Origin of the sequence: Parachlamydia sp. AcF125, assembly GCF_018342475.1 — a bacterium.
In the GTDB taxonomy this organism is placed as follows: domain Bacteria; phylum Chlamydiota; class Chlamydiia; order Chlamydiales; family Parachlamydiaceae; genus Parachlamydia.
In genome coordinates, this window is record NZ_JAEMUD010000001.1 from 230,687 (window position 1) to 346,029 (window position 115,343).

The following is a 115,343-nucleotide window of genomic DNA, read 5'->3' on the forward strand; positions in this document are numbered from 1 at the left end:
TACCGTGTTTTATGTGATTTCGGAAATGTGGAGCAATATTGTAATGACAGTTCTCTTTTGGGGATTTGTCAATGAAATTACTAAAATCAATGAAGCAAGCCGCTTTTATGGGGTATTAAGTGCAGGTGCTAACATCTCCGCCATCATAGCAGGACAAGCAGCTATCTATATTTCAAAAGCAGACGGATTAAGCCTACCCTTTGGAAACGATCCGTGGGAACAAAGCGTGATGACCCTCGTTTTAGCCGTGATTATCTCAGGAATAGGGGCAATGACCATCTTTAAATGGATGAATCAGAATGTCTTAAATGATGCCGATTACAAGGCGTTGCACTCCGCTTCTAAGCCCCTTAAAAAGAAAAAAAAGCTCTCTTTGCGAGAAAGCTTTGGTTATTTATCTAAATCCCAATATCTCCTTTACATCGCGATCATTGTAGTTGCTTACAATCTGGTCATTAATTTAATTGAAGTTGTCTGGAAAGATCAAGTCAAGCAACTGTATCCCTCGCCGACTGATTTTAATGTGTACATGAATAATCTAGCTTCGGTGACTGGAATTGTGTCCACATTCATGTCATTCTTCATGGCTCGCATTATCAATCGCCTGGGATGGACCAAAACAGCCTTGATCACTCCCATTGTGATGGGGGTAACTTGCGGGGGATTCTTCACCTTCCTCTTCTTCCAAGATCACTTGGGAGGCATGGTGTACGCCCTCACTGGATTTGCTCCCTTGACAATTTTAGTCTTCTTCGGATTCGCTCAGAATTGCTTAAGCAAGGCAGCAAAATATTCAGTGTTTGATGCGACTAAAGAGATGGCCTTCATCCCACTAGAGCATGATCTCAAACTCAAAGGCAAGGCAGCTATTGACGGTGTGGGATCCCGCCTAGGAAAATCTGGAGGATCGCTTATTCACCAAGGACTCCTCATGCTCTTCGGAACATTTAGCAGCAGCGCCCCTTTTGTAGCCGGTATTTTAATGGGGATGATTGTTCTCTGGATTACAGCCTCACGAGCCTTAGGCAAACAATTTGTGGCTCTCACCCATCTTGAAGAAGAGGGGAAGCCTCAACCCACTCTTAAAGCTAAAGATCAGCCAGCAATTGCCTAAAATCGAGCTAATCAAAGGAAGTGAGATCAGGCAATTCCACTTCCTTTTAACTTGGATTTAAGAGAAAAATTTGGAATGAAATCGAGAAACAAAGTGGCGTTTTCTACAGCTAGCCTATTCCTTGGTAAATCGACCCATTTTGGGTTGGACTAAAGAGAGCAAATCTTTCCCTCGCATCACGATAGATTCCGTACTCAATCCGCAATTAAACGCCACTTGCTCAACCTCTGTTAATTTTTCGTCGTAGAATGTATCCACATTTAACAAATTGCCAAAAGGAGGCACTCCGCCGATGATAAGGCCAAATCGTTCTTGAATAACCCCAGGATCTTCAAATTCACATTTTTCGCCCACCAACTCCGCAACCGCTTTCATATCGAGCTTTAAATGAGAAGGAATATTGAGCTGGTAGTTCTTTTTAGAGCTTTTACCTTTCACAATAATAGATTTTACCCCTTCTTCTAGCCGTGTGCCTCGCACGCGGGCGGAATCTTCAGAAGTGGGGGTAGCTTCATGTTGAATATGTTGAAAGGAGATATCCGCCTGCTTAATGAGGCGTATAATTTCATTGCGAATGCTCTCTTCCCCAAAAAAGATCTTAGCTTTCAGGCGATTGCCGGCAATCCGTTTAGGATCAGAAGGGAAAAGCGAGCATTCCCGGATATTTTTAAGACGTAAAATTGTCATGGTAATCCGTTCTAGCCCCATTCCAAACCCACCATGCGGAGGCATTCCAAATTTAAAAATGCTTAAATAGTCGGTGAAGTTTGCAGGATCCATTCCCTTTTCCAAAATTCCTTCCACCATAGCTTCATAGGTGTGTCGGCGTTGTCCGCCTGAAGTAATTTCTGTCCCAGCACACAACAAGTCGAACGTATTGGTTAACTCTGGCTGATTTTCTTTTGGATAGGAATAAAAAGGACGCTTGCTTCTTTTCCAGTCGATCACGAAAATTAAATCAGTGCCATATTTTTCTTGTGCATATAAGCAAAGCTCTCGTTCCGCAGCTGGGCTTAAATCGGGCTCTTGCCGCTCATCTATGCCAGTGCGTTGAAAAAAAATTTCCTGCGCTTCAGCAAACGTCACGCGAGGAAAAGAAACATCCGCTGGGGCTTTGATCAGCTCTTTGCCCAAAACTTCGATCTCTTTTGCGCAGTGTTTTTTTAGATGTGCGATAATGGCTTTTATACATCCTTCTTGCACATCCATCACCTCATGCCAATTTTCGAAGAATCCCATCTCGAATTCAAACTGCTTGCCCTCCGCTAAGTGACGAGTGGTTTGGGAGTTTTCTGCGCGAAAAAATGGCATTAAGGCAAACACGCGCTCATTAACTCCCACCATAATTTGTTTATAAAGCTGGCTACTTTGCGCCAAAGTAGCGGTATGCCCAAAATAATCGACATTGAAATATTCCGCTCCCCCTTCAGATGAAGCGCCAATGATATTAGGAGCAAAATACTCTACAGCCCCTATCCTATCATGCATAAAAAGGCGAAAAGCATGGGTAATTTCAGCCTGAATTTTAAAAACAGCTTGAATTTGACGGTTGCGCAAGGCAATAGGGCGGTGATCCAAAACATAATCTAAGTCTGATTGAATGGTCGGCTTGTAGTAATCAACAGGGGGAACTTCTGTAACGGGAACTTCAATATCGATTTGAGGATCTACAATTTCGACTCCTAAATCAGCTTGAGGCGCTTCTGCTACCCTTCCTCGAATTTTCAAAATAGAACCAGGTTGCAGCGCATTCACTTTTTTCCAGGCTTCTTTATCTTGGATCACAATTTGCGCAAAGCCTGTGTAGTCACGTAAAATCAAAAAGTTTAACTTCCCAAATGGTCGTGTGTTATTTAACCATCCTCTTACCATGACTTCTTGGTTCAAATACTGAGACAATTCAGCCGCCAAAATTCTTTTCATAACATCCCCTTGATTGATGACATTGGAAGAAAAGTATAAGAAAGAAAAAGATATTTAGCTAGAGCTCCTGTTTTGATTCTTCATTGAAAAAGGAGGGTTTGGGCTCCAATTTTTTAGAAAATTTCGACGTTCCTTTGTATGAATCGGACACAGCATCGTTCAAGCCGGTCAGCTTACTTATCTAGGTCGAGAAAAAAATCTGCAATTTCACCTCTCCCCTTTTGACCATTTCCAATAAATAAGATTGAAGTAAAATATTCTTTGGTATATCTTACCCTACTTTGCAATCGTTTGAAAAGGCGGGAGTTCCTATGAAGTTCTCTAATTATCTCTGGCAACAAATTTTACCTATTTATCAGGAAATTTTAGACAGCCCTTTTTGTACTGAGCTTGCGGCAGGAAAATTAAGTCAAGAACGATTCAGTTTCTACATGCAGCAAGATGCCTACTACCTAATTCATTATTCTCGTACCCTAGCCTTAATTGCAGGCCGTGCAAATACGCCCCGGATGATCGATATTTTTCTAAATTTTGCTTCGAGCGCTCTTGCTGCTAAACATCATTTACACACAAATTTTTTATCTGCAGATTATTCGATTGATAACCTTCCTCTTTCACCAACTTGTATTGCTTATCCCAGATATTTAATTGCGACTGCCACCACAGCTTCTTTGGAAGAAGCCATTGCCTCGATTGTCCCCTGTTTCTGGCTATACAGAGAAGTCGGTCACCATGTGGGAAATCAAATGGGAGATAATAATCCTTATTTACTTTGGAAAAGTACTTATTCGAGCCAAAAATTTTCCGATGATACTGACACCGCGATTGCCATGCTGGATGAAATGGCCGATAGATGCAGCGACTTTATGCTAGCTCGCATAGAAGACACTTTTAAAACCTGTTCCCAATTTGAATGGCAGTTCTGGAACGACGCTTATTCTATGAATTGTTTCCCAAAAGCTAACAATGAAAATAGAATGTTTGTCGCTTAAATTCTTTACCTTATCTTCTCTTTTACCTAGAAACTAAAGGATTTAAGCTTGTATATCGGGCTACTAGTTGGCGCTCTTAACAAAAAGCTTTTATCCCATCCCTAGGGGGAAGAGTCCGCTTTTTTTACTAACTCTTGAAAAAGGGTATCATCGCGCAAAATATCAAATTCTTTTTTCTTCAAGATTTGCTTAGCTGAGGGGAGGCCATCTTGAATGGCACAATTTAGCCATCCAATGGCGGGTCGCACCTCTCCAAGAAGCGAATGGCATAAGGCATTGATCAAGGCACTTTCAAATCCTGGTTCATCCTGATAAAGCTGGTTGCCGAGGTTTATGGCATGCCTCAATTCTCCCACCCGATAAGCCAGCTGTTGTAAAAGGAAGGAACCATCTTGGCTTAGCCCCCCTTTGAGTTCGTTTAGAGCTTCATAAGCCTCTTTGAATTTACCTTGTTGACTCCAAATTGCTGCAAGGTGTTCCGTGGCAGTGGTATATAAAATCCCCTTTTGAGAAAGCTCCCTAATTTTTTTAAATTCCCTCACGGCTTCCTCAAATTTGCTTAGAGCCGCCTCTTGCTTTGCTTTTTTAAGTAACGTTTGTAACTCTTCATCTTGATCTTGTGCCGTAAGGGATAAACTATTTTTCCAACTACGATAATTTTCAAAGGTTATCATTAAAAATAAAGCCGCGGCAAAAACTTGCCTCACCATAAAAAAACCCACGCTACAAATTGCTGAGAAAAGCATACTGACAAATAAGGCAATTTTGATTCCCCGCACACCAAATATCCCTTCCATCACAATAGAGAGCAAACGCCCGCCGTCTAAAGGATAAACAGGTAGTAAATTTACCATGGTCCAAAAAAAGTTTGCCATCGCAGTAATTTTCAAAGCGTAAATCCCTAAGTGATTAGGGGGACCTTTAAATAGGCTTAACAGAAAACTGGCCGTTATAAAGAGTAAGAAGCCAGCCACAGGACCATTTAAAACAATGATAAATTCTTTCCATAAACTTAGTTTCACCCCTGATCTTTGGGTAACGCCTCCTAGAGCCACTAATTCGATGCGAGCTGTTTGCCCAAAAGCGACGGCTGTCAAAGCATGCCCATACTCGTGAATGAGCACGGATAAAAATACAACCCCGCTCCAAATTAAAGTTCCCCCCACTGTGCCGCTATTTAGCCATCCAATCAATGCTGCAAGCAACCAGAAGATGGGTTGGATATGTACAGGTATGCACAGAAAACGAGAAAAAAGATTCATGATAACCTTAAAGCTTTTTGGATTGTAATACCCATCTCGGCTGGAGATGCTGCTACATGCACACCAGCTTTTTTGAGCGCCTCTATTTTACCTTGTGCAGTCCCTTTTCCACCAGAAACAATTGCTCCGGCATGTCCCATGCGTCTTCCCGCAGGGGCCATCGCGCCCGCAATAAAAGCAGCCACAGGCTTAGTACAATACGTTCTGATCCATTCAGCAGCTTCCTCTTCTGCTTCTCCCCCAATCTCACCGATCAATAAAATAGCATGGGTTTCAGGATCTTTTTCGAATAGCTCTAATACATCGATAAAGTTGGTCCCATTTAAAGGATCGCCCCCGATTCCTACGCAGGTAGATTGGCCAAGTCCAAGTTGAGAGGTTTGCCAGACAGCTTCATACGTTAACGTTCCTGACCGCGAAACCACCCCCACATGACCTTTTTTATGAATATAACCGGGCATAATTCCAATTTTACATTCATTCGGCGTAATAATTCCCGGACAGTTAGGGCCAATTAAACGGCTTGTCTTGCTTGCACGCATCACGGAACTAACCTCCAGCATATCCCGGATGGGAATTCCTTCTGTAATACAAATAATGAGCGGAATGCCAGCATCTTCTGCTTCTAGAATCGCATCTGCCGCAAAAGGGGGGGGAACAAAAATCATGGAAGCATCGCAGTGCGTGGCTTTTTTAGCCGCATAGACCGTATCAAACACAGGAAGGCCTAAGGTTTCTTGTCCCCCTTTCCCCGGGGTTACGCCTCCAACAAATTGGCTTCCATATTGCAAACACTGCTCTGTATGAAAGTGACCTGCCTTGCCAGTCATTCCTTGAGTAATAACCTTTGTATTTCGATTCACTAAAATGGACATGAGGAAAGCCTCCCTTACTTTTTTACCACTGAAACAGCTTTTTCAGCAGCTTCCGCTAAGCTGTCTGCAATCACAAAGTTTATCTTGGAGTCTTGGAGCATTTTTTTCCCTTTTTCCACATTCGTCCCTTCCATGCGAATGATGAAAGGAACACTCACTTTCAATTCATTAGCAGCCGAAATCATTCCCCCTGCTAAGGTAGCGCAATTCATAATGCCTCCAAAAATGTTTACCAAAATGACTTTAACCTTAGGGTCTGCTAAAATAATTTTAAATCCTTTTGCTACTTTTTCTTGGGTAGCTCCTCCCCCTACATCGAGAAAATTGGCAGGAGTTCCCCCGTAGTGATGAATAAGATCCATCGTGGCCATGGCTAAGCCAGCTCCATTGACCATACACCCAATTTCTCCCTCTAAAGCTACATAAGCAAGGTCATATTCTTTTGCCGCAGCTTCATTGGCCGGAATTTGGGTTGAATCATAATAAGAAGCGATTTCAGGTTGACGATAGAGGGCATTTTCATCAATGCTAAGCTTTGCATCTAAGGCAAGCAGCTCATCTGTGGTAGTCAAAGCAAGAGGATTGATTTCTAACAAGGAAGCATCCATTTCCATAAAGGCTTTGGCCATGTTTTTTGCCAATTGCATGCCCTGCTTGGCGACATCGCCTTTCCAACCCATAAATTCTGCGATCTTTAATTGTTGAAAAGGCTTTAAATCTCCACCCAATCCTATCGGCACACGCATGATTCTCTCGGGAAATTTTTCAGCAACTTCTTCAATATCCATCCCTCCTTCCGGAGAGGCAATTAAAATGGCTTGAGCTTTTTTTCGATCAATAATAGCGCCGAGATAATACTCTTTTTTTATCTCCACTATCGGCGAAATTAAAACTTGATGGGCAACCACCCCCTCAGGCCCTGTCTGATGATTGACTAGTTTCATTCCGAGCAAAGTATTAGCAGCCTTTTCAATTTCTTTTCGATTTTTACCGATTTTTACCCCACCAGCTTTCCCTCTGCCACCGGCATGTACCTGTATTTTTAATACGGCTTCGTTCAACTTTAGCTTATCTAAAGCCTCCGAAAGTTCCTCTATGTTGGAAATGACCGCATACTCTGTGAGGGGTATTCCATATTTTTTTAAAATATATTTAGCTTGAAATTCATGAATATTCATCTTTTCTTACCCTTTCCGTTTTTTTCGTTATGTGCTAGATTCTCATTTCTTAGCAACAGATAACCACACTTGAAACCAGTAGGGAAAGATGGCCTTTAATTTCTTAAAAAATTCATTTGAAAAAGTAAAAAATGCCCTCACGCACACCGGCTCTCTATTAGGTAATAAGATTCGCACTCTTTTTCAAGGCCCTCTCGATGAAGAAACGTGGGAAAAATTAGAGCAGCTTTTCTATGAGGCAGATTTAGGCGTCCAAACTTCCATCGACTTAACAGAGCAGATTAAAAAACAATCGCAGCAAAATCTTTCATTAAAAGCAGATGAATTATTAAGAATAGTGCGCACTGAAATTGTGCAAGCCTTAACCCAACATGCTTCTCCTTTAATGACCGCCTCTTCTTACCAAGATCCCCTCGTGATTTTAATCGTAGGGGTCAATGGAAATGGAAAAACTACTTCTACAGCTAAACTTGCTAAATTTTTTCAAAGCCAAGGGAAAAAAGTGCTGGTGGCGGCTGCTGATACTTTTCGGGCAGCAGCGGTCGAGCAGCTGGATGTCTGGGCTCAACAACTCAAGATCGATATTGTAAAAGGAGCACCCAAAAGTGATCCCGCCGCTGTTGTCTTTGACGCGCTTAGCGCAGCAAAAGCTCGTCAAGCTGAAGTTGTGATTGTGGATACAGCAGGTCGTTTGCAAACAAAAACGGATTTAATGCAAGAGTTAGAAAAAATTAAACGTTCTTGCAAGAAATTCAACCCTCATAGCCCACAAGAAACCCTTCTTGTACTCGACGCCACTACCGGGCAAAATGGGATTGACCAGGCCAAAGTTTTTAATCGCTATACCCCCATCACAGGTCTTATTCTCACTAAGCTGGATGGCACTTCCAAAGGGGGAATTGTGGTAAATATCCATAAACAGCTGGGAATTCCAGTTAAATTAATCGGTGTGGGAGAAGGCGTTGATGATTTAGAATTATTTGACCCTGAAAAATTCACCGATGCACTTTTTTCTTAACAACTTGTTAACTAATCTTTCAATTATTTGACACTTTATTCATCATAAAATAAAATTATGTTTATAAAGTTACCTAATTAAGTAAGTCTAGGGGATGAAAAAAGGGTGCCCTGTTTACTTGGCTCGTAACCGTTATATTTCTCAGTTTAATTGTTTGAAAATCGCTTGTTTCTCAATGATTCTTTTCATTTAAAAAAAGGATCCTATTATGAAAACAATAAAATTTTTATTACTGTCTACTTTACTAGTAATCTCTTTAGGCTTGAGTCAGCTACAAGCCCACGATGGTCATGGAGGTGGCGGTAGCCACGGAAGAGGAGGTCATCATGGAGAGGGGCATACCCGAGGATGGAAGGGAAACCATGGCCCTCATCGTGGGGATGGGGGCCATGGCTGGGGCAAGCACCACTCCCACTGGTGGGGAGGGGAGTATGAGGGATATCCTTACTACTATTACCCTTATGATCCTTATTATTATCCCTACTTTTACGATGCTAGCACCGGCTTATATATTTACACTTATTAAGCTTTATAACAGAGGGATATCCATTCCCTCTTTAAAAAATTAGGGAAAACCGTTTTGACAATTTAGTGGAGTCATCTTATAACCAGAATAAAGAGAGATAAGAAGATTAGCGAGAAGTTGAGCTGAGAAAAGTTAAACTGCAAGCGCAGCGTTGGTTTAATCCCAACCCGTCACCCTTAGAGGGTCTTGAGCCTTTTTGGATTAACCAAAAGGGAGGAAATTTCCTCAAGAAGCCTAATTAAGGCTTTTACTCAACCTTAAGTGACAGTTTACCAAAAACTGATGACGGAGCGCTTGCAGTTTTTTTTTGATCCGGTTCTCCTTAGCCACTCCTTGAATGGCAAAATCAAAAACTGAAAAAGGTTTATTTCTTCCCCTCTTTTCCTTACTTTTGCAACAGATAGCGCATTTTCCTTCGGACGATTAAAAAGAGAAAGGGGCGGTACATGAAAGAAATTTGTTTTTGGTCCGTAGGAGATGGAGATTATGCATGCATGCTTCAAAACTTAGTGCGCTCTTTTAGAGAAGTGGGGATGCAAGAGGATTTTGTTGCTTTTAGCGACCGGCCTATTCAAGGGGCTACCCAAACGATTATTGTACCTAATTTTGATAAAAATTTTTACTTATTCAAATTTTCTTTCCTTCAGTGGTTTATTAAACAACCTTACACTTACGCGATCTTTCTCGATGCCGATAATTTTTTTGTGCGCCGCCCTCCTGATCTGCTCGATCTCATGAGCGATACCCCTATTCATACCTTTTTTGAAAGCGATTGTTCTTATCCAGCCGAAAGAAAGACATGGTGGGAATGCCCTTTAGAAAAATATGTTAGCATGATGCGCGCATGTGGCGTCACCCATGAAAAAATATACAATATCAATGGGGGATTTTTTATCGTCAAAAGGGAAGCTATTCAATTAGTTTGCGAGCTTGCACACGATTTTTGGACCTATGCGGCCGAACAAGGTTTTCTATTCACCGATGAGCCTCCCTTGGCCTATGCCGCCCAAATGCTTTGCGGAGATATGGAAAAGCATTTACTAAAAAATCACTTCGATATGTGGGCCACCGATTGGACAGCCCACTACAAAGATAGGCTTCCAGATGGGCATAAATGGATTTTTAAAGATTACATGCGCTATCACGCCTTTGAAGTTAACCCTGCTATTGTCCATGCGCTAAAAAGCAAAAAAGCCCTGATTGCTGAAGGCTCCAAATACCTCCTGCAACCTATTTAATTCAAGCCCATTCTAAGTACTTATAGAATGAATACACCCTCGTTTTTCAGAGGAAAAAGGCTTATCTAGCTGAAGCCTTGTCTTGGGAGAATTGATTGCGAATAAAGGAGATCACTTGTTCATGTCTTTGAGCAAAATGGGCCTCCAGCAGGAAACCAAGCGTTTTTTTCGCTTCTGCTTTATCAGGGAGGTTTTGAATTTTTTGTAAGTCAATCCCCATTTTTTCCGTTAAAATTTGCACGGTTTCAAAATCAAGCTCAGGCGATCCTTCCAAGATTCCCTCTACCAGAAGTTGAGATAAGTGAATAGGATTCCCTTCGAGGTCTTTGTCAAGATGGGAAGCTTTTAAGAAATCCCTTAGACCTGCCTGTACTAACCTCTTTTCAAGAGGTTCTTTCTTTTTTCTCCAGTATTCTAATTTTTTCTCCGCTGCTGCTATCCGTTGATCGATTTTTAGCTTGGCTTTGTTATGCTCTTCCAATTTTTTTTGCAACTTCTCACTTTCGATTTTTAATTTTTTATGGAGACTTTCAATTTCATCGGGGGATAGTTTCTCTTTTTTATGTTTTTTCACTAAAAGCTGCAAAGCTTTTGGCAAACGGCTGAATTCCACCTCTTGCGTTAGTTTTAAAGCTTCCTTTATTTCGTACATTTTAGCGTTTATCTCATGAGCCGCATAACCGTTTCTCACTTTCTTAATTTTTTGTATTTGCAATTTAAAAGCTCGATAGGAAGCAGGGATCCCATATAGCGCGAGACGTTGATTCACTCCCTTTAACCACTCTCTTGTCAAGGTCGGTTTTTGGGAGTAAAAATAAAGTCCTCCTGCCAAGATTGTAGCCATTGAGGCCAAAGCAAAACCGAGTCCAATTAAGGCTAAACCTAGAGGGGGAACTGAAAAAGCCCCGGCAAGAATGCAAACTGTTAAGGTAGTGACAACAGCTGTAGAGATAATTGCTAGAAACAAAGAAACCGTGGATGCCCTCAACTTAAACTTCGAAAAGCGATACTCCAATCTTTGTTTTTTCAAGCCTTGAGATTTGAGTCCATTGCGGGCCAATTGAGAGAGCGTGTTTTGATGTTGAATCGTCTCCTCTATTAAACCCTCAACCGCTTCAAGCAGCTGCTTTTGGGTAGTAATGGTGGATTTTGCAGAAATACTTATTCCCGCTTTTTTTAAAGCTTCTATTCCTTCTTCAAAAGACTTAGACTCTAGCTCCAACTCATCTATAATCTTTTTTAAAGCTTCACGACGCTTCTCGTGGGCTTTCTTGCGCTTTTCTAATAGAGTTGAAACAAGCGCTTCCGATTTTTTCACTTCCTCTTCCCCTATTCGATTGATAGAAAGTTCAGCTTTTTGAAAAGTTTTCATCCACTTAAGCTGCATTTTTTTATCGTCGGCAGCTTTGGAGAGCTGCATCCCCTGGGAAAGAATCGCTAATATTCCTGAAACGCTTCCAATGCCAAATCCAACCCACCCTGCAACAGCCCCGAGCCCATGCCCTACTTCTGTAGCAATCCGAATTCCTTGCTTTGCAAATTGAGGCGCAAACATCGCAAATTTTAAGCCGATACCAATCGACTGTTCTTTTAGTACAGGCTTACGCAACCTTAACCACTTTTGCACCTCTTGAATCTTTGCTTTTAAGAGAGGATCTGGGCGCTCTTTATATTGAGCTTTTAGTTTCGTTAATTGCTTGGCAATTTGCTTATAAATGACAATCCGGTAAATCAATATCCCCGCATTTCCTAAAGTAGCGGGAAAAGAATAGGCCATGCGCAAATCACCGACGTGAGTTGAGATGGCTTTTCCTATCTCCTGATAATCATAAATTTTTGCCACGTTCCCTAAAGGGCTTACGACAAAGTTATTTAAATAGCTAATAGGGGTATCTAAAGTGGATAAAGCATTCGAAAAAAACTGATTAAATTTTCCTGCAGCTTCATCTTTAGCTAAAATGAGATCAACCCAATGAGAGGCATTTGTTTCGGCCCATTCTGAAAGAGGTAAGAGGTCTGCTTCTGCCGCGCCCTCTGCAAAGCTAAGGATTCCCTGAGCCCTCTCTTCTAGGAAATCGAGCATCTTTAAGCTCACTTCAGGGGCCTCATCCGAAATCTCTTTCTTCAGTTCTTCTGGAAGTTTTTTAAAGGGGACAGGGCTCCTTATACCCCTCGCGCTGATAGAAAATTCCTCTAGATGACTTTGCTCAACGTCAATTCCTCTGCTCTCCACAGAACTGATTGGAGATTTAGGCGAGATGTCCTCAGGATTAACCGGATTCATAAAACCTCACACATAGATGGATGTAGTTTGTTCTTCAGCTTGAATTTCTTCCATTTTTTTCCAAATAAAATGAATAAATTTTTTTTCGGTGAGCGCAAAATAGTCATCCAAATGTTTTTGCACCGTATGCTTAATAGCGAAATCACCCTCTGCTTGTCGTTTTCTCACGTCTATCCCGAAACGGCGATCTAAAATATGCAAGGTTTCTTGATCCAACAAGTGGGGGTGAGTGAAAATTCCATCCACAATAATTTTTGAAAGGGGGGCGGGCTTGGCAGGGGTAGAGCTGAAAAGTTTCATTTCGTGCAAATAATCTGCGACTCCCGCCTGCTTCAATCGATCTAGGAAAGGCTTTTTTTTCGCATTCCAATATTTTACTTTCTTCTCTAAACGCTGAATTTTTTTTGCCCGGTTTGCTCTTTTATACTCGTATGATTTAATTTTTTTCTTATATAAGCTTTCTAGCTTTTCTAATTGTTTTTTATAGAGTGCAACCTCTTCTGCAGATAGCCCAGATGGCATAAATTCTATTGTGGAGCGCTCCCTTCCCTTGGAAAGCTTTTGAGAATGAAGGGAGAACTGCCCCAGGATACCCTCAATCTGTTGAATTTGAACGCGCAGCTTGTAGGTAGCGGCTAGCTCATCTATCTGCTTTTGCTGTTTTCTTTTTAAAAAGTAGCGCCTAAACGCAGCAGGAATTTCGTACATTCTTAAACGGAGATCAACCCCTTTTATTATTTCCTTAAAGCGGTGGGGATTTTTCCGGTAGAAATACAAAAGTCCTACTCCTCCTAAAATAAGGACTGCCGCAAAAAAAAGCGCGGCCAAAAGGATCAAAGCAAATGGGGGAACTGTAAGGATTGCCGTCATGACTAACACATTTAAAACAACAACCGTTGCCACGGCTAAGGTAGTTAAAAATAAATTTGCGAGGCTAAGTTTGATGCTAAAGCCGAGTTTTTTTTGCACGCTAAGCACCTTCATCGCTTCAGAAGTTAAGAGGGCCTGTCTTGAACTGATTTGTATAGTGTCTTGATGCCTTGCATAGATGCATAAAAGTCGCTCTTTTACTTCAGACTTGTGCAATTCTTCTTTAAGGCTGTCTAAGGAAAGGGTTTCTTTTATATCCTCTAGTCGAATTCCCTTTTCCCTTAATAACGCTTGAACTTCGTCTAAAGTAATGGCAACCTTTATTTTTTCTAAAAGTTCTTCAATTTCGCAGCGCCCCCTTTCCATTTTTCTCTTTTCTTCCAAATGGCGCTGTTTCAATAAAGCCTCTATCTCTTCTGAAGCCTTTGCTTTAAATGGCTCCCTTGTTTTATCGATAACTCGCGGTTGAGAGAGGTACCGCTCAGCCCATTTTTTATGAATTTTCTGATGGCGAATAGACCGAGCAAAATCAAAAATTGAAAATCCTAAATTAAGAACGTTGTTGATCCCCAAAGTGGCAAACCCGGCCGCTGCATCGATATAGCGCAGCAGGTCTAATGCTTTAGCAGCCATTAATAAAGGGATTTTAAGGGCAGCTCCTGCAGCTTCTATCCCTTTTTCTACCCTTGCTAAAGGGGAGGAATTTCGATTAAGGTGTTGCTTTTTTAACCAATAGGTAAGAGTCCCTATTTGATCTTTGAGATGGGGATCACCTGTTTTTTTGTAGGTAGCTTGTAAATCTTTCAGATAGGCTGAAACTTCCGCATTCAAAATAGATTTATAAAAAAAGAAATCTTTTTTAGAAGTTTCAGGAAGGATAAAAATCAATCGGGAAAAAATTTCTTCCGCCTTTAATTCTTCCTCTTTCGAACCCCCTAATCCCGCTAAGGATAATTCTTTTTTTCCCTTATAATGGTCTGCCGTCACCCCTCCCCCTCCTGTGTTGCCAGAGTTAGCGAGAATATTTTGGATGATTGTATCCCGGTTAACCTTAATCCATTCGTAAAAAGTGGGGGGAGGCTCATGATTTAAAATAGAGCTGATCTGATGCAATAATTCAATTTTATCAACGCTCTCGGCCAATTCCTGCACGCCATCTTTTTCATCAGATTGACGCTCTACCCCAAACTGGATAGGCCCCAGAATCATCCTCCCACACATGTGGACAGAAGCTTCGGAATGGGAGAGAGGCAGGGCTCTCTCCACCATCAAGCCATCTGAATTAACTCCTCCTTGCGTGGGATCAGCTGGATAAGGCTGAGGAGAAGCGCTTGTAAAAGTAGAGCGTTTTACCATCGTTTATCACTTTGTTAGCGCTAACATTTCTTCCAGCAGCTGATTAAATGTTTTTTCTCCAGTCGCGACGCTCTCGATCACCATGCTAAAAAGATCTATAATCATCATGATATTTCCTATGAGGCTAAACAGAAGCAAAGGATCAACTTTATTTCCCTTTGTAAATAAAACATACCGATAATAAACCTTATCTTCTAATTCCCCCAATTCAAAGCCCGGTAGCTCTAAAAAACGATTAATAAAGAGGAGTGTACTGGCTGTTTGAGAAGCAGCGGAGGATTCAACCGAAAAAGGCAAATTTACCATAAATTTTACCAAATAGTATTGTTTCTCTTTTTCTTGTGCCATCGCTTGCTTAAAAGCCGTGATTTGCAAGATTTTTTCCCTTTCTTGGGCATCATTTCCTAGAAATACTAAAAGTTGGTCATAAGAAACCGCGTCACTTGCTGGTTCTAAAGTGCAATCATATCTTTCCGCCGTTAAGTCACGCTGAATTTGCTTTAAAATGTTTACTTCTTTCATGCCGCTCCTAATCGATTAAGCGTAAAAAATATTTTTGTTTATTTCATTTATAGGATGGGGAAGTTTCTTAGTCTCATTTTGTAATTCTTCAAACTTACTTACCCAGTATAACATATAGTAAATAAATTCTTCAAAATAAGAATTAAATTTTGAATAATTTAGTCCATCTTGTGAAATAAAAGTAAAAAGAACTAAAGCTCGGTTATTCGGTTCATATCCTAACTGAGCTTTACCAGTTTCCTTGCCAAATAAATTCCCTGTTAAAGCTGCGATCGACAATTCTTTTTCTTTGTCGATAGGCAAAATCCCTACGGATGAATAAATAAAAAAACCGTTCTCAAAAACCGATTTTTCAAAACTAACCGTATAGGTTTTATTAATGATTAGACGGCAAATTCCTTCCCCATTGAGCTCTAATTTTCCGATTCCTTTTCTTCTGCCGTACTCTAGCAATATCTCTTCCAATTGCATGAGTGTCACCTTAAGGCGCTAGCTTGGGCGAGGAGGATACGGATAAAACCCTGCCTGTTGTAAAAAAACCGGTATACGCAACGTCTAGGGCCCACTTTGCGAGATCTGCCTCATACCAAACCGCACGAGCGGCAAGATGGTGTCCTTTATCAGCTATAAACATACAAATCACCCTATCTGGTTTTCAGGTTCTAGGATAAAAATTTGGCCGCGTGGAACCGCTTCTTTTGTATTGCATAAATCGTGCCCATTTTAAATCTCTCACAAGGCCTTTACCGCTCTCTTGAGGAGAGGTAAGACATTTTATGACCAGGCGTAAGAGAGGAAAAATTGTTGATCAGATTTTCTTTAGAAAGAGGTTTTTCATAAAAAATATCGACCTGAAAAAACTTAGACGCTTCGAGGAAAAAGGGAAATTTAGGTGACAAATGAATCTCCACATCCTCTTTTTTTGCAGCCTTGATCACATAAGGACCGCCTGGTGGAACTTTCAAACGATTTACCGAGCCTGTTCCTGTGTAAACCAGGATAGAACGACGATAAAGCGCCCAAGAAGCATCGGGCCCGTGACATTTTATCGTTAAAAATGCAGGCTGCATGGCTTTAGGATTGTGAGCAAAAGCCAGCTCTTTTTCTCTTCTCTCCATTTCTCTGTGTAAAGAAAGAGCTTCTTTAAAAGCCGCCACTTCTTCAGAAGAGAAAGCCATCTCAAGCGAATGGATTTCCCCCCTTTTAACTTCAAAATTTTTTCTAGACAGAATTTTAGGGGGAAGCGCACTTTCATCCACATAAAATTCCACTTCGTATAGCCCAATAGGTAAGGCCCTTAAAACCGTTAGAGATCCTGACTTTAAGCGGTAATGGGCAACCTCGGTCAAGCTTTCCTGTAGTAAAAAATTTCCCCCGCTATCTTTTAATCGATACTTTAATTGCTCCTCATTTTCCCCGAGAACAAGGAGAGGGTAGAAAAGAAGCAAAGTACCGACCTCTTTGCTTGGGAGAGCAGTTGTTTGTAAACCCATGCGCTGATTGGGAACATATGTACCGAGCATATTTTCTGCCTTTTCTCCTGGCTGCAAAACAATTTCCAGAGGTTGTGGGCATATATACCCGCTTAATTCTTCAAATAAGACGGTGTAGTCCCCAGGTTCTAACGCATCTGCCTTTAAAGAACCATCGGAGGAGCAATGGACTGTTTTTCCGGAGGAAGTATGTAAACTAATGATCGGTAATTTGTCAAATAGCGTGTGATTTTCAGTGACCGCGCTCACCGCAATGGAAACATAACGAGGCTGTAAGGTTTGATTAACTTTAGTAATTTGCCCAGCCAAAATTTTAACTTGCTTAATCTCCGGTTGGTAAAAGAAAGAATCCCGATTGGGAATCACAAATTCAAGCGTGTAATCTCCAGGAATTAAATTCTCCACTACCACTGTGCGGGAAAGCTTGCCCAAATCTTCTACACTCGCGTGGCTGGCAGGATAAAGCTGCTTATCCTTATCATTTTTTCGCAGCCAAAAACGCACACGCTCTAAGCGCTCCCCTTTCACACCTGTTTGATAGGTTACCACTAAGGTTCCGGTTGTGTCGTCTGCCCATCCGGAATAAGTAAATCCACACATCATGATCGCCCAGAAAAAACAGAAGCAGATTGTTTTCACTGATCCCCCAATCGTTTGATCGCTTTTATTTTATATTTTTAATAGACATTGACTTAAGAAGTTGAATATCCATAAGATACCCTCAAAAAACCCTTTGAAGAGGTGAGCCTCACCTTATCAAAAAGTAAAATAATTTTTTGCATGTTTTAGAAAAAATATATTTCTCGCTGCGTAGAGTCCTTATCCTTAAGCGATAAAGAAGCAAAAAAATTCCCTAAAAAGATAAGCACTGCAACTAAATAAAGAATAAAATTAACAAATTAAAGCGATGGAAGTTTTTATCTCTTATGAAAGCAAATGGCTAAGTTTAAAAAACTTAAGATCTACACGCTCTAAATAGAGAGCTGTTGGCAAACTAGTTAAGCATCAAATAGGCGTTAATTACTCCTATTTGATTCTCATTCTTGAGCAAATCGAGGAAGCTTCACACGCAGATAACAAGGGACTAAAAGTATATTATTTTTCAATGTCAACAGAGTAATAGAAATGCGCCCTCCAACCCTAAAGCTTTTTTCTTTTAAGAAAATTTTCAACGCTTTTAATCTGCCTGCAGCCTAAGCTCTGACTTCTCCAGATTGATTGCCTATAGTAATAATAATAAAGCTGACTTCTGCATGGCTCAGCAAGCAAGATTGGAGAGGAGGTTTTTAAATTTTTTTTGTCTTTTTACCTTTCGCTTTTTGTGTAGTTTTTTTAGGTCCTTTAAAATAGTGAAAGAGATCAATACCCGTAAGCTCTTTTAATAATAACGCCATCCCTTTTCCGAAGGGATCGAGATACTTTTCCCATGCCTCTTTATTTGATTTAAATAGCTGGGAAATTTTATTTTTCACCTCGGCAAGGGATAGAGTGTCGTCCTGGATTAATTCTAAAGGATGGTGAAATTTTAATGCCCATGCAGCGATACTTTTATTTTCTACTCTTTGCCCTAAATGTCCCAAAAAAACGAACCAAGGCGCTAAATTGACCTTTTTCCGTACCCTGTAGATTTTTTTAATATTCTTTTTAGATGTTGGCTACTGGTTCGCCTAGATAAGTTATCGAGGGGAATTCGGGCTGCTTTACACTGATGATAAGGAATAGGGCAACAAAAGGAACATTTGATCAATGCTGCCAACTTGATTTGTTGCTGCTTTACTTACATAAATGCAGGATTGTCAAAAACTAGCTCAAAATTTTTTCAACAGGCAAGGGAAACAAAAAAGAGAGCAAATCAAACAGGGATATAAAAAATAGGAAAAAAACAATTATCGCATTGGCTAGAAAAGGGACTACTACCGCTCCCCGAGGATCACTGGCAGCAAATCCCTTTGAGAAATTATTCAAAAAAAGCTCAACAAGCAGCTCAAAAAGAGTTAATAAGTGCTTGTGAGATTAAACCTTTAGCAAAATTAACAGCCAAAGTTTACCCCTTAGAGGCCATATCAGCCTTTTGTGCTTGCATAACAGGCTGCGCAATCGAATCAAAAACAACCCCTCTATGATCTACTGCTCTATATTCCCTTTTGGCTTTAGATAAAGTCACATAAATGAAATGTCTCTTTTGCGCTGTAAAGGCTAAATACCAGGCTCTTTTCGGTTTTTTGGGAGCTCTCGCTTTTTTTACTCCCCACGCGCCATCTCCTATATATAAAACGCCAGAGGGCACCACTTGTCGATTTTTCAAAGGATGTGAGCGTTTATAAGCATGATCATGATTTTCAAAGGCTGCGTGTAGGCCAAACTGTTCAAATACCGTCCCCCAATTCGAACGCACCTGCACACTATACGGATATTGGTACTGACGTACGCATGGATAAGCAGGAATATGGTAAAGGGCAAATTTGTGCCATATTGCCTCTCTCTCATGTAGAGTTTTAGCTAGCCACTGTGTTTGCTCGCCTTCAATAGGATGAGTGTGCCCTGAATCCAAGATGATAAGGCTTAAATACTTTCCAAAGTCAAGCGCGCGATAACCAGGCACCCCAAATAAGGCGTAAAAAAAAGGAGCTTTCTCGGGGTTTTGATTGAATCCCCCTTCCACATCGTGATTTCCAAGGCTCGGAACAAGAGGAATCAACCTCCCCTCTGAAGTAACCATGGTCTTCTCCCACGCAGATAGCCATTCAATCCAGCGTTTATTGTGAAGGGCTTCTGAATAAGCGATATCACCGCCAATCAAAGCAAACTGAGGATTTAGAGAAGCGGCTTGCCGATTCATCTGGATCACATATTCCATTCGATCGTGATAAACATCTCCTCCCACGACAAAATTAAGAGGCTCTTCCAAGCTCGCAGGCATGGTTCTAAATTGATAAATTTTTTCCTCGGCCCCTAACTTAAAACAATAAGCAGTGCCAGGATCTAAGTGAGTCAGCTCGGCCCTGTGAAGCAGATAAGGAAAATCCAAGGGCATTTGGGTGTGAGAGCCTGTAACAGATTGCCACTCGGCTTGTTTATCAAAGCGACAAAATTGAAGTAAATCGTCTGTTTGTTCTAAGGCTGTAATCCATTGAACAGTCATAGTTGTCAGAGGATCATCTCTCCAAGTTAAGTAAACGCAGATAGGGGTTGCACCTTCCAAATGGATAAAAGGGGCAAGAAAAAAGAAAAGAGAAGCAATGAGATAAAGGTGAGCTTGCATAAAATGGGGGGAAGGCCTCCAAAAATGAAGGCCCTTCTTTAGTTACGGTTGTTTGGTATTAATTAATTTTTCTGCCAATTTTTCAAGGAGCCGAGTATTTCTTCCCAAGAATTCTTTTAATTCAGCAGGATCCATTTCTTTTTGCGATAATAAAGCCATTTCATAGATCTGTTTAACCAAATCACCTGTCAATTCAGGTTGAATTTGATCCAGCTTTTGCACCAATGATACAAAGGGACTGTTTGTGTTAACGACAAGTTTGCGTTTATCCATGAAACCTTTAACTCTTGAAGCATCTTTTGGATCTAAGTTGCGCATATAATCGCGTATACGCCGTTGCTGTTCATCGATGACAACAACCCCTGGAACAGACTCTGCCGCTAAACTTTTCGCTTCAACTTCTACCTGTTCATTATCAAGTTTGGAGCGTATGAAATCCGCTAATTTTCCAGCTTCTGTTCTGCCATCTGCATCTAAAAGCGTTTTTTCTTTTTCTTTATCGAGAATACTTTCATCGATGTCAGAATCTATCCGCTTGAAAATAACCGGACTAAGCTTTCCTTCCAAAAATTGGATGAGGTAAGGATCAAAAGGGCTACTAGCAGCTAAAATTTCGATTCCTTGCTTGTGATAGACCTCCGCAAACGGGGAAAGATGGTCATCCTCTTTGGTATAGAAGACCTTATCTTTAATTTTGGCTTGATTGCGCTCAAGGTACTCTTCTACTGTTGTCCATTCTCCACTTACATTCTTCCATACTAAGAAACTTTTAGCTTTTTCGTAAAACTTTTCATCCTCTAGTATTCCAAGCTTTACAACTTGCCCCACATCTGCCCAACATTCTAAAAAGCGCTCTCTTTCATTACGGTACAGGGCTGCCAAACTATCCGCCACCTTTTTGGAGATGTGGTTGGCTAGCTGCCTAACTGTACGGTCCATTTGCAAATAGCTGCGTGATACGTTTAAAGGAATATCGGGGCTATCAATCACGCCTCTTAGGGCCATCAGGTAATTCGGGATCACATCTTTGCAGTTATCCGATACAAAAACCCGATTGCAGAAGAGTTTAACCGTATTTTTGCTAATGTCAAAATCTCGATTGAGTTTTGGAAAATAAAGAATCCCTTTTAGGTGGAAAGGATAATCGACATTTAAATGTACCCAAAACAACGGATCAGGATCCATAGGATAAAGATGTCGATAAAATTTTAGGTAATCTTCCGCAGTACATTCTGAGGGAGATTTAATCCACAGAGGCTCCTCGTGGTTAATATGGGAATCTTCCAAATAAACAGGATAAGGCAAAAAGGAGCAGTAATGATTTAAGATTTGGCGAATCCGCGCAGGCTCCAAAAACTCTTCGCTATCTTTGTCCACGTGTAAAATGATTTCTGTTCCCCGTTTGGTACGCGTGCCTACTTCCAATTCATATTGGGCAGAGCCGTCGCAAATCCAACGTACCGCTTCAGCTCCTTCTTTATAAGAAAGGGTATTGATTTCTACTTTACTTGCTACCATGTAGGCAGAGTAAAAACCTAAACCGAAGTGCCCTATGAATTGATCAGTTTCATTATGAGACTTATATTTCTCCATAAATTCTTCTGCGCTAGAAAAAGCAATCTGGGCAATATACTTTTGCACTTCTTCCGCGTCCATCCCGATTCCATTATCCACGAAAGAAAGCGTTCTTTTTTCTTTGTCAATGTGAAGGCTAATGCGGAAAGGCTCGTCCGAGCTTGCTGTCAACTCCCCTTTATCTTGCAAAATTTTGACTTTATGGATCGCATCGCAGGCATTCGAAACAAGTTCGCGAATGAAGATATCTTTATCCGAATAAAGCCACCTTTTGATAATAGGAAGAATATTTTCACTGTGAATTTCTAAAGTTTTAGTGACCATAATATCGACCTTAGTTTTAATAATTTTGTTACAAAATTGGTTTTCAACTTCCATAAGCAAAACTGCGGGAAAAGGTTATCTTAAACCATTGCCGACTTTAAATAAAGCTTATGATCTATCTCAACCAGGTTAAAAAATGTGTGTATACAAGAATGGCCTTGTCAAAAAATAGAATTAATCTTAACATTTTTGTGTTCAAAGAATCTTAGATAAAAAATTAAAAATGAGCTGCTCATGCGCATGGCTTTTATTTCAGTTCTTGCCTTTTTCTCTTTCATATTTTCCCACTCCACAGCACAGGCTAAGCCCACTGTTTTGGTTACAATTGCTCCGCATAAATTTTTTGTAGAAAAAATTGGAGGAAGCACAGTAGAGGTACAATTGATGATCCCAGCGGGAGCCGATGCCCATACATACGAACCCACTCCGAGACAAGTGATGTCAGCCAATTCAGCAGATATTTGGTTTTTTATTGGGGAAGCTTTTGAAGCGCGTGCCAAAAATGCTCTTTTAGCGCATAAGCCTTCTCTTTTACTAGTCGACATGCGACAAGGCTTGGAAATGATCTCCGCAACCTCCTGTTGCCAACACCATCAGGGTTGCTGCCATGCATCGGGAGAAGATCTACACTTCTGGCTCAGTCCAAAAGAAGCTCAGCAGCAAGCCAAAACAATTGCAAGTGCTTTAATTGAAAAATATCCTGCCAATACAGAAGTATATAAGCAAAACCTTTTACATTTTTTAGAAGAATTAGAGGCCCTTGATGCTAGGATTCGCCTAATTTTGAAAGAGGCGAAAAATCGGGTAGTCATGGTGGCACACCCCGCGTATGCTTATTTTGCACGCGATTATCAGCTTACTCAGCTCCCTATCGAGCATGAAGGAAAAGACCCAAGCCCTCAACAGTTAACTAAAGTGATTAAACATGCCCGCAAGGAAAAAATCAAAACAGTTTTTTCCCAAGCGCAATACTCGCATAAAGTCGCTCAATTGATAGCTAATGAAATAAATGCTCAGGTTGTCATTTTGGATCCTTATGCCGAAAATTATCTCTGCAATTTAGAACGCATTGCGCATTCCTTTGCTGAAAATTAAGTTGAATGTAATAAAATAGAATAGATTTGTTGAAGGATTTCAAATTTTATGCCCTCTGCCATTCAAGTGAAGAACCTTTCCTTTTATTACCAGAGTGCTGGCATCCTCAACAATTGTACTTTTGAGATCCAAGCGAATGAATTTATAGGCATTATTGGCCCCAATGGAGGGGGAAAAACCACTCTTTTAAAACTTCTCTTAGGCTTTTTAAAACCCTCTTCAGGAAATATTGAGATCTTTGGTCATAGCCCGGGAATCAATTCCCATCGGAAGGCCTATGTTCCTCAAGCTGTACGCTTTGATCCTCAGTTTCCCATATCGGTTTTTGAAGTTGTCTTATCCGGAAGACTAGCTTCCCTCCCCTGGTACGGACGATATTCCCAAAAGGACAAAAAATTAGCTGCCGAAGCCCTTGAGCGGGTGGGAATAGCTAAAATGCTGTATAACCAAGCATACGGAAAATTATCGGGTGGGCAAGCGCAAAGGGTTTTAATTGCACGCGCACTGGTTGCGGAACCTGAAATTTTATTCCTGGATGAGCCGACTGCCAGCGTGGATGCGCAGGCAGAATCGGATATTTTTAATTTATTGAGCGAGCTTAAAGGCTCGATGGTCATTTTAATGGTCACTCACAATCTTAAGGCAGCTATCAGCCAAGTGCAGCGCGTCCTATGTGTACAAGGGACTGTACTTTCTCTTAAACCGGAGGAAGTTTGCGAACATTTTGGAATCGGCCTTTATCATACACCTTTGATTAAGTTGAAGTAAGCTATGTCTTTTTTTGATGCCCTCATGGCTAATTCTCTGCTCCTGTCCGCTTTACTCGCGGGTTTAGCTGCCTCGATTGTAAGCGGCATCATTGGCTCTTATGTGGTCGTTAAACGCATCGTTTTTATTAGCGGCAGCATTTCCCATTCGGTTTTAAGTGGAATTGGCTTTTGTCTTTGGCTACAACGTTCCCAGGGGATCACTTGGGCCTCTCCGCTAATGGGGGCATTGATTTCAGCTATTTTAGCAGCTCTTGTGATAGGCTGGATCCATCTTCATTATCGACAAAGAGAAGATTCTGTAATAGCTGCTATTTGGGCGATCGGAATGGCGGTGGGGATTCTGTTTATCTCCCAAACCCCCGGCTTTAATGTGGAATTAACCAATTTTTTAATTGGCAATATCCTCTGGGTTTCCCCCACAGATCTCTATATCTTATTTGGGTTGGATATTTTTGTCTTACTCCTTGTGCTTTTATTCCATACCCGTTTTCTCGTCATTTGCTTTGATGAAGAGCAAGCTCATTTACAAGGGGTCCCTGTTAATTTTCTTTATATCCTGCTTTTGATTTTAACTGCGATTTCGATTGTTTTACTGATCGAAGTGGTGGGGGTCATTTTAGTTTTAACCATGTTAACTGTCCCTGCTGCCATTGCGAATCTCTTGACTTCACGCCTCTCCTCCATGATGTGTATTGCAGTCATCTTGAGTATGATGTTTTGCCTGATTGGAACAGGCACAGCGTTTCATTTGGATTGGCCTGCAGGAGCTTCCATCGCCTTGGTCGCCGGGATCACTTACCTGGTGGCTTTGCTCCTTTTTCCCTTGTCCTCTCGTTCTTTAATTTATAAAGTTAAAAACAGAGCGTGAGTAGGAAAGGTCTCTTTTGTGAGTTATTTTCGAAATTAAATGAATCACAATAGATCTTTTGCTTTCTAGGGGAACGCAACACCACCAAGCGCAATTGTCCAAGGAGAACAAGCCATGCAATTATCATCAGATTTGCCACACCTTTACTTTGCCTATGGTTCTAACTTAAGTTACGAGTTTCTTAAAGAGAGACTAAAAAATGGAGAATGGCTCGACGAATGGCATAGAGAGGGGGTATTAGAGGGACAGCCGCCCCTTGATCTCGGCACCTATATCCTTGATGATTACGAATTTAGCTACTCGCTAAATGTCACCCCTTTTGGCGAGGAAGGGACTTCAGGAAATATCATCCCTAAAAAAGGATCTCAGGTGTATGGAGTGGTGTATCAACTTTCCGACGCGCATCTTGCGGAATTAGATAGAACAGAAGATATTCCCGAAGCCTACAAGAGAGTGGCAGTACAAGTACATAAATGCGCCACCAAGGTTTTAGGCAATTTTCCCTTGGGGGAATCTTTAACTGCATGGGTATATGTCGGAAATTCCAAATATATTCAGATAGAAGAAAATCCAAACCGTGAATATGTCAATCTTCTTATTCACTCAGCATTTGAACGCTTATTTCCCCGCGAATATATTGACCAGTATCTTCAAGCCAAGTATCCAAACGAAATATTAGAATCGGCAACCGTATAAAAGGCCCATCGCACCAGGACGATTTAAATAAAAAGCGGTTTGCAATACGCCTACTACAAACCGCTTGTCGGAAAGAGAGGGATTTGAACCCTCGATACCCTCGCGGGTATGCGTCCTTAGCAGGGACGTGCTTTCGGCCACTCAGCCATCTTTCCCTAATTCAATAAATATTATCCCAAGTGCAACAAATGAGAAGTGGTAATAGTATTCAGAATCCACTTTTTATGCAAGAAAAGCTTTTTAAGACCGATTATTTCCCATAGAAATGTTGTTGTCGAAATCGGACTTGGCTAGAATGAACCTTTTTTAACCACCAACCCAGGTTTTTGCATGCAAGCCTTTCAAATTGCACCTCTCACAGTTACAGCGTTTATCATAAAAAAAGGGGAGCCTTGTGATCAATATCTTATTCTCCGCAGATGCAGCTCTCATTTTTGTGGAAGCTGGCAACCTGTTACGGGTAGCATAGAAAAGGGGGAAACAGCTTGGGAAGCAGCCCTGCGTGAAATTCAAGAAGAAACCCAGCTTCAGCCAGACAGATTTTATGCGGCCGAGGTTGTGGAGATCTACTACGAAGTTTATCGTGACGCGGTTGTCACCGTTCCCGTTTTTGTGGCCTTTATCGAGACTCCCCAAGAGGTGACCATTTCTCCAGCAGAGCACGATGCCTTTTTGTGGTTACCTTATGAAGAAGCACTCAGCTATTTAGAATTCTCTGAGCAACGGCGCGTTTTAACGCATATACATGAAAATTTTATATGTCGTAAACCTAGCGAATTGTTACGCCTTCAACACCTACAAAACGTGGAAACCCCTTAAATTTAAAACAAGCCTATTCCTGCGTGAGAGAATAGGCCTAAGCAATCTAACTCGCTTCAACTGCATATCCATACTGAATAGGCCAAGCTGGCAATTGGTTAGCTATGGCATATTCTGCTTTCAAGGCCCAATAAGGCTCTCTCAACAATTCTCTCCCGATAAACACTAAATCCGCGTTACCCTTAATTACAATCTGGTTGGCATAATGAGGTTCAGTAATCAGACCCACAGCGCCCGTTAAAATTTTAGCGTTTTCCCGCACTTGTCTTGCTAGCGGAACTTGGTAACCCCTTTTCAAAGGAATTTGAGCTTGGGGAACCATTCCACCTGAGGAAACATCTATTAAGTCTACCCCTACTTCTTGAAAACTTTTTGCCAAAACCACAGATTGGTGGATATCCCATCCCCCTTCTACCCAATCTGTTCCCGAAATTCTCACAAATAAAGGAAGATTCTCAGGCATTATTGCGCGCAACCTTTGGGCCACCTGCAAAGGTAAACGCATCCGATTTTCTAAGCTCCCTCCATATTGATCTGTGCGGTGGTTACTGAGAGGAGAGAGAAATTGGTGAAGCAAATATCCGTGCGCTGAGTGAATTTCGATGATCTTATATCCGGCTTTTAGAGCCCTTTTACAAGCACTCTCAAAAGAATTTAAGATCTCTTGAATTCCTGCTTCATTTAGTTCTTCAGGCCATGGATCGGTTTCAATGAAGGGAAGGGGGCTGGGAGCCACTGTTTTCCATCCACCTTCGCAAGCTGTTTTTAGAAAATTCCCTCCTCTCCAGGGGACATCCCGACTCCCTTTTCTTCCCGAATGGGCTAACTGGATTGCAGGCACGGCCCCTTGGCTTTGAATAAATTCGACTAGGCGAGAATGTGGGCTGACGTGGTCGTCATGCCAAATCCCCATATCAAAAGGGGTGATCCTTCCCTTCTGTGTCACTGCGTTAGCTTCTACCATAACCAGAGAAACGCCTCCAGCTGCACGACTTCCCAAATGCACTAAGTGCCAATCATTTGGCATACCTTCTTTAGCACAATATTGACACATGGGGGACATCGCAATTCGGTTTTTCAAAGTAATGCCTCGAATTTTCAAAGGGCTGAACAAATCTGTCCCTGAATGCTCTCGCTGAGGTGCGATTCTCTTGGGACGCTTAGGGGGAAAAGGTAGATGGCCCATTTCTTCTTTCATTTTTATCCTTTTTAAAGATCGATTTTCTTCTCACGCAGCAAATAGTGGGGTGGAAAGGAGAGAAGACTTTATAAACTCGAAAATACTCAACTCTGCTCCAAGCCTCTCCCCCTCCTATTGCCAAAAATAAAAAAATAAAACGAGTAAAATAAGTTTTTTTGTAAAAAACAAGCCTTCCTTATAAAAATTTGGACCAAATTCGAAGGAGTGGTTGTGCAATTCAATAAATAATTTCTCCTTGATTATTAGTTCTTTAACCTGTTATTCTTGTTTAAAATTAAAAAATCTATTAAAATGATTATCACATTTTTAAAAGGGAGCACCCATGTCCAACCATTCATCCGACACATGGAACAAACAGTCGGGCTATATTTGGTCATTAATTGGTTCAGCTGTTGGATTTGCTAACGTTCTGGCCTTTAGTGCCCAAGTTTATAAAAACGGCGGAGGGGCATTTCTTATTCCTTATTTCATCGCGCTCCTTAGCCTTGGCGTTCCCATGTTGTTGCTCGAAGGTTTGGTTGGATATCAGTGGAAACTGCCTATTGTGAGTGCTTATGGAAAAGTGCTAGGTAAAAAAGGCAAGATGTTAGGCTGGCTTGCCATTTTGAGCTGCCTGACAATTGGGGGATTTTACATTGTTTTAACTGGTTATTCGGTTGCGTATACCTATTTTGCTGCAACTAACCAAATTCCAGAAGACTCCCAAACATTTTTTCTCCATTCTTTCTTAAAAGTCACCCCTTCCATCCGAGAAATGGGCTCTCTTTCCTGGACGATTTTGATTTCTACGCTGGCTGTTTGCGTGGCCACTTGGTTTGTACTAGTGAGAAATGTGAAAGATGGAATCGAAAAGATTTGCACCTTATTTATGCCTTTAATGGCATGTATTATGGCTTTTTTGGCAGTGATCATGCTTTGCTTGCCTGGGGGGATGAACGGATTGCTTTTTTATTTAAAACCTGATTTTTCCAAATTACTCGATCCGACATTGTGGCGAGATGTTTTTGGCCAGCTTTTCTTCAGCCTTTCTTTAGGATTAGGCATTATTGTAGGTTACTCCCGTCATACCAGCCAAAATACAAATATTGCCACAGCTATGATTTGGGTTGCTCTGGGAGACTTTGCTGTTTCCTTTATCTCAGGATTGGCAATTTTTGCGTGCTTAGCGCATGTCAGTTATGTTCAACAAATTCCTTTTGATTCCATCCTCTCCACCGATTCAACTTTTGACATTGGGTTTATTCTATTCCCTACCATGTTAAAGTTTTTTGGAGCCCCTTTCTCTACTATCATGGGAGTGATCTTCTTTGCCTGCATTTTTATCGCAGGGATTACAGGTGTGTTCTCTATCGTAGAAAGCATTGCCGGAAACGTTGAAGTAGAATTCGCCTTTACTCGCAAAAAAGCCGTAACGATGACCACCGCTATTTTAGGCCTATTTGGAGTGATATTCTGCATGGGCAATGGATCTCATATTATTAACGCGCTTGCGCCTATGGTATTAGGGATTAATATGTTAATTGGTGGATTGGCCTTAATTGCCACCTTCCAATATCGATCAAAAACCATCCGAGAAAATCCCCTATGGTATAAAGGCTCCCAATTGACGATATACGCCTATATGCTGCGCTACTTTGCCCCCTGTGTGCTAGCTTGCATTTTAGTGGGCAACTTGCTTCAAGAATTTGATGGATTTAATATAGATAAGGGGGTGCGATGGGGCTGGCTAGCAGGGGCTGTTTTCTTGTCCGCTTGCTTAGTTCTTTCAACCACATATGGCTGGTGCCTGCGACGCAAATCCCTCTTCAAAGCAAAGACGCCAGAAGCAGTGGGTTTCGAATAATTTTAAGGAGGACGCCCCTCCTCCTTTTTTTATTTCCCTACTTTTCAAATTCCCCCCTTTTCTATCTCCCCTCTTTGCAGAATTTTCTATCATTAAGCCGTTGTATTTAAACGATTTAAAACTTTTTTAGCGCAATTTTTAAAAAAGAAGAATTTTTAATTCCCCTACTCGCCTTTGTTTTGACTCTTTTTTTCCAACCACATATACTTGCATGACTGAGTAAAAAAGGATGATTTATGGATATTTCTAAGCCTCCAGGCGTTTTCGATATACTTCCCCGCGGCACAGAAGAGACTTGGCAGCTCTCTCATTTGTGGACATTTGCCGAATCGGTTATTCGTAAACTGGCTGCCGAATACGGATTTGAGGAGGTTCGCACCCCCATCTTTGAACGCACCGAATTATTTAAAAGAGGCGTTGGAGAAAGTACCGATGTGGTTTCAAAGGAGATGTATACCTTTGAAGATAGAGGGGGAAGGTCGATCTCGTTACGGCCTGAAGGTACCGCTCCTGTCGTTAGAGCTTTTGTCGAAAATAGCATCCATCAAGAATCCCGCACGCACAAACTTTTTTACATCGGGCCCATGTTCCGCTATGAACGCTCGCAAGCAGGCCGCTATCGGCAACACCACCAGTTTGGAGTTGAAGTGATCGGTTGTGAGGCTCCTGAACAAGATGCAGAAGTGATCGACCTCCTTTATACCCTCTATACCCGTCTAGGGCTTTCCAATTTGCGAGTTTATATTAACTCTATTGGAACTCCAGCAACTCGCATTTCCTATAAAGAGGCTTTAAAAAGCTATCTAAAAGAGCATTTTGACGAGCTTTCTGCTGATAGCAAAACACGTTTTGAAGCCAACCCTTTACGTATTTTAGATTCGAAAGATCCGAATGATCAAAAAATTGTGGCCTCAGCACCCTCTATTCTCGATTTTTTAGATGGCCCCTCACGTGACCATTTCGAAACTGTTAAACAGCTTCTCACCCTGTTAAATGTCCCTTTTGAAGTTAATCACAACCTTGTTAGAGGCCTTGATTATTACAACAGGACAGTTTTCGAAATTGTTTCAGGGCAGCTGGGAGCCCAAAATAGCGTAGGCGGTGGCGGCCGTTACGATGGGTTGATTAAAACAATGGGAGGGCCAGATCTTCCCGCCCTTGGCTTTGGGACAGGGATCGAGCGAATCATTCAAACGATGTTAAAACAAGAAATCCCCCTTCCCCCCTCCTATCAACCTGCCTTATTCTTAATTCCCTTGGGTAAAGAAGCTGAAAGGATATGCTTTACCCTTGCACATGAACTGCGTCAAAAAGGGATCTCCACTCAAATGGATTTTTCCAGAAAAAAAATTGGAAAAGCCATGCAGCTTGCTAACCAACTTGGCGCTCGTTTTGTAGCGGTGGTAGGTGATCAAGAGCTTCAAAAGAAAGAAGTCCAACTCAAGGAGATGGCGACTGGCCAATCTTATGTGGCTCCTCTATTTCATCTGAACCGTATTCTAGAAATCGAGACCAACACTTCCGACCTTTTAAAAATGTGGAACGAAATGCATGAGCCCTTTAAAGAGCCAGGAGAAGCAGAGTTCTTTTTCAAAAAAATTTCCCAATCCATTGAACAAACGAAAAACCTCACTCAGCAACTTCAAAATGCCATGGAAGAGATTCAAGGCATTATTGAATAAGGGAATTGCTCGCCGTTTTTCAGGAGAAATATGTTTAACTTTGTTAGAACTCACACCTGCGGAGCATTGCGCCAAGCAGATACTGGCACCTCTGTCATCTTATCAGGATGGGTTCACCGCTATCGAGATCATGGAGGGCTCATCTTTATCGATCTTCGCGATCGCTATGGCTTAACCCAACTTGTATTCGATCCTAAGGCTAATGCAGCCGCCCACAGCACCAGTGAAAAATTACGCTCAGAATGGGTTATCGCTATTCAAGGACATGTTATCGAACGTACCGCTGAAATGAAAAATCCTAAATTAGCAACGGGAGACATTGAAGTGGTTGTTGAGCATATCGAGGTTTTATCTCCCGCTAAGACGCCTCCTTTTTCTATCTGTGACGCATCGGTTGAAGTACATGAAGAGCTGCGCTTAAAATATCGCTATTTAGATATTCGCAAAGGAGATGTAGCAGAAAAATTAATTACTAGGCATAAAGCCATGTTGGCTACGCGCAACTATCTTAGCCAAAAAGGGTTTGTTGAAATTTCCACCCCTATCTTGGGAAAATCCACTCCAGAAGGGGCAAGAGATTACCTCGTCCCCTCCCGCATTCACCCTGGAAATTTCTATGCCCTACCCCAATCTCCGCAGATCTTTAAACAATTGTTAATGGTCGCAGGCATGGACCGGTACTTTCAAATTGCAACTTGCTTCCGAGACGAAGACCTGCGTGCTGATAGGCAGCCTGAATTTACGCAAATTGATCTTGAAATGAGCTTCGCTACTCCCGGCGTGCTGATTCCCCTTGTTGAAGGGCTTGTCCAAATGTTATTTAAAGAATGTTGCTCAATTGAAATCCCTTCCTCTTTTGAAACGCTTTCCCACACAGTGTGTATGGAAAAATATGGCTGTGATAGGCCGGATACACGTTTTGAAATGCCCCTTTCCACCCTTGACGATATTGTGGCAAACTCCACCTTTTCTATCTTTCTAGACCAGCTTCGCGAAGGGGGAACAGTCAAAGGCCTTTGCGTCAAAGGTGGCTCAGATATCACGCGTAAAGGCATTGAAACTTACACAGAATTTGTAAGTCGATTTGAAATCAATGGCCTAGCTTGGATGAAAATGCAAGAAGGCGCCTTGGCTTCTAATATTGTGAAATTTTTCTCACCTGAGCAACAGCAACAGCTTATCGAACGTCTCCAAGTGGAAAATGGGGATTTAATTTTCATGGTGGCAGACCAAAAGTCGAACGTTAACCAAGCTCTCGATCATTTGCGCCGACGCCTTGCAAAGGACCGCCATTTGATTCCTCCTCATACTTACCGCTTCCTGTGGGTGAGAGATTTTCCCTTATTTAAATGGAATCCAGATGAGCAACGCTTGGAAAGCGAACATCACCCTTTCACTTCTCCCCTTCCTGAAGATTTACATTTGCTAGATACGAATCCTTTACAAATGCGTTCGTCAGGTTATGACCTGGTTTTAAATGGATATGAAATTGGAGGAGGCTCTCAGCGTATCCACAACAGCGAGCTTCAGCAGAAAATCTTTGAAAAGCTCAAATTTACTCCAGAAGAGCTTAAGCACAAATTTGGATTTTTTCTGGAAGCTTTGAGTTTTGGAACACCCCCTCACTTAGGGCTGGCGCTTGGATTAGATCGTTTAATCATGTTACTCACCGATACAGATAATATACGGGATGTGATTGCTTTTCCAAAAACCCAAAAAGGCAGTGATCTTATGCTTGAGTGCCCTTCTGGTGTCCCAAAAAAGCAGCTGCATGAATTAAGAATTTCTGTAGAGGCGGAAAAGCAATGTTGATTTTTTTGACAGAATTTAGCCAATCCCCTAAAGTACAGGTTTGATTTTATTTCCAATTAAGAGGAGAAATTTATTTATGATTACGAAAAGTCGCATATGGGCTCTTGTTACTCTATCAACCCTACTTTTTCAAGCTAGCGCTCTTTTTTCTGCCGATCAAGCAACAACCCAACAGGAACCTAATAAACCTGCCCAAACAGCTCCTCAAGAAATTGACATCGTAAAACTTTCTGAAGCTTTCGGTAACTTTATTGGACGTAATTTGAATGCACCAGGTATTAAATTCGATCTTGAAAGCATCATCAAAGGGATGAGGGAGGGAGCTGCCAACAAGCCTTCTCCGTTGACCGATCAAGAATACGAAACCATGATGACTCAGCTACAAGCTAGGGCTTTTACAGAGCTTGCCAATGAAAACTTAAAGGCAGCCAACCAGTTTTTAAAAGATAATCTCAAGACACCGAAACTTGTTGAAATCGAGCCAGGCAAACTCCAGTACGTCATCGTAGAGGTTGGACATGAACCAGCCGTGACAGAACACGCATCCCCTCTTGTTAAATATACCGGGAAATATCTAGACGGCTCAGTTTTTGGAAGCTCTGATGATACGGGAGGCCCTGTCACAGTGCCTTTAGATCAAACAATCCCAGGCTTTAGCAAAGGGATTTTAGGAATGAAAGAAGGGGAAAAACGCAAACTTTTTGTACACCCTGATTTAGGTTATGGCACCTCAGGGCACCTTCCTCCAAATTCTCTCCTCATCTTTGATGTAGAGGTGATTAAAGCAGATAATAGCGCCGAAGATAAATCGAAGCCTTTGCCTGATTTTTCTGAGGAAAATTCCCAAAAAACTTCTCGTTAAATTTTACTTATTTTGCAAGGCAGCTGTGAATAGATAGCGGCCTTGCACTTTTCAAGGTTTCCTTTCGTGACTGTTGTTCTCTACCAGCCTCAGATTCCCCAAAATACGGGTAATATTGTCCGCACTTGTGCCGTAACAGGAAAAAATCTGATCTTGATTGCTCCTCTCGGTTTCTCGGTGACTGATCGTTGGCTAAAACGGGCCGGGTTGGATTATTGGGAAGGGGTAAATGTCCAAATTTTGGATAACCTCGAAGAATTGCTCGCTCAAACCAAACAGAATTTCTATTTTTTTTCTAGTCATGCCCGAATACCCTATACAGAAGTCAGCTACCATTTTCAAGATCTTCTAATCTTTGGCGCAGAAACCCATGGCCTTCCCTCCTCTATTACCCAAAAATGGCCGGAACGGTGTGTAAAAATTCCCATGATTTCGGGAGTGCGGTGCTTAAATTTAGCTACCTCGGTGGGGATTGGAGTGTATGAAGCGTGGCGACAACAAGGCTTTAAAAAAGAATAACCTCTTTTGAGATAATCCATTCAAAAGAGGCGAATTTGTTACAATGCAGCTGTAATTAACTGCCTCAATGCATCGATGTCTTTTAAACCTACAATTCGGCGAACTTCCTCCCCATCTTTAAAGAGAATGATGGTAGGAATTGAGGTCACTTGAAACTGAGCGGTCGTCTCTTGGGCACTTTCAATATCCAGCTTCGCAATTGTAGCTTTTCCATCCATCTCTGCAGCAAGCTGCTCAATGACTGGGGCAATCATACGGCAAGGGCCACACCAATCTGCATAAAAATCCACTAAGGTCACTCCCTTAGCAATCGTTTCTCGAAAATTTTTATCGTTCAAATATTTTAATTGCTCAGCCATATTTTCCTCTTATTTTAGTGAATGAGAAAATCCGAATAAGTCGGCGCGTCTTTTACTTATTTCCTATTGTCGCATATCTGTTCCTTTTCTTCCATGGATTTCCTCTTCTAGGAGACAGCATAAACATCCCTAAATAAAGCTAAACCTATCAATAAACCTAACTTACACGCAACTCTTACTGCTAAACATCCCTCTAAGGCAGCTAGCTGTTTACGCCAACATGAGGATAAAACCCCTATCCATGAAAAACACAAGCCTGCCAAAGCATCAAGGATATCTACGCTACGTTAGGTAGGAGGGCGAAGCGGGGATTTTCAGGGAGAAGAGGTAGGCTTAAAAGCTGGAATCCTTTTGCACAAGCCTACAGGCTGACGAAATTGAGGATGTTTTAGCTCCTAAATTAAACCCATTTAAACCTCTCCTAAAAGAAAGCAGCAGGTCGCTCCTTAGGCTGCTCCTCAAGGGAGGTGAAAGATAGATTGGCGTTTCTGTTCTTTTACTCCTCTCGCTTAAACTCAACAGTTTCTGTGGGGGCTCTTTTGAATCTTTTGAGCCCTTTAAAAAATTAGCAAGCTTCATCAAAGAGCCTTAAAAGAAGTTTTTTTTGAAATGTAGCTTTCATCTTTATTAAATCTTTAAGTTAGCTTGTTAGATTTTTATAGAACGTAAATATGGGTCATCATGGGGTGCTAGCATTAATCTAAATGCTAGAAAATAATGATCTCTTTTCTAACATGTTATTAGACTTTGGACACGCATGCTTAAAGTTTTTTATGTCACAATAGTGATTTTTATTTTCTTCTTTCTTATTTATCCTCTTATTGGGAAATCCACAGCCTCTCTTTTGCTAGTCAATATGTCTAATCGCCCTGACTTGCCTCGCAATTTTCGTATTTGCCACCAGAAGTTGTCCTCTTCCATAAATTCCAATCATCTAGCCGATTTGAATGCATCAGCAAGCGCTCAATTTTGCCCAGCTTCTCTAAGCAAAATTCTCTCTGTCCTGCCAACCAATAAAGTCACTCTCATTGATTTACGAGAAGAGTCCCATGGATTTATTAACGGAGATGCGGTCAGCTGGTATGGAACAAGGGGGTGGAGCAATCGGGGGAAAACATTAGCTCAGATCGAACATGATCAACTAGAAAAGCTTTCTATACATGGAAAAAAATCTTTTCTGATTGCTTATAAACAAAAAACCTATCCAATCCTCCTTTTTCCACGCCAGGTCTTTTCCGAGAAAGAACTCGCCAGCTCACTTAACATTGGTTATTTGCGCCTTCCTGTGACTGACCATTGCCGCCCCACAGATGAAATTATCGATCAATTTGTGGCATTCACACGAACCCTCCCTCCTGATACTTGGCTGCATTTTCACTGTTCAGCAGGACAAGGAAGAACAACTACTTTTTTAGTGATGTATGACATTATCAAAAATGCGACCAAAGTATCGCTAGAGCATATTATTGAAAGGCATGAAGCGCTCGGCGGCATTAACCTTTTTTCACTGCCTTCCGACCATTTTTGGAAGCACGAACATGCAGAACAAAGGGCTCAGTTTATTCGGATGTTTTATGAATACTGCAAAGGTTGCTATCATTTTGAAACGCCTTGGTCTGTTTGGTTTGAGAAAAGGTGGCATGATGTGAATGAGTAGCAAAAAAGAAAACTTTCATTTATACTGATCGAGACTTTGGTTTTCTCCTGGAGAGAGGCGTGAAAACTCCGTGTAATTTTGCTATTAAGGCTAAGTTTTCCCAGAGAAAATAGTTTGTCAGTTAGATTAAAACAACTGACAATCAAAAAGCCCTTCCAAAATATGTGTTTTTAATTTTTAATTAAACCTTATGACATTGCCCATGCCTTATTATGTTTTAGCTTATTACCATTTTACCCCCTTAGAAAATCCTCGAGAAGAAGTTTTATCCCATCAAAAATTTTTTCAGGATAGAGATGTTTCCTCCCGTATTTATCTCTCAGAACAAGGGATCAATGGACAGATGAGTGCCTCGGAAAAAGATGCCGAAGCCTATATGAATTGGCTGCATGCAAAACCCCATTTTGCCACGGTAGAGTTTAAGCTCCACACCCACCATGAACACGTTTTCCCTCGAAAGAGCGTTAAATACCGCAAAAATCTTGTGGCATATGACAAAGCTGTTAATCTCGCTTTGCAAGGAGAACATGTTTCCCCTCGAAAGTGGCGTGAAATGCTAGAAAATCCAGAACGTAAAATTTTGATCGATGTGCGCAATGATTATGAATGGAAAGTGGGCCATTTTGAAAATGCAGAGCTTCCCCCCTGTGAGACATTCCGGGAATTCGAGAACTATTCCGATCGTTTAAAAGAACAAGTCGACCCTCAAAAAACGCCTGTGATGATGTATTGCACAGGGGGAATACGATGTGAGCTTTATTCTTCCATTCTTAAGGAAAAAGGCTTTGAAAAAGTATACCAGCTACATGGAGGAGTGATTAATTATGGGCTTCAAGAAGGCTCTTCTCATTGGAAAGGAAAATTGTTTGTGTTTGATGATCGGATGACAGTCCCTATAAGTGAAGAGGAAGCAGAAGTCATAGGAAAATGTCACCATTGTGGCACTGCTGCAGACTCCTATTACAATTGTGCCAATATGGACTGCAACCATTTATTTATTTGCTGTGCAGATTGCCTGCATCAATTAGCAGGCTGTTGCAAAGAACCATGCAAAAATGCTCCCAGAGTGCGCCCTTATCACCATCAAAATCCCCATAAGCCTTTTCGCAAATGGCATCATTACTTTACAGAAAAAAATACATAAAGGTGGTTCGCGGTTAACCAACTAAAGGAGCCGCGATTCTTTAAATAGCTCCTTTCTTGGTCTCTTTAGAGACTATCAAAAATCTATAAAATTAAATAAGTAATTGTGTTAAGATGATTACCGTCTTAAAGTAAAAATGATTAAAAGTTTGAATACCTATGAGGATTTAAATATGGCTAATACTACCCCGATTGACGCTAAGTATTTTTTAGAGATCAGCAAAAATAGCTCCTCTCATGAAAGGACCTCTTCTTCCGATAAAGTGCTTGTTTATCGAGGAAAAACTTTTGAAGTTATTAACAAAGACCCGAAAGATCCAAAATTTAAAAAAGCTAAACTTGTTTCAACTATCTATCAACTTTATTCCTTGCGCAAGCATATCAATAATTCCTCACTTCCTTTGGAGCAACGTAAAGAGCTTGCAGCTGTAGCCCAGCGATTGCAGGTAAAGAAGAGATCCTGGTTTAGAAGTTTTTTTTCAGCTATTGCTAATTTACTCTCTGGCTACGGCTTTATAACCTCCTACGGCTTATACAATAAAATCAAAAAGGAGAGTGAAGGCCTCAACAATCTTTCTCCTGAAAGCCCCAAAAGTTTTCCCTCTTCTGTAAATCCACAGCCCCCTCACGATAAGGAAGAGAAAACTCAAAAAAAAGAAAAGAAAGCTGAAGAACCGCAAATTGCTGTTCAAGAGCCCAAAAAAACGCAACAATCTGAGCCACGCACCACTACGAATTCTCAAAAAACACCTGAAAGCCCCTCCTCTACCTATACGCCCTTGCAAACGCTTACTGCCAAGTCTGAAAACAGTAAAAAAGGCCTTCCAACCTCGCTACAGGAGCCGGCCTCAACTACAGCAGAGGCCCAGCCAACCATAGCTGCACCTCAGCCTATGGCCGCAGCTAAAACCTCCGCTACTGTCGAAATAGTGCAACCGACCAAGGGGGAATCTAGTGAAAGAATGGATTTACCAGCAAAAGAAAAACCTTCCGCACAAGCTGAGACTATTCAGTCAGAAGAAGCTCAACCAAGTGCAAAAAAGCCAACTGTAAAAGACATAACATCCTCTTTTGAGGCTAAAGCACAAACTCCTCTAAGCGCAAATCAATCTGCCAAAAAAGCTTCCTCAATGACGATGCAAGAACAACCAACGAGCATACGCATAGAAGAATCTTCTCCAGCTGAAGGAACCTCCGAGCAAATAACAACTGCCCCTGCTCTAGAAGGTACCTCAACGCCGTCCCGGGCTGCTCAGCTAAAAGAAGTTCTCCAACCGGTTCAACCAGCCGTAAATCTAGCAAATAAAGAAGAGAAAGCAGCGGTCTCTGTTTCTCCAAGCACTGAAAGTCAAGAAGCGACTACAGAGCCAGTTGTTAAACCTACTAAAGAAAGAACCCCAATTCCTAAACCATCGTTCCAAATGTCGGAAACAGCTCCACCTCTTCCTCCTCGCCCATTATTGCCAAACGAATCGTTGAAAACTGAAACTTTGGCTAGCAAGCAACCTCAACTACAGGAAGCGGAACTAAAAATTCAAAAAGCCCTAAGGGGAGAATTTGCTTTCTTGCTTGCAAAGAAGAAAAGTTTAACAAGAACTGACAGGAAAAATTTTAAGGAAAAATTTGAAAAGAGAAATGTTGAAGATTTGGGAAAATACGATGTGCTTCATTTTGACACACCAAATTCCCCCTCCTCAGCGTGGATTCAGTTTATTTTCGAAACTCTCCTAGAAGCTAAAAACTTAAAAAAATTCATTAAAGCGCTTGTTTTTAACTCTCATTCTGATCAAGCCTTTCTTAATCTCGCTCAAGGGGCTTTAGTGTTAAAAACCCAAGACCAAGTCCTTTACATGCGCAAAATACTGAAGTATTATCATGCGAAGGGAACTTTTAACCAAACATCCTTAAGCTCAATTGCACCAGAGCAAAATAAACACTTGTTGAGAACCTTTATTTTAGCGTGCTTAGATTTTAGAGATGAGAAGGGAAAAAGCTATCTACAAACAATCAGCCAAACTCCTCAATGGATAGTAGAAACCTTGCAAGATAAAAAATTTCAGAAGGAATTGACAGAAAACCGAAGACAAAAGTTAGTGGAGTGGGCTGAAAATGCCTCGCCTCCTACGGATGAAGCCATTCAAAATGCCGTAAAAACCCTTAAAGAGGCTTTTTCAAAGAAAAAGCCTAGTTAGCCTTTTGATTGACCGAGCTTGACCTTAAGGGTCAAGTTCGGCTTCTCTTCGTTGGGCAACCCATCGCATCATCTGGGCTTTGGTATCCTCTAAAACCACGGTCAACCCCGGCTTAATCCCTTCCTCAGAAAGTTTAAAAGCCTTCATGGTATTGCAAATTCTTCCATCTAAACGCACCCCAATTCCTTGAATGCCTACCATATTGCCCCAATCTCCAAACATTTGAAGAGTCATCTCACAGGCAGTAATCATAAAAATGAGCTGTTTATCAGGATACTTTTCGATTAGCTCAAAGATTTTCCCTCCAATAGAATGAATAGTGGGAATGGCCACTCCTATTGTATTTTGATCGGGAAGCGCATTCATCACTTTTCCAATAAAACATTGCCGGCAGACTGGATGGGAGGGATCATGTTGACAATCCGCGGAGAAACGACCTGATGGACATTCAAAAGGCTTATGGCAGTAAGAAAAACCTACCACTAATAAAGTACGTTCTTGCTTTAATAGTTGAGCAAAATCTTCTAATGATTGGATCCCATACAAGAAAAAATCATTCTCTCGCTTGTAAGGTTTATCTTTTAACAAAGATTTTAAATAGTTCCACCCATATTTTAAAGGATGACGCAAAAAACTGCGTAGAATTTTCCTATCGCGGTCGTGCTTCATCATCCAATAGAGGCTTTTCCATTTGAGCCATTTAGCTGTATCCGGAGTAATCCCTACCATGGAGGGCAATTGCTTTAAACCTTGAATAGGATATTCCTGAGATGCCTTGATAGCTCCTTGATCCCATTCTTGCTCAGCTTCTTTAAAGGAAGCTTTTTCATTCCACATTTTAAGTTTTGTCATCGCTAAAATAAAAAAAGATTATCTCGTTTTTAAACTCTTATTTTTTATCATTAAATTATAGGCCATTGGTTGATTCTTTCCTATTTTTCTTGCTCACTTCTTCCTTTTTCACCCATGGACATTCAGTAATTGCCATTATTCTTTTGTCTATCTGATTTAGATAGACGAAATAGCAGGATTCGCTTTCAAAGCATTTTTCTCTATTAGCACCCTTTTACACGCCCTTATCATGAGACTAGACCCTTTTTCATCCCCTAAGGTTGACACCTGTATGCAATTTTGCTCCCATTCTCTTCACATGCTGATCTGCCAAGCAAGCTTGCCTTCTATTTATACAAGTTTGAGCAAGCCTCAAATGGCGCACTTGCTGGCTCACCGGCAAAGGTCCTCAGGTGTTAAAAAGCTTAAAGGCAGCTTTCCTTGCCGCCTAATTTCTTAATCTCTTTTATGGCCTCGATCCCCTTCATTATAGCCGCACCAGTTGCATCCTTATGCAGGATGATATCCTTTGACGGGAAAGGAAGTGGCTCTGCTCCGGCCTTTTCAATCTCTTACTAAGATTCACTTCCTTATATAAGCCTTATCTTCAAATCCTCTCATCCTTTGTTCCGAACCTTCTTAATCAGATTCTTGCTAGTCTCACTCTCTCCTGAACCACTCCCCTTGTCGGCCTACTGTAACACGAACTCTTTGCCAATATCAGGACCCACTCGAATAGGCAGCTTTCTCCAGGTTATGCATTTTGGCACGTCATGCCAGCATACCTTCCATTCACTGTATACTTTGAATCTTGCTGAACCGGATATAATCTCGCAAAAGGACGGCCATGATTTAATTTCTTAAGGGCCTTTCTTAGAGCTTTTGCTAGTTGGCAAGTCTGAACTAATCCCTAAACCCATCCAGCCTTGTGATCGTAAGCAGGCATCCTTTCTGATTAGCAAAAACACAAAAGATAGTTTCATGCATATATTTAAGATTGCCCTTTTATAAGGATGATCAGGGGCGTGCTATGGCTGCTTAAGCCTCTTGTGACAACCAAAAAGCTTCAGGGTTGAATGGGAGATTTTAGGTTTGTATATCCTACCGATGCATGGGATGGGCCTACCAGGTTTTAGTTGACCTGCAAGCCTGCCTTATCCTATTTCTTTTTTCCATAAATTTCTCCACATGCCAGATGCTTAAGCCTTATCCATAGGATATTTATGCAACACGGCCTAATTTGTGCATCTAAGAGGCGAAAAGCCTTAATAAGAAAGGGGCTTTTATCAAACAATAAAGCCTTCATGACAAATAAGCATAGCCTTCTTTAGAAAGCTCGTCTAACTGCTGAAATAAGAATTTTGCCTTTCTAAGGATTATGAATAAAAGGGATATAAAGATTCCTAATACTAGCTTATGCGATGCTTTTCTGCTAAGAGGACATTCTAAAAATAGCTAATGGCTTGCTTATAAATAGGCTTAAGAAAAAACGCTTCTCAAGCAAGCCAAAAGCCTCTAATTGCAAAATGCGTATGGTTTTTAAATCAGGAACTAAATCTAACCCCAGAAAAACCCTGCATAAGCCCAAGCTATGCAAATTAGGTTCAAACGAAGCTATCTTTAACTCCGGTATTCTTAGCTATAAACCCATTTGAAAATGCTTCTCCGCCTGATTTTAATACTCCCCTAACAAGTAAATAAGTGTTCACTTAAAGGGAGCTTTTTCAATAAATACCTTTTTTCTTCCAGTGCTAGTTCCAGATGCGTACGTAGAAAGGCCTTTGCTTTTTCATAATTTCTTAAATGCCTATAAGAACTGCCAAGCATATAAAAAAGAAAAGCATCTCAGATAGGTTGCTATCCTTCCACAACTTTCGCAATTGCCGAAAATTCTTCTTCTTATCATCACACAGGGCAACCTGGAGGAGTGTATTTTCTCGGTGTTTTTAAAAATCCAAAACGAAGCTCTTATTTTTTTCCAATATGTTGGTAAAGAATGGTCGCCTGCTTAACAAATGGCACTTCGAAATATCCATCTACTAGTTGCCTCTGCTAGCTTGAGGATAGCTCGCTTGCAAACTGAGCATGCCATATAACTCTTGATTGGGTTGCAAAGCGATGTTGCCTTCTCACATTATTAAAGCTGGAAAAAAGGGCTTCAGAATAAGAAAAGAACGAAATGAACGGATAAAAAAAACATCTCCCAACTGCCAATATTTATTCAGAAAACACGCGCTACTTACCTCTGAATAAAGCTTCCTTGCCGATAAATGATGTAAAAATAGAGAAGAAAATTGGATTTTAATCTTCAAATTCGCTAATTTGAAGGAGAAAAGGGTTCTAGACAGCCTTCTTAAAGATCGTTTTTGCCTCAAGCAATAACCTCATAAGATTTTCTGAATCATCGCCTTTTCGGTAAACAGTCTATCTTTTTAGGCAGGGCAGGATAAGTAACTATTCTTTTCCAAGATGTTTCTTAGCCTTTTTGACTATGATAGGAAATGACTTTGAACCTATTCTTAAATCCATGTTTGGAAGAATAAGAATAAAAGAGAGATCCCTTTTCAGGTTTTTTGCATCAAAATTTTTGCCTTCGTAAAAAAAATGTTGCACAATATATCCAAAAGTAAATATTCAGTTAATTGTCATGAACTCTAAATTTAAGGAGGAGAATCCGCATGGCGTTGAAAGAGACAACAAAAAATATGAAGCATCTGCTTGTACAAATCGCTGAAGATCTTGAAAAAGCGGATGCCGGCAACAAAGCAGCTTCCCAGCGTGTCCGTACAGGAACAGTAAAACTAGAGAAAGTTGCCAAGTTGTATCGTAAAGAATCGATTCAATCTGAAAAAGGCACAAAAGGCCGTGCAAAAAAACCTGCAGCTAAAGCAGCAAAGCCAAAAGCTTCTAAACCTGCAGCAAAAACTACAGCAAAAACTACAGCAAAAGCTTCTAAAGCAAAAGCAATTAAAGCTCAGCCAAAACCTGCAGCGGCAAAAGCTAAAAAAACAGCAACTAAAGCCCGCCCTATGTCTTTTAAAAGACCAACCGCAAAACTTCCTACTAGAAGAGCCGGCGCTAGATAAATCGACAATGAGCGATATTTAAAATGGTAGGGAGGCTGTTGCCTCCCTTTTTTTAACTTCTGATTAACTAATCAATGGGCTTTAAATTTTCCTTCCTTTTGCCAGCTTACGATTGAAACAGGCCTTTATGCTTAACTTGCTCCTATAGATTTGTAAGACATTTCTCATTGGCTGCTATACCAGAATGTCTTTAATTTTATTCTAGCTCTCTCGGCTAGGTTCTTGCTACGACTTCGACCTTTAAATAAGTTAATCAACTTAAAACCTTCATTACCAATCGTTCAATCATTTCATCTACTAAAAGGCAACTGCTCGTGCTTGTCCTTATTTCGTGCTGTTGTAACAGGGCGTGAAAAATCCCCTTATACACCCTCTTCTCTTATTTCCTTGCATCAATATCACCGCCTAATCCCCTGATCTTTCTTTCTGCCCCCCCTCTCGCCTCCTCCCCATAGGCGAGTGGAGAGTAACTTCATGAATGATGGTAGCCCAGAGAGAAGGAAGGGAAGAAGAATGAAATAAAAAAACAGGTAGGGAGAAAACCCTTATAATTTATAAAAAGTCTTAAAGAAATTAGTTTTTTCTGGTAAAGAAAGTGTTGGCACCTCGCCTGCGCCAAAGAAGGAAATGAAAGGAACATTTACTAGAAAACGCCTTTTTCTTATCGAAGACCGGGAAATCAACCATTAAAAACTTATTTTAATTAAGAGTGTAGAACAAAACACATAGGGCCCTTTAGGGGTAGTAGCAAAAAAACAAATAATTGCACATTATATCTTTAATTGTATTTCTCATTATTTTTAAAAGAAAAGTGAGCATGTGTATCTATTTTTCCTTCTTTAATCCATTCAGTTGGATGCATTGGGGCTTTTTACCCGGCAGTACCATTCAATCGGCCCCCATAAATAAGTTGCCCGATGAAGTAATCCTACACATTTTCTCTTTTCTTTCTCCCATCCACCTTACCACAGCTGAGCTAGTATGCAGGCAATGGAAAAGAATAGGACAAGAAGAAGTACTGTGGAAACAGCTTCATCAAAAATATTTCGGTCCCAAACCTCTCAGGTATATATTTCCCAAACTAAAGCCTTACTCTTTTAAAAAAAGCTACCTAGTTAAATGCGAAGTTGAATCTGCAATTAAAACATTCAAAGAAAAGAGTGCCTCTATGTCTGCAGAGGAATGGAAGAAATCGACAAGAGGGTATGAGAGAGGCGTCCTGAGGGAAGTGGAACAGGGATTGAAGAAGAATGAAGCAAAACACACACTGGAGAGAAGATCCTAACGACAACTAAAGCCGCCCATGTCCTTTAAAAGCCAACTGACAAACTTACGAGTAGAAGAGGCGGCGCTAGATAAATCGAAAATGAGCCATGATTAAAAATGAGAGGGAGCCTGTTTTTTCCCTTTTAACCCCTAGCTAGCTAATAAAATGCCTTCAACCACCCCTTCTTTTTGCCAAGCCGTTATTGAAAGAGATATCTGTTCTCTGCAGCGGTTGATTGCGTCTCATCCTAAAGGCCAAATGGAACGAGATGTTTCAGGTTTCACGCCATTAGAGCTTTGCCAGTTGCTTGGTTTTCAGGAAGGTGAACGGCTGCTATCAGGACATCAACAGGAGAGAATTAAAATCTTCTCAAAAAATAGCGCCCATTCTGTAAAGCTCACCCCTGCCGAATTTGAAAAACAGTTTCACATTTCCTATTTTTCCAGCCTGAGGTTTCAAAACTATGCGCATTTGCAAGAAAACCTCAAGAGTTATCCCTTACTTTTAGCCCCTCTCCTTAAAAAAAATGCTCAATCCATTCATCATCCTTTCCAAACCCAGGTATGCCTTAAAGCTCCTTCTTCTCTCATCATTAAATGGGTGGATGCACGTATTGGATATGGGGTTTACACGACCCAGGCTTTGCCAGACCAAACGGTGCTCGGTGAATATACAGGCATGATTCGAACACTTTGTCGCAAGCAACCCAATCCAAATGGTTACTGCGTCCATTACCCAACTCGCTTTTTCTCATGGAATTACACCGTAATTGATGCCTCTAAGGGGGGCAATTTACTCCGATTTGTCAATCACAGCGACACACCTAATTTAACACCTCTATGGGTCATGGATCGGCGCTTACTCCATTTAGTTTTTTTAACTCAAACATCCATCCTTCCCAATACCCAACTAACTATTAATTACGGCGAAGATTATTGGGATAATAGATGTAAATTAGTTACAAATTAATTTAAAAGTTATAATCTCATTATACAATGAGGTGATCTAAGGATTTTAATCTTAATACTCTCGAAGGATTTCCAAATATTTTTCATCGTCAATTATCTGTTTTATTTGAAATAGCGAAAAATAAGGTTTAGAATGTTTATTAATGCCCTCTTTAGAAAAGACATGCCATTTTATGAAGTAGCAGGCTTAATTGCAAAACATCGTGCTGAAAACTAATCTAATTTTCTATCAACAGAAAAAGAGATAGCTATTAGCTATCCCCATAAATTAAAAGACAGGAAAATCCAACTTTACCCAAAAAAGTAAAAAAACTAGTTAACAAAAAAAACTCAAAATAACCCTTGATTTGACTAATAAGAGCACAACCGGTGGGGACGCCAAAGAAAAAGAGGGAGGGATAAGGTGCGAGGCGGCAAATGCTAAAGTGCTAAGGCGACTTATTCACTAGACTTGGGTTTGTTTGTAGAAATTCAGAACGAGTTTGGCATTTTTCTCAGAAGATAGCCGGCCAGCTAGGTTAAAGGGCTGAAAATTAAACATAAATCTCTCCGTTCAGGTTATTAAGTTTAAAATTTTCCTGTGCCCTGAAGAGAACGCTAATTTTTTTAGCTCCACAATCTCCAGCCACTCATACCCCTCCACCTTCGGCTCGACTAAGGATTGAAAAACTTCTGGAAATAGCGTCACATGGTATTTAGTAAACCCATGCGTGATCATTTTTATAGAAGCTTGATGCTTGACAGACAGCTTTAAGCTGCCATAGATCTTGTCCTTAAACTCTTGAATCTGAATTCCCTCTTTATTGACTTCAAAGTAAGGAAATTCATATAAATCGCCCATAATTTTACCCTTCTCTCCCCTCTTAACAAGCAGCTTTTTTTCATATTGGATGATGGGGACAGCTCGGAAAAGCTTTATAACCTGGATTTTGGAAGACTTGACGGGACGTTCAGCAACGGTTCCATGCCGATAAGCTAAACAAGAAGACTGCAGAGGACATTTTTGGCATTCTGCCTTTTTTTTACACACTGTCGCTCCAAGTTCAATTAAAGCTTCGTTTATCACCCAATGCCCTTCATCGGGAAGAATAGACAAAACCAACTGGCGGAGCATTTGAACCGTTTTAGGTTTACTAACGTCATCAGAAAGATTAAAGTAACGTGTCAGCACACGCATCACATTTCCATCTACTGCTGCACTTTTTTGATGAAAAGCAAAGCTAAGAATTGCCCCTCTTGTATAGGGTCCCAGTCCTTTGATTTTTTTTAACTCTTCTTCTTGCTCAGGCAGCTGACCATTCCAATGGAGTAAGACAAATTGGGCTGCTTCATGCAAATGGCGCGCTCGAGAATAATACCCTAGCCCCTCCCAAGCTTTAATCACACGATCTAAGGAAGCTTCGGCTAACGCTCCAATTGTGGGAAATAGCGTCATCCACCGCTCGAAATAAGGGATTACAACCGATACCTGCGTCTGCTGCAGCATCACTTCTGAGACCCAGATCGCGTAAGGATCCATCCTATTTCTCCAGGGGAGGTCTCTTTTGTACTCTAAAAACCATCTTCGAAGAGAGAGGTGATCGAAATGCCTTGATAACATACAAAAGTTCATTCCCTATGGAGGAGTTGCTGCCGAATAGCTTGGTAGACTTCATCCACTTCAATCTTCTTCATGCAACGAAAGTCGATGGGACAAACCCGTTTGTAACAGGGGGAACATTCCACTGAATGCTGAATCACTTTTCCTTTTGGCAATGGTCCTGTTTTAAGTGGATTTGTAGATCCAAATAAAGCCACTAAAGGCACTCCTAAAGCCGCAGCTACATGCATCGGACCACTGTCATTGGTTAAAATCACGGCACATTTTTGCATGAGAGCCATCAGCTCTCGAATAGACGTCTTTCCTGCTAAATTTAAAACACGCTCAGGAAAGTTCTGGCAAATGCGATTGACGAGAGGAGCCCCTGCCTGATCGCCAAAGTATACAATGGCAACTTTAGGGTCTTCAAGCAAACGTTTTGTGACTTCTTCAAAACGCTCTGGTAACCAACATTTCGCAGAGCCATAAGCGGCTCCAGGATTAATTCCAATCAAAGTCTGGCGGGAAGGGTCGACCCCATTTCGCAACAGCATGTCAAAAGCAGTATTTTGTTCATTTTCTGTTACATAAAGCTTAGGAACTGTATCAGAAACCGAAATGCCTACTGATTGCAATAGCATTTTATAAGTAAGGGTGAGATGCTGGGATTCTCGATTAGCTGGAAATGACAAAGCTTTTTGCATTAAAAAACGGCGAAAATTTGCTGCATACCCGATCCGGTTTTGCACATTTCCACGCCAAAACCACCAAGCAGAAGAAAAAGAATTTGTCAGCAAAATACCTAAATCGTACTCTCCCCGCCGCAACTTTTCTATAATTGCCAGATGTTGGCCGCGGTGGATCCATCCACTGGGTCGATGGTAGCTAAAAACTTCATCAATATAAGGGTCACTTTTCAGAAGAGGCGCTACGTTAGATTGACACATCGCGGTAATTTTGCTATCTGGCCATTTATGTCGCAAATCAGCTAAAATAGGAGTGGCCATAACAAGATCGCCTAGCCAATTTGGCATCCGAACAATAATATTTCGTGGATTTTCAGAAGGCCATTGTGATTCAATATTAGACATAACGTTTTCCGAATCATGAAAAAAGATAAGTTTAACAAAATTTGCTAAATTGAACAACTCCCCTTTCTGGTCCTTTTCGATTGATCTTCTATGGGCAAATCCTTATCTTTCCACAAAGCGACGTTGTTACATTGGAGTGTAGAGTTGAATAAAAAAAACCATACAGAAGAAGAAGTACAAAGTGTCTTGGAAGATTTTTCCCAGCCAAGCCCCCAGGTTTACGACCTTGCGCAAGAGTCCCCTCACTTGCAAGCACAGGCCGAATTAACTGAAGAAAATAATGAAATTAAGCTAAAAAATTTACTTTCAATTCAACAGCTCATTGAAAAACATCAAAGTGAACAACACGAAATCCAAAGAAAACTTGATCTAGCTCTTCAGCAGCTTGAGCACTATGACGACAGTTTTGCTTTACTCCAAGAGGAAAATAGCCAGCTTAAGCAGATGCAAAAAATAAATAGCCAGAATGACGATAAAAAAATGTTGGAGAAACGTTTATCAGAAAGTCATAAGCATGCCGAGCAGTTGGACAGAGTGATCCATTTTCTTAGGGAAAGATTGGAAGAAGCTAACTTAGAGGCCCGCCAGCTTAAAGAAGATTATCAAAAATCTCAAGACTTGCTTTTAGAAACTACTTCTGAAAAAGAGCATGTTAAGTCTCTATTAGCCGAGGAACAGCAGGCTAAAACGGAAGCTTTAGAAGAAGTTGCTGCTCTAAGCGATCAATTTTCCGCACTCAAAAATCATGTCTATGAGGCCGAAAGAAAACTTCAAGAAATCCAACAAGAACTAGACACCTATAAAGATCGTGAACGCTCACTTCGAGAGGAGGCGGCCGGACTGCAGCATGTGAAAACTGAGCTGGAGGCTGCTTTGCAAAAAGAAACCCAACTTTCCCATCAGGTGAAAGCCCAAAGTCATGAGATTTTGACAAAATTTACTCAATTAAAAGAAGAAGTGGAACAATTACAATCCCATACAGACCAAGCGGCACTTGCTCACCTTGCCATAAGCTCTCAGCTAGCACAATCTCAAGAGCTGCTCAAAGAAAAAGAAATCAAGCTTAAAGAGATCCAGCAGTCCCTTAATGCCCATACAGAAGAAAAACAAAAACACGACCAGATTCTAGTGACTTTACAAGCCCAAATTCAAGAACTTGAAGCAAGCTTGCAATCAGCTGAACTTCATCTCGCTAAAAAGGTAAGAGAAATTGCTTTGTATCAAGAAAGCTATGAAGAGCAAAAATTAAACCTTCAAGGAATGGAAAATACTCATCGGCATGATGAGGAAAAAATCGTGGAGCTTCAACAGAAAATCGATGCGTCTAAACAAGTCGAGGCTCAACTAGAAAAACGAGCCAAACAATGGGAGCAACAATACCTTGAAATGCATGAAAAATGGCAAAAAGCAGAGATACGGAATGAAGAGCTTAAAACGGTTGAGATAAAGCACAATCAAATGCAAACCATTTTAAAAAATTTGGAAGCCTTAATTGGCTCTCCTTTATTACCCCCGACAGAAACAGAAAAGAATGTTTCCTTATCGTTTAACCATGAGCCAAAGCAAATAAGTGAACCTTCACTTTTTGATTTGAAAGATTACGCATTTTCCAAACCTAGAGATACTTTTTTTGACTAAGACTTTAAAAACTATTCTTGGAATTGATCCAGGGACAAGAATCACAGGATATGGAATCGTTTCTTTCGACGGATTTAATTTTTCTGCTCTTGATTATGGATGCATACGCCCACCAGCCTCTCTTAAACTTAGCGATCGTTACTTCATTATCTACGAGGGTATCGCGCATTTGTTAGAAAAGCATGCAATAGATGCCCTTGTAGTAGAGACGCAATTTGCAAGTAAAGCAAATCCCCAAAGTGGAATTAAGCTAGGAATGGCTCGGGGTGCTATCATCATCGCAGCCAAAAAATATCAGATTCCTATTTACGAATATCCTCCTACTCAAGTTAAATTAGCTGCTGTAGGATATGGCCATGCAAGCAAACACCAAGTTCAAGCCATGATTCAAAACCAATTTCGTTTGAATCAAATGCCTCCTCCAGATGCTGCCGATGCTTTGGCTTTAACCTTATGCTATATGTATTCTCATAAAAATAAACAGGCCTTTTCTGAGCTTTGATTTAAGGACTCACCATGTATGACTATTTAAAGGGAGTTTTAATTGCTGCTTCCCCTACCTCTGTTGTGATTGAAGCGGGAGGTATCGGTTATAAGATTTTTATTCCAACTAGCACTTTTGGTAAATTAGCGGCAATCGGACAAAGTGTGAAACTCTATATTTCCTTTGTAATTCGCGAACAATCTCACACGTTATTTGGTTTTTTCTCAGCTGAAGAGCGAGAACTATTTGAAACTCTACTCACTGTTTCAGGCATAGGACCCAAAACGGCTGTTGCCTTAATTGGATACCTCTCCTCTACTCAATTGAGCGCAGCTATCTATAGCCACGACATAACTGCCCTTTCTAAAGTACCTGGCGTAGGTAAAAAAACAGCAGAACGCTTAATCGTCGAATTGAAAGATAAACTTACTAAAACGGGGGTTCATCCAGCTGTGGAAGCAGTGGCAGCTTCCCCTCTTTCAGAAAAAAGTCAGACAATTGTAGATGCTCTCAACGCTCTTATCCATTTAGGTTATAATCAGGCTGTAGCTAAGCAAGCTATCCAAAAAACTTTGAAAGAATATTCCCCTGACATTGATTTGGCCACGTTGATTACAGCCACTCTAAAACATATTTGATCTAAATTTTGGGTATTTGCTCGTCTATCTCCAGAATGTTTCGTCCTCACCGGCACGATTTTTTCGAAGAAAATAGCCAGCCGCTTACTTTAAAAGCGGCTAAAAATCAGGAAGAAAAAGCTCAAGCTCTAGGTTATTTAGTCGCTCTTTTCATCCTTGAGCTCTTCAACAGGTGTTGCAGAAAGAACTTCTGTAATCCCTGCTTTGATAACTTCAATTTTTGAACCGTCCACCATTCGAAGAATCACCGTCTGCTCGAGAATTTTGTCAATTGTCCCCACAATCCCCATAGCCACAACGCGATCTCCTTTTTTTAAGGCATTGCGCTGCTCTTCCAGAGCTTTTCTCCGTTTTTGCTCTGGCCGCCATAAAATGAGGTAAAAGCACGCAAGCAAGACACCTATCATGACAAGCGTTTGCCAAAAACTTTGATCTCTCGAAGGAGGAAGATCTTCTTCATTAGCCGCAAACAGCCCACTTTCCACGATCATCAATTGAGCCATGATTAAAAAATAAAGGGTCTTTTTCATGAAATGCATTCCTTGCGGGTAAACGCGCTTTAATTAGGGTAAATGGCGCAAATTTTTTGGTAATATTCATTTAAAGTATCATTTCGAATAGCTTGCCGCAATTTAGCCATGAAATCAAGATAAAAGGCTAAATTTTGCATGGAAACAAGTGTTAATCCTGTAATCTCATCCACATTTAACAAGTGGCGGATGTAGGCTTTGGAAAATTGCGAAGTATAGCAATCAATCTCTGGGTCCAAAGGGGTAAAATCATCCGCGTAGCGTCCAGCTTTTATAGTGAGTTTACCTGACCATGTAAAGGCTGTCCCATTGCGCGCATTCCGCGTGGGCATCACACAGTCAAACATATCCACGCCTCGCATAACCGCTTCAATAATATTGCGAGGCGTACCCACCCCCATCAAATAGCGAGGTTTATGGCTTGGCAAGCAAGGCACCGTATGCTCAATCATCGCATTCATAATATCGCTAGGCTCTCCCACAGCCAATCCCCCAATTGCATAGCCTTCACAGTTTAAGCTGCTTAACATTTCGGCGGACTGTCGACGCAAATCAGGATATACGCCACCTTGAACGATTCCGAAAAGATTTTGGTAAGGTTGCAGCTCAAAATCGCGGCATACTTTTGCCCAAAGGTGGGTACGATCTAAAGCCTGCTCCATCTTGCTTCTTTCACAAGGATAGGGAGAGCATTGGTCAAAGGTCATCACGATATCGGCCCCGAGCACCCTTTGAATTTGCATACTTTCAGTCGGCCCTAAAAAAAGCTGCGAGCCATCAATATGAGACTGAAAATAAACTCCTTCATTCGCTACCTGATTCAAACTGGCCAATGAAAAAACCTGAAATCCACCTGAATCAGTTAAAATGGGGCGATCCCAATTCATAAAACGGTGCAATCCCCCGGCTTTTGACATGATATCCAGGTTAGGTCGAAGCATCAAATGGTAAGTATTTCCTAAAATGATCTGCGCTCCAATATCGATGAGTTGCTGGTTGGTCAATGTTTTGACGGCTGCTCGAGTTCCTACAGGCATAAAGACGGGTGTTTCAATATCCCCATGAGCCGTCTTTAGCAACCCCAGGCGCGCTTGGCAATTAGCTTCAGTTTTATGAACAGTAAATTTAAGTGATGACATAATGGTTTCCTAATTCTCTGCTTAAGCTCTCTTCATAAAAAGAAGTATATCTTATGCTTTGTCTACTAAAAAAGAAATTTCTTTGCGATTTGTGAACCCTTCCAAATTTGGCTTTAAGAGTGAAATTTAACTTTTCCATAGAATCAGGGATTTATTTTATACTTCTTCTTTTTATGAATAGATTTCTATTTTTCATCTTTTGTTAATATAGCAATATTTTCGATGTGGATTGTATGAGGAAATTGATCCACAGGCTGTACGATCTCAAGACGATACCCTTGAGAAATTAAATTCGAAATATTATCAGCTTGCGTTATCGGATTGCAAGATACATACAAAATCTTTTTAGGATTTAACTGGATTAGTTGCTGCAAAGCGTGCGGATCTAACCCAGCCCGTGGGGGATCAACCACTACTAAATCGGGCATAGGAAAAAGGTTTTTTTCTGCAATTTTGTGTAGCTGCTCATGCACAGCTCCGCATAAAAAATATACATTTGTACAACCATTTTTAGCTGCGTTTGACTGCGCATCTAATACAGCTTCTGGGCAAATCTCAACGCCGACCACAGTTTTTGCAAGCTTTGATAAACATATACTGAATGTTCCAGTTCCACAATATAAATCGTATATCGTAAGGGGGCTAGAAATAGAGGATAATTGGAGAGCCAGCGAATAAAGTTGCTCTGCTTGACGTGTGTTCGGTTGAAAAAAGGCGGACGGGCTTATATTAAATTCTAAAGGGATAGGCTGCTCTTTTGAATGGCTTTGAATGTAAAGTATTTCGCGGATGTGATCGGGACCATAGAGCACCATTTCGTAAAATTGGGTCGCCATCCCTTTTGCAATTTGCTGAATGCGTAAGAAGATACTTAAATGGCATTCTGGACGTTCTGGCTCAAGGCGTTGGCGAAGAATAGCCACAAAAAATTCTAAATCGCTTTTATGCAAGGCATAATCAGCATTACCTGACACTGTCAAAATGATCATTCGATCCCCTGTTCTTTGCCCTTCTCGAAGGGTTAAAGTTCTGAGGGATCCTGTATTACGATAATGATGATAAGCATCTAGCTTGGACGATTCCCACCATTCTCTAACAGCTTTTAAAGCCTCCACAAACCAGCTGTGAGTTAAGTGACATTCAGTTAGATTAAAAACTTTTCCTCGGCTTGAATCCATGATTAATCCCAAATATTTATTTTGAGACAAATCAGTGGAGAAGGAAAATTCCATTTTATTGCGAAATTGCCATGGATTCTGGCAGGGAACAATCGGCAAAAATTGAACATGGGGGGTTAGAAAAGGGGCAAATAAGGTCCGAATGTTTTGCTCTTTAATTTGCAGCTGCTTTTCGTACTCTAATTGCTGCCATCGGCATCCTCCGCAGGTCCCAAAGTGGCTACATTTGGCAGGAATGCGAGAAGGAGACGGTTTGAGCACCTCTTCAAGCTTGCCCAGTTGCTTTTTCGCTCTCCTTTTAAACTGAACTAATGCTTTAATTCGATCGCCGGGAATAGAAAAAGGCACTTCAAGGGAAAGATTGTTCTGTTCCTCATTTTTTAAAATCCCCTTTCCATTCCCCTTTTTTGAAAAATCCACAATGTCCAGTTCCCAGGATTGGGCCTGCTTGAATGCTTTCATTCTCTTCTCTTTTTTAATCAATCGATGATTTACTGAATAAGATTAATAAAAAAAAAGAAATAAAGCAACCTTCAGTTACACGACACAGGGGGAAAATAGGCAAAAAATTTATTTTAGAAAGCCTTTTCAGTGAGTCAGACTATCGTAAAAATCGTCTTCTCTTTTACCGGCCCAAGAAGTATCTGTAGGACGAACCTCCCCTTCAGACTCATAGCGTCGCAGGGCGTAAACTCTAGCAGGATAACAAGGGGAAGCAGCTTGCAATTCCTCTTCCTCTTTACAACCTACTTTGCTATCGTTTGATTCATCGCTTTGTAGAGATGCTGTGATCAACAATAAAAAAAATCCACATAGAAATTTTTTCATAAGCCCTCCCAAATTAATAAATCACTTCATTCATAGCTATAATCGATATTTCCTTTGAATTCAAACTCAATCATCCCTTTCCATCCGCCCCTTTCCATCCGAGCAGGCAACTTTCTTACGGTTAATTACCTAAAAACTTTAAAATAAAGTTCAAGCAAAAGGATTCAAATAAAATGGCAAAACACTTAATGTGCCCCTATTGAAAAAATATTTCCCCAAACTTTTTGTCTTTGCAGAAAAACTTTGCGCTCCCTATTCTAGCAATTTTATTAAACCCTTCACCCCTAAATACAACGAGCCAAACTCGCGTGAACTGTATGGATGCTTTTATTCTATTTTCAGGGATGGCCTTTAACTTCCGATTATGAAAAATCCATCGATAATGGAAAAATTAACTTTAATAGAGCAGCAGCATTTATTAAAAAATTGGAACAACCTTTCTGAAGATTCTAAAAAAATACTTGCGAAGCAGATTGAAGCAATCGATATCGCTGTTTTTCACCAACAAAAAAAAGCTATTCAAAACCCTCCCCAAAGCCATTCTACCCCCCTCTCTTCTTTTCATGACTATCAAGAAGCAGGCAATCCTCTCTTAAAAGCAGAAGGGCAAGCTCTAATTGCTGAGGGGAAAGTAGGATGCCTGATTGTCGCTGGAGGGCAAGGGACACGCCTAAAGATAGATGGGCCGAAAGGGATATTCCCTATTTCCCTTATTCAACGTAAAAGCCTATTTCAGCTATTTGCGGAAAAAACTTTAGCCGCTAGCAAGCAAGGGGGAACAGCTCTTCCTCTAGCTATTATGACTTCGCCACTTAACCACCAAGAAACCCTCCATTTTTTTGACCGTCACCACTATTTTGGCCTTTCAGCAGATCAGCTCTCTTTTTTCTCTCAAGGAATGCTTCCTTTTTTAGACGATAGAGGATCTCTTTTTCTAGAAGAAATCGACCGGATTGCTTTTGGCCCAGATGGTAACGGCATGTCTTTAGTTCATTTCTATAAAAGTGGAATTTGGGAAAAATGGCACAATCAAGAAGTGCAGTGGGTGAACTATATTTTAATTGATAACCCTTTGGCAGACCCCTTCGATGCAGAGCTGGTCGGTTTTCATGCCGACCAAAATCTAGAAATCTCCATTAAGTGCATTCCTCGTCTGAATACTCAAGAAAAAGTGGGAATCATTGTCAAAAAAGAAGGGAAAACGGAAGTGATTGAATATACGGAAGTTCCCCCTCATGAAAGGGAAGCTCGCCTGCCAAATGGGCAGTTAAAACACCCTTGTGCCAATATCAGCCTATTTTGCTTCTCAATGGATTTTATTAAAAAATACGTCGACACAGGCAAAACGTTGCCTTTACATGTGAATTGGAAACCTGCCAAGTGCTTGAACACGAGTGGGGAAAAGTCTCTTCCTACTTTTCAGAATGCTTGGAAGTTTGAAACCTTCATTTTTGATCTTTTGCCTGAAACTTCCCGAGTTAAGGGCCTCCTATATAGGCGGGAAGATTGCTTTGCTCCTTTAAAAAACGACAAGGGAGAAGCAAGCCCTGAAACCGTTCGAGCTGCGCTGCTTGCTCAAGATAGAAAAATTTTGGAAAAAATTACGGGGCTACCGGCTCCTCGAGAAGCCTTCGAACTTTCACAAGATTTTCATTATCCAACCGAAGCCTTGCTCAATAAATGGGATAAACGTTGCCTAAATCGAGTTGGCTATATTGAACCTTAATTGACTTCTTACTCCCCGAGCTTTACGCACTAGTTGACTCCTGCAAGCTTCGACTTCCAATCAAGACATCCTGATAATAAAGGCAAGACGTTTGGCTATCATAGTAAAAAACGGGGATGTCTCTATTAAAAAAATCTACCCTAGCTTGTTCTCTTATTTGATCTAAGTTATCGTCATGAAAAGTGAATTGCTGTTTTTCGACCGCGTCTTTCATAGCGTCTAAAAAAGCTTTCATTGTATTTTCTTGAGCGGGATCAACCCGGGGAGAAAGAGTTGTTAAAGAGGTCGTTCTCAATAAAATAAACCGCCCTCTTTTTTCTTCTAAAGTTTGACGAATTTCTTCTATTCTTTCCTCATACACCCCCTCTTCACATTCTTCAGATATATCTATTCTTCCTAATAAGTCTTCTACATCAATCTCTGCGAGCTTTAAGTGTTCCTCTGTAATCTCGTAGTCAAAAAGCCGGGCAAGCTCGTCCCTATCTTCTTTCTGGGAAAGCTCGTCCCTCTCTGCTTTTTCTAAAATTTCTTTTCGATAACTATCAGTAAACACAAGGCGATTTAATCCTCTCCAAGAAGGATTTCTCCCATGAGAAACATCAAAATGAAACGCTGCTCCATCAGCTGGTGAGAAAATGCCGCTTCCAGCTTTCTCGAAATCAGGAATTAAAAATACTTCTGCATCAATTAAATGAGGAGATTTATTAGAAGTTATAATGTTTAGATAATGCAAGTCAGAGAGCCCTAACCTTTCAGCAATTTTTTCTAACACACATAATTTTTTAAAGTAAATAAGTAGCTCTTCCCGACTATCAATGGTATTATTGTCGGGTACATTTTCAAGAACTTCGCAATAGCCATAGAAACAGTCAGGTCCCCCCTCCTCATCTTCACAATCAAGCACTTTATAAGTCCCAAACCCAAAATTTTTTAATAATCCTTCCCTCTTATCACACAATAATCGCTCGGGTAACATAGAGCGAGGTTTATAAATAAGCTCTTGACCATTGCTAAAAATTAACTTAAAAGGAATTTTTCCTTTGCAGTGAGTCTCCTTTCCTAAAGCCACCATTTCTCTAAGCGTCTCGCCTCCTGCTATTCCTAAATACTCCAATTTTTCCTGTCTACTATCGATATCTACTCTTTTTTTTATTTGACTAATCAAGGATGAGAAGTTAGAGAGGATGCTTTCAATCATTTTAATCTGAGAGCTTTCTAACGCTCCTTCCATACTACTTACCTCGTATATTTTTTCGGACAAATGAGCTTTAAGGCTATTCTTGCTTTTTTCCCCTAACTGGGCGACAATCCTATTTGACAAGAGAAAAGCGTGAACTTTTTTTTCCACATACATTTTCGCTTCTCTGTCTTGTCCAGAGTTGATGTAGGCTTGAATTTTTGCAAGTTCTTTTGCAGGAAATAAAGGCTGATTTTGTTTCCTGTAGAGATAAAAAATATAAGCCCCTCCCAATAAACCTGTGGCAGTAAGCGAAGCGAGAAAAATTTTGGGATGCTCCCTAGGAATATTTTGGGCTTTCGAAAAAACAACGGTAGAAACAACTTTTACCTTTTCTATAATTGCTTGCCTAGGAAGTGTAATCAGAGAAAAATGAGGGGTTATTGCAACGGGAGAACTAAAAGAGAGAGGGCTTGAGTTGTTTATAGGCAAATTGCCTGGGATGTCTCTAGGCATTTTTTGACTCCTTATGTAATTTACTAAATTTTATTTTAATTATAATTTTAAAAACTATATTTTAAAATATTTATTTATAATTAATAGATTTTACAATTATTTCTTATTGCAAGTTCGAATTTTTGCGCACCTGCCCTACCTCTTCTTTAAAATGAGTATCAACCATTCCTTGCAGGTATCTCCAACACCCCAATGCTCTCTAGTTATCTTAAGCAATTCAGAAGCACTCACATAGGCTACTGATATATAAACGACTTTCTAGGGAGGCTTTCCCTTCTGTGGAGCTCTTAAAAACCGTCTATGAAAATTTTAATTGATATATAGTAATTGTTCTAATTGTTCTCACAAGGAGCAATACTATGAAAAATAAGAAACGACTTAGCTACCTGAGCGATTTGTCGCGCGGGATGCCAATGGAGGAGCCTGCCCCACGATTTTCCTCAGATGGATTGTTGAAAGAACTTTTGCTTGGCTAGGAAAATTTCGACAGCTAGCCAAGGATTAAGGGTTAATCACGGATACAAGCTTGGATATAATCTATTTGAGAATTTGTAGAATAATGTTTAAGAGATTAAGTAATTTATGCTAGTCTAGCAACAGTCTCTCAAAATCAAAATATAACATTTGTGAATGAAATTTTTCTTTCAAAAAATTTTCATTGCATTCAAAATTAGGCACATGAACTTTTTAACAGATGAAGAGAGACAACGGCTACGTGCTCAGCATAAAAAAGAACGTGATAAGCACGTTTGCGATAGTATCAAAGCCGTACTGCTTCACGATAAGGGGTGGTCTTTCCCACAAATCGCTGAAGCTTTATTGCTCTCCGATGAAGCCATCCGAAATCATATTGAAAAATATAAAATTTCTAAAAAGTTAAAACCTCAGAATGGCGGTTCTTTGGAAAAGCTTTCCCATAAACAGTCTCGACAGCTTGAAGCCCATTTGCAAGAGCATACTTATCCTTATATCAAAACATCGTTGCATATTTTCAGAGATAAATTCAGGTCAATTGGAGCTCCTGCTGCCAATTTTTGAATTTACTTCGGTTAATTGGTTCTGGATCTTGAGCCTATCCCGATATTCAAAAAAATTAGACCGCCGTTTAAGATATCTTTCTGATAAAGAAAGGAGACACAACATGGCAGGAAGATTTGAAGGATTGACAGATGCTCAATGGGAGATTTTAGAACCCTTTATGCCTAAGGAAAAAGTTTACGCGGGCAAGCCGCATACTCCTTGGAAGAAAGTCTGCAATACAATTTTTTGGATTTTGATTAATGGGGGCCGTTGGGCTGATGTTCCCATTGGAGAACAATGGGGATCAAGATCTGCTTCTCATAGATGGTTAGGACTTTGGCAAAAAGATGGCACCCTTAATAAAATTTTATCAGCTCTGCTTGAAATTGCCCATTTAGAAGGAATGCTAGATTGGGATCGCCTTGCTGCGGATGTTTTTTTTTCAGCGGAGAAGGAAGAAGGGAGGAGGTGAGCTGGTTGACTATGGCTACAAGGGAAAAGGAGTCACAACCCACCTATTAGTAGATAACGAAGGAAGTTAGGTGGCATTTGAAATAACCGGTGCTAAGGGAGATGAGAGACAGCAAGTAGAAAAGTTACTTGATTCAGTGGATGGCCTGGTGGCTACATTCTCTAAAGAAATGGGCTTATTCCCCATTTTTGAAGCAGATAAAGGGTATGATTCTAGGGAGCTAAGAGAAAAGCTGCTTAAAAGAAAAATCTATCCCTTGATTCCGTATAGGAAGATAGGAAAGCAGGAAAGCTGGAAAAAGATCGCTTCATGGGTGTTAAGAAAGCGTTGGCAAGTCGAAAGAGCGATAGCTTGGCTCCAAAGGAAATTTAGAAGGCTGGTTGTCCGTTGGGAAAGAAGACTGAAATATTGGAAGGGCTTTTTAAGTTTTGGCCTTATCCTATTTTGGATCAATCGAATATCGGGATAGGCTCTTATTATGTTTATTTGCATTTAAATTAAATTTAAATTACAATTTACTCCCACAGAATCAAGCTAATTAATTAAACAAAGAGGAGGCAAAAATGGGTGTTGATTTGTTAAAAGCAGAAATTTTCCGTGAAATTGTTGGTCCTTATCTTGAAGAAAAAACTGTAAAAGAAAAAGCAACATCTTTAGGAATTTCAGAGATCAAGTCTCTAGAAGAAAAAAATTTATTAATTAATAGCTTAGCGCAAGAAATTCTAGCTAAAATTTCCGATTACCTTAAGAAAAAAGAGGTTTTTGAGAAATATAAACATCTTCAATACTATAACTCTTCCTCTCCTTATAAGTGGTGCGTGCTGGAACAAACAGAAAAAGCCGTGGAAACCATTTATCCTTATTCTGCCGATGAAAACCTTCTCTCTAACACCTCTTCCAAACAAACGTTAGATAAATTATACCCTATTGGGGGTGCCCTTCTCCTTTGCAGTGCGGTAGCTATGGCTATATTTAGTAAGATGGAATAATGGCTTTACATGACAGATCCCTCGCCTAAAATTGAAGGTACCTAGAGATTACTCAGTTCCTTCCATCAGACGCCCAAAATATTTTAGGCGGCATTAAAAATTTCGTGAGAGTCTCCTGTTGAGAGTAACAAGAAGAAGTCCTCTCAGAAAATTTCTTTTCCGCTAATTGAGTTAACACCCCTCTTGTGCGGTAAAGGTAAAAAATCCACCCCTCCCAACTTCTGCCGCTTTGTCGCTAGGATATTGAAGAAACGGCTAACAAGCCAGCACCGGCTATCCTTTTTGCCAAACCTCCACTCCCCTCTCCCCACAGGCGTTGAAAATGCATAGCTAAAAGCCCCCTTATTTTTTGTTGCCATCTTTGCCGCAAAAGCCTAACTTTAAAAAACCTCTTAACCTAAATTTTAGTTGTTTGGGGGCGGAGATTGAAAGTAACTTGGGCATACAGAAGCAGATTTTCTCGCAAAAACGAGCAAAGTGCAATTGCTTTTAAGGCTTACTATTAAAACAAGTGCAAAATTTTTTCCAAAAGCTCAGCAACTAAAATCCCCTGAAATAGGAACTCAATAGTAGGTTCGCTTGATTTAGGTGAGCTAGGTCCAAAAAATTGGAAATAGGAAAGGGACCTAGATGAGTAAAAATTTAGTCATCTAGCGAGTGTTAAGCAATCTCTCCTTAAGAGGAGGGTGAACATTTAGGCCAATTTTATAAAAAGCGGAAGAAAAAAAGCTTAGCCTGGAAAATGCAGGGCTTAGAATACTAGAGTACCTGCGAGAAAATAAAATCTATTTTTATATAAGCCAAAGTTGTAGGGGAGGGAAATCTGTTAGGAGGCTTGGTCAATGCAGCAAGTGCAAAAGACGGGCTTAGTCTGCTCGAGCTTATCCAAAAAAAGACCTTTCTTTCCTACTTTAAAACTCATTTATATGGAATAAACGTTGCCTAAATCAAGTTGGCTATATTGAACCTTAACACAGAGTTCCTCACGGGTTAAACCCTAACTATCGCTTGGCCTTCCAATTATAACATCTTGATAATAAAGGCAAGACGTTTGGCTATCATAGTAAAAAACGGGGATGTCCCGATTAAAAAAATCTTCTCTAATTTGTGCTTTTATTTGGTCTACATTATCGCTATGAAAAGTGAAGTGCAATTTCTCAACCTCCTTTTTTATATCATCTAAAAAAATTTCCACTGCTTCCTCTTGAGAGGGATCAATCACCCTATAAGCGCCTAATAATTCGCTCGTCTTCATTAAAACAAACCGCCCTCTTCCTTGTTCTAGGCTTTGACGAATCTCTTCTATTCTTTCCTCATAATCTTCCCCTACACACGCTTCAGGCATATCTATTGTTTCTGCTAAAGTGTCCACATTAATTCCTGCAAGCCTTAAGTGTTCTTCTGTAATCCTATAATTTAGCTGGCCCCTACTTTGCCCTTTAAACACTTCTTCTTGGTAATTAGCAGTGAACCAAAGACGATTTAACCCCTGAAGAGAAGGTTCTTCCCCATCAGAAGCATCAAAATAATACGCTGCGCCGTCCTCTTTTGAAAAAATACAGCTTGTTGCTGTCTCAAAGTTAGGAATTAAAAATACTTCTAAATCAATTAAATAAGGGGACTTATTAGAAACTAGGATGTTTTGATAATGCAAATCAGAAATTCCTAAATGTTCAGCAATTTTATCTAGCATGCATAGCTTTGTAAAGTAATCGTGTAGTTCCTCTCGACTATCAAGGGTATTATCTTCGCGTTCATTTTTAAGAAGGTCGCAATAGCCATAGAAACGATCTGATCCTTCCCCCTCCTCTTCATAATCCAGGACTTTATAAGTCCCAAACCCAAAATTTTTTAATAGCCCCCTCTGCTCATCACATACTAATAGCTCGGCTAACATAGAGCGAGGTTTATAAACAAGCTCTACACGCTCTTCGTCATTGCTAAAAATTAACTTAAAAGGAATTTTTCCCTTGCAGTGAGTCTCCTTTCCTAAAGCCACCATTTCTGTAAGTCTCGCGTTTCCTTCTACTCCTAAATACGCTAATTTTCCCTTTCTACTATCGGTCTCGGCTCTTCTTTTTATTTGACCAAGAAAAGAGGAGAAATTAGAGAGGATATTTTCCACCATTTTAATCTGCGAGCTTTTTGAGGCTCCTGGTATGCTAGCTACGTCGTATATTCTCTTAGCCAAATGAGCACTAAAGCTTTCCCTGCTTTCTTCCCCTAATTGTTTGACAATTTCGTTGGACGAAAGAAAAGTATCAACAATCTTCTCCACATATTTTTCTGCTTCACTGAACTTTTTATCCTTTATATAGGCTTGAGTTATTGCAATCTCTTTCTCAGAAAAGAAAAGCTTAGGCTGTGGCAAAGGCTGATTGTGTTTTCTGGAGCGGTAAAGAGCATAAACAGCTCCTCCTAAAAGGAGTGCTGCAGAAATGGAAAGCGAAGCGAAAAAAACTTTGGGGTGCTCGCTAGGAAGCTTTCTTGCTTCCGAAAAAACCGCTTTAGAAACTGTTCTCACCTTTTCTATTACCCTTTCCCCAGGAGTGGCAATTGAAGGAAAATGATCGATTCTGCTAACGGTAGAATTAAACACGTGATTGCTTATATTATTTATAGACATTTTTGCTCCTGAGAAAAAGCTTAATTTTTATTTTAATAATAACCCTAAAAAAGATTTTTTAAAATATTTATTTAAATAAGCTAGATTTTACTATTTCTTTTTGTAAGCTCGAAATTTGAAAATTAAAATGAGTTTAAACTGATTAACTTTAGAAAATAAAATGCCAGAGCAAGCATTCACTTTACCTCTCGCGTAGGCGAGAAGTTAGCACCTATTTTTATATAAGCCAAAGTTGGAGGGGGAGAATACGGGTCCCTCCAAAACAGCCAAATGGGCTAAAGGCTCATTAATCAAATAGCCTGATTTGCTTTACCAGACTGTAAAGCGCTCTGGAAGAATGGCTTGGAATATGTTTAGTTACCTAAAAGTTTTTTCTTCGGTTCAATTTGACTGCAGGGATTTATTTACTATTTGGAACTAACTCGTGAATTTTAAAAGAGGTTTATTTTAAAAACGTCTGCCAGTTTCTTATGAAATCCCCAAGCCTCCTTCCTCCTGACTAGTTTGATTTATTTATTTACTTTTAAATAAAATTAGTTTATGATTAGCGCTACAGGCTTGAGTTAATTCACTAAATAAATGATCAGGAGGAAGAAATGGGAGTTGATGGATTAAAAGGAGAAGTTTTTCGCAAAATTGTGGGTCCTTCGCTTAAAGAAGAAGCTGTGAAAGAACAAGCCCAGCGTTTAGGAATTTCAGAAATCCACACTCTGGAAGAAAAAAACTTATTAATTAATAGCTTAGTAGGAGTAATTGAAAATAAAATTCAAGATTATTTTAGCAAAGAAGAAGTGCTTGAAAAACATACGCACCTGAGGAAATATAAAGCTTTGCCAAATTATAGGTGGTCCGTGTTGCAACAAACCAAGAAAGCGGTAGAAAACGCCTTTCCTTCTTCTTCTGATGAAAAGTTAGCCTTATCTAGCCCATCTTCTGAGCAAGTCCTAAACAACTCATTATCTATTGCTAGTCTATGCGTCATCTGCAGTGCGGTGGCAATAGCGATATTTAGAAAGATGGGATAATAGACCTTTATACAGCTGCTCTCTCGCCCGAAGCAAAGGATTTGAAGGATTACGACAACCCTATTCCATTCGAGTTCAAAATCACTGAGAGAGCATTGAAACCCTAAAATACTTTGTATTTAGTTTGACACCAGCAGGCGATTCTCTTTGAAAATCTTCTCTTTTTCACTATCTGCCTTGGAAGTTCTCTTATGGGATCGAGGCAGAATTTGCCGCACCCTACCTTTTGCCAACTATAAGAATGTGGCCACCGAATTTTTTAATGCTTTATGGTAAATTTTTTTTGCTAAGGAGGGATTTTAGCAAACCCTAAGCAGCTAATTTTTCTTTTTGCAGCCTTTCTTTTTTACCCTTTTCAAGCCCCGCACTCTTTACATACTTAAAAGAGGATCGATTTCCAATTTTGCTTGCCACCTCTCCCCGTAGCAAAATACTTAAAGGCGCCTTTAGTCCGAACTGCTTCTTACCAGGCAGCTTTAGTCCTATTAAAACGCCCTGCTCATACGAAGCATGGAAAAGGCATAGCTAGCTAAAAATTGCTGCAGCTAGGCCGCCTTATATAAGCGATACGCTACAAATGATCAGCCAAAATTCGAGGCATTAGGTTTATTGCCACCTTTCCTGCAAAAGCCTACATTTAAAAACAGGCTCCTTAAGGCAACTTCTGTGGAGACGTGTAAGGAAATTTGAGAAGAGACTTTAGCACGCATAGCAAAATTTCTTTGCAAAAAATAGCAAATTGCTATTTTAAGGGCTGCCCTCTTAAGTTAAAAGCAGTGGAAGGCTAACAAATACAAAATCCTCCTTAAACTTAGCCCATCACGTTTGATAGGAGCTTAAAATGTTTGCGAAATCCTGGAGTTATTTTTTATTGGTTTTTCTTAGTTTGCACTTTTTTGTAAGCGCAGATTCTTATGAAAAGAAAACCGTCTGTTTAAATATGATCGTTAAGAATGAAAGCGCGGTCATTCAACGCTGTCTTGCCTCTGTAAAACCCCTTATCGATTACTGGGTGATTGTAGATACGGGCTCAACGGATGGCACCCAAGAAATGATTCAAGCATTCATGAAGGATATTCCTGGAGAGTTACACGAACGCCCTTGGAAAAACTTTGGGCATAACCGCACAGAGGCCCTTGAGCTTGCGCAAAGCAAGGGGGACTATCTCTTATTCATCGATGCAGATGAAGTTTTATTGTATGCGCCCGATTTTAAATTTCCTCATCTCGATAAAGATTTTTACTACGTCACAACTGAATATTCAGGCACCCATTACGCCCGAGTTCAGCTCATTAATAACCATCTAAAGTGGAAATGGGTAGGAGTTTTACACGAAACTGTCGAATGCCCTCAAGCCTCCGCTTCCGAAACAATGCAAGGATTAACCAATTTTGTGCATACAGATGGTTTTCGCTCCCAAGACCCTCAAAAATTTTTAAAAGATGCGCAGATTTTAGAAAGCGCTTTAGCCGAAGACCCCCACAATAGCCGCTATGTCTTTTATCTCGCCCAATCCTATAAAGATGCAAAGGAATACGAAAAAGCGATTGCCTATTACGAGCAACGGATCAAGATGGGAGGATGGGATCAAGAAATTTTTTGGTCTAAATTGCAGATTGCTCTCTTGCAAGAGCTTTTAAATAAAGAACCTGACATAGTCACAAACGGTTATCTAAATGCTTATTTTTATCGACCTACGCGCCTTGAACCTTTATACCGTTTAGCAAGCTATTATCGGCGAAATGAAAAATACCCTGAAGGTTATCAAATTGCCTGCTTGGGCCTTCATCTCCGTCCTCCACCCGATAGCCTTTTTGTCGAGCGGTGGATGTATAACTATGGTCTACTTTTAGAATATTCCCTTTGTGCTTACTGGACAGAAAGGTACCAAGAATCCTTATTAGCCTCCTACCTTATTCTCTCCAACCCAAACCTCCCTGTAGAAATTAAGACATGCCTTCAAAGCAATCTGAAATGGATTCATGCCAAATTAGAGGAAGCGGTGGAAACTCATAAAAATGCCCTCTTTCAAAAGCAGTGAAGGAAAATTTCACTCTCTTTTGGCAAAATTTAACTTCTGATTATTATTCATAAGGTTGGGGATCCTTTTTAGAGACGGTGAAATCTAAGACCTCCGATATGATTTCACCAAGCCGCCTATTCTCGAATAAGTCTTTGAAAATTTGCGTGGCTTCCTCTACTTTCATTCCATCCTCTGCTTTAACCTCTTTGTATAATTCCACGCGCTTTCGCAAAATTTCCTCAACGAGCGTGGGTTCACCAAAAATAGCCATCAAGAGAGGTTTTGAGGCGAGAAAAACTCGAATTTGGGTTTTATTACTTAAAGTGAGGTACTTAGCTAGTGGGGGGTAACTAACATTGACCTCTACGGTTCCTTTTTCTTCTGCGGGAATCTCCGTCCCCCCTTTTAACATTAAATAAAAAATGTCATGCAGGTGGGGATCTTTTAAAGGAAGGGTGGATAAATCACCCGCATTTTTAATCTTCTGGTTACTTGGCAAATCTTCAACAGATTGACTAATGGCTTTTAATAATTGATCAAGAAAACGTCTATCTTCTTCCAAGGCTTCTTTGAAAAATTTAGTGTGGCCATATAGAGCGAAAAGCAGATTTTTAGCCATAAGAGCAAATTGAGTATGCAGTTCTTGTTTTTTTTCTCGTTCCTCTCTATTTAAAAATAAGGCAATCGGAAGCGTGGAACTTGCTCGGCTTTTTTTTTGTTTGTTTTCCTCGGTTTGTTCTTTAGTTGTGGCGACATGCTCCTCATACCATTTTTTAGCGCTCTTTTTATACTCCTCACGCTCTAAATTTTTCATATAAAATTCAAATTGAGACTGAATAATTGCAAAGCTGCGATAACTTTCTAAGCGCGCATAAGTCATTAAAGTCATAAGCATTAAAAGGCTTGTCACAAAGAGTAAAATATTCAAAATTCTTCCTAATGATCATAAATGAGGGGATTTTTACTATTTGGTAAAGGGAAGCTATAAACTAAAGGCTCCCTGTCTCCTTCAAGGGTCATGATAAGGCGTACAATGGCGGGAAGCTGGTCGTATTCTTGCAACCAATCATCCACCCAGGCTCCTGGAGGACTAGGGTGAATGTTTACTCTTCCATCTGGGGAAACCGGTTTTTCCTTTACATCTTTTAACGTTCCCTTATCGGGCGGGATAAAGAATTGAAATTTTAACATGGCCACATTTTCAAAGAGCACCTCCTTTTTCATGGGAGGGAATTCCTCTTCTTCCCAGCGAGCAGGAGAGGGCCACATTCCTAAGCACAATCTTCCTTCCCCATCCACATACAGCCTTCCTAATACGTCTGAGGCGAAGGCAGGATCCAAATTGACACCATTGTCAAAGCCAAAGACCAAACTTTGCGTTCCCGATTTAAATACCCCTTCTGCAAATGAGGTAGTGTAAAAATAAAAAGCACTGCGTTTATTCCCGCCTGATGAAAAGCTTTTGGGTAACACTTGAGTTAACCGATATTGTAAAAACCTTTTAAAAAAGCTTTCCACTTGCAATCTTTCAGAGGCACGATTCATCGCATCGATTTGCTGATAGAAAAAACTCAAGGTTGTCAGGATCAAAGCGGTCAAAATTAAGGCGATCAACACTTCCAATAAGGTAGCAAAAGACTTTCGGTGAATTTGAGTCTTGCGAGACATCTTTACTCCTTAGGCAAAGGGGACATTCCCGTAAGATTTCGAGCTAAAAAGAATGGATAGGCGTAAATTTGCTCATCTTGAGTAGGCTTTTCTCCCTTGGGGTGAAAAGCAAACTTCAGTTCGAAAATATAAAGCACATACTCATTAAACTTATTATCCTCTTTTTTGGGCTTGCGTTGTTTTTCAACAAACGTGTATGTCCCTTCAAAAGGCAGCTCAGCAGTAAAACCAGCCTCTTTTAATAATTCTTCAGTGATAGGAAAAATGGTTTCATTTTCCAGATCTTGCCAAGGGATTTTATTGGCATACAGCTGCTCAACAAGATGACCAAAGAGTAAATTAACGAGATGGTCTAATTCAACTTTCCGAATAAAGGAGGTTTGATTTCTCAACATGGCGGAATGGGGCGCTATCAAAGGAAATACACACAACACAACCAAAGCAAAAGCAATCAAAACTTCTAAGAGTAAAAAATGACGCCTTTTTACACTTTGTAACACAGTTTACGCCCCTTTTTAGTTTGATGGCTCTTCATCCGTGCTTCCTTCCTCTTCTTTCTGTTCCTTAAATTGCGCGATTTCTTGCCTTGTCAGACTAGTGATTGTCGTTTCGATAGCTTTATCTTCATTCGGCAAAAAAATAGGGTCATGGGATGAAGGTGCAGAGCTGGCAATCGGATGCGGATATCCATACAAGTTAATAACCCTCACCTGAGCCCATGAGGGAACATTTACAGCATCCGATGAATTAGAAAGGCGTAAAATGCCGCGACTCATAATCGTTCCTTTCGATAAAAAATGAAGGCTAATCGCACCTTCAGTAACAGGGAGATCAAGTTCATCTTTAAAGCTTATCCCACGTATGGTTTTGAATACAGGCTTTACGCGAAGGATTTCATTCATCCAATTTCTGGTGGCTTGACTCTCTGTCTCTAAAGTAAAAGTAATTCCATCATTCCCCTGCAAAAATTTGACGGTGACGTCCGCCTGTAAAATGAGCATTAAATCTTGCGCGATGCGTAATTCATTGACAATTGTCTCAACTTCGGTTCGAAACCGTTGTTCTTCGAGAGCTTTGTTAATATTAATTCCAATGGCTACCGTCACAATACTTAGAATTGCCAAAACGATTAGCACTTCAACTAATGTAAAATATGATAATCGTTTCATGCAGTTGTCAGATAAGCGCATGCTTGGCTGGGCTACTTAGAGGTTTTGTGATACTGATCTAATTTCTCAGAGCGCACCTTGATGACCCCATTTTCCACATTCACCTTATATTCTTCTCCCCATCCGTCCCTTGTTAAAGCAGCTGGATTTTGCACCAGGGGGGATTTTGCGACAATGCCTTGCCAATTGGTTTCAATATTATCGAGCAGCCTAGGATTTTCAGAAACCTGAAGATTTAAAACCGTTTCCAGCCTTTCAATACCCGCTTTTGTTTTAAATACTTTGCCCTCATCAAGAGCCCCTCGGTAATTATAGGCTACTACTCCTGTGATTAAAGCAATCAAGAACATCACAATCATCATCTCGATTAGAGTGACATGTCTTTTATTTTTCACTATACAATTCATATTTACCACCTTAGGTTACATCGAAAATGAACTTACATCAGTCAATGGCAACAGCACCGCCATCATGACGGTTCCTATGACCGTTCCCATTATAATTAAAATGATCGGTTGAGCAAGTGCCATTACCCGAGATAGCGTCTTTTCTAGCTCTTCTTCATACATATCTGCGATTTTATTCATCATAATCACACTACTCCCTGAATCTTCACCCACTGCTAGCATGCGAGAGACCATATGCGGAAAATATTTAGATTGCATTAATTGGGTACTCAAAGAGCTTCCCTCAATTATTTTTGTTTCAGCACGCTTGATTTCTTCTTCAAGCACCGCATTGCGCATCGTTTCGCGTGCAATACGTAGAGAGTCTATCATGGTAACGCCCCCATTTTGGAGAGTCGCCATGGTACGACAAAAGCGGGCTACGGCAGCTTGAATGACTAAATTCTTTATTCCCGGCAGCGTTAATAGCTGCCTCTCAAGCCAAGCTTTACCAGAAGGGGCCTTCAGCTTAATCACCATTAAAAAAATCATTAATAGCAACAAGGGAAGATAAATCCACCAGTAATCTCGAAAAAAATGGCTAACTGATAGAACAGCATGGGTAAAACCATTGAGTTTTTTGTCAGCAAAGATCCCCTCGATGGAGGGAACCACAAAACCTAAGAGTAGGCAAATCACCAAAAGCGCAAAACATCCCAATACAGTCGGATAAATCATGGCTGTGGCAATTTCTTTGCGCAATTTTTGCTGTTTATTCAATAAAAAGCTAAGTTTTTCGAGTACAAGATCAAGCGCCCCTACAGACTCTCCTGCCCGTACCATGGAACAATAAAGTCGATTGAAACTATCTGGATAGTTTTCCATCGCTTCAGAAAGGGGCGTTCCAGCTTTAATTTGGTCACATAAACTTAAAATAATAGAATGAAAAGCTTCGCTCCTATAGTGCTCTTCGATTGCAATCAAAGCTTCATACAGGGGAACACCTGCTCCAAGGAGTTGTGAAAGCTGAAAGGTAAAAGCTAAAAGTTCGTCTCCTTTTAACCGTTTACTTGATGATCCCGCTTCCTTTAAGGAAAGCTTCACAATCATTAAGGCTTGATCACGCAGCTTACTTTTGGCTTCTTTCTCATTATGGGCTTCAACATAGCCGTTCTTTTTTTTCCCCGCAGCATTATACGCTTGATACTGATACATGGGCATGGCTTAAACTCCTAATCTTCCAATCCACGCGCCGCTCGTAAAACTTCAGCACTCGTCGTCACTCCGTTTTTAGCTAATTCGGCTCCATGATTCAACAGCCCAATCATGCCTGTATTGAGAGCCACATCGCGCATTTCAACCGCATCTGCACTTTTAACAATTTGCTTTTTAATCGCATTATTTACAGACATAAGCTCATAGAGCCCATGCCGACCTCGATATCCCGTTCCATAGCAAACAGAGCAGCCTTCTCCTATGAACAAATTGCCATCCGTCAAATCGTCTCTTTGCAAACCAAGACTGGCAAGTTCTCTATCGGTGGGCTTGTAAGAAGTTTTGCACGCTGGACAAATTCGGCGAACTAAACGTTGGGCGCATACCCCCACCACGGTAGAAGAGAGCAGATAAGGCTCGATTCCCATATCGACCAGGCGCGTAATAGAGGAGGGGGCGTCATTCGTATGCAAAGTGCTGAGCACCAGATGCCCCGTTAAAGAGGCTTGAATGGCAATCTCCGCCGTTTCTAAATCTCGGATTTCCCCGATCATGATAATATCGGGATCTTGGCGTAAAATGTGCCTTAATCCTGTGGCAAAATCCAATTTAATTTTATGACGCACGCCAATCTGAGCAATCCCTTTTAAATTATATTCAACAGGATCCTCAATCGTCATAATGTTTGTTTCTTCGCTATACATCTCAAAAATGGCGCTGTATAAGGTAGTGGTTTTTCCACTTCCCGTTGGGCCTGTGACTAAAACAATTCCTTCGGGCAAAGCAATTAAGCGTTTAAACTCCTCAAGGACGACAGGAAGCATTCCTAATTTATCTAAGCCTAAAATCACATTCCCCTTATCAAGAATACGCAAGACAATGCGCTCTCCACCTGCAATCGGAACTGTACTCACGCGAAAATCGATTTCTCTCCTTCCCATCCGCAGTTTAATACGCCCATCCTGCGGAAGACGGTGTTCAGCAATATCCAATTTAGCCATCACTTTGATACGCGTCAAAAGTTGAGCTTGAAATTCAATCGCTGGCGAGTGCCGGTTTTGTAAAATCCCATCGATCCGATAACGCACGCGTAGGCCATCTTCAAGCGGTTCAAAATGGATATCGGAAGCTCCTTGCTGAATCGCTTCGGTGAGGATCAAATTTAAAAGTTTCACAATGGGGGCTTGCATTTGAGAATCGTCGAGCAAGTCATACACTTCAACTTCCCCGTCTCCCCTTCCATCTTCCGATTGATCGGCAAGATTAGCAATCAGCTGTGAAGCCGCCCCAAATTCTTGGTTATAACATTCATTGATGGCAGCTAATATGACATCTTTTGGGCTGTAAACCGGTTTGACATTCACATTTAACATCAAACGCAGCTCTTCTAAAGGTTCTAAATTTAAAGGATCCGCGACTGCCACCAATATCGCATCTTTTTCTTCTTGGATAGGAATAACGAAATTTTTTTTAGCAAAAGAATAAGGAACTTTTTTATAGTATTCTCTAGATAGCTTAAGGTGGGAAAGTTCCGGGTAAATGGGAAGCTTAAATTGCTCTGCCAATTCCAAATTAGGGTCCTTGCCTGATTGAGGAGCGACTTTCCACGCCGCTTTTTTCGGAGTGTCAAACTTTTCCTTGTTATCTTCCATCATATTCACCACGAGGAATACCATCCTGCATATAACGCTCAGGAGCCCTTCCAAATAACATCGTTAAGTATCCTTGAAAGACTCGATTTTTCTCAGCTTCTTGTGCACTGATAAGGCGGCATAAAAATCCAGGCACATCTCCTGGACGCCGCTGCATTTCTTCGCAACGAATTCGCTCAAAATCTTCGGCAGCCTCGGTGATAATTTTAGGGGTAATAAAGATAAACATTTCAGTGGCAGAGTCTGACAGCTGCGTGATGCTAAATAATTTGCCAATCCCCGGAATCTCTCCTAAAAAAGGAATTGCTTCTTTGGAATCATTCAGATTTTTGCGCCTTAATCCCCCAATGATTACCGTTTGTTGATCAGGAATGCGCACCTGATTAGTGATATGCCTGCGTGTCACATCGGGTCGGCTTACAGTCGATGGATTGATTGTTTCAAATAGGATATCGGTTTCTAACGTAACATAATCTACTGGATCATCCGGATTATTTGTTTCTTCCCGGACGTGGATAGTAGGCACAATTTCAATTTTAATCCCATACCTTGCTCTAGCAAAAGAATCTTTTAAAGTAACGGATCCTTCCGTTGGAATTTCAAAAATCCCCGTACTAACTGAAATTTCCTCGGCGATCTCGATCGTTGCAGGGGTTTGGTTGATCGCCACTACAGAAGGACTGGCATTGATTTGAATATCATCTTGGGAGAGTAAGAACCGATAAGCAAAATCATAAGCAGGAATTCCGCTTGCTGTTTTGGCACGGCTAACCAAATATTCGAAAACGCCTACATTTTCAGGGTGGCTCACGCTTGTGCCAACCGGAGAAGTGTTATTCCATTGAAGAGAAGTGGAATGCGTATTTGTGGCTGTATTTCCTGTGCGCAACAGGTTTAGCCCAAATTGGTTATCTCGATTCAATCTCTTTTCAAATAAGAGCACCTCAATTTGGACCATCTTTTTGGGCACATCGAGCTTTTTGAGCAAATCTTTTAATTTCGGCAAAATGTCCGCCTCAACCACCATGACGATTGCTCCAGTTTTATCGTCTACAATAAAATTATGGTGGGTATTGTTTCCTTTGTTTTCTCGCTCTTTTTCCCATCGCCGGCGCGTCGGATTAGGCTCTACCAGATAAGTATCATCGAGAAAATACCCATAATCATATAATTTGGGCACTAAAGGCTTGGGTGCTAAGGGTGAGGACCCATCATATAAGGGTGGCGTCGTTGCTCCAAGTGGAGCTGCCGTCGCAGCGGCCTGTGAAGCAACTTCTTCTGGCGACGTCCGCTCCTCGTATCCTGTGCCGGTTTGCACCATGAGTTCATAAACCCTTTGCAAAACATCTGCAAGTTCATGTGGATCCGAATGCTTGGTTGTATACCAAAAAATCGTTTTTGTACGGGATTCCCCAACTTGGCTTTCAACCTCTTTAATGATGGACTCTGCTTTTTGAATTTCTTCTTTCGTTCCCACCAAAAAAACAGCTTGAGCAATTTGGGAAAGGGGAATGACTTTCAACCCGTTTGAGCCTCCACTCGCATCTATGGGCTCCGGATTTTGCTTAATTAAGGGGCCTTTTCCCGATAGAGAAGGCTTTGGGGTTGTTTTGGTGGTTTCCACGAGTTGATCAAAAATTGTTCCAATAATTTTAGCTATTTCTTCGGCTTCCACCCCATATAAAGGCACAACTTTGTATTCTTTATCTCCTCGATTTGCCAGCACGAAATCGTAAATCTTTAAAAGTTCCTGTACTTCAGATACTTGAGCAATGATCAAAATATCTCGACCCACCATTTGCAAAGTCGTATTGTGGGGATTGGTAAATTTATCCAAAAAGTACCACATCCGTTTAACTTCTGAAGGTTGAGGTGACAATACAAAGCAAACACGCGCACAAGTTGGAACAAATTCTAGCTCAAAGCGATCTCGAGTGATCAGTTGCAAATTAGAGTGATCGTCTTTTATTACAACAAGCTGGCGCAGATAAGGGTTCAAAATTTTGGAACCTAATCCGTTGTAATTCAGAATCAATTCTAACATTTCTCCCCAGGATGAGCGGGGAACCGGAAGGTTGGAATTGACACTCAATTTTAAGGAAGCGATGTCGGGTGTCATTAAATACACATAGTCTGGCGATCCATAATCCATGACCAACTGCCCTACCGTAGCCTCCGGATGATGCCAAAGCGCATATCCTTCGGTTTCTTCACTAACCGAAGCTAATTCCCGCCAACTATTTTCCAGATCGCGAATGTTAGCTTTTATAGAGTTGATTTCTCCCAATAATGCTTTAAAACTTTGCTCAGGAGCCCCTTCTTCGTACAAACGGTAGACCTCAGCATAATAACTGTCTAAAAGTTTATGCCATTCGATGAGCTCTTTATTCACCTCCCCTAAAAACTTTTGCATGCGTGGAGTGAGATCCCCTTCACTTATGATCCCCTGTTTTTTTTCAGCGATGGTTTGTCCTTGCAATGCAACCGCATTAAAAAGTAAGGCAAATAGAATAAAAAGTTGAGTATAGGTATTGAATTTCACATTTCACCATTTATCTTAAGTATGAGATCTTCCGCTTATTCTGCAGATGAACTTGGGGTCTCATTTTCTTCTGTTTTTATGCCTGGGTGTCTCTTTTCGGCAGGCCTTCGAGGCTTTATATTTTTTGGAGGCGCTTCATCTTTAAGCTTATGGGCATCCTCTTTTGCACAACTTCCACCTGTTTGTTGGATGAAAAGTTCTACGGGTTGAAAATCACTTCTAGTCGAGTTAAATACGGCTCCCATTAAGGCTTGTTGATCGCCCGTTTTTTTGAGGCCATCGAATACAAATAGCGGACCTATTGTTTTCCGATCAACATAATCATCAATTTCTTGTGCTGTGGTTAACTTTTTCCAGACCCCATCTGTTTGCAATAGCCAGTCATAGGGGCTTAATAAAAATCTCTCCCCGTCAATTTCAAAAACAAACTGGGAACGTGTCCGCGCACCTAAAAATTTAAATTTTTTTTCAAAATTTTGGGCTCCCCCTCTTGGTTCGGTGGATTTTAAAAGATTCAAAGGAAGAACGCCTTTTCCTTCAGCATCCCATACTTCCAGCTTCATTAAACGATCATCAACTTGCTTAACGACCAATAAAGGATGCCCTAAAGAATCTTTTCCCGGTTTTACTGCTTTCCATCGGTTGCTAGCGCTATCCCAAATAAAGATATCCCCCACCTTTGCATAAATCGAATAACCGGCGGGGGGTTCACCAAAATCAATACGCTCTTTTCCCATGAAATCTTGGTATTCTTCGCCACCATGCCTTTCAAAAAATTTATCCTTTCCAAACCAGCGGGCTTTTTGACGGGCTAACAACGTGCCATCTACTCTTTGATTTCCAATTTCCCACTTTCCAAGTGTACGAGCGAACTCGCGACTTTTTAATGAAAATTGTAAGTTAGGCGCAGGTTCACGCACAAGCGTTCCTTTGTCATCCACCATCCCGACTCGAATAACAGCCTCATCTCCGTTGTCTCGCGCTTCAATCCATAAAGGAGTGGGGGCGTTATGGGGACTAAAAGTGTATTTTCCAGGAGAAGTGGCGCGATCATAAACTAGGAAAAGCTTTTGATCCGCCTCGATTGCCGCTGTTTCTTTGCTTCCATTCCATCCAAAATGTAAAAGGGTCTCCTTTTGAGCATCAGGTCTTCCATTTTTACCATAATAAATGAGAAAGCGCTTTAGATCCGGCAATTGAATAGTCATGGGAATAAAGTTCAAACGCAGCAAATGGTTCTCTACATCCGCATAGGCCTGCTCGGATGAAGTAAATGTTCTTTTTGGCAATGTTGTCTTTGGCTCTTGCACTTCTACGAAGGGGATGTGGGAAGGACGCGAAAATAAAAACCAAAGTGAAAGAAGAATCAAAAATATTCCAAATCCAATCAAAGCCAAGTTAATCCATGAGATCCACTGCTTAATCATGCCTCTAACTTAACCTTTTATGTAATGCCTGCAGGCATTTATTGGCTTAAATCTTTTTACAATTGCTATAGACATTTCTCAGGGAGAAAGCTATACCCCTTCATATTGAAACATCAGTAACATTAATGCAACAGAATTAAAGATTCTGTCAAATAAAGATTGCCTACATTCGGCGTTTCATTTATATATCAAATTTAAATTTAACAAGAGAGGATATATGTCTCCTGAAACTCCCCCCGATCCAACTTCTCAAGAACCCGAAAAAGAACCAAAAGAGCTACCCAACCATGAAAAAAATAAATTAGATTCCGTGTTTGGGTTTGCAAAGAAAAATACCCGGGATACAGCCGCCTATGTTCTCCTATTAAGCGGGATTATTTGGAGTTTTTTTGATTCATTTTATGGGGGCATTCTTGTTGGCTTGGTTGCGGGTGCCTACTATGCGGAGGAGATTTCAACCTTTCTCAAGTCGATTAAGCAAGAAATCGAGGAATACGGGGCTGCCAGCAGTCTAATCCTAGCAGGAACAATCTTCGCCTTTTTTGTCGCTGCACCAGGGATCTTTCTAGGAGGGGCCATTGTGGTTGCCTTAAAAGGAGCGTTGACCAACTCCTCTAAAACCTAATTTAGCCTAAGAATTTGAACCCCCTTCTAATAAAAATCAATTCAGGAGGAGGTTCAATTTCCTTATGCTCATTTGCTTAAGCTCTCTTTCCCTCCCCCGGGCAAACTTTCCATAGATTAAAATATTCTTTTCGAAAACACACTTTTTTTGGTATAGTAGGTGCGCTAGAAAATTCAAAAACGACTCACCTTTTATACTTTATGCCTTTTTTTGCCCCGAAAAAAATACACCTTTATGGAACAGTTGGATTCCTTTGGTTATCCCATCTTCTTGTCGATACGATGATTGGGATTTGGCCTATTTACAAAACGATTGTCCAAATGGACTTAGCGGTAGCGGGTTTTATTACGGCAGCTTGCGCCTTTATTGGGGAAGGGATGCAGATCTTTTTTGGCATGCTAAGCGATAAGGGATACCGCAAGTTATTAATTTGTAGCGGATTACTTTGCACGGCCGCCAGCCTATTTTTTCCGCATGTAGAAGGACACTTTCTCCTTTTTCTTCTCTATTTACTAACCTGTTTAGGATCGGGAGCTTTTCACCCGGCCGCCGCGAGCCACACGGGAATGTTGACAGATAAACGCAAAAGTTTATTTGTGGCGATTTTCGCTTCAGGAGGAGCCATCGGATTGGCAGCAAGCCAATTGGTATTTTCCTCTTGCTACCACGCTTTTGAAGGAAATACAGCTTATTTATTTATGCCCCTTGCTCTTCTTATCTGTTTAATTGCGTTTTTTCCTTTCGCAGCTCCCCCTACTTTAGCGGCAAATAACAAACATTCGGTGAACTGGGAGGGCGTGCGAAAATTTCTTTCATCGCGCGAGCTTGTCTCTCTTTATTTTTGCCAAGTCTGCATCAGCTCTATTTTTTGGGGGATTATCTTTCTTTTACCCGACACATTGGCTGCAAGAGGTTATACCGAATGGATCAGCATGGGAGGCGGTCATTTCTTTTTTGTGTTGGGTGGCGCCTTAATGATGATTCCAAGCGGATATTTGGCCGATAAATACTCAGCTCAAGCTGTGATTTTAACCGCCATTATGTGTGGAGCCTTTCTTTTTTATCTATTCTATTTTACCCCTTTACTTCCTCCCTTTTTTGTTTTACCCTTATTGTTTTTTATGGGAGCAGCATTCGGAATTATCAATCCGCTCTCTGTTTCCCTGGGGCACCGTTTAATGCCTTCCCATCCAGGCCTTATCAGCGCCATTATGATGGGACTTGCGTTTTGTTTATCGGAAAGTATTGGACCAGGTGGCGGAGGGCTTTTAGCAGGATACTTTGAGGAAGATGCCACGGCTAAGGCTTTAGCTGTGATTGCTTTATTATGTTTACCCGCATTTTTAAATGCCCTGATGCTTTCTTCGGATCAAAAAATGTCCCCTGAGCAAGCTATTGAATACGCTTCTTAAAATATCATTATAATTGAGGATCCTTCATGAGGTTTACTTGGAAGCTTTTCTTTTTTTCTCTCTTTTTCACCGTTTGCCTAAATACCTGCGCCTGTAGCGAAGGTTCTGCTATTCATGAAATTAAGAAAAGGCAACCCCATTGGAGATGGGTTGTTACCGAAACGTACGATTCCGGAGCTCCCCTAGCCATCCTCTTTTACGATTTTGATCCCAAGCAAAACTTCGATATCCCCTTAAAAGAAATTCGCTATACGCTGGCAGGAAATGTTTGGCTGGAAGCAGATCTCATGGTTCTCCCTCCAGGGCACCCTTCTATCGCAGAATTTGCCACCACAGTTGTGCCGCATGGCCTTTGCTTCACCTATGGACCTGAAGGCTTTATTGAAAAAATTGAAACTTTTCATGAAGGAAAAAGAGAAGGAATTGCCAAAAATTATCAGGAAGAAGGACGACCTATTTACGAATGTTTCTATAGCAAAGGCGTCTTAAACGGCCCCTATCGGGTTTATGATTCCAAAGGAAAAATTAAAGAAGGGGGCACCTATAAAAACGGGTGTTTATCCGGTGAACAAAAAGTTTACCATTTTAATGAAACGTTGGCAGCCAGTTCTTACTATACAGACGGTCTCCTCGATAAAGAATCCACAGAATGGGACGAAGAGGGAAATATAAAAGCAAGAGCCTACTATTCCAAAGGCTTATTATGCAATCAAGGGAATGAACCTGCTAAAAAAACCTTTTATTCGGACAACACGATTCATACTATCCAAAACTTCCAACACGGAATTCCTCATGGGGAATTTATCGCTTATTATCCCAACGGCCAAATTCAATCGCGCGTTTTTTATTCTTTAGGCAAAAAAGAAGGGGTAGAGCAGCTTTTTGCTGACACCGGGGAGCTTAAAGAAGAAGCGAACTATAAAAATGGATTACCTATTGGAAAACATCTTAAAAAACATTCCAATGATAAAATGGCTTTTTTAGCCACCTATAAAGCTCCCGGCATTTTAGCAGAACCGATTGTTGAGTGGGATGAAAAGGGGAACAAGCTTAGGACTTATCAGATAGTGGGCTCTAACTTAGTGGGTGAATACCGAGAATGGTATCCAAATGGGCAACTTAAACTAGGCTATCTTTACAAGCAGGGAGAGCTGGATGGTCCCCAAGAAGAGTACTACGCCTCGGGAAATCTCAAGGTTCGCGCCCATTATCAGAATGGATACCGCCACGGCTCTTATGAGGAGTTTTACGAAAATACTCAACCGCTTATGCGCGCCAAATTTAGCAAAGGGCAAAAACAGGGTCCCTTCCAAAAGTGGTATGAAAATGGGAATAAAGCGATCGAAGCCACTTTCCATGACAATAAACCTATTCATGTTCTAAAGGAATGGTTCTCTTCTGCAACCCCTAGGCTCCTCCTTTCATATGATGCGGAAGGACATAAAGAAGGAGTTCAGCAAGAATGGAATGCAGCAGGAAATTTGATCTATCAAGCATCCTTTCACCAGGATATTCCACATGGAGAAATGCGCAGATGGTTTGATACCGGCCAACTCCAATACAAAACATTCTATCAAAATGGCAAAAGGGATGGAGTGGAAGAATCTTTTTATCCTAACGGGCAAATCGCCACACAAATTTCCTGGTCTAACGGAACTTTAGAAGGAGATTTTCTAGGTTGGTATAAGGAAGGCTCCCTTCAATTTGAAAAACATTTTGCCCTTAATCAACCGACTGGATCCCATTACGAATACTACCCTTTAGTAGAAGGTAAAAGCGTCCCCCAAATTTCTTCTGAAAGACATTATCAAAACGGCAAGCTACATGGAGTGCAAACTCAATACTATTCAGACGGATCTAAAATGGGCCAAATGGCGTATGACAATGGGGTGTTGCATGGCAAGAAACTGATGTGTTCCCCCAAAGGGCGCACCTTAGAAGAAGCCTATTATCAATATGGGGATCTAGAGGGTCTATATTTTGCGCTTAAAGTAGATGGGCGAGAATTTATTTACCATTATAAAAATAATCGTTTACATGGCTTACATCAAGCTTTCTACCCGCCCCATCCACAGCTTGGCCGAGTGAAAGCCCTCGAAGCGAACTTTGTGGAGGGTGTTTTGGAAGGAGAAGTAGCCGAATTCAACGAAGTTGGCACAAAAGTATCCAGCACTTTTTATAAAAATGGGCTAAAAAATGGAATTGCGGGAGTCTATGCCCCAGATGGGCGAATTCATATCTCGGCAGAATTTAAAGAGGATCATCAAAATGGGATGGCCTATGAGTATTACAGCAATGGGGCGATAAAAAAACAGGCCCTCTTTATTCAGGATAAAAAAGAAGGTGAAGAAAAGGCTTTCTTCCCTAATGGGCAAAAATCAGCCATCTATCCTTATAAAGAGGGGAAATTACATGGGACTTGCCAAGAATGGAATCAGGAAGGGATCCTCGTTTTTGAAGGGGAATACTTGCATGGGGAAAAGCATGGCAAATTTAATAAATATGATGATCGGGGTCTAACAAAAGTTTTGCAAACTTTTGTCCATGGCAAATTGGTCGAAAAGAAAAAAGACTCCCCTATTCTTCATACAAAGGAGTAAGCCATAGCAGTTTATAAGCCCCCTTCAGGCCGCAAGGTTACCAAAGGAATTCCTGCTAGAAATCTCATGTAGCACCTTAACCCCTTTAAAGAACTATAAAGAGAGAATTGAGATGTCCGAGGCCCCTATAAAAGTCAAAATTGCGCCCAATTCAAAAGAATCAGAGATGATGGTTCTGGGTTGCATGTTAACCAGCATCAACGCGCTTAACGTAGCAGCTGATGCATTGGATGATGCCGATTTTTATTATACTGAGCATAAACTCATCTTTCAAACCCTTAAAGAGGCTTACAAAAATGATAAGCCTGCCGATGTTCATCTTGTCTGCGAAGAGCTCAAACGGCAAGACAAGCTTAAAGCAGTAGGAGGGGTTGCCTATGTGACGACTCTCGCTCAGTTTGCAGGGACCTCGGCACATATCGAAGAGTATTGCGAGCTTGTGCGTAACAAAGCCATGCTGCGAAGCATGATTCATGCCGCACAACATGTGGAAAAACGAGCCCTTGAAGAGCCTGCCGATGTCTCCGAAGCACTAGACGAAGCCCAGCAGCTTTTTTTCCAGATCAGCCAATCAGCCTCCTCCTCCCACGGTGTTTTGATCGGGCAGATCCTATCCGGCGTTAAATCAGAATCTCAAGTTCCTTTTCTTAAAGAGCTTCAACAGCGGCAAGAACTTTATCATCAACGTGGACCCGAAGATTCGGGGATTACAGGTACACCTTCCCATTACACAGACCTCGATAAAATGCTCAACGGTTTGAACAATTCAAACTTAATGATTCTAGCTGCCAGACCCGCGATGGGTAAAACGGCTTTTGCCATCAATATCGCCGAAAATATATGTTTCAAAAACAATATCCCCGTGGGGATTTTCTCCTTGGAGATGAGTGCAGAGCAGCTCGTCCATCGGATTGTGTGCTCCCAATCAGAAGTGGAATCGGACAAAATTAAAACGGGGGCTTTAAATGGGATTGAATACCAACGTGTTGTGGCTGCCGTCAATAATATGCAAAACCACCTGATGGTCATCGACGACCAGCCAGGCCTAAAAATTACCGATCTTAGAGCCAGAGCCCGTCGCATGAAAGAAACTTATGGGATTGGATTTTTAGTGATCGACTACCTTCAATTAATCTCAGGCTCAGGTTCTTCCCGGGGCGGAGAAAATCGACAAAACGAAATTTCTGAGATCTCTCGTATGCTCAAAAACTTAGCCAGAGAGTTAAACATTCCAGTCCTCTGTTTATCTCAACTTTCCAGAAAAGTGGAAGAGCGCACGGGACACCGCCCGATGATGAGTGACTTGCGCGAGAGTGGGAGTATTGAACAAGATTCTGATATCATTATGTTCTTGCTCAGAAGAGAATACTATGATCCTTTGGATAAGCCAGGAATGGCTGAAGTGATTGTCGCTAAAAACCGCCATGGCGGCGTAGGGAGTGTAAATTTAACCTTCCGCAAAGAAATTGCCCAATTTGCCAACTACACCCCTGTGCGTTTCGAAGAGAAAGATTTTGTGGATAAGGAAGCAGAATTTAGCCCCTTTTCTCCTGCCCAATAAAATTCTACTCCTCAAATCTCTTCTTTAAATTTTGTAAGATTTGCTTAAGATGTCTTTGCCTGGCTTTTCGGCATACCCAATAGGGGTGATGCGAAGCTAGGTAAAAAGAGGGAATAAAGGCAAAAAAGTTCAACAAAAGAAATTGAGAAAACAATCTAGGTACTACAGCAACAATAAGTTTTAACTTATTAAAAGACACAGCTATTTTGTCAGTGTTTTAGGAGCCGGGGAAGCAATCCCTTTTAACATGAAATTTCATCTGAAGGGCTTTGAGAACTTTCGGTAGGACTGAGGCTGTCTAGTCGTTCCCGCCATGCCCTTATTTCTGAAGGGAGTTTTTCCTTTATTTCCTCATAGCTAAGCTTTAATTTATCACGGGAGGAATAAATTGTCTTTTTATCGCAAATTTGGAATTTTTGATCTTTCACTGGAAAGCTGTTTTCAGTAAAGAAACAAACTTTAGCAACTAAAGGAAGTGCTTCAATACCCATTTTTAATAAAGCATTTTTATTGACATTCCTTAGAATGTCATGAACAAACCCTCGGTCATCAGAATCGCCTTCCTTGAGGATTTGGACAAGAGCAGCCAATACCTGCTCAGGGAGCTGGCTTGCCTGTTCTGCTAGTGTTCTTAGAACGTCAGCAACAGAGCTTTTAGCATCATCATCGCCCTCCTTGAGGATTTGGACAAGAGCACTTAATGCCTCCTCAGAAAGCTTGCTTCCCTGCTTTGTTAATGTTCTTAAAACGCCGGCAGCAGAGTATTTGGCACCAAAATCGCCCTCCTTGAGGATTTGGATAAGAGCCTCTAATGCCTCTTCAGGAAGCTTATTTCCCTGTTTTACCAATGTTCTTAAAACAACGGCAGCAGAACGTTTGGCACTAGAATTGCCCTCCTTGAGGATTTGGACAAGAGCACCTAATGCCTCTTCAGGAAGCTTACTTCCCTGTTCAGCCAGTGTTCCTAAAACGTAGGCAGCAGAACCTTTGGCAGCAGAATCGTCCTCCTTAAAGATTTGGATAAGAGCACCTAATACCTCTTCAGGAAGCTTATTTCCCTGTTGTATCAATGTTCTTAAAACGCCGGCAGCAACAATTCGTCCCTCAGAATCACCCTCCCTGAGAATTTGGATAAGAGCAGCTAATACCTCCTCAGGAAGCCTGCTTCCCTGTTCTATCAATGTTCGTAGAACGTCAGCAGCAAAAGCTCGCCCATAAGGATCGCCTTCCTGGAGAATTTGGACAAGAGCATCTAATACCTCTTCAAGAAGCTTATTTCCCTGTTGTACCAGTGTTCTTAAAACGACGGCAGCAGAACGTTTGGCACTAGAATTGCCCTCCTTGAGGATTTGGACAAGAGCACCTAATGCCTCTTCAGGAAGCTGGCTTACCTGTTCTACCTGTGCTCTTAGAACGTCAACAGCAAAATATTTGGCAGCAGAATCGCCCTCCTGGAGAATTTGGACAAAAGCATCTAATGCCTCTTCAGGAAGCTTACTTCCTTGCTGTGCCAGCGCTCTTAAAACCTCAGCAGCAGAACGTTTGGCACTAGAATTGCCCTCCTTGAGGATTTGGACAAGAGCACCTAATGCCTCTTCAGGAAGCTTACTCAGTGTTCTTAGAATGTCAGCAGCAAAATCTTGAATGTTAGCAAAAAAATTTAGCCCATCAGAATCGCCCTCCTTCAGGATTTGGATAAGAGCACCTAATACTTTCTCAGGAAGCTGGCTTGCTTGTTCTGCCAATGTTCTTAGAACGTTAGCAGCAAAACCTCGCCCACAAGGATCGCCCTCCTGGAGAATTTGGACAAGAGCATCTAATACCTCTTCAGGAAGCTTATTTCCCTGTTGTACCAGTGCTCTTAAAACGCCGGCAACAAAAACTTGCTCCCCATAATCGCCCTCCTTGAGGATTTGGATAAGAGCATCTAAAATCCCCTCAGAATGCTGGCTTATTGCTAGAACGAGGGTAGCAGAAAGTTTGGCAGCAGAATCGCCCTCCTGGAGAATTTGGATAAGAGCACCTAATGCCTCTTCAGGAAGCTTACTTCCCTGTTTTATCAGTGTTCTTAGAATGTCAGCAGTAAAACGTTTGGCATCAAAATCGCCCTCCTCAAGGATTTGAATAAGAGCATCTAATGCCTTCTCTGGAAGCCTACTTCCCTGTTCTGCCACGGCTCTTAAAACATCGGCAGCAGAACATTTGGCATCAGAATCGCCCTCCTCAAGGATTTGAATAAGAGCATCTAATGCCTTCTCTGGAAGCCTACTTCCCTGTTCTGCCACGGCTCTTAAAACATCGGCAGCAGAACATTTGGCATCAGAATCGCCCTCCTCAAGGATTTGAATAAGAGCATCTAATGCCTTCTCTGGAAGCCTACTTCCCTGTTCTGCCACGGCTCTTAAAACGTCGGCAACAGAGCTTTTGGCACCAGGATCGCCCTCCTTAAAGATTTGAATAAGAGCAGCTAATACCTCCTCAGGAAGCTTACTTCCCTGTTCTGCCAGTGTTCTTAAAACGTAGGCAGCAGAACGTTTGGCATCAGAATGGCCCTCCTTAAAGATTTGAATAAGAGCAGCTAATACCTCCTCATGAAGCTTTCCTTTTTGTTGTACCAGAGCTATTAAAATGCCGGCAGCAGCAAATTCGGCATCAAGATTGCCCTCCTGGAGGAGGTGGATTAGAATATCTACTGCTTCTTTAGGAAGCTCGTCTCCTTGCTCTGCCACCGCTTTTAGGACAGCCAAGGCATCTTCGGCAGTACCAACATTATAAGGATTCTTAAGAGTTTCAATAATAGATTTAAGAACGCCTGAAGCTAACCTTTGCCCTGTTTCTATAACTTCTAGTAACTTTATTAGCATTTCTTTTCTGGTATTTGGGCTGGATAGCAATCCTTCGATGAAAGCTATTACACTAGGATGATTGAAGATTTTTTTATTCTTAAGCAGATGTTCAAAATTTAAATCTAGCGAAAAAAGATATGCCATATAGTCTTTCACAAGCTCAATAAAGCCTTCATATTGCTTCACTACTGTAGGATCTTGGCACTCTTCAAAGCACTCGGCAATCAAATTGAGCTCACTTCTGACAGCTAGGTCTTGAGGTTCAGCAAAAAGGTCATCGAAAAAGGATTGGAGTGCACCCGAATCCGAATAGCGTGGATTGCGTGATGTAGCGAGGGAAAGATAACCAGCAATCATACGCAGCACTAGGCCATAACGAGGTTCAAACTTATACTGCCGCACAAAGTTTCGACATGCCTGTCTTTCTCCTTTGAGATATTGATTGGCAATTTTTGAAGCGGCTAGAAATTCTTGGAAAGTTAAGTGAATAAAATACCCTTTTTCTTCAGCTTCAGGGATGCGAAGCAGCCCACAATCAGTAAGCTCGTTAGAGGTGATACCATCCCCTCTAAATTCGTCGATCACTTCCCTGCTTAAATAAAGGGTATCTTTTTCCATGGCAAAAAAAGCCATGTCTTCAAAAGCAGCGGTAACTTTGGCCACTTCTAAATTATGGCGTAGGTTTTTCTCTTCAAGAATTTTCTCCTTGGTTTGTTTAGATTGACTCAGGTCAATCCTTCTTAGAAGAAACCATTTATACATCCAGTTAACCATCCGCTCATAAATAGCAGTCATTGTAATGGGCTGATTGGCATCAAAAACTTCAGGGTCTTCGCTAAAAAGGCAGCACAAAAGGGTTAAGTTAATAGGAATTTGCGCCAGACTTAGCACCAGGGAAGACGTATTTAATAGACGGTTAAGCTCCTGTTTTTTCTCTTCGGCTTGAATGTGTTTAAAAAATCTGTCGATATAACGCTTAATCTCTTCTTTATCGAAGCCTAAAAGCTCTAGCTCACAAGAGCGGTTAAAAGAGCAGCTTCCAGGCCTTGAGGTGATCAGGATATGGGGAAATAGCTTTTTTAGCCCCTTAAGGGCTTTAGCAAGACTGCTGTTTCCTTGAGCCTTAGAGGAGAGTTCGTCATACCCATCTAAAATAAGCAGGGTTTCTTCTCGCAAGGCAGAACTGTCTATGCAAGCTTCGATCACTTGACGATCGATTTTGCCTGCATATTCTCTAGCTATCAGATCAGCTGGAGTATACTCTTTATCTGCGGGATATTTTTCTAACGTAAGATTTCTTAAGGGAATCCAAAAGAGGTAAGAAAAGAGCCCTTTCCAAAGATCCCCTTTTGCCCAGCGATAAGCGATATAATGGCATAAGGTGCTTTTGCCACTTCCTGCAGCTCCTTGGAGGTAAATTCTTTTATAATCTCTTTTTGCAAGGCTTTCGTGTTCGAAAAGCTTTTCAAGTTCGATGTTCTGCTTAGGCTCAAAGATAGTTTCATAAGTTTGGATGCGACCATCTTGTAGGTAATCAGAATGTTTATCAAGTGCTTGGTCACGTGCTTTTCTCTCCTTACTCTCAATGATCGCTAAACGCACATAGATTTCTTCCAAAGGAATTTTAAATTCCCACTCTTGCTCTACCTTGATCCTAACAATGGAAATTTCTTTTTGAGAAAGGTAAGAGCTTTGAAGGGAGCTAACCAGCATTTGTGGACTTAGTTTTGCCTGAACCAAAGCTTGCATAATGGCTGCGTTTTCAAAAGCAAGTGTTAAAGCCGTTTTTTTCTCCTGATTTAAGGCATTTAGGCTAGCTCCTTTTTTCACTAAGGTTTCGACGATTTTGCAATAGGAGTCTTTGCCTTTATTAGAAGATTCCCTCCATCCCAGGATCGCTAAATGTAAAGGAGTATTTCCCTTTTTATCTTGCTGATCCAACTGAAGTTGATCGGTAGTTTGGTCTAACAAGCATGCAAAGCTCTTCTCACTGCCTGTAAATGCAGCTAAGTGTAAAGGCGTCTGCCCATCCCTATTTTTAGCTTCCCTAAGGGTAGGATCATATTGTAGCAAAAACTTAACGATATCGACGCAATCTTTTTGAGACTGACAAGCATGATGCAGAGTATTATTTTGATTGCTATCAAGCTTTTTGAAATCCGCCCCTTGATCAAAGAAAAATTGCACGATAGGTATAGACCCTACCCTGATAGCCATATGTAAAGGTGTTTCTTTAGTTGCCTTTCCTGCTAAGACGTCAAGGTGCGATTGTATATTTGGCCTTTCGGCAAAGAGGTAGATAAAAATGCTTCTATTTTCATGGGCAGCGAAATAGTGCAATAAGTTTTCTTCATTTTCTAACCTTTCCTCTAAGCTATCCAAGTATTCATCTAGTGCTCGCCGATTAAACTTATATTCCTGTATGTTAAGAGTATGATATAATTCATAAGCCGTGGCGAGATAAAAGACCCCATGCAACGAAATTTCCTCATTTGCTTCTTCTAAAAATTTACCCCCTTGTGCAATTAAATCTTTTATACAGCCAGGACAGTTCAGTTGCAGCAAAGCCTTTAGCTTTTCATGAAGCTTTGCTTCAGGCAAGCGAGAGGTATGCATCCCATGATAGTGAATAACCGAGCTAGCCTGTATATGCAGTTGAGAATTTGCCCCTACTAACTGAGTATTTTTAGCAATAGCCTGGGGATGGACCGGTCCAAGCTGGGTTGACAAATGAGGATAAAGGACCATAAAGGACTCTGTAAAACGATGCTCGCAGCTGACAGGTTTAGGAGAATTGCAATTTTGGGAAGATTGGGGAGCAGAAGGAGGAACTGGCTGAGTAGCCGCAAACACAGCATCCTTATAGATATGTTTTCTCTTAGCAAAGTCATAAATTCCTATAATAATATTTCCTAATACCGGGATTAGGAGCACAACACAGCGAGAAAAGCTTTTTTGCTGTAAATAGGCGTAGTAATGGTTTTTTGAAACGTTTGCCTTTTGCTTCATTGGAAGCAACACACACTTTTGGAATAAATTAACCGAATTAGTGATTGTACTTAATGCTGGGACATAATCAGCTATGCGGTCTGCTTTTAATAGCAAGCTAACATTTAGGTACATTGTGGTTATCCAATTTTTATTGTCAAAAAATAATTTACACTAAAAAAAGTTAAATGTCAATCGCAAAGGAAGGTTTATAGGCAATTCCCCTATACCCCCCCCCTCTCTTGTAGCGCTCTCTGCCTAATCAGAACCACCTAGCGTGCTCCTTAAAAGATAAAAGTACAGCTAGATTTATGATTCACAGTAAACTTATCATTTCGGTAGAAAGAAGATGACATTGGTCTTTAGAAGAAAGAATTAATTATCTGAGAAACATACCGAATCAGACATCCTACTTCCCAAATTGCCAGAAAATATGAGGCAACACTAAACCAACTTATTGCATGGAGAAGATCGACGAAACAAGGGGACCTTCAAGCGATTAGCAATTCAGAAGAACTAATCCCTAAAGCCAGGTAAGAGCTTGAACGTATGCCCGGTAAAAACACCGTTGAAATTGAGGCCTTAAATGAAGCAATAAAGAGCGAGAAGGGAAAACCCCATCTTACGACAGCCCTTTTCAAACTTAAAAGACTTAGCATAAGTAGAACAGCTAACGTATCTCACACAGCAAAGGAGTGAAAAGAGCGTTTTGAATAGGCAAATTTCTTTCCTAAAAACGAAAAAATAACTCAAGATATTCTAGGCAGCTATACCGATTATCTAATTAACTACAACCAACATGCGGCAGACATCGGAATTGCAAATCTTTTGGATGCACAATTCAGTGGTGATGAAATCACCACATATTTAAATCGCAATCAGTGCGTTTCAGAAGACTTATAGTAATATGTCCAAGCAGACGTACATAAACACGAACAAGCAAAAAGAGGAATTATGGTATAATCGAAGAGAAACCTTACATAGTTAAAAATGAAATGATCTGTTAGCATTTCTCGAATGCCAAAGGTCGATGCGTTAAAACAACCAATATTTTATTAAATAATCCACTACGATGAAATAGCCGTTCTCATCGCCTACGTCATTTTCGATAAAATATATTCCTACAAAATATGCCAAGGAATTTATGGCTGCCTTGAAGGCAATTTATGGAGCAAACACGTTGGAATTAGCCGAGCAAAATCTTGAGGGGCTATAAGGTAAATGAGAGGGCAGCTACCCATTAGCAGCCAAGCCTTGGATAGTCCATTGAGTTAATAGCGGTATAATCGCTTCATACACAATTTAGAAAGGTTGCTAAGAACAAAGCTATTTTTCCAACGGATGAGGCTTTATTTAAAATGCTCTTTTTAGTAGCGCGAGACATTTCAAAAAAATGGACGATGCCCCTTCGGGAATGGAAAGCAGTCATTTCGCATCTAGCATTAGCGTATGGAGACAGGCTAGGTTTAGCAAATAGCTGAAGCGATTTACACAGAAAAATTGACAGACTCTAAATTGGGGAAACGCTCCTCCGCAACATTTAACAATATCTCTTGAGAAATTATCAAAAGTTTTGTATGGCCAACTATTTTCTATCCTTATCAAACAAGTTTTGGCTTCTTTTGCATCTACGGATGGTACTTCCTCTACTATTTTACACATCATTCATGGCGGCCTTTCTAACTTTTTCTGGTCTTGCTCGTCTGTTAACAAGCAATACCACGCTTCTAAAATATCTATCTTTCTCCCTCTTGCTTGCTAAAGCTTCCAGGTGCTTTAAGCTTTTACATTTAAGCTAACCTGTAGTAAACTTTTTCCCACTCATGTAAAGCAACTTGCCATTTTTTAATTTGACAAGATAGCTACTCATATCTATAGCACGAATAAAAATAAATAGTTTAGGTAATTCCTATGCTTCCTAACTCTTCTTTATCCTCTTCCTCTTCTTCATTTTCTTTATCTTCTTCCGTTTCTTTGGCTAGCAATGATGACGACGAACAACAACTCTATTTGATTAGCAATCGCAAAAATTTTATAGACCGTTATGAATTTTCCATGTCAACTAAAATTGCGCGTGTTTTTTTCTCTTCGCGAGAAAAAGCGGAAGAAGATTTTGAGCAATTTATTGATCATAATGCTGAAAAATTTAAGAAACGTAAAATTCTTATTCTTATCCATGGATTCACTGTCACATACGAAGGAGCAGTTGACACATTAGAACAAGTTGCCTATGAAGTTAACAAAAGTTATGATATAGTAATCGGTTATTTATATCCTGCTGGTGCTAAATTTTATCAATACAGCAAAGCGAAAAAGAGAGGATTGCGCGCCGCTAGAGCCTATCTATCCAACATTTTGCGTCGCATACAACCATTAGCTCAACGCCTAGACATTGCTGCTCATAGCATGGGGACTATAGTTGCCATGAATGCATTAAATCAAAGTCAAAGCCCCAAAATTAATAATCTTTTCTTGCTTGGAGGAGCGATTAATGAGACAAGTATTTTCGATTGTGACGGCCATAAATGCACCCATTTGCAACAAGCATTGACCAATGCGAGCAAAATTTATATTTTTTATTCATGCAACGATGCAATTTTGCCATGGCTTCACTTGTTTAATCCTACACAAACAGTCGGAAGCCCCGGTGAAGAAATTCTCAAAAAACCCATCGCCCACAATGTGTACTTAATTAATACTACGTCAATTGTTAAGGATCATAGCGGGTATTACAAAAGCCAAGAAATTTTTGAATTTTTTAAAAAAGCTGTGGATTGTTCTGATCGCAAAGAGGATTTAAGCGATCGTTACTTTACTTTTGAGAGTGGGAAATTAACCTCTCATTTAAAACCCAAAATTTGTCCCAGAAAAGATGGAATATGGCTCACCATTCGCACCCAATTACCTATACCCAAAAGAAAGCCCAACTCTTTTTCTCAAACCACAATTGAAGCCACTACAATTTATGGAACAGAAAATATCTTCTCAACACATTATAACACAGAAAACTGGAAAAATGATTTATACACCCTCTAAGCAATCGATCGAGATCGTTTAACACCCATTAGGCGACGAAATTTTTCATCATCTAAGTTCTTTATTATTTCAGATGTCATCGCACCTCACTCACCTAAAATAAGGCGAATATATCAAAAGAATTTAATTTCGAAGGAGCTCTAACTTATTGAAATTTCTAGGCTACGTCTTCTTTTTTCTTTGATTTCTTAGCCAACTTTAAACTTGGCTCCCTTGGCAACCTTTTCTATTAATTCATGCCCTCTAAGTCTTCTCCAATGTTTTTCAGCTGTTATAGCTAGCTTATATACCATGTTAAGCGTACAAATTCTAGATCCACATCCTTTTGTTTGCTTTGTCCGATGTCTGATGGTAGCAAAAGTCGATTCTATAGGATTAGTTGTACGAATATGTCCCCAGTGAGTGTTGTCGCGTAAATGAGAAGAGAGGATAAAGCGTCTATGGTAAACTTGCCCTTTAACACATAGGGGCTGTAAATTTAGTCTGCTACAAAAAATTTAGGCAGACTATGGAAAAAAAGTTCATTTACCGCATGTGCAATTGGTCTAAGTAATAACAAAGCTTTAGTTCAAAAGAGAAAGCCTAACTTTGTGATTTTCCAAATTTTAGACTTTAACGATTAGGCGGGCAGCCTAAACAGCCCGCAAATAAGATAGGCGACATCGCTTAAACAGTGCCTTTAAAGGCGCTATTTTTCTATTCGACCGTGACGGATTTTGCTAAGTTGCGAGGCTGGTCAATTTCTGCCCCTCGCTCCTTTGCGATGTAGTAAGCTAACAACTGCGAGACTACCGTTGTCAGAACACCCGAAACCTCATCGATAGTTTGTGGAATGTAGATAATATCATCGGCAATTCCTTCGAGCCCTTTCTCACAAGTTTCTGCAATGGCAATCACCTTGCCGCTGCGAGCTTTAATTTCCATCAAGTTGCTTAAGAGTTTTTCAAAGGTAGACTTGTTACCGCATAAGGCAACTGTTGGGCAATTTTCATTGATTAAGGCAATCGGTCCATGCTTCATTTCTCCTGCAGGGTAACCGTTGGCATTAATATATGAAATTTCTTTAAGTTTTAATGCACCTTCCAAGCTTGCCGGATACATGTAACTTCTTCCTAAGTAAAAGAAATTGTCATAGTGAGCATATTTCTTGGCAATTTCTTGAATTTTGTGGCTTTGATTTAAAACTTTTTGCACTTGATCCGGCAGCTTTTGCAAAGCTTCTAAGAAGGATTGCCCCTCTTTTTTATCCATGTGCCGCATACGGGCCATTAATAAGGTAAAGAGCGCTAGTACGACCACTTGGCTGGTAAAGGCTTTAGTGGAACAAACCCCGATTTCTTGGCCAGCTCTCAAAAAGATGCTCGCATCAGCTTCTCGGGCTAAATGAGACCCTTCCACATTGCAAATTGCCAAAACCTTCACTCCCTTTGTCTTTAGCTCTCGCACAGCTGCTAAGGTATCGGCAGTTTCTCCCGATTGACTAATCGCAATGGCTAACGTCCCCGCGGGGACCACGGGATTTTTATACCGAAATTCAGAAGAGATTTCAACTTGCACAGGGATACGAGCGCGATCTTCTAGCATGTAAGCAGCCAGATAACCCGCATGCCATGAGGTGCCGCAGGCGAGAATTAAAATTCTTTCCACCTCTAGCAACTCATTCACTTCAAAATTGATTCCTTCAAATAAGGCCGTTCCGTAATCTTGAATAAAACGGCCTGAAAGGGCGTTGCGAATGGTTTGAGGTTGTTCGAAAATCTCTTTTAAGGTGTAGTGCTCATAATCCCCCTTGGAGGCACTTTCTAAAAGAGCATGCATTTTCTCTAGCTTCTTTTCGATCTCTCCTTTTGCCACATCAAACACTTCTAATTTATCTGCTTTAACAACTGCTATCTCACCCGTCAGCAAAAAAGCCACTTCTCGGGTGTGGGCAGCAAAAGCATGCGGATCTGAAGAGACAAAGGCTTCTCCTTCCCCCACTCCGATAACCAAGGGGGATTCATGCGCAATGGCGACAATTTGATCGGGAAAATCTCGGTGAATTAAGGCGATCGCAAATGTTCCTTTTAAGAAAGGGAGTGTTTTTTTAACAGCCTCTACTAAATCGCCCTGGTAAAACTTCCCTATGAGATGGGCTACAACTTCAGTGTCGGTCTCCGAAGAAAATTGAATACCCTCTGCTTTCAATTCACGCCGCAAAGCGTCGTGATTCTCGATAATCCCATTGTGTACAATGGCTAAAGTTTGCTCTTCATTAAAATGAGGATGAGCATTAGTTTTATTAGGCTTTCCATGAGTGGCCCAGCGCGTTTGCCCAATCGCCATACTCTCCACGCACATTTGCGCTTCTTTGATTTCTTTTTCTAGAGCTGCGATTTTGCCTACTTCTTTGCAAAATGCAATTTCCCCCTGATAAATCCCTGCGATCCCAGCCGAATCGTATCCTCGATATTCGAGCCTTTTTAAACCATCTAAAACAATCTCAATCGGATTTTTAAGCCCTATATACCCAATAATCCCGCACATCCCTTCTCCCTATTTTTCCAGAGTTCCAATTTGTTTTCTGACCTCATCTGCGATGTGATTTGCCAATTGCTGAACTTGCTGCAATTTCGGCCCCTCTACCATCACGCGGCAAATATTTTCTGTCCCCGAGTAACGCACAAGTACTCGACCAGAATTTCCTAAAATTTCTTCTACCTCAGTAACCTTTTGGGTCACACTTGGTAAAGTTTCAAGCAAGGGTTTAGCATTTACTTTGACGTTTAGACAAACTTGAGGATATTTTTTTACAATAGCTGCTAAATCAGATAATTTAGAATCGGTCTCAATCATAATGCGCATCACCTGCAAAGCGCATACTAATCCATCTCCAGTGGTATTATGATCGAGAAAAATTAAATGGCCGCTTTGCTCGCCTCCTAGGTTCGCATCGTGCTCCAACATATCTTGAATCACATAACGATCGCCCACTTGCGATTGAATCACTTCAATCCCTAGTTCTTCCATCGCTTTTACAAGACCAAAATTACTCATCACAGTAGAGACCACTTTGTTGCCTCGAAGCATCCCTGTCCGTTGCATATCTTTGGCACAAATAGCTAAGATCGTGTCCCCATCAATAATCTGAGCATTCTCGTCCACCATAATCACACGGTCTGCATCCCCATCTAAAGCAATCCCTACGTCTGCTCGATGTTCAATGACAGCCTTCTGAATGGTTTCAGGATAGAGAGAGCCGCATTGCAAATTAATGTTTAAACCATCAGGCGTATTTCCATAGACAAAGACCTTGGCATCTAATTCCTTAAAAATCAAGGGAGCAACCTTATAGCCGGCCCCATTGGCACAATCTAAAGCAATTGTTAAATTTTTTAAAGACAAGCGGCGTGGAAAGGTCGCTTTAGCAAACTCAATATATCGCCCGTCTGCATCCGTCACTTTGAAGTTTTTTCCAATATCATTATCGGCAGGCAAGCTGTCATCAAAGTTATTAGCTGCGACAAGTTCTTCCATTTGTTTTTCCCAGGTGTCCGGCAATTTAAAGCCTTCAGAAGAGAAAAACTTGATTCCATTATCATAATAGGCATTGTGTGAAGCTGAAATGACAATCCCAGCATCTGCGCGATAAGCGCGCGTGATAAAGGCCACTCCAGGAGTGGGAAGAGGACCGACCATTAACGTATCCACACCCATTGAGCACAAACCAGAAATTAAGGCATTTTCGAACATGTAGCATGACAAGCGAGTATCCTTTCCAATCACCACCCGATGTTTGCCGTCATGGGACCGGAAAATTTTCCCAGCTGCCCGCCCTAGGGCTAAAGCGATTTCGACTGTCATAGGAAAGCGGTTTGCCTTGCCTCGTACACCATCTGTTCCAAAAATTTTCCCTACTTTTCCACGCTCTTTCACTTGCACGACCTCCCCTAAAATTTCCGCAATGGGTGCTTCTTATTTCACAAACATCGGTCCCAAATTTAAAGCAGACTAGCGCATCATCCTCTCGAAGATCAAGTAAAAAGAACTTTATGGATAGCTAGTTTGTTAAGGAAAGCGTGGAACAAATCGGACAAACATCGTGAACATGCTGCCGCGCTTGGCAAAATTTCCGCGCAAAATAAATGATTTGCAAATGGACTTTGATCCAATCTGTTTTAGGAAAAAGTTCTTTGAGATCTTTTTCGACGTGGGCTGGGGTTTTTCCCATGCTTAATCCCCACCGTTTAGCACATCGCAAAATATGGGTATCTACGGGAAAGGCAGGAATATTAAAAGCTTGAGCCATAACTACGGAAGCTGTTTTATGACCCACGCCAGGCAGCTCTTCTAATTCCTCAAAGCTAGCAGGAACGATCCCTTGGTGTTTCTCGATCAAGATTTTTGATAATTCCCAAATTGCTTTGGCTTTAGTTAAAGATAACCCGCAAGGGCGAATGGTCTCTTGAATTTTTGCCACTGATAACTGCACCATTTGCTCGGGCGTATGCGCTAAGGCAAACAAATGTGGCGTAATGGAATTGACTCGCGCATCGGTACATTGAGCTGACAGCAAAACAGCTATCAATAAAGTGTAGGGGTCTTGATGTTTAAGTGGCACAGCAGGGGAGGGAAAATATGCGTTTAAAATCTCACCGATTCGCCTAGCGCATGCTTTTTTATCCACTTTTCATTTCCCAATGCAAAATTTTGAAAAGATAGAAGAAAGAATATCTTCCGTCACGTTTGTTCCTATAATTTTTCCCAATTCGCGCAAACACAAGCGCATGTCTACACATAAAAATTCGGGGGAAAGATTATGAGATAATCCATCATACACATTTTGCGCAAAGGCAATCGCTCCTTTTAAAGCTTCGAGGTGTCGCATGCTCGTGATAACCACCTCTTGCTGATCAGGCATCCCATTTTTCCAAATCACTTCATCGATCGTGGCTTGCAAAACTTCCAGTCCTTGTCGTTCTTGTGCAGAAGCTTGCACAGTTGGAAAAGGAAGGGGAGGAAGTTCAGTTTGCTTGATGTCAATTTTATTCCATACACCAATGGTTTTTTCAGGTGGAATTTGTTGCATTAATAGATGGTCATCCGGCTGCAACCCTTGACTTGCATCCAGCACAAAAAGAATTAAATCCGCTTCTTGCATTGCTTGACGAGAACGTCGGATCCCCTCAGCTTCCACGATTTCTGCCGAATCGCGAATACCCGCTGTGTCAAGAAGCCGAAAATTTAAGCCATTTAATTTTAAATGATCTTCTAAAACATCTCGGGTTGTCCCGGCAATTGCAGAGACAATCGCACGATCTTTTCCAAGCAAGGCATTCATTAAAGACGATTTTCCCACATTTGGGCAGCCGATTAAGCACAGGGAAACCCCCTCTCGAAGGATTTTTCCATTATGAAAAGTAGAGGCAAGACTTTGCATGGCATCCGTAGCTTGCTTAAGAGTGGCTTGAATCTCTTCCATACTGGCAAATTCTAACCCTTCTTCAGGAAAATCAACCCAAGCTTCTAGGATTGCTGCGATGTCGCTCAAGCTTTTCTGAAAAGTGGAGATTTTGCGCGTTAAAGCACCCTGCAGATGGCTTCCAGCAGCTTGTAGAGCTTTTTCATTTTTTGCTCCAATCAATTCTTGCACAGCTTCCGCTTGTGCTAGGTCTAGCTTGCCATTCATAAAAGCTTTAAAGGTAAACTCTCCTGGACGAGCAGCGCGTGCGCCTGCTTCTAAAACCGTTTGCAAAACACGGCGCGCAATTAGGCTGCCTCCATGGCAATGGATTTCAACGGTATGTTCACCTGTATAGGAACGGGGGGCGTGCATGGGTAATAAAAGCACATGATCAATCCATTCCCCTTCCTTATTTTTGATTTTGCCATAATGGACAGTATGAGTAGGAAGACTTTCTACAGGGCGTGAAAAACAACGGCTTGCCACTTCAATCGCATAGTTGCCAGAGATTCGAATAATCGCCACTCCCCCTTCTCCCGGTGGAGTTGCAATGGCGGCAATTGTATCACCTGCCTGATAAGATTCGTGAATAAAATCCATATTTTTTTAATTGCAAGGCTTTTAAAACCAAAATGTTTTGATAGTTTTTCAAACAATCATAACGGATTCAGCCCATAAGATTCAATGTCAAAATCATTAAGGGAGGGATTGCCGTTTTATTCCCAACTTCTTATAGTCATATGTATTTTTACTTTAAACTAAAGGAGCCCTCATATGATTTCACTTTCAGCAGTTCACTTTGTCCCGATCTTCGTCACTGCCTGCATCTATATAGCTTTAGGAATGCTTTGGTATTCTCCCTGGCTATTTGGAACTATCTGGTTGAAAGAAATGAATCTCGTCCCCGAACAAATTCGCACTCCCTGGATTGAATCTTTAAGTGCTTTCTTGATGGCACTCTTAATGTCCTATATTTTATCGCAATTTGTCGTTTTGACAAATTCTTATACCCTTACACAAGGAGCTTGCTTAGGCTTTTTAATTTGGCTTGGTTTTATTGTCCCCACTCTCTTTTCAAATGTCCTTTGGGAAAAAAAACCTATAAAAGTTTATTTAATCCATATTTCGCTGGTTTTACTTTTCCTAGTGATTAGCGGAAGCATTCTGTCGTTTTGGAGATAAATTAATTTGTTAAACACTTAACTTAGGGGAGAGATTCTATGCCAACATTAGCAGCTCAAAAAGGATCTTTTTTAAACACTGTCGAAGAACTTCTGGGCGATGAAGCCCCTTTTTTACTCAACTATAGCTGCAAAGCGGTGACCCAGGATGCCATTCACAAACCCGGTTCTGATTGGGTAGAGCGCATTTTTGGGATCAGCAATCGATCTATCCCTGTTTTGCGCAATTTACAATCCATTTTCAACCATGGACGCTTAGGCGGAACGGGATATCTCTCTATCTTGCCCGTAGATCAAGGGGTTGAACATTCTGCAGGCGCTTCTTTTGCCCCCAATCCCCTTTATTTTGATCCTGAGAATATTGTGAGACTGGCGATTGAAGGGGGCTGTAATGCCGTCGCTTCAACCCTTGGAACTTTAGGAAGCGTAGCCCGTAAATATGCTCATAAAATCCCTTTCATTTTAAAAATTAACCACAACGAACTTTTATCCTATCCCAATTCTTTCGACCAGATTTTATTTGCGAATGTTCAGCAAGCCTATGAAATGGGGGCAGCTGCGGTAGGAGCAACCATTTATTTTGGCTCACCAGAAAGCCATCGGCAAATTCAAGAAGTCAGCGAGGCTTTTCATCTGGCACATGAGCTTGGAATGGCCACTATATTGTGGTGCTATTTGAGAAACCCAGCTTTTAAAATGGATGGAGTGGATTACCACGAAAGCGCGGATTTAACAGGACAGGCAAATTATTTAGGAGCCACCATCGAAGCTGATATCGTTAAACAAAAGCTGCCGGTGATAAATGGCGGTTACCCAGCCATCAACCGCGTGACAAAAGGATATGGCAAATATTCTGAACACATGTATGATAAGCTTTGTGAAGATCATCCGATTGATCTTTGTCGTTACCAGGTCCTGAATGGGTTTAGTGGGCGCGCAGGCTTAATTAACTCAGGAGGAGCTTCTGGCAAAAACGATCTTAAAGACGCTTTAAAAACCGCCATTATTAACAAAAGAGCGGGAGGAATCGGATTAATCAGCGGGAGAAAGTCTTTCCAAAAGCCTATGAATGAAGGAGTCAAGCTGCTTAACCTCATTCAAGATGTTTATCTGGCAAAAGAAATTACATTAGCTTAAATGTTAAGATTAAGATCTAAATTTTATTTGAATTTTTTAATACAATGAAACTTTGGTACGGTAAAAAATGGGGTGCTAACATGAGATTCGTCTTCAATTTTATTTTTTTTGGAATTTTGTTTTATCTCATTTGGCTATACTTTCCAGATGCATTTAAAACGCTTGTTGAGTGGGCCTCCACCATCTTCGAGTTTGTAAGACACCTTGTTTTAACAGCAATCGAAAAGCTTAACGAAACAAAGGTTCCCCCTCCTTCTCCTCCACCGCCTTCTACAGTGGGCTTTTTGTTGCCCTTCTTTATCACTGGGAATTCTAGTAGGAGATAGGATATCGCCTTCAAAATCCAGTGGCTTTTAAGTCTTTTCCTTGCTTTTATGTTGTTTTATAACCTAGAAGCAAGGAAATGATCTCATGAGTGATCTAGATTCTGCTATTCAGCCAATCTTGCAAAAGTTTCAGTTAGCAAAACAGGAAATAAGTAAAGTCATTGTTGGGCAAAAAGAAATGGTTGACCGGCTTTTAGTGGCTTTATTAGCTGACGGCCATGTTTTGTTAGAAGGTCTCCCCGGATTAGCAAAAACACTGGCAATTACAACGCTAGCTAAAACGATCCAATGCGATTGCAAGCGGATACAGTTCACTCCCGATCTTCTTCCAGCAGACTTAATTGGAACCTCGATTTACAATCCTAAAGATCATTCTTTTCACGTTAATCAAGGTCCGATTTTTACCAATATTCTGATTGCAGACGAAATCAACCGAGCCCCCGCTAAAGTTCAATCCGCTCTCTTAGAAGTGATGCAAGAAAGGCAGGCTACCATTTCTGGAAAAACTTTCGCCACTGGCTCCCCTTTTTTGGTGTTAGCCACTCAAAATCCCATCGAACAAGAAGGCACCTATGGACTCCCAGAGGCTCAAACAGATCGCTTTATGATGAAAATTCAAGTGGAGTACCCCACCCTTGAAGAAGAAAAGATGATTATTGAACGAATGACTACCTTTGGAAAACGATTAACTCCAAACCCAATTTTATCTAGAGAAGAGATTTTGGCGGCACGGCAACTCGTCAACCAGATTTATGTAGATGAAAAAATTGTCCACTACATTTTAAATATCATCTTTGCCACAAGAAATCCTAAAGCCTATGAAATTTCCCTTGATCACCTTTTGCTCTCGGGCGCTTCTCCCCGAGCAAGTATTGCTTTAACCTTAGCAGGTAAAGCTCAAGCTTTTTTAGCAGGCCGAGCTTTTGTAGTCCCGCATGATATCAAGCAGATAGCCCATGCTATTTTACGCCATCGCTTGCGAAGAACTTACGAAGCAGAAGCGGAAAGCATCTCTCCAGATGAAATAATCGACCGTATTCTTGAAAAAATTCCGGTCCCTTAATTTTTTTCGCTCGAATTTAACATTTTCTTATGCTTTAATCATCTCTAGGTTTAGTACAAAATTGGGAAGTATATGGCCCTCTACAAATATTGGCAATTTCCTCTCCTACTGGCTTTCATTGCAATCATCGGTTACTTCAGTGGGCCTTTCGAACGTCATGTTCCTATGAAAGTGGCAGAAAAAGAATTACCTGTTCAAAGCAGTTCCTTTAAGATCGATTCGATCCCCCTCTTACAACCAGCCGAGGGGAAAGACCTTTCAAAAAAAAAGCTTGCAAAGGATCTTCCCGCTGAAATAGAGCAAGCTTTTGAAATCCAGGAAATTGCTTTGCTTGATCCGTCTGATGAGCTGCCATTTTGCAAAGAACGGACATTTTTGAAACGACTTAAGGAAAGTCGCCAGAAAAGATTAAAATTTGAAGAAAATGCGCCGTGATTTTAATCACTTTATTCCCTTAAGCTAATATATTTTAGCAAATTGAGGAATTGACGTGTTTTCGAGTATTTTCTATCTCATCCTTGTCTTATTAGCAATTAGCCTTTCTCCCCATGGAGAAACTGTCACTCTCGATCCAGGAGTAGCCTTTTTAATTTCCATGAGTCTTTATGCTGTGCTGATCGGCTTAATTTGTTTGCAAAATATCTCGTTTAGAAAGGGTTTACAAAAAAATAGAAGTTTAATGCTAGGTTTAGCGAATGTAGAATTGCTGGCATTTTTAATCCTCTACCATTTTTTTCTAGGTGGGGATCAAATTTTCTTTTCATCTTCTTGCCATTTTTCGGCTACCTTTCAAACTCTCTTTTCCGTTACCTTATTCTTTTTTGGAATATGGACCTTTCACTATACAGCCTCTAAACCAAAAAGGTTTGCTGCACCACAAGAAAAAGCCCATTCGTATGCCTCTTCGCAGGTGCGTTTTATCTTGCCTTTTGCTCTTCCCTTTCTTTTATTAACAGTTTTAACGGACATTTTTCAATTCCACCCTTTTTTCGATCTTAGCAAACTCCAAGAAATGTCCACCTTGACTGATACGCTTATCCTATTCGGATTCAGTTTGGGATTCATGATGCTTTTGCTAATTTTCTTCCCCCCCCTTATTCAATGGATTTGGCAATGTCAACCTCTAAAAGATTCTCCCTTTCAACAAAAATTACAAAAAATTTGTGAACGAGCAGGCTTTAAACACCCCAAGCTTAAAGTATGGACGGTCATGAATCAATCACTAACCGCTGCAATCATTGGTGTAATCCCACCTTTCCGCTACGTCTTATTTACAAAAAAGCTGCTCCATACGCTCTCTGCTGAGGCAATTGAAGCGATCCTTGCCCATGAAATTGGGCATAGCTACCGCAAGCATTTGCTGATTTACCCTTTTGTTTTATTTGGTTTCATGGTTTTGACAGGCATTCTTTCCCTTTTATTTGCTCAAACGATTGAAAATACCTTGAACTTAGAAATCCTTTTGAACCCCAACCTCAATTGGCAGCTGATTGTTCCCCTCCTTTTTTTTCTTTTCTACGGAACTTCTCTTATTCTTTACCTTCGTTATGTATTTGGTTTTTTTTCCCGTTTATTTGAGAGACAAGCAGATTTGCATGTCTATGCTCTAGGGGTTCCTCCCGAGCATATGATTAAAGCTTTAGATGAATTAGGCGTAGCCACCGGCCATACACATGAGCATCCTAGCTGGCACCATTACAGCATTCAACAGAGAATAAACTTTCTTCACCAAACGATTCAGTTCCCCTCTCTTATTGAGAGCCACAACCGCAAAGTGAAAAAGATTCTATTTGCTTACTTTATGGCCCTTTTTGTGGGGGCGTGCCTGCTTCTTTCCCCTTGGTTACCTCATCTATCTCCATTTTCTAAAATCCAACAAACTTTCTCTCATCTCTCACATTCTTTCAATCATTCCTGGAATGCTTCGCTTAGGTATAATCTAGCGCGAAAATATCAACATGACTACCGGTTAACAAGCCATTCGGCAATCCTACAAAAAACCTTGGAAGAGGCATTTGAATCTTTTGATAGGGGGAGGACGGTCGAAGAAATTAATCTGATTGCTTCCCAACGACTGTACAAGGCTGGAGAGGTTTATGCCAGCTCTATCCTCCTGACCCAAATTTGGCAACAAATGCCTTCCAAAGATTTTAAGCAGCAGTTTCTTACACAACTCTTCTCCTTTACAAATCTTCTTTTGCAAAACCCCTCCATCAATCAAGAAGCCATTCAACAACTCCAGCAAGAATATGAAAGAAAAATGAAGACGATTAAAATATCTAAAAAGGGCATTTAAATGGTTCAAGAACATCTTACAAACCTAAAAAACTATTTTAGCGAAAACAAACCGCGCATCTTAGACGAATTTTTTACCTTTCTACGCTTTCAAAGCATTAGTTCAGAACCTGAATTTCGGGACTCTATGCACGCATGCGTGGAGTGGTTGAAAAATTACATTCAAACCCTAGGATTTCAAACGGAGATTTGGAAAACTGATGGACATCCGATCCTTTTTGCTACAAATTTAAACGCCGGCCCGTCAAAACCAACTCTCCTGATTTACAATCATTACGATGTACAACCCATCGACCCTCTTGAATTATGGGAGTCCCCCCCTTTTGAACCAGAACAACGGGGACAAGAAATTTTCGCAAGAGGGGCCCAAGATAACAAAGGACAATGTTTTTACGTCTTGCAAGCCTTAAAAGCCATGTGGGAAAAAGAAGGACAATTTCCTATCAATATTAAACTCTGTATTGAGGGAGAAGAAGAAATGGGGAGCATTTCCCTTGCCAAAATTCTTCCTCAAAAAAAACAGGAATTAAAAGCAGATTATTTAGCGGTTGTGGACATGGGGATCAACCACCCTACAGAACCTGCTGTGACATTAGGCATTCGGGGAATAGTGACCATGGATGTAGAAGTCAGCGGATCTTCTTTCGATTTACACTCTGGATCTCACGGGGGAATCGCCTATAATCCCCTTCATGCCTTATCGGAAATGATCGCCAAACTGCGCGACGAAAATGGAAAAATTCAGGTCCCCCATTTTTACGAAGATGTTGGGAGCCTATCAGCAAATGAGCGTTCCGATCTTGCTTTGAATTTTCATGCAGAAGAATACAAGCGCTTATTTGGGGCAGAAGCCACAGGGGGAGAGAAGGCCTTTACGCCTTTAGAACGCGCGTGGATAAGACCTACCATAGAGATTAATGGCATTTGCGGAGGCTATAGTGGAGAAGGCTTTAAAACTGTGATTCCCGCTAAAGCTTATGCTAAAGTTTCTTGTCGTTTAGTGCCTAATCAAGACCCTCAAAAAATCGGTCAGCTTGTGGCCCGTTATTTTGAAGAAAATGCCCCCCAAGGGATTCGCGTACACGTGCATCTTCACGAAGGGGGAGGAAATGCTGTCAGAGCAAATCAGCAATCAAAAATTCTTAAAGCTTTCTCAAAAGCCTATGAAGAAGTTTTTGAGGCACCTTGTCAATATATCTTCAGCGGGGGATCTATCCCTGTCGTGACAAAGCTTGCCGAAGCAAGTGAGAGTGAAATTTTGCTTTTAGGATTAGGACTCCCCGATGATCAAATCCATGCGCCCAATGAACACTTCGGTCTTGATCGCCTGGAAAAAGGATTTATCATTGTCTTTCGAGGAATTGAGCTCTTAGGCAAGAGTTAAGATGGCTCACTAGTTGTGAGCCATTTAATTTAATGCGAGGGAGTTGGCTTTTGCGAGGGAATTGGCTTTAAAACTCCCACTTCTAGCCAGCTCCTCTGAAGAACTGCCGGCGAAATTTCAGGATAGTTCATACGAGCAAAGGTAACGGTAAGGCAGGCAAATGTCTTAAAATCCCCTCCATTAAGCCCTTCTAAGAAAATTTTCCAAAATAACTGAGAGATACACATCAAATGCTTTTCACCCGATCTTTTGACTACTTGATAAAATGCATGGCTCAAAACTCTGCTACCTTGAATTGTCGCCGGTTCGCTTTTTGAAGATTGCATATCAATCGATTGGCTTAAATCATTGCCGCCAATTAGCCAATTTGGTTCTCCTAAGCTTCTTTTAAAAACAATTCCCAGAATAATAGGCATGGCTCGGCTTAAAGCTCCTACCTCCCCTATTAAATTTGAAGAAGGCAAACTTGCCCTTAAGTAGGCAAGTGCAATTTCTTCTAACCTAACAGAATCCTGCCTCAGATTCCATGTGCAATGTTTCCCCTCCCCACTTATTTTACAGCTCCACAAGGAATTCCCCACTGGCTCAACTGAAATATTTGGCTGGTTAAACTCAGCATTTAACCCAAAATGCTCCCTAAAAAATAAGTATACTTTGGCAATTTTTTCTCGAATTTTTTTGCCGGAATTATCGGCTTTTTTTATCGAGCTTCTTGTAAATATAAACGTTTCATGTGGCAGTAAATTTGTACAGCTTAATTGCATAGCGCTCCCCTCCTAAAGGAACATTTTTTTAGAAAGAAACTACACTAATACAAACATTTACAATATGTAAAGAGATTAAATCATCTTTTTACACACTATACACTAAAAAATTAAATATTAAACCTTTCCTAACACCAGGGATCAATCTCTTTCATATCCTCTTTTCAAGTCGAAATCCTCTATATCTTCTTTTGCCGTATTTTCATCTGCTTTGATAGGCTGGTAATTTTTGATAAATTCTTGCTGTCTCTTTACTCTTCTTAAGCCTGGGAAAATTCTATTGATCTCTGAGATCACATTTTCTCTGTTACACTTGGCAAAAGTTTTATAAACGCAAGCCGCCACAGTAACAGCTCTTTCTTTTCCCTCTTCGCTGTGAATGAGAATTTTAGCTTGTGGATTTAATAAAGCCATTTGATAAATGCGATCAATCAATTCTCGCAAGGGGTCTTCATCGGGAACTTCTAAGCGCGGAATAGGAAAATGCTCAGCTTTAATCCCGTGTTGGTTATACATTTGATAGATAGTCGGCGTTTCCAATAAACAAACGACGTAAGTATATTTTCTTTTTAGATAATCCAACATTTGCTTTTTTGTTGGTTCAGTGTGCGGGATAAGTTTTCGGAAAGGATTTTCTCCCAGATAAATTTTACAAGGAGATCTCACAAATAAATCTTCTTTAAAGTACTGTGGTTTAGTAGTTATGTCTAGCATCTAAATCCCTAATTGTACAAAGTGTTTTTAAAGAGCCTTTTTTATTCTAGTTTAATAGCATACCTCAACCTTTTTAAGGAATTTTATTATGCAGCCTTTAAACCCTTCTGCTTTACAAAGCTCTTTTTCTGAATATCGTCCATTTTCTGACAAGGAAGTAAAAATCCAAGTTTTAACTTCCGATAAGCAAGAATTAAGCATTCCTCTTGAACTTCTTAAAAGGATAGGAACGCTTAATGAAGCCAGCTACGATATTTCTACAGGATCCTATGTAGATAAAATAACTATTCCCTTTGATGCCGAGACTATTCTATTTATATGTACGTACTTTGAGCAAAAAATGAAATTAGCAGAGGATAAAGAATCCGAAAAACTATTATTCAAATCCTACGACGTATTTAACACCCTCTCTTTTGAACTTTTACTCAAGCTCTACAAATTTGCTTGTTTTTTCTGTTTGGATGATTTGCAAATGCATTTACGAAAATATTTTAAACTTATCCCTATTCCAGGGGAGGTCATGAACGAAGAGCTAAAAAAAGTAGAAGGCTATTTAGATTTAAACATACAAAAATTCATTTGCTTTAAAATGATCTGCACGTCTTGTGAAACAGGGAATTTTGAAGAAGCTAAAAAACACTTACATTTATTTATTTACACTTTAAACGACCCTAAAGAACTGAATATAACCGAAATATTCGATTGGTTCATTTATGGGGAAAAAAGCAATAGAGAAATTATTCCTTTAGTATACGAAGTTTTGCTCGACGCAGAAAAAGAAAGCCCCAATTTTTTTAAAGTTATTTCTTCTTTACAAACGATCATACCTGAAATTTATGACCCGCCCCCTGGAGAAGGAAGAGAAAGGGAAGGTTTTGCAAATGAAATAAATGCAGCTGCTTTTTATGCCCTTTTAGACGTCGCAAAATATATCACCACAGTTCAACAAGCTAAATGTCTGTTTGAAGTGATCAAAACAACTGTCAATCTGCAAAAACTTCATCGAAATACTCAATTCTATGCAGATATAATCTTGGATTTACCCCCAGACGATCCGAATACAACTCCGCAGAATTTAAATTTTATGCTTCAGGAAAGCGTCGTCGCTACCCTCGCTTTTCAAGAAGTTGTCAAAAATATCTCCCCCACTCAATTAATCGAGCTGGTAAAACTCTTTTATGAGTGTATCCATGACATCGAAAATCATCACCATTTATCTCAATATTCACTCATCCCAACCCCTCCTGGCATTTTCTCTCTCACAGCTCAATCCCTTGATGCAACTTCATATATTATTCACACCATCTTTCTTTCTAATTTTTATCTCTCACCAAACTTATCAGAGTGTTTTGCTGCATTTAAAAAACTTATTCTTTTACGAGTTAAATTGTCAGAGTGGCTATCCGAAAAAGGAGGGAATCCCGATCTTTTGTTCGATAAAAAGTCTTCTTCAATTTTTGAAGCTTTCTTTCTTTTTAGATTAAAAACAACCAGAGGGTATGAGAAAACCCTTTCTCAAGAACATCAAAAATTTCGGGAAGGTTTTCTTCAATTTGTTGAGCCTGATACCTCCAGTTATCTCTTTTCTTTTGCTGGCAGATTAAAACTTTTTTACGAAAGCTCTTGCCCTGATTTTGTTCAATCCATCCAAGAGAAATTTAAAGAGAAATCTCCTCCTTCCCCTACCGGTTTAGAGGGGAGTTCTGCTAGTAGTCGGGATGTCGCGCTTAATAAAAAAATTATAGGGCTTTTGCAGCAGAATAAGGCGGTTTCGGCTGTATGCATTCTTCAAAATGAAGAAGAAAATATGGCAGCAGAGGACAAAAAATTATTTCGAAAAGCTTTAATAAAATCAATATTGCAAATCAAGCCGCAAGGACTTAGTTTAGCCTTAAAACTAGCAAGAGCATTCGAAATCCACGCATACCCGCTTTTTCTCAAAACGATTTTTAAGCATATAAATGTCACAGATTCCATCCAATCGATTTCTGATTTACTCGAACATCTTCAAGGATTACAGGAGCCTGCATCTATCAAAAAATTTTACGAGGGTCTGATTGATGTTGCTGATCGTCAAAGTTTTGATTTCAAGCTTAAGGCTGGATATGCTTTTTTTCAGCCCTTTGCTGAATCCCATGATTTGGAATGCTTTCCTTTCAACCTTCCTGATTTTCTAGAAGATCTGATTGTAGCTCCTCCTCCTGACGAAAGCCTTCAAGTAACCTTGCAATTTGTTGAATCTTTTTCCAAAATTTTGGATATTAAAACGCATAATAAAACACAACAGCACATTAAAAATAGTTTTAAACCTTCTATATTTGCTGCTAAGTTGCTTTTTGGAAAAGGGGATGAGGTCATTGATTTTATTGAAACATCTGCAGCCTTTTCCTCTACAGTCGCCCCTTTGAACCAAGCCATTGCCCTATTGGAGCAAATGCCCACCGTTCAAATCCCCAAAAAATCTTTCCAAGCATTAAATAAATTTACTGTTAAAAACCTTAAAAAGTGGTCTCAATACCGTCGAGAACTTGAAACCCATCCAAAAAAAGCGGAAAAAATTGCTGGTTTTACTCTTAATTCTGCTGCTTTTTTTACCTTTATGCTCAAAGAAAACTTAAAAAGATTCAGGCAATCCGTCTCAAACAAAGCTTTATATCTAGAAAGGGCAGAAAGTTTAGCTATATATGGAACTTCCATACCGATAGCAAGCAAGCTAGAGGCAGTAGCAGAAAACTATTTAGCAAAAACTCGGGAAGATATTCATAAAATTATTTTAAATTTTTATGAAGAGATTAAATTTTCAGAATTTCCAAAAAATGAGGCCCTTCAATTAAGCACATTTTTAGGCGAGCGGGCTGCTCACATCATTTTCAGTGATTTATGTTTTATAATTGCCTCTGAAATGCTTGAGGATTGTATTATTCACTTTCACGTTGCCTTGGAAAAAAATTCCCATCGGGCCTCTTTTTTAAAATTTATAGCGCAAAATTCCCTGTCTTTTGGATTTGTCACAAAGCTTATGCATAAATTATCCGCTATTCCTTTTGCTCCTCCCCCAGTTTCAGAAGAAAGGGAGGGCTATCCAGGAGCTGCTACAGCCCAACTTTCACAAGAGGCCTCAGAAGAAAATGAACCGGCCTTAAAAAGACGGAGAAAAGGAAAAGAAAGGGTTTTATAGAGGGGTAAAGGGAGCAAGATTTTTGCACCCTACATTAGCTTTTTTAAAGCCCTCAATTCAACAAACAGGCAAGGGTTACTTAGGGATCGATACTTTGGATTCTTTTCCAACCGAAAAAAAGCATCGGAAGTGAAATCAGCACATACATAAACCAATAAGCCCCATTCCATTGCAAAGTAAAAAGGCTGTCAGAGGCAAATAGAAATAGAATCATCCCAAACAGAAAAAAAACAGAACCTCCTAAGAGTAGCCCCATCGGAATAGCGACTGTTTTGAGGGGTTCATAAATTAATTCAGGAACCTTTTGAAGGATGATAGATGGCTCCTTTTGCTCTTCGCTTTGCTCTTCGAAAATCTCTTCGTAAGGAGATTTGGGAACCGTAGCGTCTTCTCCAGGCTTATAAAGAGGGGCTGGAATTTCATCTTCTGTGGTCAAACCGGGCAATCCCATGGGTGAGAGATAAACTCCGCAGTAAGAACAGTTTTCTTCAGAAAAAGGAACCCTTGCTTCACAGTTCCAACAGAGTCGTTTTTTGTCTGTTGCATTCATATTTTCTTCTTAGATATAGTGAAGTAATCATTTAAAAAGCTTTGGCTATCAAAGCTTCCGCAAATTTTTATACAGGAAAATTAGCTGCACCTTATGACTATGACGCGGTTCTGGTTCATTTTATTTTTGCTATTTGAAGGATGTGCTCCTTATAAAATCCCAACGAGCAGTTTTCTAGCTTCTCCCTGCGTTTGTCCTACTATAAATACCACATCCTCCCTTCAAGATGCAACCCCTTCTCCGCAGAAACAAGCTGCTTTATCCCATTGGCTTTATCGCTATATCCCTCGCCACCGCAGTCAAATTAAAGCCTATGATATAGGGCATTGGATCACCTGGACATTATTGGGCAACGATGACGATGGAATTTTCGGAGAAGAAAAAACAGCTGATTATCACCCTGAACAACCTATTTCAGTAACAAAAGCCATTTCCTGGGGGCTTAGGAACCCCCTGCATAATTTTTGCTTTTATGTGATAGGCTCTGCGCAGCGCAAAAATAGTGAGTGGACGCTTTTAAAATTGACGAAAAAAGGAATGTCGATAGGAAATTATTCAGAAGAAGCCGCAACAGTATTTGCGGATGAAGGAACGAGCTTTTTTGCAGGACTTCATGGAGGGAAACCCTTTCTTTCTTTGCGATTATGCTACTTTTCTAACTATCACAGTGATTTCTATATCGGATGGCGCTGCCGCGGCAACTTTGGTTTAAAATTGAACCTCTTAACAAAGCGCCCCACCCAAAACCCAGAAGATTTCAGGGAAGAAAATGAACTGTAAACCCTTTATTAAGAATTCATTTTAGTGTATCTTCTCATAAAGAAATGTCCTCGTTTTAAATGAGCGAGTTATTAATATTTTGAATATTCTGCAAGCCGAGGGGAGTATGTTTGATACTCAAAAAAAATTTGACGTAGCAGTTATTGGAGGAGGCCCTGGAGGCTACCCGGCTGCAATAAAAGCTGTCCAAAATGGGATGAAGGTAGCCTTGATTGAGGCCCGTCAACTTGGAGGGACTTGCTTAAATAGAGGTTGCATACCTTCTAAAGCTTTGATTGCCAATGCAGAAATATTGCGCAAAATTAAAGAAGCAGAGAAATTTGGAATTTCAGTAGGCTCCATTTCTTTTGACTATGCAAAAATGGTTCAAAGGAAAGACGCGGTAGTAGAAAAAGTCCGCAACAATCTGGAAGAATTGATTACCTCCAATAAAATTACCCTTTTGCGAGGGTATGGAAAATTCACCTCCGAAAGAACCATCAAGATTACAGGGCAAGACAATCTAGAAATTTACGCAGATAAAACCATTATCGCCACAGGTTCAGAACCCCGCTCAATTCCCGCTTTCCCCTTCGATTACAAACGAGTGCATGATTCCACCTCTTTATTGGAATTAACCACCTTGCCAAAAAAAATTGCGATCATTGGAGGGGGAACGATTGGATGCGAATTTGCCTCTTTATACGCTGCGCTTGGGGTGGAGGTGATTTTGGTCGAAATGATGCCTCGCATTCTTCCCATGGAAAATGAAACGGTTTCTAGCTTTTTGTCAAAAGCCTTTCAGAAGCAAGGCATTACGATTGAAGCAAATGCCAAAGTTCAATCGATTGACTATACTGAAGCTGGCCTTAATGTTAGCCTTGCAGGCAACAAAACGATTGCGGCAGACATTGCCCTTGTGGCGGTAGGCCGCCAGTTGAATACATCTGCAATAGGCCTAGAAAAAACTGGCGTCTATGTGCAAGAGAATGGTTTAATCAAAGTCGATGAACACATGGAAACAAACATTGCGGGCATTTACGCTGTAGGTGATATTGCTTCCAAATGGTGGTTAGCCCATGTGGCCTCTCACCAAGGACTAGTTGCGGGGAATAACGCCTCTGGAGTCAAGGCGACTATGCATTACAATGCTATTCCTTCGGTCATTTTTACCCAGCCTGAAATCGGAATGGTGGGCTTGTCCTTAGAAGAAGCCCTAGAAGCTGGTTATGCTGCGACATTGTCCGCCTTTCCCTTTGGAGCCCTTGGCAAAGCGCAAGCAGCCATCCAAACGGAAGGGTTTGCCCAACTGGTGACAGATAAAAAAACAGGGCAAATTTTGGGCGCCCAAGTGGTCGGCCACGAGGCCTCCACGTTAGTTGCTGAAATGGGTGTGGCTATCGCAAATGAATTGACGATTGAATCTGTTGCTGACACCATTCATGCACACCCCACCGTTGCAGAAGCTTGGCTAGAAGCCGCCTTACTAGCGAATGAAACCCCGTTGCATTTGCCTCCTAAGAAAAAAGCAGGACTTCTTCATGACGCCAGATAAATTTGAACTCTTTTCTCAGCCTAAGTCCTCCAAGTTAAATGTTTTGCCTGCCAATCCTGAAATTCCAGACCCTTCGCGTGTGGTTGGCCTTGGCCGCTTTCCCTCTTGGCTGCACCGTCAACTTCCTAAAGGAGCTGAATTACGCCAAACGGGGAAAATTGTTTCTGAAAATCGGCTGCATACCGTTTGTGAAGAAGCTAAGTGCCCCAATCTTCTCGAGTGCTGGTCAAAAAAAACAGCGACTTTTCTTATCTTAGGAAAAGAATGCACACGCAACTGTGGCTTTTGCAGCATCGATTTTTCAAAAACTCCCCAAGCAATCGATTTAAATGAGCCTCAGCGGGTTGCCGACTCTGTTAAACAATTGGGCCTTAAACATGTGGTCATCACCATGGTTGCGAGGGACGACTTGCCTGATGGGGGGGCAGCCCACTTAGCGGCTGTGGTGAAAGAAGTGCGACAGCAAAATCCCATGTCTACTATCGAAGTGCTGACCTCTGATTTTTCTGGAAACCCCTACGCTTGGGACCTCATACTCGCTGCGAAACCAGATATTTTTAATCATAACATTGAAACTGTTCGAGAATTAACCCCACGTGTAAGGCATCAAGCCACTTACGATCGAACACTTTCATTTTTAAGCTATGTGAAAAAGCATTTAACCAACTCTCACACCCTAATTAAATCCGGTTTAATGGTGGGGCTTGGAGAAACTCAAGAACAAGTGCAAGCGACTATTCAAGACTTGCAACAGGCAGGATGTGCCATTATTACCATCGGACAGTATCTTCAGCCCCATCCTCAAAAACTGCGAGTCAAAGCTTTTGTAACTCCTGACCAATTTAAACAATACGAACAATTTGGCCTTTCGATCGGGATCCCCTACATGTATTGTGGCCCTTTCGTCCGTTCAAGCTATAATGCCAATGTTGTTCTTCAAAAAGCCCAAGAATCCATTCACATTCATAGTTAAAGGTATGACATATCATTCACAAAACGATTTATTCGACGAAGGGCACTCTTTAACAAATGCCATTGACCATTTAATTTTGATGCATCGAGAGTGCCACTTTGGCGGCCACTTCCCGACGATGATCGATTATTATGAAAAAGAGGGAAAAGGAATCTCCCCAGATTTTTCTTTAGAAGACATCCACCGTTTAGCCACTCTTGAGGCTCAGATGCAACAAAATTTGGCTGCCCTTTTATTGACAGGCCCTGAAATGGAGAAAGTGGCACAATCCAGAGAGCTTTACAAAAAGCTACGTTCTTTGTACGGGGCTGACTCCCCTGTCAACAAAATCCCACGCTTAATTGCCGATTTAATTCTGTCTGAAAGAGAATCAGAAGAGCAAGATATCCAAGCAGTCGTGGAGGAAAAGCAAGCGATCGTTCCTTATCTCATCGACTTGCTACGCGCGGAAAATTTTCACGATCCTCTGTTTCCAGGATACGGGCTTGCCCCTGCCTTAGCTACCAAGTGCTTAGGATTAATTGGCGACAAACGTGCCATTATCTCTTTATTTGAATCGATTGGAGAAATGGATGTTTTTGATGAGGAAATGACCCTAAAAGCTTTAAAAAGTATTGGCGAGCCCGCCAAAGAATTTTTAATGCGCGTGCTTAAAGGGCGTCCTTTAACTCATGATACGGAGCGTGCAGCGATTGCGCTTGTCTCTTTTAAAGACGACGAAGAAGTTGTACAAACCTGCTTAAGCATGTTACAGGAGAAAGGAATTCTCTCCAATCTATCCTTAGCCCCCTATCTTATTTTAGCCTGTGAAGGTCTTAAAGATCCTGCTCAACAAAAGGGATTTAAAGAGCTTTTAAGCAACCCCTCCCTCCCAAAAGAGCTAGCCCTAGATATACGCACTGTTATCCAGAGCTGGGAAACCCCCTAAAACATTCATAACACAATAGCCTGAGCCGTATGCCAACCTTATTACACCTTTTAACCGAAAAATTTGAAACCGCTATCCTTTCTGCTTTTTCAGATTGGGATCCCCATGTTCCTCTTCCCTTAGAAATCTCCCAAAGCACGCAAGCGCAGTTTGGACATTATCAATGCAATTCGGCCATGAAACTGGCCAAAATATTAGGAGCCAAACCCAGGGATATTGCCACACGCATTCTAGAGCATGTCGATCCCAACACCAGTGCGAGACGCCTAATTGAAAAAATGGAGATTGCAGGGCCAGGCTTTATCAATATCACCCTTGATCCTGCTTATTTATCGCAAAAATTACACCGCATTCTTTCTCATTCTCACCTAGATATCCAGCTGCCTATACATAAACAGAAAGTTATTGTCGAATTTTCCTCTCCCAATACCGCTAAAGAGCTGCACGTCGGCCATCTCCGTTCTACCATCATTGGAGATTGCTTAGCCCGCTTGTTTGAATTTCTCGGGCATGATGTTTTACGCTTAAACCATATTGGAGATTGGGGAACGGCCTTCGGAATGCTGATTGCTTACATGAAGCAAGAAACTCCCCATGTCTTAGATGGAACAGAAAAAACAGACCTGCAACATCTGGTTGAATGGTATAAAAAATCTAAAGAACGTTTTGACAACAACGCTGAATTTAAAAAAAAGGCTCAACTTGAGGTGGTCGCCTTACAAGGGGGAGATCCAGCTGCTCTTAAAGCTTGGGAGATCATCTGCGATATTTCCCGAAAAGCTTATCAAGAAATTTACGACCTGCTCGATGTAAAAATTATTGAGCGAGGGGAATCTTTTTATAATCCGATGTTAGCTGATACTGTAGCTGATCTAGAGGCTAAAGGGCTCGTCACAATCTCCGACGGAGCCAAATGTATCTTCCTGGAAGGCTTTCAAAATCGTGAAGGAGCTGCCTTACCTTTAATGGTGCAAAAATCTGATGGGGGCTATAATTACGACACGACAGATATGGCTGCGATACGCCAGCGAACCCTAGAAGAAAAAGCTGATAGAATTATCATTGTGACAGATGCGGGACAATCTCTCCATTTTCAAATGATCTTCCAAGCAGCGGAAAAAGCGCATTACTTAGACCGTTCTAAAACACGCGTCGACCACGTCCCTTTTGGTTTAGTTTTAGGACCCGATGGAAAAAAATTCCGCACCCGCTCAGGCGAAACGGAACGTTTAATCGATTTGCTGCTCGCCGCCGTTAAGCATGCAGATCAGTTGCTTTTAGAGCGCTCACCAGAGATGGCAAAGGAAGAAAGAGAAGCCCTGGCAAAAACGTTGGGAATCGCTGCCATTAAATATGCGGATCTGGCCTGCCACAGAACGGGCGACTATACCTTTAGCTACGAGAGAATGCTACGCTTTGAAGGCAATACAGCGGCATTTTTAATGTATGCTTACGTACGGGTAGCCGGGATCAAGCGTAAAATCGATCCTTCCCTTAAAATTGAAGAGATCAAAGCTCCTATTGTCCTTGAGCATCCTTCTGAAATAGCCTTAGCTGTTCATCTTGCCCAATTTGAAGAAGCCCTCAATCAGGTCGCTTCGGACCTGCTACCGAACCGATTAACAGAATACCTCTACGGCTTAGCCGAGAAATTTAATGCCTTCTTTAGAGACTGCCGCGTAGAAGGCTCCCCTCAGCAAAATTCCCGTTTACAGATATGTGAAGCCGTTGCAAGGACCATGAAACAAGGGCTATCTATCTTAGGGGTTCAAACGGTTGAGCGGATGTAAGCCATCGAGGATACC

Annotated in this window: 89 protein-coding genes, 1 tRNA gene and 2 pseudogenes (1 of these 92 cut by a window edge); 49 read left to right on the top strand and 43 right to left on the bottom strand. The window is 40.9% G+C overall.

The annotated features are described in order from the left end of the window. Positions 1–1,114, top strand: the 3' portion of a protein-coding gene (locus PARA125_RS00960; protein WP_213156862.1) for an Npt1/Npt2 family nucleotide transporter. It extends 440 nt beyond the left edge of the window; only the last 1,114 of its 1,554 coding nucleotides appear in the window; its start codon lies off the left edge, out of view; the stop codon is at positions 1,112–1,114. A gap of 114 nt (positions 1,115–1,228) precedes the next feature. On the opposite strand, the gene aspS (PARA125_RS00965) is transcribed toward PARA125_RS00960, so the two are convergent. Further along, positions 1,229–3,037 carry an aspartate--tRNA(Asn) ligase gene (aspS, locus tag PARA125_RS00965; protein ID WP_213156863.1) on the bottom strand — a complete coding sequence of 603 codons (1,809 nt, stop codon included), beginning with the start codon at positions 3,035–3,037 and terminating at the stop codon, positions 1,229–1,231. A gap of 311 nt (positions 3,038–3,348) precedes the next feature. Between aspS (PARA125_RS00965) and PARA125_RS00970 the strand changes: the two genes are divergently transcribed. Further along, positions 3,349–4,029: a TenA family protein gene (locus PARA125_RS00970; protein ID WP_213156864.1), complete on the top strand. Its 681-nt coding sequence runs from the start codon at positions 3,349–3,351 to the stop codon at positions 4,027–4,029. A 101-nt stretch (positions 4,030–4,130) separates the two neighbouring features. On the opposite strand, the gene PARA125_RS00975 is transcribed toward PARA125_RS00970, so the two are convergent. From PARA125_RS00975 to sucC, 3 genes are read right to left on the bottom strand one after another with little or no spacing between them, the layout of a single operon-like run. After that, positions 4,131–5,291 carry a site-2 protease family protein gene (locus tag PARA125_RS00975; RefSeq protein ID WP_213156865.1) on the bottom strand — a complete coding sequence of 387 codons (1,161 nt, stop codon included), beginning with the start codon at positions 5,289–5,291 and terminating at the stop codon, positions 4,131–4,133. Further along, the gene (sucD, locus tag PARA125_RS00980) at positions 5,288–6,166 is read right to left on the bottom strand and encodes a succinate--CoA ligase subunit alpha (protein ID WP_213156866.1); all 879 of its coding nucleotides are present in this window, start codon (positions 6,164–6,166) and stop codon (positions 5,288–5,290) included. Before sucD ends, PARA125_RS00975 begins: the two co-directional genes overlap by 4 nt. Positions 6,167–6,180: 14 nt before the next feature. Continuing rightward, the gene (gene sucC, locus PARA125_RS00985; protein WP_213156867.1) at positions 6,181–7,344 is read right to left on the bottom strand and encodes an ADP-forming succinate--CoA ligase subunit beta; all 1,164 of its coding nucleotides are present in this window, start codon (positions 7,342–7,344) and stop codon (positions 6,181–6,183) included. An 88-nt stretch (positions 7,345–7,432) separates the two neighbouring features. On the opposite strand from sucC, the gene ftsY reads away from it, so the two are divergent. The 3 genes from ftsY (at position 7,433) to PARA125_RS01000 (ending at position 10,126) form a co-directional block, all read left to right on the top strand. Then, positions 7,433–8,362 (top strand): signal recognition particle-docking protein FtsY, encoded by a 930-nt coding sequence (ftsY, locus tag PARA125_RS00990; protein ID WP_213156868.1) that lies wholly within the window; start codon positions 7,433–7,435, stop codon positions 8,360–8,362. Between the two features lie 208 nt (positions 8,363–8,570). Next, positions 8,571–8,888 carry a hypothetical protein gene (locus PARA125_RS00995; RefSeq protein WP_213156869.1) on the top strand — a complete coding sequence of 106 codons (318 nt, stop codon included), beginning with the start codon at positions 8,571–8,573 and terminating at the stop codon, positions 8,886–8,888. A 446-nt stretch (positions 8,889–9,334) separates the two neighbouring features. Further along, positions 9,335–10,126 (top strand): hypothetical protein, encoded by a 792-nt coding sequence (locus PARA125_RS01000; RefSeq protein ID WP_213156870.1) that lies wholly within the window; start codon positions 9,335–9,337, stop codon positions 10,124–10,126. 61 nt (positions 10,127–10,187) lie between these two features. Here the strand turns inward: PARA125_RS01000 and PARA125_RS01005 are convergent, their stop codons facing one another. The 9 genes from PARA125_RS01005 to htpG form a co-directional block, all read right to left on the bottom strand. Then, entirely contained in the window at positions 10,188–12,410 is a 2,223-nt protein-coding gene (locus tag PARA125_RS01005) for a hypothetical protein (RefSeq protein WP_213156871.1), read from the bottom strand. A 6-nt stretch (positions 12,411–12,416) separates the two neighbouring features. Continuing rightward, on the bottom strand, positions 12,417–14,636 hold the full coding sequence (locus PARA125_RS01010) for a hypothetical protein (protein ID WP_213156872.1): 2,220 nt from the start codon (positions 14,634–14,636) through the stop codon (positions 12,417–12,419). Positions 14,637–14,642: 6 nt separating this feature from the next. Beyond that, positions 14,643–15,158: a type III secretion system chaperone family protein gene (locus tag PARA125_RS01015; protein WP_213156873.1), complete on the bottom strand. Its 516-nt coding sequence runs from the start codon at positions 15,156–15,158 to the stop codon at positions 14,643–14,645. Positions 15,159–15,173: 15 nt separating this feature from the next. After that, positions 15,174–15,629, bottom strand: a complete 456-nt coding sequence (locus PARA125_RS01020) for a type III secretion system chaperone (RefSeq protein ID WP_213156874.1) — start codon at positions 15,627–15,629, stop codon at positions 15,174–15,176. 10 nt (positions 15,630–15,639) lie between these two features. Continuing rightward, entirely contained in the window at positions 15,640–15,792 is a 153-nt protein-coding gene (locus PARA125_RS01025; protein WP_213156875.1) for a hypothetical protein, read from the bottom strand. A 109-nt stretch (positions 15,793–15,901) separates the two neighbouring features. Next, positions 15,902–17,254, bottom strand: coding sequence for an MSCRAMM family protein (locus PARA125_RS01030; RefSeq protein ID WP_213156876.1), 1,353 nt, complete (start codon positions 17,252–17,254; stop codon positions 15,902–15,904). A gap of 683 nt (positions 17,255–17,937) precedes the next feature. Further along, on the bottom strand, positions 17,938–18,231 hold the full coding sequence (locus PARA125_RS01035) for a hypothetical protein (RefSeq protein ID WP_213156877.1): 294 nt from the start codon (positions 18,229–18,231) through the stop codon (positions 17,938–17,940). 464 nt (positions 18,232–18,695) lie between these two features. Then, complete coding sequence (locus tag PARA125_RS01040; RefSeq protein ID WP_213156878.1) at positions 18,696–19,913, bottom strand: purple acid phosphatase family protein; 1,218 nt, start codon at positions 19,911–19,913, stop codon at positions 18,696–18,698. Between the two features lie 42 nt (positions 19,914–19,955). Next, entirely contained in the window at positions 19,956–21,866 is a 1,911-nt protein-coding gene (gene htpG, locus PARA125_RS01045) for a molecular chaperone HtpG (protein ID WP_249274100.1), read from the bottom strand. A 180-nt stretch (positions 21,867–22,046) separates the two neighbouring features. Between htpG and PARA125_RS01050 the strand changes: the two genes are divergently transcribed. From PARA125_RS01050 to PARA125_RS01065, 4 genes are all read left to right on the top strand, one after another. After that, complete coding sequence (locus PARA125_RS01050) at positions 22,047–22,907, top strand: metal ABC transporter solute-binding protein, Zn/Mn family (protein WP_213156879.1); 861 nt, start codon at positions 22,047–22,049, stop codon at positions 22,905–22,907. A 48-nt stretch (positions 22,908–22,955) separates the two neighbouring features. After that, positions 22,956–23,675, top strand: a complete 720-nt coding sequence (locus tag PARA125_RS01055) for a metal ABC transporter ATP-binding protein (RefSeq protein WP_213156880.1) — start codon at positions 22,956–22,958, stop codon at positions 23,673–23,675. A 3-nt stretch (positions 23,676–23,678) separates the two neighbouring features. Then, a complete protein-coding gene (locus tag PARA125_RS01060; RefSeq protein WP_213156881.1) occupies positions 23,679–24,545 on the top strand; it encodes a metal ABC transporter permease in 867 nt (288 codons plus the stop codon). A 114-nt stretch (positions 24,546–24,659) separates the two neighbouring features. Continuing rightward, positions 24,660–25,241 carry a gamma-glutamylcyclotransferase family protein gene (locus PARA125_RS01065; protein ID WP_213156882.1) on the top strand — a complete coding sequence of 194 codons (582 nt, stop codon included), beginning with the start codon at positions 24,660–24,662 and terminating at the stop codon, positions 25,239–25,241. 68 nt (positions 25,242–25,309) lie between these two features. Here PARA125_RS01065 and PARA125_RS01070 read toward each other — a convergent pair. Continuing rightward, positions 25,310–25,396: transfer RNA gene (locus tag PARA125_RS01070), tRNA-Ser, on the bottom strand. 175 nt (positions 25,397–25,571) lie between these two features. On the opposite strand from PARA125_RS01070, the gene PARA125_RS01075 reads away from it, so the two are divergent. Next, positions 25,572–26,060 carry an NUDIX hydrolase gene (locus tag PARA125_RS01075; RefSeq protein ID WP_213156883.1) on the top strand — a complete coding sequence of 163 codons (489 nt, stop codon included), beginning with the start codon at positions 25,572–25,574 and terminating at the stop codon, positions 26,058–26,060. A 46-nt stretch (positions 26,061–26,106) separates the two neighbouring features. Here the strand turns inward: PARA125_RS01075 and PARA125_RS01080 are convergent, their stop codons facing one another. Further along, positions 26,107–27,258 (bottom strand): NADH:flavin oxidoreductase/NADH oxidase, encoded by a 1,152-nt coding sequence (locus PARA125_RS01080; RefSeq protein WP_213156884.1) that lies wholly within the window; start codon positions 27,256–27,258, stop codon positions 26,107–26,109. A 325-nt stretch (positions 27,259–27,583) separates the two neighbouring features. Here PARA125_RS01080 and PARA125_RS01085 point away from each other — a divergent pair, with 325 nt between their 5' ends. The 5 genes from PARA125_RS01085 (at position 27,584) to PARA125_RS01105 (ending at position 33,979) form a co-directional block, all read left to right on the top strand. Beyond that, on the top strand, positions 27,584–29,104 hold the full coding sequence (locus PARA125_RS01085; RefSeq protein ID WP_213156885.1) for a sodium-dependent transporter: 1,521 nt from the start codon (positions 27,584–27,586) through the stop codon (positions 29,102–29,104). A 236-nt stretch (positions 29,105–29,340) separates the two neighbouring features. After that, positions 29,341–30,786, top strand: a complete 1,446-nt coding sequence (gene hisS / locus PARA125_RS01090) for a histidine--tRNA ligase (protein WP_213156886.1) — start codon at positions 29,341–29,343, stop codon at positions 30,784–30,786. Positions 30,787–30,816: 30 nt separating this feature from the next. Continuing rightward, positions 30,817–32,598 (top strand): aspartate--tRNA ligase, encoded by a 1,782-nt coding sequence (gene aspS / locus PARA125_RS01095; RefSeq protein ID WP_213156887.1) that lies wholly within the window; start codon positions 30,817–30,819, stop codon positions 32,596–32,598. A gap of 76 nt (positions 32,599–32,674) precedes the next feature. Continuing rightward, positions 32,675–33,460 (top strand): FKBP-type peptidyl-prolyl cis-trans isomerase, encoded by a 786-nt coding sequence (locus tag PARA125_RS01100; protein WP_213156888.1) that lies wholly within the window; start codon positions 32,675–32,677, stop codon positions 33,458–33,460. Between the two features lie 66 nt (positions 33,461–33,526). Next, positions 33,527–33,979 carry a tRNA (cytidine(34)-2'-O)-methyltransferase gene (locus PARA125_RS01105; RefSeq protein ID WP_213156889.1) on the top strand — a complete coding sequence of 151 codons (453 nt, stop codon included), beginning with the start codon at positions 33,527–33,529 and terminating at the stop codon, positions 33,977–33,979. A gap of 38 nt (positions 33,980–34,017) precedes the next feature. Here PARA125_RS01105 and trxA read toward each other — a convergent pair whose 3' ends face one another. Next, positions 34,018–34,338, bottom strand: coding sequence for a thioredoxin (gene trxA / locus PARA125_RS01110; protein WP_213156890.1), 321 nt, complete (start codon positions 34,336–34,338; stop codon positions 34,018–34,020). 757 nt (positions 34,339–35,095) lie between these two features. Between trxA and PARA125_RS01115 the strand changes: the two genes are divergently transcribed. From PARA125_RS01115 to PARA125_RS01125, 3 genes are all read left to right on the top strand, one after another. Next, positions 35,096–35,995: a phosphatase domain-containing putative toxin gene (locus PARA125_RS01115; RefSeq protein WP_213156891.1), complete on the top strand. Its 900-nt coding sequence runs from the start codon at positions 35,096–35,098 to the stop codon at positions 35,993–35,995. A gap of 196 nt (positions 35,996–36,191) precedes the next feature. Next, positions 36,192–37,139: an oxygen-dependent tRNA uridine(34) hydroxylase TrhO gene (gene trhO, locus PARA125_RS01120; protein WP_349305661.1), complete on the top strand. Its 948-nt coding sequence runs from the start codon at positions 36,192–36,194 to the stop codon at positions 37,137–37,139. 172 nt (positions 37,140–37,311) lie between these two features. Then, on the top strand, positions 37,312–39,330 hold the full coding sequence (locus tag PARA125_RS01125; protein ID WP_213156893.1) for a hypothetical protein: 2,019 nt from the start codon (positions 37,312–37,314) through the stop codon (positions 39,328–39,330). A 24-nt stretch (positions 39,331–39,354) separates the two neighbouring features. Here the strand turns inward: PARA125_RS01125 and PARA125_RS01130 are convergent, their stop codons facing one another. Then, positions 39,355–40,182, bottom strand: a complete 828-nt coding sequence (locus tag PARA125_RS01130; RefSeq protein WP_213156894.1) for a hypothetical protein — start codon at positions 40,180–40,182, stop codon at positions 39,355–39,357. A 2,657-nt stretch (positions 40,183–42,839) separates the two neighbouring features. Here PARA125_RS01130 and hctA point away from each other — a divergent pair. The 3 genes from hctA (at position 42,840) to PARA125_RS01145 (ending at position 45,483) form a co-directional block, all read left to right on the top strand. Next, positions 42,840–43,247 carry a histone H1-like protein HctA gene (hctA, locus tag PARA125_RS01135; protein WP_213156895.1) on the top strand — a complete coding sequence of 136 codons (408 nt, stop codon included), beginning with the start codon at positions 42,840–42,842 and terminating at the stop codon, positions 43,245–43,247. A gap of 817 nt (positions 43,248–44,064) precedes the next feature. Further along, positions 44,065–44,532 carry an F-box protein gene (locus tag PARA125_RS01140; RefSeq protein WP_213156896.1) on the top strand — a complete coding sequence of 156 codons (468 nt, stop codon included), beginning with the start codon at positions 44,065–44,067 and terminating at the stop codon, positions 44,530–44,532. 147 nt (positions 44,533–44,679) lie between these two features. Further along, complete coding sequence (locus PARA125_RS01145) at positions 44,680–45,483, top strand: SET domain-containing protein-lysine N-methyltransferase (protein ID WP_213156897.1); 804 nt, start codon at positions 44,680–44,682, stop codon at positions 45,481–45,483. Positions 45,484–46,035: 552 nt separating this feature from the next. Here PARA125_RS01145 and mutY read toward each other — a convergent pair. Both mutY and waaF read right to left on the bottom strand, forming a co-directional pair. Beyond that, positions 46,036–47,094: an A/G-specific adenine glycosylase gene (gene mutY, locus PARA125_RS01150; RefSeq protein ID WP_349305636.1), complete on the bottom strand. Its 1,059-nt coding sequence runs from the start codon at positions 47,092–47,094 to the stop codon at positions 46,036–46,038. Beyond that, entirely contained in the window at positions 47,091–48,152 is a 1,062-nt protein-coding gene (gene waaF, locus PARA125_RS01155) for a lipopolysaccharide heptosyltransferase II (RefSeq protein ID WP_213156899.1), read from the bottom strand. The genes mutY and waaF overlap by 4 nt, the downstream gene beginning before the upstream one ends. Before the next feature lie 144 nt (positions 48,153–48,296). Here waaF and PARA125_RS01160 point away from each other — a divergent pair, with 144 nt between their 5' ends. The 3 genes from PARA125_RS01160 to ruvA are packed head-to-tail and all read left to right on the top strand — an operon-like array spanning position 48,297 to position 50,912. Continuing rightward, positions 48,297–49,790 carry a coiled-coil domain-containing protein gene (locus PARA125_RS01160; protein ID WP_249274103.1) on the top strand — a complete coding sequence of 498 codons (1,494 nt, stop codon included), beginning with the start codon at positions 48,297–48,299 and terminating at the stop codon, positions 49,788–49,790. Further along, a complete protein-coding gene (gene ruvC / locus PARA125_RS01165) occupies positions 49,783–50,292 on the top strand; it encodes a crossover junction endodeoxyribonuclease RuvC (RefSeq protein ID WP_213156901.1) in 510 nt (169 codons plus the stop codon). Before PARA125_RS01160 ends, ruvC begins: the two co-directional genes overlap by 8 nt. A gap of 14 nt (positions 50,293–50,306) precedes the next feature. Then, entirely contained in the window at positions 50,307–50,912 is a 606-nt protein-coding gene (gene ruvA, locus PARA125_RS01170; RefSeq protein ID WP_213156902.1) for a Holliday junction branch migration protein RuvA, read from the top strand. 137 nt (positions 50,913–51,049) lie between these two features. On the opposite strand, the gene yajC is transcribed toward ruvA, so the two are convergent. The 4 genes from yajC to PARA125_RS01190 all read right to left on the bottom strand — a co-directional run bounded on the left by yajC (position 51,050) and on the right by PARA125_RS01190 (position 54,587). Beyond that, on the bottom strand, positions 51,050–51,442 hold the full coding sequence (yajC, locus tag PARA125_RS01175) for a preprotein translocase subunit YajC (RefSeq protein ID WP_213156903.1): 393 nt from the start codon (positions 51,440–51,442) through the stop codon (positions 51,050–51,052). A 29-nt stretch (positions 51,443–51,471) separates the two neighbouring features. Further along, on the bottom strand, positions 51,472–52,581 hold the full coding sequence (gene tgt / locus PARA125_RS01180; RefSeq protein ID WP_213156904.1) for a tRNA guanosine(34) transglycosylase Tgt: 1,110 nt from the start codon (positions 52,579–52,581) through the stop codon (positions 51,472–51,474). Between the two features lie 185 nt (positions 52,582–52,766). Next, positions 52,767–54,221, bottom strand: coding sequence for a 23S rRNA (uracil(1939)-C(5))-methyltransferase RlmD (gene rlmD / locus PARA125_RS01185; protein WP_213156905.1), 1,455 nt, complete (start codon positions 54,219–54,221; stop codon positions 52,767–52,769). 126 nt (positions 54,222–54,347) lie between these two features. After that, the gene (locus tag PARA125_RS01190) at positions 54,348–54,587 is read right to left on the bottom strand and encodes a hypothetical protein (protein WP_213156906.1); all 240 of its coding nucleotides are present in this window, start codon (positions 54,585–54,587) and stop codon (positions 54,348–54,350) included. Between the two features lie 382 nt (positions 54,588–54,969). Between PARA125_RS01190 and PARA125_RS01195 the strand changes: the two genes are divergently transcribed. Further along, positions 54,970–56,313 carry a UTP--glucose-1-phosphate uridylyltransferase gene (locus PARA125_RS01195; protein WP_249274104.1) on the top strand — a complete coding sequence of 448 codons (1,344 nt, stop codon included), beginning with the start codon at positions 54,970–54,972 and terminating at the stop codon, positions 56,311–56,313. 22 nt (positions 56,314–56,335) lie between these two features. Here the strand turns inward: PARA125_RS01195 and PARA125_RS01200 are convergent, their stop codons facing one another. Then, a complete protein-coding gene (locus tag PARA125_RS01200) occupies positions 56,336–58,006 on the bottom strand; it encodes a DUF4135 domain-containing protein (RefSeq protein WP_213156908.1) in 1,671 nt (556 codons plus the stop codon). Positions 58,007–58,684: 678 nt separating this feature from the next. Here PARA125_RS01200 and PARA125_RS01205 point away from each other — a divergent pair. From PARA125_RS01205 to PARA125_RS01220, 4 genes are all read left to right on the top strand, one after another. Further along, positions 58,685–59,044: a COG3415 family protein gene (locus PARA125_RS01205; protein ID WP_213156909.1), complete on the top strand. Its 360-nt coding sequence runs from the start codon at positions 58,685–58,687 to the stop codon at positions 59,042–59,044. Positions 59,045–59,147: 103 nt separating this feature from the next. Then, positions 59,148–59,498, top strand: coding sequence for a transposase (locus PARA125_RS01210; RefSeq protein ID WP_213156910.1), 351 nt, complete (start codon positions 59,148–59,150; stop codon positions 59,496–59,498). Between the two features lie 70 nt (positions 59,499–59,568). Next, entirely contained in the window at positions 59,569–59,967 is a 399-nt protein-coding gene (locus tag PARA125_RS01215) for a transposase (RefSeq protein WP_213156911.1), read from the top strand. 94 nt (positions 59,968–60,061) lie between these two features. Further along, positions 60,062–60,487 carry a hypothetical protein gene (locus PARA125_RS01220; protein WP_213156912.1) on the top strand — a complete coding sequence of 142 codons (426 nt, stop codon included), beginning with the start codon at positions 60,062–60,064 and terminating at the stop codon, positions 60,485–60,487. Positions 60,488–61,484: 997 nt separating this feature from the next. Here the strand turns inward: PARA125_RS01220 and PARA125_RS01225 are convergent. Beyond that, positions 61,485–63,113 carry a DUF4135 domain-containing protein gene (locus PARA125_RS01225; protein WP_213156913.1) on the bottom strand — a complete coding sequence of 543 codons (1,629 nt, stop codon included), beginning with the start codon at positions 63,111–63,113 and terminating at the stop codon, positions 61,485–61,487. Positions 63,114–63,709: 596 nt separating this feature from the next. Here PARA125_RS01225 and PARA125_RS01230 point away from each other — a divergent pair. Then, positions 63,710–64,138, top strand: coding sequence for a hypothetical protein (locus PARA125_RS01230; RefSeq protein ID WP_213156914.1), 429 nt, complete (start codon positions 63,710–63,712; stop codon positions 64,136–64,138). An 841-nt stretch (positions 64,139–64,979) separates the two neighbouring features. Further along, complete coding sequence (locus PARA125_RS01235) at positions 64,980–66,179, top strand: tetratricopeptide repeat-containing glycosyltransferase (protein ID WP_213156915.1); 1,200 nt, start codon at positions 64,980–64,982, stop codon at positions 66,177–66,179. Between the two features lie 43 nt (positions 66,180–66,222). Here the strand turns inward: PARA125_RS01235 and PARA125_RS01240 are convergent, their stop codons facing one another. Genes PARA125_RS01240 through PARA125_RS01280 form a run of 9 tightly spaced genes read right to left on the bottom strand, consistent with a single transcriptional unit; the run spans position 66,223 to position 76,220 of the window. Further along, the gene (locus tag PARA125_RS01240; protein WP_249274105.1) at positions 66,223–67,089 is read right to left on the bottom strand and encodes a hypothetical protein; all 867 of its coding nucleotides are present in this window, start codon (positions 67,087–67,089) and stop codon (positions 66,223–66,225) included. Between the two features lie 8 nt (positions 67,090–67,097). Further along, complete coding sequence (locus PARA125_RS01245; protein WP_213156916.1) at positions 67,098–67,829, bottom strand: type II secretion system protein; 732 nt, start codon at positions 67,827–67,829, stop codon at positions 67,098–67,100. Positions 67,830–67,831: 2 nt separating this feature from the next. Beyond that, entirely contained in the window at positions 67,832–68,329 is a 498-nt protein-coding gene (locus PARA125_RS01250) for a type IV pilus modification PilV family protein (protein WP_213156917.1), read from the bottom strand. Between the two features lie 15 nt (positions 68,330–68,344). Further along, positions 68,345–68,998 (bottom strand): pilus assembly FimT family protein, encoded by a 654-nt coding sequence (locus tag PARA125_RS01255; protein ID WP_213156918.1) that lies wholly within the window; start codon positions 68,996–68,998, stop codon positions 68,345–68,347. 32 nt (positions 68,999–69,030) lie between these two features. Beyond that, positions 69,031–69,405, bottom strand: a complete 375-nt coding sequence (locus PARA125_RS01260; RefSeq protein ID WP_213156919.1) for a type II secretion system protein — start codon at positions 69,403–69,405, stop codon at positions 69,031–69,033. A gap of 15 nt (positions 69,406–69,420) precedes the next feature. Next, positions 69,421–70,605, bottom strand: a complete 1,185-nt coding sequence (locus tag PARA125_RS01265; protein WP_213156920.1) for a type II secretion system F family protein — start codon at positions 70,603–70,605, stop codon at positions 69,421–69,423. Between the two features lie 11 nt (positions 70,606–70,616). Continuing rightward, complete coding sequence (gene gspE / locus PARA125_RS01270) at positions 70,617–72,254, bottom strand: type II secretion system ATPase GspE (protein ID WP_249274175.1); 1,638 nt, start codon at positions 72,252–72,254, stop codon at positions 70,617–70,619. Beyond that, a complete protein-coding gene (locus tag PARA125_RS10040; RefSeq protein WP_213156921.1) occupies positions 72,241–74,793 on the bottom strand; it encodes a secretin GspD/PilQ domain-containing protein in 2,553 nt (850 codons plus the stop codon). Before PARA125_RS10040 ends, gspE begins: the two co-directional genes overlap by 14 nt. A 35-nt stretch (positions 74,794–74,828) precedes the next feature. Then, positions 74,829–76,220: a hypothetical protein gene (locus tag PARA125_RS01280; protein ID WP_213156922.1), complete on the bottom strand. Its 1,392-nt coding sequence runs from the start codon at positions 76,218–76,220 to the stop codon at positions 74,829–74,831. 217 nt (positions 76,221–76,437) lie between these two features. Here PARA125_RS01280 and PARA125_RS01285 point away from each other — a divergent pair, with 217 nt between their 5' ends. The 4 genes from PARA125_RS01285 to dnaB all read left to right on the top strand — a co-directional run bounded on the left by PARA125_RS01285 (position 76,438) and on the right by dnaB (position 82,418). Then, positions 76,438–76,845, top strand: a complete 408-nt coding sequence (locus tag PARA125_RS01285) for a hypothetical protein (protein ID WP_213156923.1) — start codon at positions 76,438–76,440, stop codon at positions 76,843–76,845. Between the two features lie 200 nt (positions 76,846–77,045). Further along, a complete protein-coding gene (locus tag PARA125_RS01290; protein WP_213156924.1) occupies positions 77,046–78,257 on the top strand; it encodes an MFS transporter in 1,212 nt (403 codons plus the stop codon). 26 nt (positions 78,258–78,283) lie between these two features. Then, positions 78,284–80,857, top strand: coding sequence for a toxin-antitoxin system YwqK family antitoxin (locus tag PARA125_RS01295; RefSeq protein ID WP_213156925.1), 2,574 nt, complete (start codon positions 78,284–78,286; stop codon positions 80,855–80,857). A gap of 112 nt (positions 80,858–80,969) precedes the next feature. Then, positions 80,970–82,418 carry a replicative DNA helicase gene (gene dnaB / locus PARA125_RS01300; RefSeq protein ID WP_213156926.1) on the top strand — a complete coding sequence of 483 codons (1,449 nt, stop codon included), beginning with the start codon at positions 80,970–80,972 and terminating at the stop codon, positions 82,416–82,418. A 242-nt stretch (positions 82,419–82,660) separates the two neighbouring features. Here dnaB and PARA125_RS01305 read toward each other — a convergent pair whose 3' ends face one another. Continuing rightward, entirely contained in the window at positions 82,661–88,387 is a 5,727-nt protein-coding gene (locus PARA125_RS01305; RefSeq protein ID WP_213156927.1) for an ankyrin repeat domain-containing protein, read from the bottom strand. A gap of 970 nt (positions 88,388–89,357) precedes the next feature. On the opposite strand from PARA125_RS01305, the pseudogene PARA125_RS10120 reads away from it, so the two are divergent. Together PARA125_RS10120 and PARA125_RS01310 are read left to right on the top strand one after the other, a co-directional pair. After that, a pseudogene (locus tag PARA125_RS10120) lies at positions 89,358–89,733 on the top strand (IS256 family transposase); the annotation flags it as partial. Between the two features lie 430 nt (positions 89,734–90,163). Then, a complete protein-coding gene (locus tag PARA125_RS01310; protein ID WP_213156928.1) occupies positions 90,164–91,288 on the top strand; it encodes an alpha/beta hydrolase in 1,125 nt (374 codons plus the stop codon). A gap of 188 nt (positions 91,289–91,476) precedes the next feature. On the opposite strand, the pseudogene PARA125_RS01315 reads toward PARA125_RS01310, so the two are convergent. The 5 genes and pseudogenes from PARA125_RS01315 to mnmE form a co-directional block, all read right to left on the bottom strand. Continuing rightward, a pseudogene (locus PARA125_RS01315) lies at positions 91,477–91,689 on the bottom strand (IS256 family transposase); the annotation flags it as partial. Between the two features lie 295 nt (positions 91,690–91,984). Continuing rightward, positions 91,985–93,814, bottom strand: coding sequence for a glutamine--fructose-6-phosphate transaminase (isomerizing) (gene glmS, locus PARA125_RS01320; RefSeq protein WP_213156929.1), 1,830 nt, complete (start codon positions 93,812–93,814; stop codon positions 91,985–91,987). Positions 93,815–93,823: 9 nt separating this feature from the next. After that, positions 93,824–95,203 carry a phosphoglucosamine mutase gene (gene glmM / locus PARA125_RS01325; protein ID WP_213157493.1) on the bottom strand — a complete coding sequence of 460 codons (1,380 nt, stop codon included), beginning with the start codon at positions 95,201–95,203 and terminating at the stop codon, positions 93,824–93,826. A 124-nt stretch (positions 95,204–95,327) separates the two neighbouring features. Then, positions 95,328–95,954 carry an endonuclease III gene (gene nth, locus PARA125_RS01330; RefSeq protein WP_213156930.1) on the bottom strand — a complete coding sequence of 209 codons (627 nt, stop codon included), beginning with the start codon at positions 95,952–95,954 and terminating at the stop codon, positions 95,328–95,330. Between the two features lie 3 nt (positions 95,955–95,957). Then, the gene (mnmE, locus tag PARA125_RS01335) at positions 95,958–97,331 is read right to left on the bottom strand and encodes a tRNA uridine-5-carboxymethylaminomethyl(34) synthesis GTPase MnmE (RefSeq protein ID WP_213156931.1); all 1,374 of its coding nucleotides are present in this window, start codon (positions 97,329–97,331) and stop codon (positions 95,958–95,960) included. A gap of 174 nt (positions 97,332–97,505) precedes the next feature. On the opposite strand from mnmE, the gene PARA125_RS01340 reads away from it, so the two are divergent. From PARA125_RS01340 to PARA125_RS01365, 6 genes are all read left to right on the top strand, one after another. Next, positions 97,506–97,913, top strand: coding sequence for a DUF1761 domain-containing protein (locus PARA125_RS01340; protein ID WP_213156932.1), 408 nt, complete (start codon positions 97,506–97,508; stop codon positions 97,911–97,913). 38 nt (positions 97,914–97,951) lie between these two features. Then, positions 97,952–99,049 carry a class I fructose-bisphosphate aldolase gene (locus PARA125_RS01345; RefSeq protein ID WP_213156933.1) on the top strand — a complete coding sequence of 366 codons (1,098 nt, stop codon included), beginning with the start codon at positions 97,952–97,954 and terminating at the stop codon, positions 99,047–99,049. A gap of 411 nt (positions 99,050–99,460) precedes the next feature. After that, positions 99,461–100,438 (top strand): AAA family ATPase, encoded by a 978-nt coding sequence (locus PARA125_RS01350; protein WP_213156934.1) that lies wholly within the window; start codon positions 99,461–99,463, stop codon positions 100,436–100,438. 72 nt (positions 100,439–100,510) lie between these two features. Then, on the top strand, positions 100,511–100,873 hold the full coding sequence (locus tag PARA125_RS01355) for a hypothetical protein (protein WP_213156935.1): 363 nt from the start codon (positions 100,511–100,513) through the stop codon (positions 100,871–100,873). 55 nt (positions 100,874–100,928) lie between these two features. Continuing rightward, entirely contained in the window at positions 100,929–102,734 is a 1,806-nt protein-coding gene (locus PARA125_RS01360; RefSeq protein WP_213156936.1) for a M48 family metallopeptidase, read from the top strand. Then, entirely contained in the window at positions 102,735–104,117 is a 1,383-nt protein-coding gene (locus tag PARA125_RS01365; RefSeq protein WP_213156937.1) for a dipeptidase, read from the top strand. It begins immediately after the preceding gene. Between the two features lie 29 nt (positions 104,118–104,146). Here the strand turns inward: PARA125_RS01365 and PARA125_RS01370 are convergent, their stop codons facing one another. Together PARA125_RS01370 and PARA125_RS01375 are read right to left on the bottom strand one after the other, a co-directional pair. Next, positions 104,147–104,881: a hypothetical protein gene (locus tag PARA125_RS01370; protein WP_213156938.1), complete on the bottom strand. Its 735-nt coding sequence runs from the start codon at positions 104,879–104,881 to the stop codon at positions 104,147–104,149. Positions 104,882–105,022: 141 nt separating this feature from the next. After that, entirely contained in the window at positions 105,023–105,595 is a 573-nt protein-coding gene (locus PARA125_RS01375) for a protein-tyrosine phosphatase family protein (protein WP_213156939.1), read from the bottom strand. Between the two features lie 88 nt (positions 105,596–105,683). Here PARA125_RS01375 and PARA125_RS01380 point away from each other — a divergent pair, with 88 nt between their 5' ends. Then, on the top strand, positions 105,684–108,773 hold the full coding sequence (locus PARA125_RS01380) for a hypothetical protein (protein WP_213156940.1): 3,090 nt from the start codon (positions 105,684–105,686) through the stop codon (positions 108,771–108,773). 79 nt (positions 108,774–108,852) lie between these two features. Here PARA125_RS01380 and PARA125_RS01385 read toward each other — a convergent pair whose 3' ends face one another. After that, a complete protein-coding gene (locus PARA125_RS01385) occupies positions 108,853–109,323 on the bottom strand; it encodes a hypothetical protein (protein WP_213156941.1) in 471 nt (156 codons plus the stop codon). A 93-nt stretch (positions 109,324–109,416) separates the two neighbouring features. On the opposite strand from PARA125_RS01385, the gene PARA125_RS01390 reads away from it, so the two are divergent. From PARA125_RS01390 to argS, 5 genes are all read left to right on the top strand, one after another. Then, positions 109,417–110,103, top strand: coding sequence for a hypothetical protein (locus tag PARA125_RS01390; protein ID WP_249274106.1), 687 nt, complete (start codon positions 109,417–109,419; stop codon positions 110,101–110,103). A 106-nt stretch (positions 110,104–110,209) separates the two neighbouring features. Further along, positions 110,210–111,637, top strand: coding sequence for a dihydrolipoyl dehydrogenase (gene lpdA, locus PARA125_RS01395; RefSeq protein ID WP_213156942.1), 1,428 nt, complete (start codon positions 110,210–110,212; stop codon positions 111,635–111,637). Then, positions 111,624–112,610 (top strand): lipoyl synthase, encoded by a 987-nt coding sequence (gene lipA / locus PARA125_RS01400; protein ID WP_213156943.1) that lies wholly within the window; start codon positions 111,624–111,626, stop codon positions 112,608–112,610. Before lpdA ends, lipA begins: the two co-directional genes overlap by 14 nt. 4 nt (positions 112,611–112,614) lie before the next feature. Continuing rightward, complete coding sequence (locus PARA125_RS01405; RefSeq protein ID WP_213156944.1) at positions 112,615–113,538, top strand: hypothetical protein; 924 nt, start codon at positions 112,615–112,617, stop codon at positions 113,536–113,538. Positions 113,539–113,567: 29 nt separating this feature from the next. Then, a complete protein-coding gene (gene argS / locus PARA125_RS01410; RefSeq protein WP_213156945.1) occupies positions 113,568–115,328 on the top strand; it encodes an arginine--tRNA ligase in 1,761 nt (586 codons plus the stop codon). Positions 115,329–115,343: the final 15 nt, after the last annotated feature.

Bases quoted from the DNA above. Each gene is read 5' to 3' on its own strand.
- rlmD (WP_213156905.1), bottom strand. From the start codon at position 54,221: ATGAAAGCATTCAAGCAGGCCCAATCCTGGGAACTGGACATTGTGGAT.
- tgt (WP_213156904.1), bottom strand. From the start codon at position 52,581: ATGTCATCACTTAAATTTACTGTTCATAAAACTGAAGCTAATTGCCAA.
- trxA (WP_213156890.1), bottom strand. From the start codon at position 34,338: ATGGCTGAGCAATTAAAATATTTGAACGATAAAAATTTTCGAGAAACG.
- PARA125_RS01390 (WP_249274106.1), top strand. From the start codon at position 109,417: ATGACTATGACGCGGTTCTGGTTCATTTTATTTTTGCTATTTGAAGGA.
- PARA125_RS00995 (WP_213156869.1), top strand. From the start codon at position 8,571: ATGAAAACAATAAAATTTTTATTACTGTCTACTTTACTAGTAATCTCT.
- PARA125_RS01125 (WP_213156893.1), top strand. From the start codon at position 37,312: ATGGCTAATACTACCCCGATTGACGCTAAGTATTTTTTAGAGATCAGC.
- PARA125_RS01145 (WP_213156897.1), top strand. From the start codon at position 44,680: ATGCCTTCAACCACCCCTTCTTTTTGCCAAGCCGTTATTGAAAGAGAT.
- waaF (WP_213156899.1), bottom strand. From the start codon at position 48,152: ATGTCTAATATTGAATCACAATGGCCTTCTGAAAATCCACGAAATATT.
- PARA125_RS01085 (WP_213156885.1), top strand. From the start codon at position 27,584: ATGTCCAACCATTCATCCGACACATGGAACAAACAGTCGGGCTATATT.
- PARA125_RS01385 (WP_213156941.1), bottom strand. From the start codon at position 109,323: ATGAATGCAACAGACAAAAAACGACTCTGTTGGAACTGTGAAGCAAGG.
- PARA125_RS01015 (WP_213156873.1), bottom strand. From the start codon at position 15,158: ATGAAAGAAGTAAACATTTTAAAGCAAATTCAGCGTGACTTAACGGCG.
- sucC (WP_213156867.1), bottom strand. From the start codon at position 7,344: ATGAATATTCATGAATTTCAAGCTAAATATATTTTAAAAAAATATGGA.
- glmS (WP_213156929.1), bottom strand. From the start codon at position 93,814: ATGTGCGGGATTATTGGGTATATAGGGCTTAAAAATCCGATTGAGATT.
- lipA (WP_213156943.1), top strand. From the start codon at position 111,624: ATGACGCCAGATAAATTTGAACTCTTTTCTCAGCCTAAGTCCTCCAAG.
- PARA125_RS01350 (WP_213156934.1), top strand. From the start codon at position 99,461: ATGAGTGATCTAGATTCTGCTATTCAGCCAATCTTGCAAAAGTTTCAG.
- PARA125_RS01370 (WP_213156938.1), bottom strand. From the start codon at position 104,881: ATGCAATTAAGCTGTACAAATTTACTGCCACATGAAACGTTTATATTT.
- PARA125_RS01355 (WP_213156935.1), top strand. From the start codon at position 100,511: ATGGCCCTCTACAAATATTGGCAATTTCCTCTCCTACTGGCTTTCATT.
- dnaB (WP_213156926.1), top strand. From the start codon at position 80,970: ATGTCCGAGGCCCCTATAAAAGTCAAAATTGCGCCCAATTCAAAAGAA.
- PARA125_RS01075 (WP_213156883.1), top strand. From the start codon at position 25,572: ATGCAAGCCTTTCAAATTGCACCTCTCACAGTTACAGCGTTTATCATA.
- PARA125_RS01040 (WP_213156878.1), bottom strand. From the start codon at position 19,913: ATGCAAGCTCACCTTTATCTCATTGCTTCTCTTTTCTTTTTTCTTGCC.
- PARA125_RS01260 (WP_213156919.1), bottom strand. From the start codon at position 69,405: ATGAATTGTATAGTGAAAAATAAAAGACATGTCACTCTAATCGAGATG.
- PARA125_RS01220 (WP_213156912.1), top strand. From the start codon at position 60,062: ATGGGTGTTGATTTGTTAAAAGCAGAAATTTTCCGTGAAATTGTTGGT.
- PARA125_RS00970 (WP_213156864.1), top strand. From the start codon at position 3,349: ATGAAGTTCTCTAATTATCTCTGGCAACAAATTTTACCTATTTATCAG.
- PARA125_RS01405 (WP_213156944.1), top strand. From the start codon at position 112,615: ATGACATATCATTCACAAAACGATTTATTCGACGAAGGGCACTCTTTA.
- mutY (WP_349305636.1), bottom strand. From the start codon at position 47,094: ATGAACTTTTGTATGTTATCAAGGCATTTCGATCACCTCTCTCTTCGA.
- PARA125_RS01290 (WP_213156924.1), top strand. From the start codon at position 77,046: ATGCCTTTTTTTGCCCCGAAAAAAATACACCTTTATGGAACAGTTGGA.
- PARA125_RS01010 (WP_213156872.1), bottom strand. From the start codon at position 14,636: ATGGTAAAACGCTCTACTTTTACAAGCGCTTCTCCTCAGCCTTATCCA.
- PARA125_RS01245 (WP_213156916.1), bottom strand. From the start codon at position 67,829: ATGTCTCGCAAGACTCAAATTCACCGAAAGTCTTTTGCTACCTTATTG.
- PARA125_RS01080 (WP_213156884.1), bottom strand. From the start codon at position 27,258: ATGAAAGAAGAAATGGGCCATCTACCTTTTCCCCCTAAGCGTCCCAAG.
- PARA125_RS01140 (WP_213156896.1), top strand. From the start codon at position 44,065: ATGTGTATCTATTTTTCCTTCTTTAATCCATTCAGTTGGATGCATTGG.
- PARA125_RS01100 (WP_213156888.1), top strand. From the start codon at position 32,675: ATGATTACGAAAAGTCGCATATGGGCTCTTGTTACTCTATCAACCCTA.
- lpdA (WP_213156942.1), top strand. From the start codon at position 110,210: ATGTTTGATACTCAAAAAAAATTTGACGTAGCAGTTATTGGAGGAGGC.
- PARA125_RS01375 (WP_213156939.1), bottom strand. From the start codon at position 105,595: ATGCTAGACATAACTACTAAACCACAGTACTTTAAAGAAGATTTATTT.
- gspE (WP_249274175.1), bottom strand. From the start codon at position 72,254: ATGATGGAAGATAACAAGGAAAAGTTTGACACTCCGAAAAAAGCGGCG.
- PARA125_RS01230 (WP_213156914.1), top strand. From the start codon at position 63,710: ATGGGAGTTGATGGATTAAAAGGAGAAGTTTTTCGCAAAATTGTGGGT.
- yajC (WP_213156903.1), bottom strand. From the start codon at position 51,442: ATGAAAAAGACCCTTTATTTTTTAATCATGGCTCAATTGATGATCGTG.
- PARA125_RS01365 (WP_213156937.1), top strand. From the start codon at position 102,735: ATGGTTCAAGAACATCTTACAAACCTAAAAAACTATTTTAGCGAAAAC.
- PARA125_RS01055 (WP_213156880.1), top strand. From the start codon at position 22,956: ATGCCCTCTGCCATTCAAGTGAAGAACCTTTCCTTTTATTACCAGAGT.
- htpG (WP_249274100.1), bottom strand. From the start codon at position 21,866: ATGGAAGTTGAAAACCAATTTTGTAACAAAATTATTAAAACTAAGGTC.
- PARA125_RS01210 (WP_213156910.1), top strand. From the start codon at position 59,148: ATGGCAGGAAGATTTGAAGGATTGACAGATGCTCAATGGGAGATTTTA.
- ruvA (WP_213156902.1), top strand. From the start codon at position 50,307: ATGTATGACTATTTAAAGGGAGTTTTAATTGCTGCTTCCCCTACCTCT.
- PARA125_RS01345 (WP_213156933.1), top strand. From the start codon at position 97,952: ATGCCAACATTAGCAGCTCAAAAAGGATCTTTTTTAAACACTGTCGAA.
- hisS (WP_213156886.1), top strand. From the start codon at position 29,341: ATGGATATTTCTAAGCCTCCAGGCGTTTTCGATATACTTCCCCGCGGC.
- PARA125_RS01200 (WP_213156908.1), bottom strand. From the start codon at position 58,006: ATGCCTAGAGACATCCCAGGCAATTTGCCTATAAACAACTCAAGCCCT.
- PARA125_RS01295 (WP_213156925.1), top strand. From the start codon at position 78,284: ATGAGGTTTACTTGGAAGCTTTTCTTTTTTTCTCTCTTTTTCACCGTT.
- PARA125_RS01255 (WP_213156918.1), bottom strand. From the start codon at position 68,998: ATGAAACGATTATCATATTTTACATTAGTTGAAGTGCTAATCGTTTTG.
- PARA125_RS00975 (WP_213156865.1), bottom strand. From the start codon at position 5,291: ATGAATCTTTTTTCTCGTTTTCTGTGCATACCTGTACATATCCAACCC.
- PARA125_RS01280 (WP_213156922.1), bottom strand. From the start codon at position 76,220: ATGATTAAGCAGTGGATCTCATGGATTAACTTGGCTTTGATTGGATTT.
- mnmE (WP_213156931.1), bottom strand. From the start codon at position 97,331: ATGGATTTTATTCACGAATCTTATCAGGCAGGTGATACAATTGCCGCC.
- PARA125_RS01265 (WP_213156920.1), bottom strand. From the start codon at position 70,605: ATGCCCATGTATCAGTATCAAGCGTATAATGCTGCGGGGAAAAAAAAG.
- PARA125_RS01020 (WP_213156874.1), bottom strand. From the start codon at position 15,629: ATGCAATTGGAAGAGATATTGCTAGAGTACGGCAGAAGAAAAGGAATC.
- PARA125_RS01305 (WP_213156927.1), bottom strand. From the start codon at position 88,387: ATGTACCTAAATGTTAGCTTGCTATTAAAAGCAGACCGCATAGCTGAT.
- PARA125_RS01190 (WP_213156906.1), bottom strand. From the start codon at position 54,587: ATGAAAAAATTTCTATGTGGATTTTTTTTATTGTTGATCACAGCATCT.
- PARA125_RS01310 (WP_213156928.1), top strand. From the start codon at position 90,164: ATGCTTCCTAACTCTTCTTTATCCTCTTCCTCTTCTTCATTTTCTTTA.
- ftsY (WP_213156868.1), top strand. From the start codon at position 7,433: ATGGCCTTTAATTTCTTAAAAAATTCATTTGAAAAAGTAAAAAATGCC.
- aspS (WP_213156887.1), top strand. From the start codon at position 30,817: ATGTTTAACTTTGTTAGAACTCACACCTGCGGAGCATTGCGCCAAGCA.
- PARA125_RS01340 (WP_213156932.1), top strand. From the start codon at position 97,506: ATGATTTCACTTTCAGCAGTTCACTTTGTCCCGATCTTCGTCACTGCC.
- sucD (WP_213156866.1), bottom strand. From the start codon at position 6,166: ATGTCCATTTTAGTGAATCGAAATACAAAGGTTATTACTCAAGGAATG.
- PARA125_RS01225 (WP_213156913.1), bottom strand. From the start codon at position 63,113: ATGTCTATAAATAATATAAGCAATCACGTGTTTAATTCTACCGTTAGC.
- aspS (WP_213156863.1), bottom strand. From the start codon at position 3,037: ATGAAAAGAATTTTGGCGGCTGAATTGTCTCAGTATTTGAACCAAGAA.
- PARA125_RS01285 (WP_213156923.1), top strand. From the start codon at position 76,438: ATGTCTCCTGAAACTCCCCCCGATCCAACTTCTCAAGAACCCGAAAAA.
- PARA125_RS01005 (WP_213156871.1), bottom strand. From the start codon at position 12,410: ATGAATCCGGTTAATCCTGAGGACATCTCGCCTAAATCTCCAATCAGT.
- PARA125_RS01060 (WP_213156881.1), top strand. From the start codon at position 23,679: ATGTCTTTTTTTGATGCCCTCATGGCTAATTCTCTGCTCCTGTCCGCT.
- PARA125_RS01195 (WP_249274104.1), top strand. From the start codon at position 54,970: ATGGAAAAATTAACTTTAATAGAGCAGCAGCATTTATTAAAAAATTGG.
- PARA125_RS01130 (WP_213156894.1), bottom strand. From the start codon at position 40,182: ATGACAAAACTTAAAATGTGGAATGAAAAAGCTTCCTTTAAAGAAGCT.
- PARA125_RS01025 (WP_213156875.1), bottom strand. From the start codon at position 15,792: ATGTTTATAGCTGATAAAGGACACCATCTTGCCGCTCGTGCGGTTTGG.
- PARA125_RS01000 (WP_213156870.1), top strand. From the start codon at position 9,335: ATGAAAGAAATTTGTTTTTGGTCCGTAGGAGATGGAGATTATGCATGC.
- PARA125_RS01115 (WP_213156891.1), top strand. From the start codon at position 35,096: ATGCTTAAAGTTTTTTATGTCACAATAGTGATTTTTATTTTCTTCTTT.
- PARA125_RS01235 (WP_213156915.1), top strand. From the start codon at position 64,980: ATGTTTGCGAAATCCTGGAGTTATTTTTTATTGGTTTTTCTTAGTTTG.
- PARA125_RS01380 (WP_213156940.1), top strand. From the start codon at position 105,684: ATGCAGCCTTTAAACCCTTCTGCTTTACAAAGCTCTTTTTCTGAATAT.
- PARA125_RS01205 (WP_213156909.1), top strand. From the start codon at position 58,685: ATGAACTTTTTAACAGATGAAGAGAGACAACGGCTACGTGCTCAGCAT.
- PARA125_RS01030 (WP_213156876.1), bottom strand. From the start codon at position 17,254: ATGATGTGTGGATTTACTTATTCCGGATGGGCAGACGACACAACCGGA.
- PARA125_RS01065 (WP_213156882.1), top strand. From the start codon at position 24,660: ATGCAATTATCATCAGATTTGCCACACCTTTACTTTGCCTATGGTTCT.
- hctA (WP_213156895.1), top strand. From the start codon at position 42,840: ATGGCGTTGAAAGAGACAACAAAAAATATGAAGCATCTGCTTGTACAA.
- PARA125_RS01050 (WP_213156879.1), top strand. From the start codon at position 22,047: ATGCGCATGGCTTTTATTTCAGTTCTTGCCTTTTTCTCTTTCATATTT.
- argS (WP_213156945.1), top strand. From the start codon at position 113,568: ATGCCAACCTTATTACACCTTTTAACCGAAAAATTTGAAACCGCTATC.